109 protein-coding genes, 4 tRNA genes and 2 pseudogenes (2 of these 115 running past the window's edge) are annotated in these 112,479 nt (G+C 62.9%); 46 read left to right on the forward strand and 69 right to left on the reverse strand.

Translation table 11 applies throughout. The features are described 5' to 3' along the window. From OU800_RS16730 to OU800_RS16740, 3 genes are all read right to left on the reverse strand, one after another. On the reverse strand, positions 1-1,868 hold the 5' portion of the coding sequence (locus OU800_RS16730) for a MexW/MexI family multidrug efflux RND transporter permease subunit (protein ID WP_268178456.1). The gene continues 1,204 nt to the left of window position 1, outside the view; only the first 1,868 of its 3,072 coding nucleotides appear in the window; its start codon is at positions 1,866-1,868; its stop codon lies beyond the left edge, outside the window. Beyond that, positions 1,865-2,959, reverse strand: coding sequence for an efflux RND transporter periplasmic adaptor subunit (locus OU800_RS16735; protein WP_268178457.1), 1,095 nt, complete (start codon positions 2,957-2,959; stop codon positions 1,865-1,867). Before OU800_RS16735 ends, OU800_RS16730 begins: the two co-directional genes overlap by 4 nt. Positions 2,960-3,038: 79 nt before the next feature. Continuing rightward, the gene (locus tag OU800_RS16740) at positions 3,039-3,512 is read right to left on the reverse strand and encodes a DMT family transporter (protein WP_268178458.1); all 474 of its coding nucleotides are present in this window, start codon (positions 3,510-3,512) and stop codon (positions 3,039-3,041) included. A gap of 96 nt (positions 3,513-3,608) precedes the next feature. Between OU800_RS16740 and OU800_RS16745 the strand changes: the two genes are divergently transcribed. From OU800_RS16745 to ribD, 6 genes are all read left to right on the forward strand, one after another. Beyond that, on the forward strand, positions 3,609-4,517 hold the full coding sequence (locus tag OU800_RS16745) for a LysR family transcriptional regulator (RefSeq protein WP_268178459.1): 909 nt from the start codon (positions 3,609-3,611) through the stop codon (positions 4,515-4,517). Positions 4,518-4,947: 430 nt separating this feature from the next. Continuing rightward, positions 4,948-5,685, forward strand: a complete 738-nt coding sequence (locus tag OU800_RS16750; protein ID WP_268178460.1) for a class I SAM-dependent methyltransferase — start codon at positions 4,948-4,950, stop codon at positions 5,683-5,685. A gap of 100 nt (positions 5,686-5,785) precedes the next feature. After that, positions 5,786-6,736, forward strand: coding sequence for a formylglycine-generating enzyme family protein (locus OU800_RS16755; RefSeq protein WP_268178461.1), 951 nt, complete (start codon positions 5,786-5,788; stop codon positions 6,734-6,736). A 46-nt stretch (positions 6,737-6,782) separates the two neighbouring features. After that, the gene (ribA, locus tag OU800_RS16760; protein ID WP_074675557.1) at positions 6,783-7,388 is read left to right on the forward strand and encodes a GTP cyclohydrolase II; all 606 of its coding nucleotides are present in this window, start codon (positions 6,783-6,785) and stop codon (positions 7,386-7,388) included. A gap of 18 nt (positions 7,389-7,406) precedes the next feature. Then, positions 7,407-9,095, forward strand: a complete 1,689-nt coding sequence (locus OU800_RS16765) for a WD40 repeat domain-containing protein (RefSeq protein ID WP_268178462.1) — start codon at positions 7,407-7,409, stop codon at positions 9,093-9,095. Between the two features lie 115 nt (positions 9,096-9,210). Beyond that, entirely contained in the window at positions 9,211-10,347 is a 1,137-nt protein-coding gene (gene ribD, locus OU800_RS16770; RefSeq protein WP_268178463.1) for a bifunctional diaminohydroxyphosphoribosylaminopyrimidine deaminase/5-amino-6-(5-phosphoribosylamino)uracil reductase RibD, read from the forward strand. 94 nt (positions 10,348-10,441) lie between these two features. Here the strand turns inward: ribD and OU800_RS16775 are convergent. The 15 genes from OU800_RS16775 to aspS all read right to left on the reverse strand — a co-directional run bounded on the left by OU800_RS16775 (position 10,442) and on the right by aspS (position 23,533). Further along, positions 10,442-10,517, reverse strand: a tRNA-Lys gene (locus OU800_RS16775). 58 nt (positions 10,518-10,575) lie between these two features. After that, a complete protein-coding gene (gene queC, locus OU800_RS16780) occupies positions 10,576-11,250 on the reverse strand; it encodes a 7-cyano-7-deazaguanine synthase QueC (protein ID WP_268178464.1) in 675 nt (224 codons plus the stop codon). A gap of 2 nt (positions 11,251-11,252) precedes the next feature. Further along, the gene (gene queE, locus OU800_RS16785; RefSeq protein ID WP_268178465.1) at positions 11,253-11,900 is read right to left on the reverse strand and encodes a 7-carboxy-7-deazaguanine synthase QueE; all 648 of its coding nucleotides are present in this window, start codon (positions 11,898-11,900) and stop codon (positions 11,253-11,255) included. A 1,204-nt stretch (positions 11,901-13,104) separates the two neighbouring features. Further along, complete coding sequence (ybgF, locus tag OU800_RS16790) at positions 13,105-13,917, reverse strand: tol-pal system protein YbgF (protein ID WP_268178466.1); 813 nt, start codon at positions 13,915-13,917, stop codon at positions 13,105-13,107. Positions 13,918-13,923: 6 nt separating this feature from the next. After that, positions 13,924-14,424 (reverse strand): peptidoglycan-associated lipoprotein Pal, encoded by a 501-nt coding sequence (gene pal / locus OU800_RS16795; RefSeq protein WP_268178467.1) that lies wholly within the window; start codon positions 14,422-14,424, stop codon positions 13,924-13,926. Between the two features lie 55 nt (positions 14,425-14,479). After that, positions 14,480-15,778, reverse strand: a complete 1,299-nt coding sequence (gene tolB / locus OU800_RS16800) for a Tol-Pal system beta propeller repeat protein TolB (protein WP_268178468.1) — start codon at positions 15,776-15,778, stop codon at positions 14,480-14,482. Positions 15,779-15,783: 5 nt separating this feature from the next. Further along, positions 15,784-16,776: a cell envelope integrity protein TolA gene (tolA, locus tag OU800_RS16805; protein WP_268184355.1), complete on the reverse strand. Its 993-nt coding sequence runs from the start codon at positions 16,774-16,776 to the stop codon at positions 15,784-15,786. Beyond that, positions 16,773-17,225 (reverse strand): protein TolR, encoded by a 453-nt coding sequence (gene tolR / locus OU800_RS16810; RefSeq protein ID WP_268178469.1) that lies wholly within the window; start codon positions 17,223-17,225, stop codon positions 16,773-16,775. Before tolR ends, tolA begins: the two co-directional genes overlap by 4 nt. Before the next feature lie 27 nt (positions 17,226-17,252). Then, a complete protein-coding gene (tolQ, locus tag OU800_RS16815) occupies positions 17,253-17,948 on the reverse strand; it encodes a protein TolQ (RefSeq protein WP_268178470.1) in 696 nt (231 codons plus the stop codon). 2 nt (positions 17,949-17,950) lie between these two features. Continuing rightward, positions 17,951-18,403, reverse strand: a complete 453-nt coding sequence (gene ybgC / locus OU800_RS16820) for a tol-pal system-associated acyl-CoA thioesterase (RefSeq protein ID WP_268178471.1) — start codon at positions 18,401-18,403, stop codon at positions 17,951-17,953. Between the two features lie 53 nt (positions 18,404-18,456). Beyond that, positions 18,457-19,509, reverse strand: a complete 1,053-nt coding sequence (ruvB, locus tag OU800_RS16825; protein WP_268178472.1) for a Holliday junction branch migration DNA helicase RuvB — start codon at positions 19,507-19,509, stop codon at positions 18,457-18,459. Positions 19,510-19,610: 101 nt separating this feature from the next. Then, on the reverse strand, positions 19,611-20,216 hold the full coding sequence (gene ruvA, locus OU800_RS16830; RefSeq protein WP_268178473.1) for a Holliday junction branch migration protein RuvA: 606 nt from the start codon (positions 20,214-20,216) through the stop codon (positions 19,611-19,613). Positions 20,217-20,237: 21 nt separating this feature from the next. Continuing rightward, positions 20,238-20,762, reverse strand: a complete 525-nt coding sequence (gene ruvC, locus OU800_RS16835) for a crossover junction endodeoxyribonuclease RuvC (RefSeq protein ID WP_268178474.1) — start codon at positions 20,760-20,762, stop codon at positions 20,238-20,240. 152 nt (positions 20,763-20,914) lie between these two features. Continuing rightward, positions 20,915-21,664 (reverse strand): YebC/PmpR family DNA-binding transcriptional regulator, encoded by a 750-nt coding sequence (locus tag OU800_RS16840; RefSeq protein WP_268178475.1) that lies wholly within the window; start codon positions 21,662-21,664, stop codon positions 20,915-20,917. Between the two features lie 93 nt (positions 21,665-21,757). Next, on the reverse strand, positions 21,758-23,533 hold the full coding sequence (gene aspS, locus OU800_RS16845; protein WP_268178476.1) for an aspartate--tRNA ligase: 1,776 nt from the start codon (positions 23,531-23,533) through the stop codon (positions 21,758-21,760). Positions 23,534-23,902: 369 nt separating this feature from the next. Between aspS and OU800_RS16850 the strand changes: the two genes are divergently transcribed. The 4 genes and pseudogenes from OU800_RS16850 (at position 23,903) to OU800_RS16860 (ending at position 26,315) form a co-directional block, all read left to right on the forward strand. Beyond that, positions 23,903-24,373 (forward strand): Dps family protein, encoded by a 471-nt coding sequence (locus OU800_RS16850; RefSeq protein WP_268178477.1) that lies wholly within the window; start codon positions 23,903-23,905, stop codon positions 24,371-24,373. 97 nt (positions 24,374-24,470) lie between these two features. Beyond that, positions 24,471-25,538 carry a GGDEF domain-containing protein gene (locus OU800_RS16855; protein ID WP_268178478.1) on the forward strand — a complete coding sequence of 356 codons (1,068 nt, stop codon included), beginning with the start codon at positions 24,471-24,473 and terminating at the stop codon, positions 25,536-25,538. A 144-nt stretch (positions 25,539-25,682) separates the two neighbouring features. Beyond that, a pseudogene (locus OU800_RS24135) lies at positions 25,683-25,952 on the forward strand (cold shock domain-containing protein membrane protein); the annotation flags it as partial. Between the two features lie 120 nt (positions 25,953-26,072). Beyond that, the gene (locus tag OU800_RS16860) at positions 26,073-26,315 is read left to right on the forward strand and encodes a cold-shock protein (protein ID WP_268184357.1); all 243 of its coding nucleotides are present in this window, start codon (positions 26,073-26,075) and stop codon (positions 26,313-26,315) included. A 59-nt stretch (positions 26,316-26,374) separates the two neighbouring features. On the opposite strand, the gene OU800_RS16865 is transcribed toward OU800_RS16860, so the two are convergent. Both OU800_RS16865 and OU800_RS16870 read right to left on the reverse strand, forming a co-directional pair. Continuing rightward, positions 26,375-26,581 carry a SlyX family protein gene (locus OU800_RS16865; protein WP_268178479.1) on the reverse strand — a complete coding sequence of 69 codons (207 nt, stop codon included), beginning with the start codon at positions 26,579-26,581 and terminating at the stop codon, positions 26,375-26,377. After that, positions 26,578-27,009: an HIT family protein gene (locus OU800_RS16870; RefSeq protein ID WP_268178481.1), complete on the reverse strand. Its 432-nt coding sequence runs from the start codon at positions 27,007-27,009 to the stop codon at positions 26,578-26,580. The genes OU800_RS16865 and OU800_RS16870 overlap by 4 nt, the downstream gene beginning before the upstream one ends. Before the next feature lie 671 nt (positions 27,010-27,680). On the opposite strand from OU800_RS16870, the gene OU800_RS16875 reads away from it, so the two are divergent. Continuing rightward, positions 27,681-28,979, forward strand: coding sequence for an OprD family porin (locus tag OU800_RS16875; protein ID WP_268178483.1), 1,299 nt, complete (start codon positions 27,681-27,683; stop codon positions 28,977-28,979). Between the two features lie 84 nt (positions 28,980-29,063). On the opposite strand, the gene OU800_RS16880 is transcribed toward OU800_RS16875, so the two are convergent. Beyond that, a complete protein-coding gene (locus tag OU800_RS16880; RefSeq protein WP_268184359.1) occupies positions 29,064-29,471 on the reverse strand; it encodes a PaaI family thioesterase in 408 nt (135 codons plus the stop codon). Positions 29,472-29,597: 126 nt separating this feature from the next. Here OU800_RS16880 and OU800_RS16885 point away from each other — a divergent pair, with 126 nt between their 5' ends. Further along, positions 29,598-31,313 (forward strand): proline--tRNA ligase, encoded by a 1,716-nt coding sequence (locus OU800_RS16885; RefSeq protein WP_268178485.1) that lies wholly within the window; start codon positions 29,598-29,600, stop codon positions 31,311-31,313. 23 nt (positions 31,314-31,336) lie between these two features. After that, positions 31,337-32,287 carry a hypothetical protein gene (locus tag OU800_RS16890; protein ID WP_268178487.1) on the forward strand — a complete coding sequence of 317 codons (951 nt, stop codon included), beginning with the start codon at positions 31,337-31,339 and terminating at the stop codon, positions 32,285-32,287. 60 nt (positions 32,288-32,347) lie between these two features. Here the strand turns inward: OU800_RS16890 and OU800_RS16895 are convergent, their stop codons facing one another. The 3 genes from OU800_RS16895 to OU800_RS16905 are packed head-to-tail and all read right to left on the reverse strand — an operon-like array spanning position 32,348 to position 34,273. Further along, complete coding sequence (locus OU800_RS16895; RefSeq protein ID WP_268178488.1) at positions 32,348-33,169, reverse strand: aldo/keto reductase; 822 nt, start codon at positions 33,167-33,169, stop codon at positions 32,348-32,350. Next, positions 33,156-33,590, reverse strand: a complete 435-nt coding sequence (locus OU800_RS16900) for a VOC family protein (RefSeq protein ID WP_268178489.1) — start codon at positions 33,588-33,590, stop codon at positions 33,156-33,158. Before OU800_RS16900 ends, OU800_RS16895 begins: the two co-directional genes overlap by 14 nt. Before the next feature lie 2 nt (positions 33,591-33,592). After that, entirely contained in the window at positions 33,593-34,273 is a 681-nt protein-coding gene (locus OU800_RS16905) for a class I SAM-dependent methyltransferase (protein WP_268178491.1), read from the reverse strand. Positions 34,274-34,469: 196 nt separating this feature from the next. Here OU800_RS16905 and OU800_RS16910 point away from each other — a divergent pair, with 196 nt between their 5' ends. Further along, positions 34,470-37,553, forward strand: a complete 3,084-nt coding sequence (locus tag OU800_RS16910) for a transglycosylase domain-containing protein (RefSeq protein WP_442964710.1) — start codon at positions 34,470-34,472, stop codon at positions 37,551-37,553. 34 nt (positions 37,554-37,587) lie between these two features. On the opposite strand, the gene OU800_RS16915 is transcribed toward OU800_RS16910, so the two are convergent. The 4 genes from OU800_RS16915 to OU800_RS16930 all read right to left on the reverse strand — a co-directional run bounded on the left by OU800_RS16915 (position 37,588) and on the right by OU800_RS16930 (position 41,609). Continuing rightward, entirely contained in the window at positions 37,588-37,806 is a 219-nt protein-coding gene (locus OU800_RS16915; protein WP_268178494.1) for a VF530 family protein, read from the reverse strand. Positions 37,807-37,890: 84 nt separating this feature from the next. Then, positions 37,891-39,375 carry a sodium/proline symporter PutP gene (gene putP, locus OU800_RS16920; RefSeq protein ID WP_268178495.1) on the reverse strand — a complete coding sequence of 495 codons (1,485 nt, stop codon included), beginning with the start codon at positions 39,373-39,375 and terminating at the stop codon, positions 37,891-37,893. Between the two features lie 350 nt (positions 39,376-39,725). Next, positions 39,726-40,850: a GNAT family N-acetyltransferase gene (locus tag OU800_RS16925; RefSeq protein ID WP_268178496.1), complete on the reverse strand. Its 1,125-nt coding sequence runs from the start codon at positions 40,848-40,850 to the stop codon at positions 39,726-39,728. A gap of 66 nt (positions 40,851-40,916) precedes the next feature. Further along, entirely contained in the window at positions 40,917-41,609 is a 693-nt protein-coding gene (locus tag OU800_RS16930) for an NUDIX domain-containing protein (protein ID WP_268178497.1), read from the reverse strand. 101 nt (positions 41,610-41,710) lie between these two features. On the opposite strand from OU800_RS16930, the gene OU800_RS16935 reads away from it, so the two are divergent. Genes OU800_RS16935 through nadE form a run of 3 tightly spaced genes read left to right on the forward strand, consistent with a single transcriptional unit; the run spans position 41,711 to position 44,437 of the window. Beyond that, positions 41,711-42,397: a nicotinamidase gene (locus OU800_RS16935; protein ID WP_442964711.1), complete on the forward strand. Its 687-nt coding sequence runs from the start codon at positions 41,711-41,713 to the stop codon at positions 42,395-42,397. Then, positions 42,394-43,599 carry a nicotinate phosphoribosyltransferase gene (gene pncB, locus OU800_RS16940; protein WP_268178499.1) on the forward strand — a complete coding sequence of 402 codons (1,206 nt, stop codon included), beginning with the start codon at positions 42,394-42,396 and terminating at the stop codon, positions 43,597-43,599. Before OU800_RS16935 ends, pncB begins: the two co-directional genes overlap by 4 nt. A gap of 10 nt (positions 43,600-43,609) precedes the next feature. Further along, positions 43,610-44,437, forward strand: coding sequence for an ammonia-dependent NAD(+) synthetase (gene nadE / locus OU800_RS16945; RefSeq protein ID WP_268178500.1), 828 nt, complete (start codon positions 43,610-43,612; stop codon positions 44,435-44,437). 74 nt (positions 44,438-44,511) lie between these two features. Here the strand turns inward: nadE and OU800_RS16950 are convergent, their stop codons facing one another. Next, positions 44,512-44,724 (reverse strand): hypothetical protein, encoded by a 213-nt coding sequence (locus OU800_RS16950; RefSeq protein WP_268184452.1) that lies wholly within the window; start codon positions 44,722-44,724, stop codon positions 44,512-44,514. A gap of 130 nt (positions 44,725-44,854) precedes the next feature. Next, entirely contained in the window at positions 44,855-45,421 is a 567-nt protein-coding gene (gene dcd / locus OU800_RS16955; RefSeq protein WP_268178502.1) for a dCTP deaminase, read from the reverse strand. Positions 45,422-45,723: 302 nt separating this feature from the next. On the opposite strand from dcd, the gene OU800_RS16960 reads away from it, so the two are divergent. Then, positions 45,724-45,936 (forward strand): cold-shock protein, encoded by a 213-nt coding sequence (locus tag OU800_RS16960; protein ID WP_268178504.1) that lies wholly within the window; start codon positions 45,724-45,726, stop codon positions 45,934-45,936. Between the two features lie 152 nt (positions 45,937-46,088). On the opposite strand, the gene OU800_RS16965 is transcribed toward OU800_RS16960, so the two are convergent. The 4 genes from OU800_RS16965 to OU800_RS16980 form a co-directional block, all read right to left on the reverse strand. Beyond that, positions 46,089-46,165, reverse strand: a tRNA-Asp gene (locus OU800_RS16965). 107 nt (positions 46,166-46,272) lie between these two features. Further along, positions 46,273-46,349: transfer RNA gene (locus OU800_RS16970), tRNA-Asp, on the reverse strand. 32 nt (positions 46,350-46,381) lie between these two features. Further along, positions 46,382-46,457, reverse strand: a tRNA-Val gene (locus OU800_RS16975). Positions 46,458-46,545: 88 nt separating this feature from the next. After that, entirely contained in the window at positions 46,546-47,019 is a 474-nt protein-coding gene (locus OU800_RS16980) for a MarR family winged helix-turn-helix transcriptional regulator (RefSeq protein WP_268178506.1), read from the reverse strand. A gap of 109 nt (positions 47,020-47,128) precedes the next feature. On the opposite strand from OU800_RS16980, the gene OU800_RS16985 reads away from it, so the two are divergent. The 5 genes from OU800_RS16985 to OU800_RS17005 all read left to right on the forward strand — a co-directional run bounded on the left by OU800_RS16985 (position 47,129) and on the right by OU800_RS17005 (position 55,229). Beyond that, positions 47,129-48,898: an N-acetylglutaminylglutamine amidotransferase gene (locus OU800_RS16985; RefSeq protein ID WP_268178507.1), complete on the forward strand. Its 1,770-nt coding sequence runs from the start codon at positions 47,129-47,131 to the stop codon at positions 48,896-48,898. A gap of 139 nt (positions 48,899-49,037) precedes the next feature. Beyond that, positions 49,038-50,777, forward strand: coding sequence for an N-acetylglutaminylglutamine synthetase (ngg, locus tag OU800_RS16990; RefSeq protein ID WP_268178508.1), 1,740 nt, complete (start codon positions 49,038-49,040; stop codon positions 50,775-50,777). Positions 50,778-50,886: 109 nt separating this feature from the next. Continuing rightward, positions 50,887-52,086 carry an osmoprotectant NAGGN system M42 family peptidase gene (locus tag OU800_RS16995; RefSeq protein WP_268178509.1) on the forward strand — a complete coding sequence of 400 codons (1,200 nt, stop codon included), beginning with the start codon at positions 50,887-50,889 and terminating at the stop codon, positions 52,084-52,086. Positions 52,087-52,212: 126 nt separating this feature from the next. Next, positions 52,213-54,960: a hybrid sensor histidine kinase/response regulator gene (locus tag OU800_RS17000; RefSeq protein WP_268178510.1), complete on the forward strand. Its 2,748-nt coding sequence runs from the start codon at positions 52,213-52,215 to the stop codon at positions 54,958-54,960. A 23-nt stretch (positions 54,961-54,983) separates the two neighbouring features. Further along, positions 54,984-55,229 (forward strand): YheU family protein, encoded by a 246-nt coding sequence (locus OU800_RS17005; RefSeq protein WP_268178511.1) that lies wholly within the window; start codon positions 54,984-54,986, stop codon positions 55,227-55,229. 587 nt (positions 55,230-55,816) lie between these two features. Here the strand turns inward: OU800_RS17005 and OU800_RS17010 are convergent. The 5 genes and pseudogenes from OU800_RS17010 to OU800_RS17030 all read right to left on the reverse strand — a co-directional run. Beyond that, the gene (locus tag OU800_RS17010; RefSeq protein WP_268178512.1) at positions 55,817-56,410 is read right to left on the reverse strand and encodes an HvfX family Cu-binding RiPP maturation protein; all 594 of its coding nucleotides are present in this window, start codon (positions 56,408-56,410) and stop codon (positions 55,817-55,819) included. Between the two features lie 3 nt (positions 56,411-56,413). Next, positions 56,414-57,124, reverse strand: a complete 711-nt coding sequence (locus OU800_RS17015) for an HvfC family RiPP maturation protein (RefSeq protein ID WP_268178513.1) — start codon at positions 57,122-57,124, stop codon at positions 56,414-56,416. Beyond that, positions 57,121-57,963, reverse strand: a complete 843-nt coding sequence (locus tag OU800_RS17020) for an HvfB family MNIO-type RiPP peptide maturase (protein WP_268178514.1) — start codon at positions 57,961-57,963, stop codon at positions 57,121-57,123. The genes OU800_RS17015 and OU800_RS17020 overlap by 4 nt, the downstream gene beginning before the upstream one ends. 19 nt (positions 57,964-57,982) lie before the next feature. Further along, on the reverse strand, positions 57,983-58,246 hold the full coding sequence (locus tag OU800_RS17025) for an HvfA family oxazolone/thioamide-modified RiPP metallophore (RefSeq protein WP_268178515.1): 264 nt from the start codon (positions 58,244-58,246) through the stop codon (positions 57,983-57,985). Between the two features lie 245 nt (positions 58,247-58,491). Next, positions 58,492-59,010 (reverse strand): annotated as a pseudogene (locus OU800_RS17030) (IS110 family transposase); the annotation flags it as partial. 161 nt (positions 59,011-59,171) lie between these two features. Here OU800_RS17030 and OU800_RS17035 point away from each other — a divergent pair. Next, positions 59,172-59,984, forward strand: coding sequence for a hypothetical protein (locus tag OU800_RS17035; protein ID WP_268178516.1), 813 nt, complete (start codon positions 59,172-59,174; stop codon positions 59,982-59,984). Between the two features lie 257 nt (positions 59,985-60,241). Here OU800_RS17035 and OU800_RS17040 read toward each other — a convergent pair whose 3' ends face one another. The 3 genes from OU800_RS17040 to OU800_RS17050 all read right to left on the reverse strand — a co-directional run bounded on the left by OU800_RS17040 (position 60,242) and on the right by OU800_RS17050 (position 62,264). Then, positions 60,242-60,475 carry an anti-sigma factor family protein gene (locus OU800_RS17040; RefSeq protein WP_268178518.1) on the reverse strand — a complete coding sequence of 78 codons (234 nt, stop codon included), beginning with the start codon at positions 60,473-60,475 and terminating at the stop codon, positions 60,242-60,244. Continuing rightward, positions 60,469-61,071: an RNA polymerase sigma factor gene (locus OU800_RS17045; protein WP_268178519.1), complete on the reverse strand. Its 603-nt coding sequence runs from the start codon at positions 61,069-61,071 to the stop codon at positions 60,469-60,471. Before OU800_RS17045 ends, OU800_RS17040 begins: the two co-directional genes overlap by 7 nt. Before the next feature lie 71 nt (positions 61,072-61,142). Then, on the reverse strand, positions 61,143-62,264 hold the full coding sequence (locus tag OU800_RS17050) for a beta-ketoacyl-ACP synthase III (RefSeq protein ID WP_268184361.1): 1,122 nt from the start codon (positions 62,262-62,264) through the stop codon (positions 61,143-61,145). 235 nt (positions 62,265-62,499) lie between these two features. On the opposite strand from OU800_RS17050, the gene OU800_RS17055 reads away from it, so the two are divergent. Both OU800_RS17055 and OU800_RS17060 read left to right on the forward strand, forming a co-directional pair. Beyond that, positions 62,500-64,110, forward strand: a complete 1,611-nt coding sequence (locus OU800_RS17055) for an FMN-binding glutamate synthase family protein (protein WP_268178520.1) — start codon at positions 62,500-62,502, stop codon at positions 64,108-64,110. A 35-nt stretch (positions 64,111-64,145) separates the two neighbouring features. Further along, positions 64,146-64,877: a substrate-binding periplasmic protein gene (locus OU800_RS17060; protein WP_268178521.1), complete on the forward strand. Its 732-nt coding sequence runs from the start codon at positions 64,146-64,148 to the stop codon at positions 64,875-64,877. Positions 64,878-64,913: 36 nt separating this feature from the next. On the opposite strand, the gene OU800_RS17065 is transcribed toward OU800_RS17060, so the two are convergent. Further along, positions 64,914-66,182: an FAD-dependent oxidoreductase gene (locus tag OU800_RS17065; protein WP_268178522.1), complete on the reverse strand. Its 1,269-nt coding sequence runs from the start codon at positions 66,180-66,182 to the stop codon at positions 64,914-64,916. An 81-nt stretch (positions 66,183-66,263) separates the two neighbouring features. Continuing rightward, entirely contained in the window at positions 66,264-67,022 is a 759-nt protein-coding gene (locus OU800_RS17070) for an SDR family NAD(P)-dependent oxidoreductase (protein ID WP_268178523.1), read from the reverse strand. A 120-nt stretch (positions 67,023-67,142) separates the two neighbouring features. Between OU800_RS17070 and OU800_RS17075 the strand changes: the two genes are divergently transcribed. Next, positions 67,143-68,045 (forward strand): LysR family transcriptional regulator, encoded by a 903-nt coding sequence (locus tag OU800_RS17075; protein ID WP_268178524.1) that lies wholly within the window; start codon positions 67,143-67,145, stop codon positions 68,043-68,045. 30 nt (positions 68,046-68,075) lie between these two features. Here the strand turns inward: OU800_RS17075 and OU800_RS17080 are convergent, their stop codons facing one another. Continuing rightward, positions 68,076-68,510: a 3-isopropylmalate dehydratase gene (locus OU800_RS17080; protein WP_268178525.1), complete on the reverse strand. Its 435-nt coding sequence runs from the start codon at positions 68,508-68,510 to the stop codon at positions 68,076-68,078. Positions 68,511-68,697: 187 nt separating this feature from the next. Between OU800_RS17080 and OU800_RS17085 the strand changes: the two genes are divergently transcribed. Beyond that, positions 68,698-68,964 (forward strand): DUF2790 domain-containing protein, encoded by a 267-nt coding sequence (locus OU800_RS17085; protein WP_268178526.1) that lies wholly within the window; start codon positions 68,698-68,700, stop codon positions 68,962-68,964. Positions 68,965-68,997: 33 nt separating this feature from the next. Here the strand turns inward: OU800_RS17085 and OU800_RS17090 are convergent, their stop codons facing one another. After that, the gene (locus OU800_RS17090) at positions 68,998-69,435 is read right to left on the reverse strand and encodes an HIT family protein (protein ID WP_268178527.1); all 438 of its coding nucleotides are present in this window, start codon (positions 69,433-69,435) and stop codon (positions 68,998-69,000) included. Positions 69,436-69,549: 114 nt separating this feature from the next. Here OU800_RS17090 and OU800_RS17095 point away from each other — a divergent pair, with 114 nt between their 5' ends. Beyond that, complete coding sequence (locus OU800_RS17095) at positions 69,550-70,251, forward strand: glutathione S-transferase N-terminal domain-containing protein (RefSeq protein ID WP_268178528.1); 702 nt, start codon at positions 69,550-69,552, stop codon at positions 70,249-70,251. A 12-nt stretch (positions 70,252-70,263) separates the two neighbouring features. On the opposite strand, the gene OU800_RS17100 is transcribed toward OU800_RS17095, so the two are convergent. Continuing rightward, positions 70,264-71,574, reverse strand: a complete 1,311-nt coding sequence (locus OU800_RS17100) for an NTP/NDP exchange transporter (RefSeq protein ID WP_268178529.1) — start codon at positions 71,572-71,574, stop codon at positions 70,264-70,266. 47 nt (positions 71,575-71,621) lie between these two features. Further along, positions 71,622-72,662, reverse strand: coding sequence for an SDR family oxidoreductase (locus OU800_RS17105; RefSeq protein ID WP_268178530.1), 1,041 nt, complete (start codon positions 72,660-72,662; stop codon positions 71,622-71,624). A 306-nt stretch (positions 72,663-72,968) separates the two neighbouring features. On the opposite strand from OU800_RS17105, the gene OU800_RS17110 reads away from it, so the two are divergent. The 3 genes from OU800_RS17110 to OU800_RS17120 all read left to right on the forward strand — a co-directional run bounded on the left by OU800_RS17110 (position 72,969) and on the right by OU800_RS17120 (position 75,791). Then, positions 72,969-73,892, forward strand: coding sequence for a LysR family transcriptional regulator (locus tag OU800_RS17110; protein WP_268178531.1), 924 nt, complete (start codon positions 72,969-72,971; stop codon positions 73,890-73,892). Between the two features lie 76 nt (positions 73,893-73,968). Next, complete coding sequence (locus OU800_RS17115) at positions 73,969-75,162, forward strand: MFS transporter (RefSeq protein WP_268178532.1); 1,194 nt, start codon at positions 73,969-73,971, stop codon at positions 75,160-75,162. A 71-nt stretch (positions 75,163-75,233) separates the two neighbouring features. After that, positions 75,234-75,791, forward strand: coding sequence for a hypothetical protein (locus tag OU800_RS17120; RefSeq protein ID WP_268178533.1), 558 nt, complete (start codon positions 75,234-75,236; stop codon positions 75,789-75,791). Between the two features lie 61 nt (positions 75,792-75,852). Here OU800_RS17120 and OU800_RS17125 read toward each other — a convergent pair whose 3' ends face one another. Both OU800_RS17125 and OU800_RS17130 read right to left on the reverse strand, forming a co-directional pair. After that, the gene (locus tag OU800_RS17125; protein WP_268178534.1) at positions 75,853-77,154 is read right to left on the reverse strand and encodes an SLC13 family permease; all 1,302 of its coding nucleotides are present in this window, start codon (positions 77,152-77,154) and stop codon (positions 75,853-75,855) included. Between the two features lie 46 nt (positions 77,155-77,200). Then, the gene (locus tag OU800_RS17130) at positions 77,201-78,025 is read right to left on the reverse strand and encodes an amidohydrolase family protein (RefSeq protein ID WP_442964712.1); all 825 of its coding nucleotides are present in this window, start codon (positions 78,023-78,025) and stop codon (positions 77,201-77,203) included. Positions 78,026-78,194: 169 nt separating this feature from the next. On the opposite strand from OU800_RS17130, the gene OU800_RS17135 reads away from it, so the two are divergent. Then, complete coding sequence (locus tag OU800_RS17135) at positions 78,195-78,932, forward strand: GntR family transcriptional regulator (protein WP_268178536.1); 738 nt, start codon at positions 78,195-78,197, stop codon at positions 78,930-78,932. A 123-nt stretch (positions 78,933-79,055) separates the two neighbouring features. Here the strand turns inward: OU800_RS17135 and OU800_RS17140 are convergent, their stop codons facing one another. The 4 genes from OU800_RS17140 to OU800_RS17155 all read right to left on the reverse strand — a co-directional run bounded on the left by OU800_RS17140 (position 79,056) and on the right by OU800_RS17155 (position 83,197). Then, on the reverse strand, positions 79,056-80,366 hold the full coding sequence (locus OU800_RS17140; protein ID WP_268178537.1) for a CitMHS family transporter: 1,311 nt from the start codon (positions 80,364-80,366) through the stop codon (positions 79,056-79,058). Between the two features lie 153 nt (positions 80,367-80,519). Then, entirely contained in the window at positions 80,520-81,008 is a 489-nt protein-coding gene (locus tag OU800_RS17145) for a hypothetical protein (RefSeq protein ID WP_268178538.1), read from the reverse strand. Positions 81,009-81,112: 104 nt separating this feature from the next. Continuing rightward, entirely contained in the window at positions 81,113-82,816 is a 1,704-nt protein-coding gene (locus tag OU800_RS17150) for an amidase (protein WP_268178539.1), read from the reverse strand. A 150-nt stretch (positions 82,817-82,966) separates the two neighbouring features. Continuing rightward, positions 82,967-83,197, reverse strand: coding sequence for a hypothetical protein (locus OU800_RS17155; RefSeq protein WP_268178540.1), 231 nt, complete (start codon positions 83,195-83,197; stop codon positions 82,967-82,969). A 144-nt stretch (positions 83,198-83,341) separates the two neighbouring features. Between OU800_RS17155 and OU800_RS17160 the strand changes: the two genes are divergently transcribed. Next, a complete protein-coding gene (locus tag OU800_RS17160; RefSeq protein ID WP_268178541.1) occupies positions 83,342-83,731 on the forward strand; it encodes a GFA family protein in 390 nt (129 codons plus the stop codon). A 13-nt stretch (positions 83,732-83,744) separates the two neighbouring features. Here the strand turns inward: OU800_RS17160 and OU800_RS17165 are convergent, their stop codons facing one another. Beyond that, on the reverse strand, positions 83,745-84,449 hold the full coding sequence (locus OU800_RS17165; protein ID WP_268178542.1) for a class I SAM-dependent methyltransferase: 705 nt from the start codon (positions 84,447-84,449) through the stop codon (positions 83,745-83,747). A gap of 161 nt (positions 84,450-84,610) precedes the next feature. Beyond that, a complete protein-coding gene (locus OU800_RS17170) occupies positions 84,611-85,375 on the reverse strand; it encodes an SDR family NAD(P)-dependent oxidoreductase (RefSeq protein WP_268178543.1) in 765 nt (254 codons plus the stop codon). 219 nt (positions 85,376-85,594) lie between these two features. Here OU800_RS17170 and OU800_RS17175 point away from each other — a divergent pair, with 219 nt between their 5' ends. The 8 genes from OU800_RS17175 (at position 85,595) to OU800_RS17210 (ending at position 93,000) form a co-directional block, all read left to right on the forward strand. Then, positions 85,595-86,545: a helix-turn-helix domain-containing protein gene (locus OU800_RS17175; RefSeq protein WP_268178544.1), complete on the forward strand. Its 951-nt coding sequence runs from the start codon at positions 85,595-85,597 to the stop codon at positions 86,543-86,545. Positions 86,546-86,778: 233 nt separating this feature from the next. Next, the gene (locus OU800_RS17180; RefSeq protein ID WP_268178545.1) at positions 86,779-87,996 is read left to right on the forward strand and encodes an MFS transporter; all 1,218 of its coding nucleotides are present in this window, start codon (positions 86,779-86,781) and stop codon (positions 87,994-87,996) included. A gap of 78 nt (positions 87,997-88,074) precedes the next feature. Then, on the forward strand, positions 88,075-89,130 hold the full coding sequence (locus OU800_RS17185; protein ID WP_268178546.1) for an AI-2E family transporter: 1,056 nt from the start codon (positions 88,075-88,077) through the stop codon (positions 89,128-89,130). A gap of 172 nt (positions 89,131-89,302) precedes the next feature. Then, complete coding sequence (locus OU800_RS17190; RefSeq protein WP_268178547.1) at positions 89,303-90,157, forward strand: hypothetical protein; 855 nt, start codon at positions 89,303-89,305, stop codon at positions 90,155-90,157. A 228-nt stretch (positions 90,158-90,385) separates the two neighbouring features. Further along, positions 90,386-90,946: a type 1 glutamine amidotransferase domain-containing protein gene (locus OU800_RS17195; protein ID WP_268178548.1), complete on the forward strand. Its 561-nt coding sequence runs from the start codon at positions 90,386-90,388 to the stop codon at positions 90,944-90,946. Positions 90,947-91,109: 163 nt separating this feature from the next. After that, the gene (locus OU800_RS17200; protein WP_268178549.1) at positions 91,110-91,622 is read left to right on the forward strand and encodes a PAAR domain-containing protein; all 513 of its coding nucleotides are present in this window, start codon (positions 91,110-91,112) and stop codon (positions 91,620-91,622) included. Between the two features lie 9 nt (positions 91,623-91,631). Continuing rightward, the gene (locus OU800_RS17205; RefSeq protein ID WP_268178550.1) at positions 91,632-92,588 is read left to right on the forward strand and encodes a DUF6402 family protein; all 957 of its coding nucleotides are present in this window, start codon (positions 91,632-91,634) and stop codon (positions 92,586-92,588) included. Position 92,589: 1 nt separating this feature from the next. Further along, positions 92,590-93,000 carry a hypothetical protein gene (locus OU800_RS17210; RefSeq protein WP_268178551.1) on the forward strand — a complete coding sequence of 137 codons (411 nt, stop codon included), beginning with the start codon at positions 92,590-92,592 and terminating at the stop codon, positions 92,998-93,000. Positions 93,001-93,016: 16 nt separating this feature from the next. Here OU800_RS17210 and OU800_RS17215 read toward each other — a convergent pair whose 3' ends face one another. After that, positions 93,017-93,703, reverse strand: a complete 687-nt coding sequence (locus tag OU800_RS17215) for a phytanoyl-CoA dioxygenase family protein (protein WP_268178552.1) — start codon at positions 93,701-93,703, stop codon at positions 93,017-93,019. 254 nt (positions 93,704-93,957) lie between these two features. Here OU800_RS17215 and OU800_RS17220 point away from each other — a divergent pair, with 254 nt between their 5' ends. Beyond that, positions 93,958-95,730: a diguanylate cyclase domain-containing protein gene (locus OU800_RS17220; RefSeq protein WP_268178553.1), complete on the forward strand. Its 1,773-nt coding sequence runs from the start codon at positions 93,958-93,960 to the stop codon at positions 95,728-95,730. Positions 95,731-95,946: 216 nt separating this feature from the next. Beyond that, on the forward strand, positions 95,947-97,998 hold the full coding sequence (locus OU800_RS17225; protein WP_268178554.1) for a TonB-dependent receptor: 2,052 nt from the start codon (positions 95,947-95,949) through the stop codon (positions 97,996-97,998). Between the two features lie 535 nt (positions 97,999-98,533). Here OU800_RS17225 and OU800_RS17230 read toward each other — a convergent pair. Next, the gene (locus OU800_RS17230; RefSeq protein ID WP_268178555.1) at positions 98,534-99,673 is read right to left on the reverse strand and encodes a DUF1624 domain-containing protein; all 1,140 of its coding nucleotides are present in this window, start codon (positions 99,671-99,673) and stop codon (positions 98,534-98,536) included. Between the two features lie 166 nt (positions 99,674-99,839). Between OU800_RS17230 and OU800_RS17235 the strand changes: the two genes are divergently transcribed. Beyond that, complete coding sequence (locus tag OU800_RS17235) at positions 99,840-101,612, forward strand: S8/S53 family peptidase (protein WP_268178556.1); 1,773 nt, start codon at positions 99,840-99,842, stop codon at positions 101,610-101,612. A gap of 11 nt (positions 101,613-101,623) precedes the next feature. Here OU800_RS17235 and OU800_RS17240 read toward each other — a convergent pair whose 3' ends face one another. The 6 genes from OU800_RS17240 to OU800_RS17265 all read right to left on the reverse strand — a co-directional run bounded on the left by OU800_RS17240 (position 101,624) and on the right by OU800_RS17265 (position 106,192). Further along, positions 101,624-102,139 (reverse strand): GNAT family N-acetyltransferase, encoded by a 516-nt coding sequence (locus tag OU800_RS17240; protein ID WP_268178557.1) that lies wholly within the window; start codon positions 102,137-102,139, stop codon positions 101,624-101,626. 54 nt (positions 102,140-102,193) lie between these two features. Continuing rightward, on the reverse strand, positions 102,194-102,763 hold the full coding sequence (locus OU800_RS17245; protein ID WP_268178558.1) for a DUF1285 domain-containing protein: 570 nt from the start codon (positions 102,761-102,763) through the stop codon (positions 102,194-102,196). Between the two features lie 80 nt (positions 102,764-102,843). After that, positions 102,844-103,446, reverse strand: a complete 603-nt coding sequence (locus tag OU800_RS17250; RefSeq protein WP_268178559.1) for a DUF4823 domain-containing protein — start codon at positions 103,444-103,446, stop codon at positions 102,844-102,846. Between the two features lie 73 nt (positions 103,447-103,519). After that, a complete protein-coding gene (locus tag OU800_RS17255) occupies positions 103,520-104,413 on the reverse strand; it encodes a radical SAM protein (protein ID WP_268178560.1) in 894 nt (297 codons plus the stop codon). 77 nt (positions 104,414-104,490) lie between these two features. After that, positions 104,491-105,459: a GTP 3',8-cyclase MoaA gene (locus OU800_RS17260; protein WP_268178561.1), complete on the reverse strand. Its 969-nt coding sequence runs from the start codon at positions 105,457-105,459 to the stop codon at positions 104,491-104,493. Between the two features lie 112 nt (positions 105,460-105,571). Further along, positions 105,572-106,192, reverse strand: a complete 621-nt coding sequence (locus OU800_RS17265) for a TetR/AcrR family transcriptional regulator (protein WP_268178562.1) — start codon at positions 106,190-106,192, stop codon at positions 105,572-105,574. Between the two features lie 75 nt (positions 106,193-106,267). Here OU800_RS17265 and OU800_RS17270 point away from each other — a divergent pair, with 75 nt between their 5' ends. Further along, entirely contained in the window at positions 106,268-107,401 is a 1,134-nt protein-coding gene (locus OU800_RS17270; protein WP_268178563.1) for an aminotransferase class V-fold PLP-dependent enzyme, read from the forward strand. 1,206 nt (positions 107,402-108,607) lie between these two features. On the opposite strand, the gene OU800_RS17275 is transcribed toward OU800_RS17270, so the two are convergent. The 5 genes from OU800_RS17275 to mltG form a co-directional block, all read right to left on the reverse strand. Continuing rightward, on the reverse strand, positions 108,608-109,390 hold the full coding sequence (locus tag OU800_RS17275) for a TatD family hydrolase (protein ID WP_268178564.1): 783 nt from the start codon (positions 109,388-109,390) through the stop codon (positions 108,608-108,610). A gap of 91 nt (positions 109,391-109,481) precedes the next feature. Next, on the reverse strand, positions 109,482-109,838 hold the full coding sequence (locus OU800_RS17280) for a PilZ domain-containing protein (protein ID WP_268178565.1): 357 nt from the start codon (positions 109,836-109,838) through the stop codon (positions 109,482-109,484). 127 nt (positions 109,839-109,965) lie between these two features. Then, the gene (locus OU800_RS17285; RefSeq protein ID WP_268178566.1) at positions 109,966-110,958 is read right to left on the reverse strand and encodes a DNA polymerase III subunit delta'; all 993 of its coding nucleotides are present in this window, start codon (positions 110,956-110,958) and stop codon (positions 109,966-109,968) included. Beyond that, on the reverse strand, positions 110,951-111,583 hold the full coding sequence (gene tmk / locus OU800_RS17290) for a dTMP kinase (RefSeq protein WP_268178567.1): 633 nt from the start codon (positions 111,581-111,583) through the stop codon (positions 110,951-110,953). Before tmk ends, OU800_RS17285 begins: the two co-directional genes overlap by 8 nt. A gap of 9 nt (positions 111,584-111,592) precedes the next feature. Then, positions 111,593-112,479 carry the 3' portion of an endolytic transglycosylase MltG gene (mltG, locus tag OU800_RS17295; protein ID WP_268178568.1) on the reverse strand. 166 nt of this gene lie beyond the right edge of the window, so the window shows 887 of its 1,053 coding nt (coding positions 167-1,053); its start codon lies beyond the right edge, outside the window; its stop codon occupies positions 111,593-111,595.

Raw genomic sequence — 112,479 nt, forward strand, 5'->3', positions numbered from 1 at the left:
ATCGCCGAGGCGTCGCGCTCGCGCTCATCCCAGGCAGACAGGTTGATACCGCCGAAACTGGTGGCCGGCCCGTCGGTGCCATTGATGATCCAGCGGCTGGTGGTTTCCGGCAGTTCCTGGAAAACCTCGTCGAGCTTGAGGGAAAACAGTTCGCTATAGGCCAGGTTGGCGTACTGCGGCGCCTTGATGGCGGCGAGGATGCTCGCCTGATCCTCCACGGGCGCCAGTTCGCGCTGCGACTGCTGGTAGAGCAAGGGCAGGCTGACCAGCACGATCACGGCGACCACCAGGGAAATACCTCGATGCGCCAGCGAGCGCTCCAACAGGTTGCCATAGCGCTGCGCGAGCGACTCGAAGAAGCGGTTCGCGGCCTGCGCCACGCGGCTCTCATGATCGTTGCGCAGCAGCATGGAGGCCATCACCGGCGAAAGCGTCAGAGCCACGATACCGGAGATCAGCACGGCGCCGGCCAGGCTCAGGGCGAATTCGCGAAACAGCGCACCGGTGAGCCCACCCATGAAGGCAATCGGGGCGTATACCGCAGCCAGGGTCAGGGTCATGGCGATCACCGGCCCGGCCACTTCCCGCGCGCCGAGCAGGGCCGCGACCACAGCCGATTTGCCTTCGGCCATGTGCCGATGGGTGTTTTCCACCACGACAATGGCATCGTCCACCACCAGACCAATGGCCAGCACCATCGCCAGCAGGGTCAGCAGGTTGATGCTGAAGCCGAAGGCCAGCATCAGCCCGGCGGCACCAAGCATCGACAGGGGGATGGCCATGATCGGAATGAGCACCGTGCGAAACGAGCCGAGGCAGAAGTAGATGACCACCACGACGATCAACAGCGCCTCGATCAGGGTGTGCATGACCTCATTGATGGAGGCCTGGATGAAGCGCGCGGTCTCGAATGCCAGCTCGACCTCGACGCCGGGCGGCAGCGTCTTGCGGATTTCCGGCAAATGCTGCTTGATCCCCTCGACTATCACCAGCGGGTTGCCGCGCGGTGCCGCGAACACCCCCAGGTGAACCGCCGGCTGGGCGTCCATCAAGGCGCTGGTTTCGCTGGCAGCCGCGCCCAACTCGACGGTCCCCACGTCCTTGATCCGCACCAGGCCACGTGCATCGCTGTGTATCACCATCTCCCGGAACTGCTCGACGCTGGTCAGATCGGTATCCACTTCGATACCGGAAACCTGGTACTGACCTTTGACCTTCCCGGGCGCGGCCTGGTAGTTCTCCGCACGAATCGCCGCTGCCACTTCCTCGGCGGTGAGACCGCGCGCGGCCAGGCGCGCCGGGTCGAGCCAGAGGCGCATCGCCATGCGCTGGCCGCCGAAGATTTCCACCTTGGCCACGCCATCGATGGAGGAGAACATCGGCTCCACCACCCGCGACAGGTAATCGGTCAGCGCCGGGGCGGATAGATCCTTGCTCGAGAAGCCAACGTAGGCGACCGCGGTGGAGTCGCCACTGGAGCGTTCGATCACCGGGTCGTAGGCTTCTTCCGGCAGGCGGTAGCGTACCTGGTTGACCCGGGCCATGACCTCGGCCAGTGCCTGAGTCGAGTTCTGCCCCAGGCGCAGGCGCACGTCGATTGCGCTCTTGCCCTGAACCGAGGAGGAACTCAGGTAATCCACCCCTTCCACCGAGGCCAGCGCCTGGGCGATCGGTTGGGTGACGAAGCCTTGCATGAGCTCGGCCGGTGCCCCTGGGTATTCGGTGGTCACCCGGATGGTGGCATTTTCCAGCAAGGGGTATTGGCGGATCGGCAGATGCTCCAGCGCCAACACCCCCAGCAACAGAATAAGCGCGTTGACCACCAGCGACAGAACCGGCCGCGTGATGAACAGGTCGGTGAACTTCATGACCGCGTCCCCTGCCCGGCGGCAGCGGCCAGGCTGTCCTGGGGCAGCGCTTCCAGGGGCGTATCGTCGCTCAGCTTGTTCTGCCCGGAGACCACCACCTGATCGTCCGCCTGCAGCCCTTCGACGATCTCCACCCGGCCGTTCCACACGCCACCAGTGCGTACCGCCACGCGCTTGGCACGCAGCACGCCGTCCTGCTCGCGGGCGACGAACGCCATATCGCCATAGGCGGTCGCCACAACGGCGGTCTGCGGAACGCTCAGTGTCTTGCCACGGCTCGGGCGGCGTACCCGGGCATCGGCGAACATCCCGGAAGCAAGATGGTTGTCGCCCCCGTCCAGGCTGGCCTGGACGCGAATCATCCGCGCCTCGTCGAGGATCGGGTCGATGGCATTGATGCGCGCCTCGAAGATCTGATCCGGGCGTGCATGGAAGCGCAGCTCGACGCTTTGCCCCAGTTCGAGCTCGGTACGGGCCTGCTCGTCGAGCGAGAAGTTGACCCGCAGTTGGCGATTGTCGCTGAGGTTGGCGATGGGATCGCCAGGGTTGAGGTATTGCCCCAGGTGAACCTGGCGGATGCCCAGTTCGCCGCTGAATGGCGCACGGATGTTCTTCTGCGCGATCAGCGCGTTGACCTGATCCAGTTCCCCTCTGGCCGCATCACGGTCGGCGCGGGCCTGGTCGAGTTGCTCGCGGGTGGCCGCACCACCGGGCGCCAGTCTGGAAATGCGTTGCAGACGCTGCTCGGCATTGCGCAGCACGGCCTCCAGGCGTCGTCTTTGCGCCTTCTCCGGCTCGTCATTGAGGCTGATCAACAGTTGCCCGGCCTCGACGCGCTGCCCCGAGTCGAAATGCAGGGCGGCAACCCTGCCCGGCACTTCTGCGCTCACCTGCACCTGAGTGACGGCTTCCAGGGTACCGACACTGTTGTAGTAGCGCGGCATGTCCTGGCGCTCGACCCTGCTCAAGGCGACCTTCACCTTGGGCATGCTGTGCACCTCAGCCTCCTCGGCCTGCACCGGCCAAAGGCTCCAGGTCGCCAGCGAAGCCGCACTCAGTACGGCCACTGCAAGAGCGAGCGAGGTCTTCATCCTGTAAATCTCCCGCGTTTGACGATGCGTTGATGATGGTGTGCGCGACGAACGCCCAGTCGTTGGCTCCTGCCAGCCGCTAATGATTGGTGAACCACTGCACCATAAGCATGCCGGCGAAGATCAGCAGAACACCGCCGACACGGCCCAGATTGGCTTCCTTCACAGGCAGCCCCATCAGACCGAAGTGATCGATGAGCAAGGAGGTGAGCATCTGCCCCGCGATCACGCAGACGATGAAACCGGTCGCGCCAAGGCGCGGAGTCAGTATCAGCGCCGAGGTGATGTAGATGACCCCGGCGACGCCACCGAACCAGGCCCACAGAGGGAGCGCACCAGCCTGATTGAGCAATGGTGCGGGCGCCCTCATGGCCAGAATGACCGGCAGCACGACGAGCAGGCTGACCAGCAGCGAGGCCACGGTTGCCCACAAGGGATGGCCGAGTGCCCGTCCCAGCGCAGCGTTGCTGCCGGCCTGAAAGGGCACCAGGGCTCCGGCGATCAGGGCGGCCAGGGCCAGCGCTGCGCCAGCGAGAGAAAGCGGAGAAGACATGCGATCACTCCAAGTTCATGGGTTGTCCTGGGAAGAACTTTTACGTATTAATATCCTGAATGGAAATTCATATTTCTTTTAATGGATATTCTTCAAATGAATAAACTTAGGCGCATCGATCTCAACCTTCTGGTCACCCTGCACGCCTTGTTGCTGGAGAAACACATCTCACGGGCGGCCTTGCGCCTGCACAAGAGCCAGCCGGCGGTCAGTCACTCACTGGCCCATCTGCGCAAATTGTTCGATGACCCCCTGTTGGTTCGACGCTCAGGCAAGCTCGAGCTGACCACGCGGGCGAGCGAGTTGATGCAGCCGCTGACCGACTCCCTGGATCAACTGGGCGCCCTGCTCGATCCGCCACAGTTCGATCCCACCCGCGCGCAACGGGCATTTCGCCTGGCCATGTCGGATTACGGCGCACGCGTGCTGCTACCAGGCCTGACCCGCGCGCTACGCGCCATCGCCCCAGGCATCGACCTCGTCGTCAACCAGGCCAGCCGGGAGTCGATGCTGGCCGATGTGATCGATGGCGAAACGGATATGGCGCTCGGTGTATTTCCGGGGCAGAACTCGGGCAAGCTGCGCATGCGTACGCTGTTCGTCGAGCGCTTCGCCTGCCTGGCCGACTCGTCGACCCTGCCAGAAAGCGGCGTACTCGATCGCGAAGCCTGGCTGGCACGTCCGCACGTCCTGGTCGCCATGCGCTCGGGCGGTGACAACGAAATCGACCGCGCCCTGGCACGGGAAGGTTTGCACAGGCGCATCGCGATGATCCTGCCGCACTGGGGCGTGGCCAACGAGCTGATCGCCGGCACCGACCTGATTCTCACCGTGGCCCGGCGCAGCCTAGAGTCGGTTGAAGTGGATCCGCGACTGCGGGTGTTCGAGCCACCGCTGGCGATCGAGCCTTTCGACTTCGACCTGATCTGGCATCAACGTCGCGAAGGCGATCCCGCCCATTCGTGGTTGCGACAAATGATCATGCGCGTGGCGAATGATGGCTGAGTTGGGTATGGATATCGATTAAATAAAACCTTCATTTCCCATAAGCGCCGATCCTCGCTTTTTTGCCCAGGGCGGCCATCCATTACTGTTCTTTTATCGCAGTTCAGTGCTGCGCCCCACCCCGCGCTGCATATCGCGCGCTTTTATAAAGCAGCGCAACAGTCGATTAACTTGCGCATTACAAACGACGCTTGATTCGCCGCAAGAATATTCATGATGCAGCAAAAGAATTGGAACCCCCCAAAGAACTCCCCTATATCTATTCGCGTCGCGAATGATTTCGCTTCAATTAACTGCCTGCCAGAGATGTGAACTGACAATTACTTTGCCATTACACCCTGGCGCACCCTTACCTTGAATGTTTGCGCCCTGCTCTGTCAGTGCAAAACAAAGGCCCACTATTTCAATGCCATGACAAGAGATACTTGAGATGAAAAAGAAATCGACCTACGACTCGATCGGCGGACTCTTCGAGAACTTTACCGACACCGCTGCGCAACGTGCGGTTGAAGTACGCACGCTGATGCACATGGCAGGCGACGTGAAAGGCCAGAGTGTTCTGGATCTGGCCTGCGGCTATGGTTTCTTCGGCCGTGAACTGCTCAGGAAAGGCGCGAGCCGCGTGGTCGGCGTGGACATTTCGGAAAAGATGATCGACCTGGCTCGAGAAGAGTCGCGCAAGAACGGCGACACCATCGAGTTTCATGTACGTAACGTCTGCAACATGGAGTCGTTTGGCAAGTTCGACATGGTGATGGCGGCCTGGTTGTTCAATTACGCCGAATCTCTGGATGACATGAAAAAGATGTTCAAGGCCGTGGCCAACAACCTGAAACCTTCAGGGCGTCTGGTCGCCTATACGGTCGAACCGGACTTCCAACTGGCCAAGGGAAACTTCACCAATTACGGAGTCAATGTACTGACCGAAGAGCCGTGGGCGGAAGGTTTCCGTCATCAGGCCGAGTTCGTCACCACCCCACCCAGCCCCTTCACCTTCTTCCGCTGGAGCCGCGAAGACTATGAAGCGGCCATGGCCGACGCCGGACTTCGCGAAGTGCATTGGCAAAAGCCCATGCTCCTGGACAGCGATATCAAACGTTATACCCCGGGCTTCTGGGACATCTTCCAGGAAAACTGCCTACAGACCGGCTTGACCTGCCGGCTTTAAGCCATAGTCGTTGCCTGATATTCATTTAATAGAGAGCGATAAGATGGCAATGGAAAAGCATTTCCACTCACCTCCTTTCCTGGCGAAGGCGTCACCGGAATTGAGCGACCGGGCCTTGCTGGGACTTCCCGAGTCCTACACCGCCACGCGTGAACTGCATCTGCCAGAAGATCAATTGCGGGCCCTGGCCCAGCTCGACAGGCTGCGCCTGGTGGCACTGCTGGAAAGCCGAGACGAGCCACTGGCTCAGCGCTATCACGCCGGACGTCTACTCGCCCTATACGGCGACCCGCGCCTGGATCCCCTCACCCCACAGATGCTCGATGTGCCGGGCGGTGAGGTATGCATAGGCCTGGACACGGCCGAGCTGGATACGGTCATGGATAGATTGGCAGACCTCAATCTCGACCGCCAATGGATCGTCAAGGAGACGCCACGCCACCGCGTGCGGCTCGAACCCTACCGGATCGCCCGTTATCCGGTGACCAACCTGGAGTACCGAACCTTTCTGCAGGAAAGCGGCGAACAGCGCCTGCCGGACAACTGGTTCCTAGGGCGCTATCCAGCCGAGCAGGCCAATCACCCGGTCAGCGGCCTACGCGCGGAAGACGCCGATTGCTATGCCGCCTGGCTGGCAGAGACGACCGGCCGGCGTTTTCGTCTGCCCAGCGAAGCCGAGTGGGAGTATGCCGCCGCCGGCCCGCAGAACCTCGAATACCCCTGGGGACAGCAGTTCCTGGCAGACCATGCCAATACCGCCGAGGCCGGCCTGTTGCAGACCACGCCCGTGGGCCTGTTCGCCTGCGGCGCCTCCCCCTTCGGCTGCCTGGACATGGCCGGCAATGTCGAGGAGTACGTCGCCGACGATTACCGCCCATATCCGGGAGGGGAGCAGGTGAACGACGACCTGATCGCCGCCGTAGGGAACCATCGGGTCGCCCGCGGCGGGAGCTTTTCCCGTTTCCGTGATCTGGCGCGCGCCACACGGCGCCACGGAAAGTTTCCCAGACCCATCTACGTGATGGGCTTTCGCCTGGCCGAGAGCCTCTGAGCCTGGCAGCCAGCACATCCGCTACCTGTTTCCAGAGAGATTCGCTATGTGTGCATACCGTATAAGAAATTGCGTCGAAATCCCGATCCTGCCCAATGGCCATGTAGGAAAGTTCTTTTCCTTCGATGGGCTTGAATCCCCCGAAGAACATGTCGCCATCGTCATGGGTTCCCTGGAGCAGGAGTCACCTCTGGTCAGAGTGCACTCCGAATGCCTGACGGGCGATATTTTTGGCTCCCATCGCTGCGACTGCGGCGCCCAGTTGAACGAAGCCCTGGAGCGCATGAGCGAAGAAGGCGGCGTGCTGCTCTATCTACGCCAGGAAGGCCGGGGCATCGGGCTGTACGCCAAGCTGGCCGCCTACCGCCTACAGGACGGCGGGCTGGATACCTTCGAGGCCAATCGCCAACTGAGCTTCCCCGATGACGGCCGCGACTTCACCGTCGCGGCGCAGATGCTCGCGGCGCTGGGTGTCAAACGCTGCCGCCTGATGACCAACAACCCGGAAAAGGTCAAGGCGCTGCACGCCTTCGGCCTGCAGGTCGACGAGGTGATTCCCACGGGCATCTTCGTGACCGCGCACAACCGTAACTACCTGCTGGCCAAAGCCCAGAAGAAGAATCACGCCATCAAGCTCGATCTGCCGGTTTGACATACAAGGAGTTCTGCGATGAAACATTTTGCCCCCATCAGCGGCATCGCCAGTTTTCAGGAGCGCTACATCGCCACTGCTGGTTATGACAACCAGGTCATCCTGTGGGATGCCCAGACCAAGCAAGCCATCCACCGGGTCTTCCACGACCACCTCGCCAACCAGTGCGCCTTCAGCCCGGACGGCAAACTGCTGGTCAGCGCCAGCAGCGACTACAGTGCCCGCATCTGGGAAGTCCCGAGCATGCGCTTGAAAGCGGCGCTCATCGGCCATGAGGACGATGTCGAAATGGCTGTCTTCAACCCAGCCGGCGATACCGTCTCCACCTGCTCACGGGATCACACGATCCGTCTGTTCGATGTCGCCAGCGGCCAATGCCGTCATGTGCTGCGCGGCCACCAGGCCGATGTCATTTCGGTGAGCTGGGCAGCCGACGGCGCCAGCCTGGTTTCCAGCAGCGACGACGGCACCATTCGCCGCTGGGACGTCCAGCGCGGTGTCCAGATCGAGAGCATCGATCTGGGCGGAGTGGAAACCGATACCATCGCCCTGGCCAGCGACGGCACCATCTTCGCGGGTGACGATGAAGGACGCCTGACCATCATCGACAAGAGTGGCCAGCGTCGCCACCAGGCCCATGCCGCCGGGGTCAAGCGAGTCGTCTGGGACGACCGCAAGCGCTGGTTGATCAGCCTCAGCTACGATCGCTCGGTGGTGCTCTGGCATGCCCTCGGCAACGGTGAGCTAAGAAAGCTTGCCGAGAGCTCCCTGCCCAACATCATCTGGCCGCGTAGCTGCGCCTTCCTGGGCGAGCAGCGCATCGCCTTCGTCACCTTCGGTTCGTCCTACGGGGTATGGAACCATGTCAGCAACGAGTGGGAACTCGACGGTATCGAGCAGGCCATCAGCCTGAACGCCGTCGCCGTGCATCAAGGCAATACTTACGCCATCGGCGATGCCGGCCTGCTGCTGGTGAACGGCAAGCCAAGCACCCTGATCGGCAGCCTGTGCAATTTCCTCCTGCCCTTTGGCGACACCATTCTGACCGGTGGCCAGATGGGCCAGGTGTTCGATGCGGTGAGCGGCAAGATGATCTACCAGCACCGCTCGCCACTCAATTGCGGCACCGCCTTCATGCGCGCCGGTAAACCGCACGCGGCAATCGGTACCTATACCGGCGAGGCCCTGGTGTTTGCCTTCGATGACAAGGGCGAAGTGGCCTATCAGGGCGAGATCCTGATGCACGACAACGCGATCAAAGGCATATCCGCCGACGAGGAATACCTTTTCAGCGTTTGCGCCAATACGGCCGCCGCCTTCCATCGGATTTCCGACTTCACCGAGCATGCCTACAACGAGCTTGCCCATGAACGCATCTCCAATGCCTGCACCACCATCGAGGGTGGCTTCGCCAGCGTTGGACGGGATCTCAAGCTGCGTCTCTGGCGTGCCGGCAAGAGCGAGGTGTTCAAGACCCCGCACCTGCACTCGGTCAAATGCATCGCCGCTTCACCGGACCGCAAGCTGATCGCCACCGGCAGCTATGGTGGCACGGTGGCATTGTTCGACCTGGAAACGCAGCGCTGGATCACCCAGCGCAAACCCACCACCAGTGGCATCTCCTGCATCACCTACTCGCCGGAGACGGAAACCTTCATCGCCAGCTCCTACGACGGGCATCTGTACCCCATCGAGGCTCGGCCCTGAAATGCCACCAGCCTGCGGGGCGGCTTCGCCTCGCAGGCAGCAAAGGTCCTGCGCTGGCCTGCCAGCGCAGGCATGGATCATTGCAATGAATTTCACTGAAACGGATAGACGCTGCATGTCCCGCGCGCTGGAGCTGGCCAGCCGGGGACGTTACAGCACGCACCCCAACCCTCGAGTGGGCTGCGTCCTGGTGCACGAGGGGCGAATCGTCGGCGAAGGCTGGCACCAACGGGCAGGTGGCCCCCATGCGGAAGTCTTCGCCCTGCAACAGGCCGGCGCCGCTGCACAAGGCGCTACCGCTTACGTAACGCTCGAGCCATGCGCCCATCATGGGCGTACCCCACCCTGCTGCCTGGCCCTGATCGAGGCCGGTATCCGACGCGTCGTGGTGGCTTGCCAGGACCCCTTCCATAAGGTCGATGGCAATGGCCTGCGACTGCTGCGCGAGGCGGGTATCGAGGTGGACGTGGGTTTGCTGCGCGAAGAGGCGGAAGAGCTCAACCTGGGCTTTCTCTCCAACGCTCGGCGCGGTCGGCCCTGGGTGCGCCTGAAATATGGCATGAGCCTGGATGGACGTACCGCCCTGGCCGATGGTGAATCCAAATGGATCACCAGCGAGGCCTCCCGACATGACGTGCAGCTATGGCGACAAGCCAGCTCGGCCATTCTGACCAGCAGCGCAACCGTACTGGCGGACGACCCGCAACTGACCGTGCGCATCCCTTTCGATCATCCGGTACCGCCGGTGAAACGAATCGTGCTGGATCGCTGGTCGCGCGTCCCGGTGCAGGCCAGGGTCTTCGACACCCAGGCCCCGACCCTCGTCGCCCATCGTTACGACAACCCTCCCGCCACGGATCTGGCTGATCACGTCGAGCGCTTGCCGCTGCTGGCCAGGGATGACGAGAAGATGCTCTGGGAGTTGATGGAGGCGCTTGGCAACCGCTCCATCCACGACCTGTTCATCGAAGCGGGAGCTCGCCTGGGCGGAGCGCTGATCAGGGCCGGCCTGGTCGACGAGCTGCTGCTCTATGTAGCGCCACGCTTGCTGGGAGCCAATGCCAGGCCCTTGGTCGAAGGCCTGTCGCCAGATTCCCTCGCACTGGCCCCGGGCTTCGAGCTGTACGAATGCACGCAGCTCGGCGAGGACGTGAGGTTGCGTTTGCGTGCCAAGGCGCAGGGCATCGAACAGCACAGAGTACAGGCCTGGGTAGCCGCCGATGAAATCGGCTCGCTCAGGCAGGCAAGATGATTGGGAGGCGCAGAAACAAAAAAGTCCGCCTGCAAGGGCGGACTTCTCTGTGCTGGGACTAGCCAGTGAAAAGACTGGAAATCCCTGAAAAGGATGGTGGGTCGTGTAGGATTCGAACCTACGACCAATTGGTTAAAAGCCAACTGCTCTACCAACTGAGCTAACGACCCAAGGCGAGGCGCATGATACTGATTTAATTAAGGAAATCAACACTTCGCGAAAACTTTTTCAGCAGTAGCGGGTAGCATCGGGCACACCAGCAGCGGCGAACCCGGCGGCGCGTAGGCGACAACTGTCGCACTTGCCACAAGCGCGGCCATCCTCGTCGGCCTGGTAGCAGGAGACGGTCAACGCATAATCCACACCCAGACGCATGCCAGCCTGGATGATCTCGCCCTTGCTCATCTGCTGCAGGGGCGCGCGAATATTGAAGCCCTGCCCCTCCACGCCCGCCTTGGTGGCGAGGTTGGCCATGCTCTGGAAAGCCTCGACGAACTCCGGGCGGCAATCAGGGTAGCCCGAGTAATCCACCGCGTTGACGCCAATGAAGATATCGCGCGCCCCGAGCACCTCCGCCCACCCCAAGGCCAGAGCAAGGAACACCGTGTTACGGGCCGGCACGTAGGTAACCGGGATGCCCTCGCCTGGGGCTTCGGGCACCGCGATACTGGCATCGGTCAGCGCCGAGCCGCCGATACCGTTGAGGTTCAGGCCGATGACCTTGTGCTCGATCACGCCCAACTGCCTGGCCACACGCTCGGCCGCCTGCAGCTCGGCGCGATGACGCTGGCCATAGTCGAAACTCATGCTGTAGCAGGTGTAGCCTTCAGCCTTGGCCATGGCCACCACGGTGGCCGAATCCAGGCCACCGGAGAGGAGGATGACCGCTTTCTTCTCGTTCATGTTCAGTGTCCCGGCTCGTCGTTCCAGAGAATCTTGTGCAGTTGCAGTTGCAGGCGTACCGGCAGGTTGTCCGCCACTATCCAATCGGCCAGCGCGCGGGCATCGACCTGCTTGTGGCTGGGCGAGAACAGCACCTCACCGGCGCGCGCGGCCAGGTCGTGCTCGATCAGCTTGGAAACCGCCCAGTCGTAATCCTCGCGCGAGCAGATGACGAACTTGACCTGGTCGTTGCGCGTCAGCCACTGGATGTTCTCATAGCGGTTGCGCTGCATTTCGGCCGAGCCAGGTGTCTTCAGGTCGAGCACCTTGCTGACCCGTGGATCGACCGCCGACACGTCGAGCGCGCCGCTGGTTTCCAGCGACACCTCATAACCGGCCTCGCACAGGCGAGCGAGCAAGGGGATGCAATTGGGCTGGGCCAATGGCTCGCCGCCCGTGACGCAGACATAACGCGGCCGGTAGGCGGCCACTTGTTCGAGGATGCTATCGAGCGTGACGATCTCGCCGCCACTGAAGGCATAGGCGGTGTCACAGTACTGACAGCGCAGGGGACAGCCGGTCAGGCGCACGAATACCGTCGGCAAGCCGGCGGTACGCGTCTCCCCCTGCAACGAGTAGAAAATCTCGGTGATGCGCAGGGTTTCTTGCATGGTAGCCACGGGCGTGATGACGAAACAGGCCATCCGCCTCCGTTGCGTGGAAAGACAGGAACGTCGACAGATGCCAACGCTCGATGAGGCCAGGCGGCAAGGACATCAGCCGAGCTGAAACCCTGCCACGCAAGCAGCGGCACATTCTAATGGAAGTCGCCAAAACACGGACAAAAAATCATCGGGAGTGTTTTTAACGGGTTCTTCGCGGAGTCTCGGGAAAATCAGTATTGACACCGGACTGGTAATACGGTGTTTCGGAGGCTTGTTCCGGATTGCCGCGTTTTTGCTGATGTTTCTGGTTTCGCCCTCCCGGGCGAGTCACTTTGCGGGCAAAGTAACCAAAACCTCCGCCCGGTCATCCGGCCCTGGCTTCGCCAGGGTTCGCTCACTCCATCGCCGCTCCAGAGGCCCGCCGCGGTGGGCCATCCCTGCCCATCGCGGCTCTCGCGACATCCATGTCGCTCAACCTCTTCCACGGCGATTCCGTTCGCCCTCCTGGGCGGGCTCTGCACGCGCCTGAACCCGAGGTAACCCAGAAGTAGTGCGGAGTGCTTGAAAATGGGTCAGCCTTAGGGCTGGCCTGAATGCCGGCTGCAAGCCGGCAAGCTATCCAGGCGAATGAAACTGCGCGAATGAAACTATTGGTTTAATTCGACAGCCAAATCGCGGCTCCACAGCTACCAGAACACGCCGGGTATGCCCGGAGCCAATGTACGTTCAGGCGCGCTAACTCCCCCTTCAGGAGGCCGAACGTAGGCATTGCGCAGGGGGCGAGTGGCATGGATGCCACGAGATACCGATGGCGGCCCCGCGTAATGGGCCAGGGATGGCCCATGTACGCCGACCCCGGAGCAATGCCGGAGTGAGGGAAGTCGAGCGAAGCATGACGGGGACGCCTAGTTCCGGATGGCGGGGTGCGTTTCTTTTGCTTACTTTTCTTTGCGCTGGGCGGCAATCCGAGTTCAAAGAAAAGTGAGTCGCCCGAGGGGGCGAAACCCGGAATCTCTGAATACACCCAAAGCGGCGTCCAGAACACCAATGCAAGCCGACAAGATCACACACAAACTTGCCAGTCCGGTGTCAGCCAGGCATCCCCCCTGAAAATGCGATGAACCTTTTAACGTCGCTGTGCGATGGCCGCCAGATGCCAGGCCACAAGAAAAACCCGCGACAGGCGCGGGTTCTTGGCAAGCGTTCAGGCTTACAGGCGTTGCAGGTCGCGTTGCGCCAACTGCGCAGCCGAACTGCCCGGATACTGGGCGATGACCTGCTGGAGAATGCCACGCGCCTTGTCGTTGTGGCCCAGACGCCGCTCGACATCGGCCAGCTTGAACAGCGAATCCGGCACCTTGGCATGGTTCGGGTAAGCCTGGCTGACCTTGGCGAAGGCCTGACCTGCGGCCTGCAGATCCCCCTTGGCCAGGTTCACTTCGCCCAGCCAGTATTGCGCGTTACCGGCGTACTGGCTGTTGGGGTAGCGATTGAGGAAGGCGGTGAACGCTTGCGACGCCTTGTCGAAGTCCTTGGCCTTGATCAGGTCGAAGGCGGCCTCGTAGTAGAGTTTTTCCTTGGCCGGGTCACCCGGCTCGGCGCTGGCCTGCTGCTGAGCAGCCGGCGGCGGCGTCGGCGTGCCACTGGCGTTGTTCGTGCCAGTGGTAGGAGAATTCTGTGCGGGAGCACCGGCAGCAGCACCGGCGGAAATACGTTGATCCAGATCCTGGTAACGCTCCAGACCTTCCTGCTTGAGGCGCTGGATTTCATTCTGCTGCTCTTCGACCATACCCCGCAGTTGCGCCAGTTCCTGCTGCAACTGTTGAAGCTGATTGAACAGCATGCCCTGCGCCGAGACGGGCGCTTGCGCGCCCGCCCCGACGGAGGCGCCAGCCGTACCATAACCCGCCGGTGGATAGCTGCTCCCTTGCATGGAGCTGCTATCCAGTACGGGAACCTCAGCCATTGCCGCAAGCGGCAAGGCCAGTGCCAGAAGGGTCAGAGTACGGCGGCAGTTCAGCATGGCAAATTACTTGCGCAGCTCTACGCGACGGTTCTGAGCCCAGGACTGCTCGTCGTGGCCGGTAGCGACCGGACGCTCTTCACCGTAGGACACCAGTTCCAGCTGAGCCGGGGAAACGCCCTGCAGAACCAGGTAGCGCTGAACGGCCTTGGCACGACGCTCGCCCAGAGCCATGTTGTACTCGCGGGTGCCGCGCTCGTCGGTGTGACCTTCCAGAACGACACGGTTGCCGTTGGCTTTCAGATCCTTGGCGTGTACGTCCAGAGCGCGCATGGCTTCGGGCTTCAGGTCGGAGCTGTCGAACTCGAAGTAGAAAGTGGTGATAGCGCGCAGAGCGGCTTCTTCGCTCAGGCTGCCGTCCATGCCAGCGTTGGCGTTGGCATCGTAGCCAGCGTTCGGGTCGACCGCGCCTTCGCCAGTAGCGTCACCGCCTTTGGAGGAGCAACCTACGGCAACGGCGAGAGCCAGGGACAGTGCAGCGAACTTACCGAATTTCAGCATTTCCATCATGTAACTCCTAAAGAACCCCAGTGTGTTAAGCAATTAAGGTAAAGCACCGCAATCAGTTCAGGTAAGGGGACCAAGAAGGCTCTCGAACTTCGCCTTGAGCGGTAGGAAGAGGGAGCCTCACGCGTCCATTGGTGGACGCCAACATCAAGACTCCCCGGCCCTGCTGGCGGGTGGCGTAGATTAGCATGGTGCCATTGGGCGCAACAGTGGGCGACTCATCCAAACTTGTGTCGGAAAGAATCCGCAGGCGGTTGGTTTCCAGATCCTGAGCGGCCACCTTGAACACGGTGAAACCCTCCTGACGATGGATCATCACCAGCAACTTTTCATCCGCCGAAAGTTTCGGGTTGGCGTTGTAGTTGCCGACGAAGGTCACACGTTCCACCGCACCTGAATTGACATTGGTTTTGTAGATCTGCGGCTTGCCAGCCCGATCCGAGGTGAAGTACAGGGTCTGACCGTCCTTGCCCCAGAAAGGTTCGGTATCGATGGCATAGTGGTTGGTCACCCGGCGCATCTGCCGGCTGCCCAGATCCATCACGTAGATTTCCGGGTTGCCGTCCTTGGACAGCACGAAGGCCAGGCGCGAACCATCCGGCGACCAGGCCGGCGCGCCATTGAGCCCCTCGAAGTTGGTGATCTGCTCACGGCGACCGGTGTCAATGTGTTGCACGAAGATACGCGGACGACGCTGCTCGAAAGAGACGTAGGCGATACGACGACCATCCGGCGCGAACGACGGCGACAGGATCGGTTCACGCGACTGCAGCAGGGTCACCGCACGCGCGCCATCGTAGTCGGAGCGTTGCAGGGTGTAGCGAGTGTTGTTGGCACCGAAGCGCTCGGCAGTCACGTAGAGCAGCTTGGTGGCGAACGCGCCCTTGACCCCGGTGAGCTTCTCGAACGCCTGGTTGGCGATATGGTGCGCCATGTCGCGCAACTGGTCAGTGCCGCCACCGACGTTGCCGGTCATCACCTGCTGCTCGGTGGCGACGTTGAACAGGGCGTACTGCACCTGCAGGCGGCCGCCGTTGGGCACGATGTTACCGACCAGCACGTACTGCGCGCCGAGGGCCTTCCAATCACGGTAGATGACTTCGCTGGCCTGGGTCGGCAGGCTGATCATGTTCTGCCGCGGGATTGGCTCGAAATAACCGGAGTTGCGCAGGTCGTTGCCGACGATCTCGGCCATGTCATCGGGCAGCACGCTGCCGCTTTGCCAGCCGAAGGGCACCACAGCGATGGGCGTGGCGCGGTCGGCGCCTTGGGAGATCACCAGCGGATCGGCCGCCTGGACGCTGCCGACCAGCATGACCAGCCCCAACAGGGCGATACGAATCAGGTTGTTCACAGAGCTCAATCCTCCGGTTTGAAAATGACGCGACGCTGCCGGTAAAGGCTGTCGAAGGTGGCGCGATCCAGTTGCTGCATCTCGGGAATACGACCCACGTTGCGCACCGCAGCCACGGCCGAGTTGTCGAAAGGCGCATCGCCGCTGGAGCGCGACACGCTGGCATTGGTGATGGTGCCATCGGGCAACATCTGGATCAGCAGCTCGACGCTCATACCACGGCGCGCCGACATCGGGCGCTGCCAGTTCTGGGTGATCAGGTTGATGATCAGATCATCGAGACTACCGGCTACCTGGTCGCCATGGGTATCAGCCAGCGCCTGCTGGTTCTGTACGTTGTCCGAGAGCAAATCGGCCAGGGCTGCTGCCTTCTGATCCTCGGCCGCCTTGCGCTTGGCTGCTTCGGCTTTCTTCTTGGCCTCCTCGGCCGCCTTTTTCTTCGCTGCTTCGGCAGCGGCCTTCTTCTTGGCCTCTTCCGCCGCTTTCTTCTTCGCTTCTTCGGCTGCCTTTTTCTTGGCTTCCTCGGCGGCTTTCTTCTTCGCCTCTTCCTCGGCGCGCTTCTTGGCGATATCGGCCTGGCGTTTCTGCTCGGCGGCCTTCTCGGCCTCGGCCTTCTTCGCCGCTTCGGCCTTGGCCGCCTCAGCTTTGGCCTGTTCGGCCTTTCGAGCCTCCTCGGCCTGCTTTTGTTCCTCGGCCTTCTTGGCCGCCGCCACCTTCTGTTCCTCGGCCTTCTTCTGTTCCAGACGCTCGGTCTCGAACTGCGGTGCGGAGGTCTTCTGCGCCTCGCCAGCGATCTTCTGCGTGGTCTGGGTGGTGGCCTGGCTTTGCGACTTGAGCTGATAGAGCGTGGCCTGCACCACCGGACGCGCCGGCGGCAGCTCAGGCGAGAAGGCGAAGCTGACGAACAGCATGGCGAACATCAGGACGTGCAAGCCCACGGCCCAGACGATGGGCCAGAAGTAGCTTTCCGATTGCGGACGCTCGGGCTGCTGCATCAGGGGGCCTCGGTGATCAAGCCGACGTTGCCCACGTCGGCCTGCTGCAGACCGCCCATGGCCGCCATCACGGTGCCGTAATCCACGGATTTGTCGCCGCGCACGAACACCTGCACCTTCTTACCCTGCCGACGGTTCTCGGCAATGATCGCCGAGACGGCCTGGGTCATCTGTGCCAGCGTGGAGGCACGCTCCTGCTCGGTGTCGATGTCCACTTCGCTGCCCATGTTCCAGTAATAGGTCTTGTCGGCCTTGATGGAGATGGTCAGCACCTGGGCGTCATTATCCTGCGGCAGCACCTCGCTGCTGACCTTGGGCAGCTCGACCTTGACGCCCTGGTTGAGCATCGGCGCGGTGACCATGAAGATGACCAGCAGCACCAGCATCACATCGATGTAGGGCACCACGTTCATCTCGGCGACCGGTTTGCGTCTGTTGCGAATTCTCGCCATGGTTAAAACCTGTCCTCTTCGCTCGCCTTAGTCTTCCGAGGTGTGCACCTTGCGGTGCAGGATGGCCTGGAACTCGTCGGCGAAGGTGTAATAACGGCCGATCAGCATTTCACCGCGTGCGGAGAAGCGGTTGTAGGCGATCACCGCCGGAATGGCCGCGAACAGACCGATGGCGGTGGCGATCAGCGCCTCGGCGATGCCCGGCGCGACAGTGGCCAGGGTGGCCTGCTGCACCTGCGCCAGGCCACGGAAAGAGTTCATGATGCCCCATACGGTGCCGAACAGACCAATGTAAGGACTGGTGGAGCCGACGGTGGCCAGGAACGGCAGCGCGGTTTCCAGCTTCTCCTCCTCACGGGAGATGGCCACGCGCATGGCACGGGCGACGCCGTCCATCACCGCATCGGGGTCGACGCCCGGCTGCTGACGTAGGCGGGAGAACTCCTTGAAGCCAGCACGGAAGATCTGCTCCAGACCCGAGTCCGGATCGGGATTGCTACCAGCCTGGCGATACAGCTTGGACAGGTCGATACCGGACCAGAAACGGTCCTCGAAGTTGTCCAGCGCGCGTTTGGCCGCGCGTATGGCGTTGCTGCGCTGAAAGATCATCACCCAGGAAATGATCGATGCACTCACCAGGGTGAGCATCACCAGCTGCACCACAAAGCTGGCGTTGCTGATCAGACTCCACATCGACATATGGTCAACGGCGTTGGCTTCCACGCTTACTCTCCTGCTGCAATTTGACCGGACACCTGGGAACCGGCGAACGCTTGGCGCATCGGTTCGGGTATGGCCCGGGGCTTCAAGTTGTCGGTGCGCACACAGGCCACCAGGAACTGCCCTTCGCAGAGCAGCACATCATCCGCAGCTCGCCTGACCTGTTGACGAAAACGCAGGCTGGCACGGTTCAATTCGATCACATCGGCGCTGATCAACAGCTCGTCGTCCAGGCGTGCCGGCGCGTGGTAGCGCGCTTCGGCCGAATGCACGACGAACAACAGGCCCTCACCAGCCAGCGTCGACTGGGCATAACCCAGCTCACGCAGGCGCTCGGTGCGAGCCCGTTCCATGAATTTGAGGTAATTGACGTAGTAGACGATGCCACCGGCGTCGGTGTCCTCGTAGTAGACACGACAACGATGACGAAACGGCTGGACTCCGTTTTGCGAGGGCATACTCTAGTCCCGCCTCCGAGACTTGCCAATCCGGGTCGGTAACAATTTTTTCGTCATGGCTCACCTGCTGAGAAAAGATCAGGCGCCGGCGACTCGCCAAGGCGCTTGGGAATGTTCAGGCCGAAGTGCAGATAGGCATGGCGGGTGACCACCCGCCCGCGCGGGGTACGCATCATGTAGCCCTGCTGGATCAGGTAGGGCTCCAGCACGTCTTCGATGGTGTGACGCTCTTCGCCAATGGCGGCGGCCAGGCTGTCGAGGCCCACCGGGCCACCGTCGAACTTCTCGATCATGGCCAGCAGCAGGCGGCGGTCGGAGTGATCGAAGCCGTGCTCGTCGACATCCAGCAGGTTCAGCGCCTGGTCGGCAATGGCCTGGGATATCTGCCCGTTACCACGCACCTCGGCGAAATCGCGCACGCGACGCAGCAGACGGTTGGCGATACGCGGCGTGCCACGCGCGCGACGGGCGATTTCGTAGGCGCCCTTGGCCTCGACGGGCAGGCCGAGAATCCCGGCGGAACGCGAGACGATGGTGGCCAGGTCGTCGATGCCGTAGAACTCAAGGCGCTGAACGATGCCGAAGCGATCACGCAGCGGATTGGTCAGCATGCCGGCACGAGTGGTGGCACCGACCAGGGTGAAGGGCGGCAGATCCAGCTTGATCGACCGCGCGGCGGGCCCTTCGCCGATCATGATGTCGAGCTGGAAGTCTTCCATGGCCGGATACAGCACTTCCTCGACCACCGGGGAAAGACGGTGAATCTCGTCGATGAACAGCACATCGCCGCTTTCCAGATTGGTCAGCAGCGCGGCCAGATCCCCCGGGCGTTCCAGCACCGGGCCGGAGGTACTCTTGATCGAGCTGCCCATTTCCTCGGCGATGATGTTGGCCAGGGTGGTCTTGCCCAGACCGGGCGGGCCGAAGATCAGCGTATGGTCGAGCGCCTCTGCCCTACCCCGGGCAGCCTGGATGAACAGCGACATCTGCTCGCGCACCACCGGCTGGCCGATATAGTCGGCCAGGCGCAAGGGGCGAATGGCCCTGTCCTGCTGTTCTTCACGCTCTCGCGGGCTGGCGGTGATCAGGCGATCGGCTTCGATCATCGAAGGGTTCCACTAAGAGTCCATTGAATTGCAATGCAGGGTGGAAAACCGCGCAGCGTTTTCCACCAGAAAGCCGATGGATGAAAAAGGCGTCATCCACCCTATGCCATGCCGCGCAAGGCGCGACGAATCAGATCTTCACTGCTCAAGCCATCCTCCTTGACCGCTGCGACTGCCCGGCTGGCCTCCTGCGGCTTGTAGCCCAGGGATATCAAGGCACTGACGGCGTCATTCTCCGCGCTTGAGACTGCCTGAGCCAGTTGAGGTTCAACGACCAGGGGCGCGATGGACGGGATCGACTCCCAGGCCTTGAAGCGATCCTTGAGCTCCACCAGCAAGCGCTCGGCGGTCTTCTTGCCGACCCCCGGCACCTTGACCAGCACGGCGGTATCCTGCGCCTGCACGCAACGCACCAATTCGTCCACCTCCAACCCGGACATCAAGGCCAAGGCCAGCTTGGGGCCGACGCCGTTGAGGCGAATCAGCTCACGAAACAGCTCACGCTCGCGCTTCTCGAAAAAGCCGTAGAGCAGGTGCGCATCCTCGCGTACCACCTGATGGGTATGCAGGGTGACCGGCTGGCCCACAGCAGGCAGACGATAAAGGGTGGTCATCGGCACTTCCAGCTCATAACCGACGCCATTCACATCCAGAAGCAAATATGGTGGCTGTTTTTCCGCCAGGGTACCGCGCAAACGTCCGATCACCAGCGCTTTCCTTCAATCCGATTACAAACGAAGACGACCGCCACGCCGCTTGGCGCCAGCCAGTCCATGGGGAATGAGACTCTGCCGGTGGTGGGCGTGACACAGGGCGATACCCAGGGCATCAGAGGCGTCGATCTGCGGCTTCTGCACCAGCCCCAGCAGGTGCATGACCATCATCTGCACCTGTTGCTTGTCCGCCGCGCCAGTGCCGACCACCGCCTGCTTGACCTGGGTGGCGGTGTATTCGCTGACCTCCAGCCCCGCCTCCACCGCCGCGACTATGGCCGCGCCACGGGCCTGGCCGAGCTTGAGCGCCGAATCGGCATTGCGCGCCATGAACACCTGCTCGATACCCATGGTCACCGGCCCATGGCTACGGATCACCTCACTGACGCCGCGAAAGACGATCTGCAGGCGCTCGGCCAGCGGCCCGTTGCCAGTGCGAATGCAACCGGAAGCCACGTACTCGCAGCCGCGCCCGGTGTCGCGTACCACGCCATAGCCGGTGATGCGCGAGCCGGGGTCGATGCCTAGGATCAGGGTCATGTCAGCAACTGTCTATTTATCCAGTTGGCGAGTATACGGGGCACTCCGCATGCCGTCATCCGTGACGCGCCATCAATCATGAAAAAGCCGGAAGCACTGCACAGCGCTTCCGGCTTCCTCGTTCGTGGCCCGGATCGCATCCGGGCTACACCTCAGCCGAGCTGTTCCATGATCTCGTCGGCCACTTCAGCGTTGTGGTAGACGTTCTGCACATCGTCCAGGTCTTCGAGCATGTCGATCAGCTTGAACACCTTCTGCGCGGTTTCCAGATCGGCGATCGGCGCACTGATCGAGGGAATCATGGCGATTTCCGCCTCCTCGCCCTTGAAGCCGGCAGCGCTCAGCGCCTCGTTCACCGCATGGAACTCGGTGAAGCTGGTAGACACCATGGCCGAGCCGTCCTCGCCCATTTCCACGTCATCGGCCCCCGCCTCCAGCGCCGCTTCCATCAGCGCGTCCTCATCGACGCCCGGCGCGAAGCTGATCTGCCCCTTGCGCTCGAACATGTAGGCCACCGAACCATCGGTGCCGAGGTTGCCACCGCACTTGCTGAAGGCATGGCGCACTTCGGCAGCGGTGCGGTTGCGGTTGTCGGTCATCACTTCGACGATGATGGCCACGCCGCTCGGCGCATAGCCTTCGTAGCTGAATTCGACGACGTTATCTGCTTCGTTGTTGCCCGCGCCACGGGCGATAGCACGGTCGATCACCTCGCGCGACATGTTGTTGGTCAGCGCCTTGTCCACGGCCAGGCGCAGACGCGGGTTGTCCGCCGGAATCGGGCCACCGTGCTTGGCGGCGACCGTCAGCTCACGAATCAGCTTGGTGAAGATCTTGCCCCGCTTGGCGTCCTGACGACCCTTGCGGTGCTTGATATTGGCCCATTTGGAATGACCAGCCATAACTCACTCCTATCAACTTCTTAGCTGCAAGCCGCAAGCTACAAGCCTCAAGCAAAGCTCTTGCAGCTTGAAGCTGGCAGCTTGCCGCTGCCTTTACTCGGCCTTGGCTTGCTCGCGCAGGCGGATGTGCAGCTCACGCAGCGACTTGGCATCCACCACACCCGGTGCCTGGGTCATGACACAGGCGGCGCTCTGGGTTTTCGGGAAGGCGATCACTTCGCGGATCGATTGCGCACCGGTCATCAGCATCACCAGGCGATCCAGGCCGAAGGCCAGGCCACCATGGGGCGGCGCGCCGAACTTCAGCGCATCGAGGAGGAAGCCGAACTTCTCTTCCTGCTCCGCTTCGCTGATGCCCAGCACCTCGAAGACCGCCTGCTGCATCTTCTTGTCGTGGATACGGATGGAACCACCACCCAACTCGGTGCCATTGAGCACCATGTCGTAGGCCCGCGACAGCGCCGCACCCGGGTTGGCCTTGAGTTCTTCCGGGCTGCACTTGGGCGAGGTGAAGGGGTGGTGCATGGCGGTCAGGCTGCCGTCGTCGTTTTCCTCGAACATCGGGAAGTCGACGACCCACAGCGGCGCCCATTCGCAGGTAAGCAGATTCAGGTCATGACCGAGCTTGATACGCAGCGCGCCCAGTGCTTCGGACACGATCTTGGCCTTGTCGGCGCCGAAGAACACGATGTCGCCGTCGACCGCACCGACGCGGTCGAGGATGACGTTGATGTTGTCCAGCGGGATGTTCTTGACGATCGGCGACTGCAAGCCTTCGACGCCAGCGGCGCGCTCGTTGACCTTGATGTAGGCCAGACCCTTGGCACCGTAGATGCCGACGAACTTGGTGTAGTCGTCGATCTGCTTGCGCGGCATGCTCGCCCCGCCCGGAACGCGCAGCGCGGTGACGCGGCATTTCGGATCGTTGGCCGGGCCCGCGAAGACCTTGAATTCCACGTCCTTGAGCTGGTCTTCAACGTCCACCAGCTCCAGCGGAATACGCAGATCCGGCTTGTCCGAACCGAAACGGCGCATGGCTTCGGCCAGGGTCATGTGCGGCAGTTCGCCGAACTCGACGTCCAGCACTTCCTTGAACAGGTTGCGCACCATGGTCTCGGTGATGTCCATGATGTCCTTTTCATCGAGGAAGCTGGTCTCGATGTCGATCTGGGTGAATTCCGGCTGGCGGTCGGCCCGCAGGTCTTCGTCACGGAAGCACTTGGCGATCTGGTAGTAGCGGTCGAAGCCGGCCACCATCAGCAGTTGCTTGAACAACTGCGGCGACTGCGGCAGGGCGAAGAAGCTGCCGGCATGGGTGCGGCTCGGCACCAGGTAATCACGCGCACCTTCCGGGGTGGCGCGGGTCAGGATCGGCGTTTCCACATCGAGGAAGCCGTTGTCGTCCAGGTAGCGGCGAATGCTCGAGGTGATGCGCGAACGCAGCTTGAGCTTCTCGGCCATTTCCGGGCGACGCAGGTCGATGAAGCGGTAGCGCAGGCGGGTTTCCTCGCCGACGTCGGTGTACTCGTTGAGCGGGAACGGCGGGGTTTCCGCCTCGTTGAGCACGTCCAGCTCGTAGCCCAGCACCTCGATGGCACCGGACGCCATGTTCGGGTTCACCGCACCGGCCGGGCGCAGGCGTACCTTGCCGGTGATCTTGACCACGTACTCACTGCGCACGCGGTCGGCCTTGGCGAAGGTCTCGGCACGATCCGGGTCGAACACCACCTGGGCCAGGCCTTCACGATCACGGATATCGAGGAAGATCACCCCACCATGGTCACGGCGACGGTGTACCCAGCCGCAAAGGGTGATTTCCTGGCCATCCAGGCTCTCGTTCAACTGGCCGCAATAGTGGCTGCGCATCATGATCGTGGTTCGCTTCTCTAATTAGGTCTTGGACAGGTCAGGTCTTGCCCTGCGCACTCAGGCCAGGAGCAACGCCGGCCACACGCCTTGGCGCACACCCGGCTTTGACAAAGGGCGGGATTATATCGCCTAAATTGACAGGACGCAGCCGCCAGTGCAGCACACCGCGACAGATCGACCGGAGCCAGGCGCAACATAGCCACCCTCGATGAGCAGCCAAAGGCATGCGGGCAATGAACTCCAGACCATCGATAGCCTCTAAGCATGCACTCGATTGATACAAGCCCAAACCGGCTCGCCCGCCCTCCGTGATAGGCTTGCCCCATTAACTGAGGCAAGACATCCCGAGCCATACCACAGGAGAAGAGAATGGACATCAACATCGGAATCGCCGAACAGGATCGTGCCGCCATCGCCGAGGGTCTCTCGCGCCTGCTGGCCGACACCTACACGCTGTACCTGAAGACCCACAATTTCCACTGGAACGTCACCGGCCCGATGTTCAACACCCTGCACCTGATGTTCGAGGGGCAGTACACCGAGTTGGCGCTGGCGGTGGACGCCATCGCCGAGCGTATCCGGGCACTGGGCTTCCCGGCGCCAGGCACTTATGCCGCCTACGCCCGCCTGTCCTCGATCAAGGAAGAGGAAGGCGTACCGAGCGCCGAGGGCATGATCAAGCAACTGGTCGAAGGCCAGGAGGCCGTGGTGCGTACCGCTCGCGGGATCTTCCCGCTGCTGGACAAGGTCAGCGACGAACCCACTGCCGACCTGCTGACCCAGCGCATGCAGGTGCACGAGAAGACCGCCTGGATGCTGCGCAGCCTGCTGGCGGTATGAGTTTCTACAAGGCCTGGCTCGCCGGGCCTTTTCATTAGCCGATTGCAATCCATCTGCTCTATGCTGTGTATCTATGTCGCCAAGCGCCTGTGCACGCATGTCCCAGATACCGAAGCCCCCCACTCTCCTCGAACTGTACCCCGAGGAAACACGCACTGCGGCTGCACTCCTCAAGCAAGCCGTACCTCTGATGATGCGCCATGACATTCCGCCAAGCCCCGTGCACTATGCGCTGTGGTACACCTACAGCCGTGGCGAGAACACTGAGCTGAACAAGCGCCTGAACAGAATCGTCGAGGATTTCGACGCCTTCCCGGGAGAGGTCGCGCGCAAGTTGTTCCGCGAACACATCATCCATGGCGAACTCGAAGAGGCGCGCGCTGGACAGCAGCAAGTCATCGAACTGGTGGACGACATAGAAGGTGACGTCTCGCGCAGCGTGACCAGCAGCCAACACTACCAGCTAAGCCTGGCCCAGAGTCTGAGCGCCCTGCACGAGCCCCTCATCGAAGACCTGCCTGGCGTGATCGGTGAGCTGCAGGAAAGCACGCAGCAGATGCAAGATCAGCAGCAACAACTGCTTTACAAGCTGCGCGCCGCCCAAAGCGAAATACAGCACCTGCGCAACCAACTGGAACGCGCCCAACTGGCCGCCACCCTCGATAGCCTGACCCACCTGCTCAACCGCCAGGCATTCACGCGCCTGCTCGAACAGGCACTGAACGAGTCCACGGACGGATTGACCCTGATCATGCTGGATATCGATCACTTCAAGCAGTTCAACGACCAGTACGGCCACCCACTGGGTGACCGCGTGCTGCAGCACGTCGGTCGTCTGCTGCGCGAGAACTTGCCCAATCGAGCCTTTGCCGCTCGCTACGGCGGCGAGGAATTCTGCGTGGTCTTGCGCGAGTGCCAGAGCCTCGAAGCAGCCCGGCACTTTGCCGAGCACCTGCGCAACAAGATGCACGGCCTGCGAGTCAAGGTGCGCAGCACCGACCAGGTACTCGACAGCATCACCGCCTCCTTCGGCTTCGCCCTGGCCATGGCAGGCGACGGCCTGGAAAGCCTGCTCACACGCGCCGACGACGCGCTCTACCAAGCCAAGCGCAATGGCCGCAACCAGGTTCACCCACGCATAGACGAAAGTACGCTAAGCGCTTGATTTGAGTAGCCCCATCCTTTGCGGTTAAATAGCTTCGCTAGCCGCACTCTCGATCCGCAGCGGCAAGCAATCTGGCAAAAACGGCTTGCGCCGCCCTCTGTTATTCACCAGCACCTCGTCATTCAATCAGTGAGTTACTCAAACATGTTGAAAATCGCCCATCTCCTGGTGGGGCTCGCCGCCCTGCTACTGTCGCTCTTTTCCGGTATTTCCGCCCCGCAAGGCCTCCTGGGCACGCCCGATGCGCTGTACCTGGCACTGATCGCCCTACTCAACCTGACCCTGGCCCCAGTACAGAGCAACGCCACCAGCACGCTACGCCAACAACTGCAAGGTCTCGCCTCTGCCCTGCTGATTCTCGCCGCCGTACTGCAGGCATTGGTGCTGCTGGCACCGCTGCCGAGCATTGGCGGCCATCCCGCCATCTGGCTGAGCCTGCTGATCACCTTCGCCGCCGTCACTCTGCACCTGGCCTGCCAGTTACCAGCCGCGGCGAGTGCCCCCGCCATTCGCATCAGCACACGCGATGAGGCCGTGGCACACAGTGCCCCGCAAGAAGACCGCGAAACCGGCACGGTCAAGTGGTTCAACACCTCCAAGGGTTTTGGCTTCATCTCCCGCGATTCCGGCGAAGACATCTTCGTGCACTTTCGCGCCATTCGCGGTGAAGGTCACCGTGTGCTGGTAGAGGGGCAACGCGTGGAATTCTCGGTCATGCAGCGCGACAAGGGCCTGCAAGCCGAAGACGTGATCGCTGCAGCACCCTCGCGCCACTGACCCTCAAGCACCAGAAAACAAGAAGCCCGCGAATCGTCGCGGGCTTCTTGTTTTAAAACTCAGTAATGTGGCGGTGGCGCCTCGCTCTCGATCACCCCCACCTGCCCCTGCAACTCCTCCTGACGCCGCGCCAGAGCCGCCAACTGCAACTGCAGGCGCTCAATACGCCGCTGCTGCTCGACCAGCTCATCGTTGAGCGCCTGAATCGTGTCGTCCTGAAAGGCCAAGCGGCTCTCCAGTTCGGTAATGCGTGCTTCCAGACTCATGCGTCCTCCTCGGCGAAACGAAAGTCCTCGGTCAGAACCAGGCGCAGCTTGCCCTTGAGCGCCTCGACCTGCGCGGAGGTATAGGGTACTGCCGTATGCCTACCCCAGACAGGGGCCGGCCAGGCAATATCATCGCGACGGCGCACGATCACGTGCATATGCAACTGGCTCACCATATTGCCCAGCGTCGCCACGTTCATCTTGTCGGCAGCGAAGGTATCCTTGAGCGTTTCGGCCAGCCAGGTGGTTTCCTGCCAGAGCTGGCGCTGATCCTCGGCATCGAGCTGGAACAGCTCGCTGACCTCCTCACGCCTTGGCACGAGAATGAACCAGGGATATTGCGCGTCATTCATCAGCAACAGACGCGACAACGGAAAGTCCCCCAGCAGCAGGCAGTCCTGCTGCAAACGCGAATCCAGGCTGAACATGGCAGCACTCCTCTGGCGATAACCTGCACAGTTTGACATCGAGGCATCGCCCCGAGCCACAAGGCGCGCAGCATACGCAGCCTGCCCCGACAGGTCACCTCAAGAAGAGTGCACCAGCAGAATGCACCCACGTCACGAGCGCGCACCATTTTGTTTCCTTGGGTAATACCTCCTGCTACCTCGTTACCAGCAAAAGCCTACCCCCGGTAGCCAAGGCCTGACCGAGTGAACCGAGCAACACCCATGCCCCACGCCAGCAGACCAACGCAGCTCATGAAAATAGAGCCAAACGTGACGAAATTCCCGCTTTACACCCGGATGCCTCCACGAGAATCAACGGATTAGCCTGAGAATGCCATTTTGAGCACGACTCTTGCTAATGCACTGCACAATGCCCGGTACACCGTGCAGTCAACCAATAACAGCGGTATCCGGCACGACAGAACCGCGAGAGCGTCGGCTTGCCATAGCACGTCAAGAGCAGCTACAGATTTGCGACATCCTTCCCAACTCCATGCGACATGGAGCCACAGAAGCCGCAAGGAATAGACTGAAACTATCGCCAACACTGGTTGCGTGCTATAAGTTACCGCCGACACAAAAAGAAAGAGCCGCCCATATAACAAAAGATTGGGCAGCGCAACTCTTCCAAACCCCAAGGAGCATTCACGATGCAAGTGATGAAGTGGAGCGTAATCGCCCTGGCAGTCGCCGCGGGCACCAGCCAAATGGCCTTCGCCAGCGCGCAGTCCGAATCCAATGGATTTATCGAAGACAGCAGCTTCAACATTTTCAATCGCGCCCTGTATCACAACCGTGACTACAAAAACGGCGCTGACACCACTACTGACGGCGCCTCCAGCAAGCGCAATGGCTACAGTGAAGAGTTCGGCCTCGGCATCCGCCTGCTGTACGAATCTGGTTTCACCCAAGGCACCGTAGGTGTAGGTGTAGACGCACACTCACTGAGCAGCATCAAACTGGATAGTGGCAAAGGCCGCGCAGGTATCGGTCAGTTCTCGAAAAACGGTGATGGCCAGCCCGAGGACACTCAGAGCGAAGTTGGCGGTGCTGTCAAATTCCGTGTATCCAACACCGTATTGAAGTACGGCAACCAGATGGTCGCCAGTCCGGTATTTTCTACTGATGATGCACGTATCCTGCCTGAAGTCGCTACTGGCGCTCTGATCACCAGCAATGAGATTGAAGGCCTGGAACTAACTGCCGGTCGTTTCACTGCCCTGAGCAGCCAAACTGCAACTGGTAGGGACAGCAAGACTCAAGGGAACAGAACCCTGAAGTCAGCTAACATCGTGGGTGCCAGCTACAGCTTTACCGACAATTTCAGTGGTGCCATTCACGCATCCGATGTCGAAGATTTCTGGAAGAAGAAGTACGTTAACCTGAACTACACTCTGCCCTTCGCAGAGGAGCAGTCGATGAACTTCGACTTCAACTTCTATAAAACGGACGACGATGGCCAAGCACTCGCTGGCAAAGTCGATAATAAGATCTGGAGCCTGGCAGCAGCCTACTCTCTGGGCGCCCATACCTTCACCATCGTTCATCAGCGCTCCACCGGCGACACCGGCCATAACTATGGCATCGATGGCGGCGGTACCGTCTGGCTGGGTAACTCGGTTCAGTATTCCGATTTTAACGGCAAAGACGAGCGTTCCTGGCAAGCTCGTTACGACATCGACATGGCTGCCTATGGCGTACCGGGTCTGAGCTTCATGGCTCGCTACATCACCGGTGATAACGTCAGCTACGGCGCTGGCACTGAAGACGGCGAAGAGAACGAATTCAACTTCGAGACCAAATACGTCGTTCAAGAAGGCGCCGCTAAAGACCTGTCTTTCCGCGTTCGTAGCGCCATCTATCGCGCTAACAGCTCGCAGAATGCTAACTATGGCTCTGACAACAACGACTTCCGCCTGATCGTGGAGTACCCGCTGAGCGTTCTGTAATCCCTGCGATTACTTAACGACTCACGTAAAAATCAGCCCGGCTTTTGCCGGGCTGTTTCATTTCAGGCAGAACCCTTTCGCCAATCAACCCGGCAACACATAGGTGCCCGTGACATGGGCTACCAACTCCTCCTCGTTGCCCGCCGAATAGATAGAGACCTCACACACCGCCTGCCGCCGACTGAGGCGCAGAACGGTGGCATGCGCCAACAGATCCACCGGCCTGGGCTTGACCAGGAAATTGATATTCAGATTGGACGTCACCGCCATTTCCACACGCCCCAGGCGCCCGAGCACGACGGCATACATGGCGGCATCCCCCAGGGCCATCATGGTCGGGCCGGAAAGCGTGCCGCCCGGGCGAACCAACCTGGCGTGAAACGGCACACGCGCCACTACACCCTCGGCATCGAGCCGGTCGATGCGCAGGTCGATATCCTCTGCCATGGGCAGCCCGGCCCGAATCAGCGCCTGCACCTCTGGCGCGGTCAATGTCGACATCTTCCACTCCCCCGTACGATCACGCCAATGGGCTTGCCCACGTCCTGTACGGCACTGTGCAGGCACCGTACAATGCCGGGCTACTACACGCCCTAGCAACCGACAGAACGGCCAAACATGCGTACCAGTCAGTTCCTGCTCTCGACCCTGAAAGAAACCCCTTCCGATGCCGTGGTGATCAGCCACCAGCTGATGCTGCGTGCCGGCATGATCCGCAAGCTGGCCTCCGGCCTGTACACCTGGCTGCCGATGGGCCTGCGCGTACTGCGCAAGGTGGAGAACGTGGTACGCGAGGAAATGAACGCCGCCGGCGCCCTGGAAGTGCTGATGCCGGCCATCCAGCCGGCCGAACTGTGGCAGGAGTCCGGTCGCTGGGTGCAATACGGCCCCGAGCTGCTGCGCGTCAAGGATCGCCATGACCGCGAATTCTGCGTCGGCCCGACCCATGAGGAAGTGATCACCGAGCTGGCCCGCAACGAGCTGAACAGCTACAAGCAGTTGCCGATCAACTTCTATCAGATCCAGACCAAGTTCCGTGACGAGATCCGTCCGCGCTTCGGCCTGATGCGTGGCCGCGAGTTCATCATGAAGGACGCCTACTCCTTCCATGCCGACCAGGCGTCCTTGCAGGAAACCTACGACCGCATGCACCAGGCGTACTGCAACGTCTTCACCCGCCTGGGCCTGAACTTCCGCCCGGTGCAGGCCGATACCGGCTCCATCGGTGGCACCGGCTCGCACGAATTCCATGTGCTGGCCGACTCCGGTGAGGACGATATCGCCTTCAGCGACAGCTCCGATTACGCCGCCAACATCGAAAAAGCCGAAGCGCTGCCGCGCGAGAAAAGCCGCCCGGCGCCGACCGAAGAACTGCGCCTGGTCGATACCCCGAATGCCAAGACCATCGCCGCCCTGGTCGAAGGCTTCGACCTGCCGATCGAGAAGACCATCAAGACCCTGATCGTGCACGCCGCCGAAGAAGGCAAGCTGATCGCCCTGGTGGTGCGTGGCGACCACGAACTCAACGAGATCAAGGCCGCCAACCTGGAGCAGGTCGCCAGCCCGCTGACCATGGCCAGCGATGCCGAACTGCGCGCGGCCATCGGTGCCGGTGCCGGTTCCCTCGGCCCGCTGAACCTGCCGTTGCCGGTGATCATCGACCGTTCCGTGGAGCTGATGAGCGACTTCGTCATCGGTGCCAACATCGACGACAAGCACTACTTCGGCGTCAACTGGGAGCGCGACCTGCCGGTGCCCACCGTGGCCGACCTGCGCAACGTCGTCGAAGGTGACCCCAGCCCGGATGGCCAGGGCACCCTGGTGATCAAGCGCGGCATCGAAGTCGGGCATATCTTCCAGCTCGGCACCAAGTACAGCGAGGCGATGAACTGCCAGGTGCTGGGTGAGAACGGCAAGCCGGTGACCCTGACCATGGGCTGCTACGGTATTGGCGTTTCCCGCGTGGTGGCAGCCGCCATCGAACAAAATTTCGACGAGCGCGGCATTCGCTGGAACGACGCCCTGGCGCCCTTCCACATCGCCCTGATACCGCTGCGCTACGAAACCGAGCAGGTCCGCGAGGCCACCGACAAGCTCTATGCCGAGCTGACCGCCGCTGGTTTCGAGGTGCTGCTGGATGACCGCGACAAGAAGACCAGCCCCGGCATCAAGTTCGCCGACATGGAGCTGATCGGCATTCCGCACCGCGTCGTGGTCAGCGATCGTGGCCTGGCCGAGGGTAACCTCGAGTACAAGAGCCGCGCCGAGACCGAGCCGCAAGCCGTCGCCCTGGCCGATATCCTGCCCTTCCTGCAAGCCCGTATCAGCCGCTGATCACAGCGCACCGCCGAGCCATCATGCACACGAGCTACAACCTTCGCCTCATCGGCGCCGCCCTGTGCGGCGCCCTCTTCCTCGGCGGCTGCGCCAATCAATTGCCGCAGCGCAGCGAACACGAGGAGCGTATCGAACGCAAACTGCTGGATCACAGCCTGCAGATCGATGTCGGTGAACCCAAGGTGCTGGAGCTGCCGCAACGGCGCGTGCGCGTGCATGAGCAGAAGAGCTTCGAGGTCACTGCCTTCGAGGTTACCCGTCGCTACGACCGCTACACCCCCTACCAGCCCTGGCGCGAGCTCTACGAGGTGCCCATGGGTGCGGTGGCGGTGGTCGCCGGTGTCGGTGCCAACGTGCTCAACGTGGTGCTGCTCGGCAGCCTGCCGGAAACCGCGACCCGTGACTGGATCAGCTACGGCATGGCCGGCCTCAACCCCTTCATGAACGTCGAGTCCAACGGCCGCGCGGAGCAGAACCTGGCCAGCATCAACGAAACCCAGCGTGATCGGCGCATGGAGTACAGCAACCTGCCATGGGCCGAGCGCCCTGTGCAGGTCAAGGCCAACCAGCAACAATTCGAGCTGCTCACCGATCGCAATGGCGTGCTACGCCTGAACCTGCTCGACAGCCCCTTCAGTGAACAGGACATCGGCCGCATCGGCACCCTGCTGCTGAGCGTCGAGGATGAACAGGGTCAGGCCCGGGCGCAGGCCAGCCTGCTGGTCAGCCATACCCTGCGCAGCAAGTTGCGCGAAGCCCATGACCTGATCTTCGACGACCTGGAAGGCGACGACGTGGCCCAGTGGGTGCATCGGGTCAAACGCCTGTCCGACCTCGGCCTGGAAGAAGAAGCCAGCGAGCTGGAACAGAGCCTGATCGAGCTGACCCGCAATGATCCGGAATTGCAGGAGGCCTTCCTCAAGGCGCTGCTCAAGGACGCCGGACGCCTGGCGGCCGATCCAGCCAACTGATTGCCGGCGGCAGATCCTGTCGCCTTTCCGTTCCGGGGCAATGCCACGCTGCCAGCCCCTTCAGACCATTTCCAGCGGTCGCTTGCCCTGCGGCGGTGCGAAGGCCTCATCCAACAAAACCAGGTCATCCGCCTGCAGGCTAATGGCAGCCGCCGCGGCGTTATCGCGCAGATGCGAACTGTCGACCGCCTTGGGAATGGCAATCACGCCGTCCTGCCTGAGTGTCCAGGCCAACGCTACCTGAGCCGGCGTCCCCCCATGCCGCTCGGCGACCTGGCGCAGCCTGGGCTCATGCAGCAAGGCACCCGCCTGACTCAGCGGACAGTAGGCCATCAGCGGCATGCCAACGCGCTGCTGCCAAGGCAACAGATCATGTTCGATGCCACGTGCTTCCAGGTTGTACAGCACCTGATTGGTTCGGCACGCCGGCTGATCCAGTTCGAGCAGGTCGTCCAGATCGAAGTTGGAAACGCCCCAGGCCGCGATCTTGCCATGCTCACGCAGCCGCTCGAAGCCTTCGACGGTCTCCGCCAGCGGATGGCGACCGCGCCAGTGCAGCAGGTAGAGATCGATACGCTCGCAACCCAGGCGCTTCAGGCTGCGCTCACAGGCCGCCTGGACACCGTCCAGACTGGCGTTGTGCGGATAGACCTTGCTGACCAGAAACACCTCGTCACGGCGCCCGGCAATGGCCTCGCCCACCACTTGCTCCGCGCCACCCTCGCCGTACATCTCGGCGGTGTCGATCAGGCTCAGCCCCAGATCCAGCCCTTCACGCAGTGCGGCGACCTCACGCGCGCGCTGGCGCTCATCCTCACCCATGCGCCAGGTGCCCTGGCCGATCACCGGCACCTGCACGCCTGCCAATTCAATTCTGCGCATCGCTTTCTCCCACAGGGCTTCTGACCAGGTCATACCCCTCACCACGCCATTGCAGCAGACACAGTCCGTGGCCAAAGGGATCGCTCAATGTGACCAGACGTCCCCAGTCATGTTCACTGATCTCACCTTCCTGTTGCGCGCCAGCGGCGAGCACCCGCGCCAGCGCAGTGTCCAGATCATCGACGAGCAGATCCAGATGCAACGGCATCCAGTGCCGCTGATAGTCGCGCCGCACGTCGGCCTGCGAACACGCTGGAGTGGCTGCGGCCTTGTGCAACAGGTAGAGCGGTACGCCTGCGCCGAGTAGCTCGACGACCGTGCCATCAAACAACACTCGTCCGACGCTCAGCCCGAGGGCCTGCTGATAGAAAGCCACCGCAGCCGGCAGATCGGGAACGTCGAGATTCAGCAGCAATTGCATGATCAGAGCGGCTTGAGCAGCAGCAGCAGCGATACCGGCTGCACGCTTTCCGGGTGCAGTGGCTCCTGCAGCCACTCCAGGCGCCAGCCAGTGGCCGCGATCAGGCTCAACCAGGACTGCAACGTGCGGAAGAACCAGGGCATGGGCGCCTTGAAACCTTCACCGAAACCGGCGAAATCCTCGACCCGCCAGCCGTCCTGATAGGGCTCCCCGTGGCTGGCGCGCCAGGGGTGCAGGGTCTGGATCAACAGGCTGCCACCCGGCGCCAACAGCCCGTGCAGGCTCTGCATGAAGGCTTCGAGCGGCTCTTCGAGCAGGGCGAAATTGCACACCAGCACCTCGAAGCGCCCCAACTGCTCGGCATGGTTCTGCAATTCGGCATAGCCGCACACACGGTACTGGCTGCCGCCCTTGCAGGCGGCGCGCGCCTGTTCGATCAGGGGCGCCGAAGCATCCACACCCACCGACTCGATGCCATGCTCGAACAGGCCACGGCATAGCCAGCCTTCGCCACAGCCGATGTCCAGCACGCGCCTGGGCTGCAAGGCCAGCACGGCCTGGAGGATCGCCGCATCGGTCACCAGGCGACGGCTCTCGATGCGCTGCTCACGTACCGCCGCCGCCCAGGCATCGGCATTGGCCTGCCAGCTCAACTGCAATTGTTCACGGTGATCGCGTTGCATGGGGGAGTCCTTGCGCGAGACGTGCTAGGGTCTGTTGCCGTTTCGCGCACGGCCGCGACGGAACGGCAACAGACCCTAGGCATTCTAGGGCCTATTGCAGAGGCACGCACGGCTCCCAGCAACTATCGGGTAGACGGGCTAGACTGCAGTTACACGACAAGCATCTGATAGCTGAGCGTGGCACGAGTGGTGGGTCATGGGCGTATCAAGGCACTCCGCTTTTCAGCGGTACGACCATTCGCAGCAAGGAATGCAGGCGCGCAAAAGGAGACGGCACAGACGCCGGCTCTGCTATGCGTTGTTGGCGCTGCTGATACTGGGCGCGGCCCTGCTACTGGCCTTCGAGCTACGCAGCGCGCATTTCCAGTCCCGTGAGCTGAGCCGCTATGCCGCCACCCTGACCTACCAGTTGGCGCCGGGGCCGAGCCCGGCCATCGTTTACCCCAGCGACGGCCCGTTCGACAAACGCCAGGGCTACGCCTATCTGCCCCTGCTGCTCGAGCGCCTGCAGCAACGCGATTTCAGCATCACCGAGCAGGTGCGTTTCTCTCCGGCACTGCTGCGCTACAGCCAGAGCGGGTTCTTCCCGCCCTATGTGGAGAAGAGCAGCAGCGGCCTGACGCTGACCGACTGCCGTGGCCTGCCCTTCTATGACTTCCACTATCCCCGACAAGGCTACGCCAGCTTCGCGGACATCCCACCCCTGGTTGTCAGCAGCCTGCTGTTCATCGAGAACCGTCATCTGCTGGATCCCACGCAACCCCTGGCCAACCCAGCCGTCGACTGGCCACGTTTCGCCATGGCGGCGCTGTCGCAGCTCGGCAAGCTGCTCGACATGCAGGATCAGTCCGCCGGTGGCAGCACCCTGGCCACGCAACTGGAGAAGTACCGCCATTCCCCGGACGGGCTGACGTTGTCTGGCGGGGAAAAACTGCGCCAGATGATTTCCGCCAGCGTGCGTGCTTACCAGCAAGGCCCGCAGACCCTGGCCGCACGCCAGCGCATCGTGCGCGACTACCTCAACAGCGTGCCCTTGTCGGCGGCGCCCGGGCATGGCGAGGTGCATGGTCTGGCCGATGGTCTGCACATCTGGTACGGCGCCGACTTCGCCCAGGTCAACGCCCTGCTCGACCCTGCACGCACGCCCCAGGCCAGTGCCGCCGAGCGGGGCCTGGCGTTGCGTCAGGTGCTGTCGCTGATGATCGCCCAGCGTCGCCCGACCTATTACCTGGCCCAGGGTCGCAAGGATCTGCAAGCCCTGACCGACAGCCATATCCGCCTACTGGCCAGTGCCGGGGTGATTGACTCCAAGCTGCGCGACGCCGCACTGGATCAGCCCATGGAGTACCGCGACTGGGCACTGCAGCCCAACCTGCGCACGGTGGAGAACGACAAGGGCATCAGCGTGGTACGCTCGCGCCTGTCCAGCCTGCTGGGCATGCCGCTGTATGACCTCGACCGCCTCGATCTCAGCGCCCACAGCACGCTGCAACATGATCTCCAGCAGGCCGTCAGCCGCTACCTGCAACGCCTGGCCGAACCGGGCTTCGCGGAAGACATCGGGCTGTTCGGCGAACGCCTGCTGTCACCGCAGAAAACCGCCGCCGTGCGCTACAGCTTCACCCTGTTCGAGCGCACCGCCAATGGCAGCCTGGTGCGGGTGCAGACCGACAGCACCGATCAGCCGTTCGACATCAACGAAGGCAGCAAGCTGGAGCTGGGCTCCACCGCCAAGCTGCGGGTATTGACCACCTATCTGGAGATCATCGCCGAGCTGCATCGCCGCCATGCCGGAAAATCCGCCGCCGAGCTGGCTGCGCTGGATATCGCCGAACAGGATCCGCTAAGTCGCTGGAGCATCGATTACCTGCGCCGGCATCCTGATGCCGACCTGGCCAGCATGCTCGATGCCGCGCTACAACGGCGCTATTCGGCCAACCCACACGAGCGTTTCTTCACCGGCGGCGGCGTGCATACCTTCGGCAACTTCCGACGCCAGGACAACGACCGCAATCCCACAGTGCGCGAGGCGCTGCGCGAGTCGATCAACCTGCCCTTCGTACGCCTGATGCGCGACCTGGTGCGCTACAGCACCTACCAGAACAGCGCCGAACTGCTCAAGGACGACGAGGATCCACGCCGCCTGCAATATCTGCAGCGTTTCGCCGACCGCGAAGGGCGCACCTTCCTCCTGCGCTTCTGGCGCAAGTACCAGGGCCAACCCGAGCAACTGCGTTTGGAAACCTTCCTCAGCGGTCTGCAGCAAACCCCAGTACGCCTGGCCGCCGTGCATCGCTACCTGCACCCCGACGCCGAGCGCGACAGCTTCGCCGCCTTCCTGCGCGCACAGCTACCGCAACAGGCGCTGAGCGACGCACGCATCGAGCAGCTCTACACGCGTTATGCCCCCGGTGCCTACAGCCTGCCGGATCAGGGCTACATCGCCCGGGTGCATCCACTGGAACTGTGGCTGTTGGGCTTTCTCGCCAGCCACCCGCAGGCCAGCTTCGAGGATGCCGTCGCCGCCAGCTTCGGCGAGCGTCAGGAGGTCTACGGCTGGCTCCTGCGCAGCCGGCATAAGAGCGCCCGCGACAGCCGCATTCGCATCATGCTGGAGGTGGAGGCCTTCTCCGACATCCACCGGCGCTGGCGCAACCTGGGCTACCCCTTCGGCCATCTGGTGCCCTCGCTGGCCACCGCCCTGGGCAGCTCGGGTGATCGCCCAGCGGCCCTGGCCGAGCTCATGGGCATCATCCAGAACGACGGCATCCGCCAGCCGGTGCTACGCATCGAAAGCCTGCACTTCGCCGTTGGCACGCCCTACGAAACCCGCCTGCACAACGAAGGACGCAAGGCGCGCCGGGTCATGCCTTCGGAGGTCGCTGCGGCGCTGCGCGAAGCCCTTTCGCAGGTGGTCGAAGGCGGCACTGCCAGGCGCCTGCAGGGCAGTTTCCAATTGGCGAACGGACAACTGCTGACCCTGGGTGGCAAGACCGGCACCGGCGACAACCGCATCGAAAGCGTGGGTTCTGGGGGCCGCGTGCTCAGTTCACGGGCGCTCAACCGCACGGCCACCTTCGTCTTCTACCTCGGTCCGCGGCATTACGGCACCCTCACCGCCTTCGTGCCTGGGCGCGACGCCGAGGGGTTCTCCTTCACCTCGGCACTGCCGGTGCAAGTGCTCAAGGGTATGGCGCCGATCCTGGCCCCCTACCTCGAAGCCGCCAGCGCCACGCTGTGCACAACGCCTACCAGCACCACCCGGATCAGTTGGCAGTAAACCGACGCCAACGCATCACGCTGCTGGCAGGCACTCAATCGCCTACACGGAAGGTCTGCAGGTACAACGCCTCGACCTTGGCCCGTGCCCAGGGCGTCTTGCGCAGGAAGGTCAGGCTCGACTTGATGCTCGGCTCATGCTTGAAACAGCGCACGTCCACCTCGCGCGCCAGCCCCTCCCAGCCGAGACGCTCGACCAGTGCGGTGAGAATTGTCTGCAGGCTGAGGCCGTGCAAGGGATCGTTGCTGTGCATGAGGCAGTTCCGTGTTCAGATCGCATGAAATGAAAAAAGGCGATGACTGCCGTGCAATCATCGCCTTCTGTACAGCCTGCCGGATTATACCGACTTGTATTCCTGCTCGGCCTTGTCGAAGCGGCTGATCATCGAGGCGCTCGGCGCCTGACCGATACGGCTGAAGACGACGATGGCCAGGGTGGCGAGGATGAAGCCCGGAATGATCTCGTACAGACCCAGGCCGATCCAGTTCTTCCACACGATCACGGTAGCCGCACCGACCAGCATACCGGCCAGTGCGCCGTTGCGGGTCATGCCCTTCCACACCAGAGAGAGGATCACCACCGGGCCGAAGGCAGCACCGAAACCAGCCCAGGCGTAGGACACCAGGCCCAGTACGCGGTTATCCGGATTGGCGGCCAGAGCGATGGCCACCAGAGCCACCAGCAGCACCATGGCGCGGCCGACCCAGACCAGCTCGGTCTGCGAAGCGCCCTTGCGCAGGAAGGCCTTGTAGAAATCTTCGGTCAGGGCACTGGAGCACACCAGCAGTTGGCAACTCAGGGTGCTCATCACCGCGGCGAGGATGGCAGACAGCAGGATGCCGGCGATCCAGGGGTTGAACAGCAGCTTGGCCAGCTCGATGAACACGCGTTCCGGGTTCTCGCCGACCGGGCCGGCTACGTCCGGGTGTGCCGAGAAGTAGGCGATACCGAAGAAGCCAACGGCAACGGCACCAGCCAGGGTCAGGATCATCCAGGTCATGGAGATGCGGCGAGCAGCCGGGATCGAGCGCACCGAATCGACCGCCATGAATCGCGCCAGGATATGCGGCTGGCCGAAGTAGCCCAGGCCCCAGGCCATCAGCGAGATCACGCCGACGAAGGTGGCGCCCTTGAGCATGTCGAAGTGGCTGGCGTCGACCGCCTCGATGGCCACCATGGCCGGGTCGAAACCACCAGTGGCGATCATCACCACCACGGGAGTGAGGATCAGCGCGAAGATCATCAGGGTGGCCTGCACGGTGTCGGTCCAGCTCACCGCCAGGAAACCACCGATGAAGGTGTAGGCGATGGTGGCGGCAGCGCCGGCCCACAGTGCGGTTTCGTAGGACATGCCGAAGGTGCTCTCGAACAGACGGGCGCCGGCCACCACGCCGGAGGCGCAGTAGATGGTGAAGAACACCAGGATCACCAGCGCCGAGAAGATACGCAGGATGCGGCTGTTGTCCTCGAAACGATTGGTGAAGTAGTCCGGCAGGGTCAGCGCGTTACCATTGTGCTCGGTCTGCACACGCAGACGGCCGGCCACGAACAGCCAGTTCAGGTAGGCGCCGATGACCAGGCCAATGGCAATCCAGCTTTCCGAGATACCGGCAACGAAGATGGCGCCCGGCAGGCCCATCAGCAACCAGCCGCTCATATCCGAAGCACCGGCGGACAGCGCGGTGACGAAACTGCCGAGGCTGCGGCCACCGAGGATGTAGTCGGAAAGGTTCTTGGTACGCAGATAGGCGATCAGACCGATCAGCACCATGGCGGCGATGTACACCACGAAGGTGACCAGCATTGGAGTACTAGCTGTCATTTGGGGGGCTCCCCTCTCGTTTGTTGTTATAGGGCGTGGACTCGGCCACTCCCAGCATTGGCAAAACGCATTCGCTCGGGGCGAACACCACGCAAGCACCACGCCGTGTTGATACGGATCATGGGAGGTGGTACCCGGTTCATCCTAGGCTATCTACGAAAAGCATTAGCCTTCGGCGTTCTTTCGTACAGAGCCTAGCAAGACACCGGCAAAAACGGCCTGATAACAGCCGACGGCGGAATGTAGAGGTTGCACCGCGTCTGCTTCTTGCAAAAAACTCTGGATTTTTTGCAGGAAACTCCAGCACCGGGCACTTACCGACGTGCGTGCCATCACCGCGAGGCGCGCGATCATAACTGCCGGAAGGGCAGATAACCACGGGCCTCTTCGGCATAGGCGCGCACGCCTGGGCGCTCTTGCTCGAGAAAATCCGCCACGGCGGCACGCAAGCCAGGATGGCAGAGACGGTGCCAGGAATGCGTGATGACCGGCTCGAAACCACGAATCAGCTTGTGTTCGCCCTGCGCGCCAGCATCGAAGCGGGCATAGCCGGCATCGATGGCCAACGCCATGCCCTGATAGAAACAGGTCTCGAAATGCAGGCGGTCGAACTCGGCCAGGCAGCCCCAGTAGCGCCCATAGAGGGTATCGCCGCCCACCAAGCAGAAGGCCATGGCCACTGCACGGCCATGCTGGCGCGCCAGCACCAGGCGAATCGCCTCGGGCATGCGCTCGGCCAGCAGGCTGAAGAAAGCGCGCGTCAGGTAGGGTGCCTGGCCGCGCACATGGTAGGTATTGGCATAGCAGTGGTAAACGAAATCCCAGTCCGCCTCGCTCAGCTCATGGCCCTGACGCCAGTCGAACTCGATGCCCTGCCCGGCCACCTGCTCGCGCTCCTTGCGCATTTGCTTGCGTTTGCGCGAGCTGAGCGCATCGAGAAAGTCCTGGAAGTCGCGATAGCCACGGTTGTGCCAGTGGAACTGGCAACCCAGGCGCTGCAACCAACCGTCACGCCCGGCCAGCACCTGATCGCAAGCCGGCGAAGTGAAGTTGACATGCAGGCTCGACAGCCCCTCGTCCTCCAGGGCGATGCTCAGGGCATCGAGCAACTGCTCCGCCGCCTGCGCCGCGCCGAGCAGGCGCGCACCAGCGACTGGCGAGAACGGCACGCCACCGAGCAGCTTGGGGTAATAGGCGATACCGGCGCGCCGACAGGCATCGGCCCAGGCATGGTCGAACACGTATTCGCCATAGGAATGCTGCTTGAGATAGGCCGGCAGCGCCGCCTGCACCTGCCCACTCTCATCGCACCAGAGGCGATGCGATGGCTGCCAGCCACTGTGCCCGCCGACGCTGCCGCTGTCCTCCAGTGCGGAGAGAAAGGCATGGCGCACGAAGGGCTGCGGCTCGGGCAACAGCGCATCCCAGGTAGCGGCCGGCAGCGCATTGAGTGAGTCGAGGCTCTGTAAGGGCATGGCGAAGATCTCGTGGCGCGAACGACATCGGCACAGGATGACAGTCCGTACGTGGCCTGTCAGCGTTCAGGCGAGCAGGCTGCGGTCGAAGATGAAGGCGCCCGTCGCCACCGGGCGGTGCTCCAGCAAGTTCTGGGGTCGCCCCATCTTCGGGTAGTTCTTCTCGCCGGTGTCATGGATCCAGCCTTGCGCCTTCATTCTGTCCAGGCGCCCGCGCAAGGTGGTGTGCTGCAGCGGCTGGCCCAGACAGGCCTGGAACGCACCGAGCGCCTCGGTCACGGTGAAGCGCGACGCCAGCAGGTATAGCGGCAGCGAGCTGTACACCGACTTGCCCTGCAGGCGTTCCACCGCCAGGCGTACCAGTTGCGCATGGTCGAAAGGCAACGCCTGCGCGCCGCGGGTGACCGCCTGCGCCTCGACGAAGCGCAGGTTTTCGTCCTGCGCCTCGGCGTCCGGTGCCAGCAACGCCAGGTAGCAGGTGCTCAGCGACCAGCCACGCGGGTCGCGCACGCCATTGCCCACCGTCGCCACCTGTTCCAGATACTGTGGCTGCAGCCTGGCCTTGTCCGCCAGGGCACGGGCGGCGGCGGCATCCAGGCTGGCATCGGCACAACGACCGTTGACCAGCACACCCGGCAGTGCCCATTGCCCGGCATAGGGCTCACGCTGACGGCGCAGCAGCAGCACCTGCAGACCACCTTCGTCGCCCAGACGCAGGGCCACGATATCCACCCCGGCCAGAACCTCCACTGCACTCATCGCGTCCCTCAATTTTCCTTACCACTTACTTCATCTTGACCAATAATCCGCCATCTTTCACGCCCCGATGAGAAAAACCTCTTGACTACATATTTCACCAGATGAAATATGTAGTCACCCCATGCGCAAGAAGGAGGCGCACCATGAAGATCGCCAGCCTCGACGTAGACGCTCAGAAAGGCTTTACCCCGCTGTGCCCCGACGAACTGCCCGTACCCGAAGGCGATACCATAGTGCCGGCGCTGAACCAGATGGCCATGCGCGGGCAGTTGCGCCTCGGCAGCAAGGACGCCCACAGCCCGCAGGCCGCCTGGGTGGTGCCGGAACCTGCGCAGATGCTGCAACCCCTGCCGCTGGCCAATGCCGACCTCACCTGGGTCAGCCATTGCGTACCCGGCACCCCCGGTTTCGAGCTGCTGGACGGATTGCCCGCGCCTCTGGATTACGACTACTTCGTGTGGAAAGGCGTGGAGCCGGATCTGCACCCCTACGGCGCCTGCTATCACGACCTGGCCGAGAAACGCAGCACAGGCGTGATCGAATTTCTTCGGCAAAATGGCGTCGACCTTGTATTGGTCGGCGGCCTGGCGCTGGATTACTGCGTCAAGACCACGGCCCTGCAACTGCGCCGCGCAGGCTTCGAGGTGATCGTCCACCTGCCGGCCTGCCGCGCAATCGCCAGCGAAACTGCCGAAGCCGCCTGCGTCGCCATGCGCGAGCGCGGCATCACCCTCAGCGCCAGCCTGGAACAGCTGGACAGCCTCTTAGCCAAGGAGAATCCGCGATGAGCGAGAGCATCTTCGCCGAGCGTATCGTGCAGAACCTGCTGGACACCGACTTCTACAAGCTGACCATGATGCAGGCAGTGCTGCACAACTACCCCAACGCCGAGGTGGAATGGGAATTCCGCTGCCGCAGCAGCGAGGATCTGACCCCTTATCTGGCCGAGATCCGTTACCAGATCGAACGTCTGAGCGAACTGAGCCTGAGTGTCGACCAGCTCGCCTTCCTCGAGCGCATCTCCTTCATCAAACCGGACTTCATCCGTTTCCTCAGCCTGTTCCGCTTCAACCTGCGCTACGTGCACACCAGCATCGAAGATGGCCAGTTGAGCATTCGCCTGCGCGGCCCCTGGCTGCACGTGATCCTCTTCGAGGTTCCGCTGCTGGCCGTCGTCAGCGAAGTACGCAACCGCTATCGCTACCGCGAAGTCCTGCTGGAGCAGGCCGCCGAACGCCTCTACGAGAAATTCGACTGGCTCAAGGCCGAAGCCTCGCCAAGCGAACTGGCCGGCTTCCAGCTCGCCGATTTCGGCACCCGCAGGCGCTTCTCCTACCGCGTGCAGGAGCAGGCGGTGCATATCCTCAAGCGCGACTTCCCTGGCCGTTTCGTCGGCACCAGCAACGTGCACCTGGCACGCGAATTCGACCTCAAGCCCATCGGCACCATGGCCCACGAATGGCTGATGGCGCACCAGCAACTGGGCCCACGCCTGATCGACAGCCAGATCGCCGCGCTCGACTGCTGGGTACGTGAGTACCGTGGCCTGCTCGGTATCGCCCTGACCGACTGCATCACCATGGACGCCTTCCTGGCGGATTTCGACCTGTACTTCGCCAAGCTCTTCGACGGCTTGCGTCACGACTCCGGCGACCCGCTGGTGTGGGCGGAAAAAGCCATCGCCCACTACGAGAAGCTCGGCATCGACCCGATGAGCAAGACCCTGGTGTTCTCCGACGGCCTCGACCTGCCCAAGTCGCTACGGCTCTACCGTGCACTTAGCGGGCGAATACACGTAAGCTTCGGCGTTGGCACCAACCTGACCTGCGACATCCCCGGCGTCGAGCCGATGAACATCGTGATCAAGATGATCGCCTGCAACGGTCAGCCGGTGGCCAAGATCTCCGATACACCCGGCAAGACCCAATGCCGCGACGAGAATTTCGTCCACTACCTCAAACACGTCTTTCGCGTCCCTGACGCCCAGTGAGGACACCGACATGAGCAACCGCCAAGCCGAAATCGCCGCCGCCCTCGATGTGGTGCCGCCCTTCGCCGACGAGGCCGCGCTGATCGCCCAGATCGAGAAGCGCAAGACCTTCATCAAGAACAGCCTGAAGAATGCCGGCCTCAAGGTGCTGGTGCTGGGCATCAGTGGTGGCGTCGACTCGCTGACCGCCGGGCGTCTGGCCCAGCTCTCGGTCGAGGAACTGCGGGCGGAAACCGGCGATAGCACCTACCGCTTCATCGCCGTGCGCCTGCCGCACAACGCTCAGCACGACGAGCACGATGCCCAGGATTCGCTGAAATTCATCCGCGCCGATGAAGAGGACACGGTCAATATCGCCAGCAGCGTGACCGGCCTCGGCGAGCAGGTCACCCATCTGCAGAAACTCAGCGATGCACGCCGCGACTTCGTCGTCGGCAATATCAAGGCGCGTATCCGCATGGTCGCCCAGTTCGCCATCGCCAACGCCAACAATGGCCTGGTGATCGGCACCGACCATGCTGCCGAAGCGGTAATGGGCTTCTTCACCAAGTTCGGTGACGGCGCCTGCGACCTCGCCCCGCTGTCCGGCCTGGTGAAGAAGCAGGTGCGCGCCATTGCCGCACATCTGGGCGCACCGCAGCACCTGGTGATGAAAACCCCGACCGCCGACCTGGAAGAGCTGCGCCCAGGCAAACCGGACGAGGAAGCGCACGGCGTGACCTATGCCGAGATCGACGCCTTTCTGCATGGCGAAAAGGTCAGCGACGAAGCCTATGCCACCATCGTGCGCACCTACGACAACACTCGCCACAAGCGCGAGCTGCCGCTGGTGCCCTGATAATTCGCAGGCATAACGAAGAAGCCGGGCATTACCCGGCTTCTTCGTATTCGGCATGGGGATGGAGCGCCCTCTCAGAACCGTCCGTTGACCACTCGCTCGGCCGGACGTGCGCTGCGCTCGCAGATTTCTCGAGGGCGGCAACCGGCAACCGGCGCAGGAGGCGGCTGATCGGGCAAGGTCGGCTCGCCCGGCTCCTGCGGCGGCACGGGTTTACCGGGCTGATCCGGCACGTCGGGATTGGGCTGGCCGGGAATGGCGGCAGCATTGAGGTCGACAAGGGACATGGCGGGCTCTCCTGAGCGTGGGCTGTAGCAGGTTGAGTGCTGCCCGCTCGGGAAGATTCAGCCTTTTCGACCAATGACTTCGCCCATGAAAAAGCCGGGCATGGCCCGGCTTCGTAGCGCTGCCAGGCATTCAGGCCTTGGGCAGGGTCACGCCGGTCTGGCCCTGGTACTTGCCACCCCGGTCACGGTAGGACACTTCACAGGCCTCGTCGGACTGCAGGAACAGCATCTGCGCCACGCCCTCGTTGGCGTAGATCTTCGCCGGCAGATTGGTGGTGTTGGAGAACTCCAGGGTCACGTGGCCTTCCCACTCCGGCTCCAGCGGCGTGACATTGACGATGATGCCGCAACGCGCATAGGTGCTCTTGCCCAGGCAGATGGTCAGCACGTCTCGCGGGATGCGGAAGTATTCCACGGTGCGGGCCAGGGCGAAGGAGTTCGGCGGAATGATGCAGACGTCACTCTTGATATCGACGAAGCTCTTCTCGTCGAAGTTCTTCGGATCGACGATGGCCGAGTGAATGTTGGTGAACACCTTGAATTCATCGGCACAGCGCACGTCGTAGCCGTAGCTGGACACCCCGTAGGAGATCACGCGGCTGGCATCGGCGCCACGCACCTGGCGCTCGACAAAGGGTTCGATCATCCCCTGTTCCTGGGCCATGCGGCGAATCCACTTGTCCGATTTGATGCTCATGGCGAAGGTCCTGAATTGGGTCGTTGCAAGAAAAGTGAGCGCATCTTACCGAGGCTGGTGCCACGCTTCAAAGACCGGCAACAGGCTCATTGCGCAATATTTGCGAAAAAAGCTGCATCCAGCATTCGCACTTGGCGATAAAAACACGTATGGTGTGATCACTGTGCTGCATGTGTCACCGCGAATCGCTACTTGATGCCTAGATCTCGATCCAAACATCGTCCGACTCCTAGTACTCGTTGCACTCAGTCCCGGCCTGGGCTTTTCCGAGGCTGTTATCAATTCTGTTTAGGAGACATCACATGTCCAATCGTCAGAACGGCACCGTCAAGTGGTTCAATGATGAGAAAGGCTACGGCTTCATCACCCCGCAATCCGGTGACGACCTGTTCGTACACTTCAAAGCCATCCAGGCTGACGGCTTCAAGACCCTGAAGGAAGGCCAGCAGGTCTCCTTCGTGGCTACCCGTGGCCAGAAAGGCATGCAAGCTGAAGAAGTTCAGATCGTTGGTTGATCTGCGCTGATCGCTTGAAAAAGAGCCCCGCCTAGTGCGGGGCTTTTTTATTACAGTGCAAAAGCGAATCCATGCTCGCCCGGAGCCTGGCTAGCGCCGATCCCGCAAGAAATAAAAAACCCGTCGATCTTGCGATCGACGGGTTTCGTATATGGCGCAGCGGACGGGACTCGAACCCGCGACCCCCGGCGTGACAGGCCGGTATTCTAACCGACTGAACTACCGCTGCGTGTCGGTTGGACTTGCGTCCAAGGAACTCATGAAACTCTGTAGCATCCGATGGCACCCTGCTGGGTTTACCATCTCGAACCGACCCAAGGTCGATCCGGGAAATAATGGCGCAGCGGACGGGACTCGAACCCGCGCCCCCCGGCGTGACAGGCCGGTATTCTAACCGACTGAACTACCGCTGCGCGTCGGCTGGACTTGCGTCCAAATTCGCTAATGGTGGGTGGTGACGGGATCGAACCGCCGACCCTCTGCTTGTAAGGCAGATGCTCTCCCGGCTGAGCTAACCACCCATGTGCCTTAGCGAGGCGCGCACTTTATGCAGGCGGCGGTGCTAAGTCAACACCCTGCTTGAATTTTTCTGAAATAAAGCGCCTTGCCTCAGTCCATTTCACCGCACAGCTCGGCCGCCCTCAGCAAGGCCGCTGCCAGACTGTGGCGCTCCCAATCGGCCAAAGCGGCGAAACGCTGGTTGAACTCCGGTGGCATCAGCGACGAAGCCTGTTTGATCAGTTCGCGGCCGGCATCGGTGATCAACAGCCACTGGCGGCGGCGATCCTGGTCGTCGCGCTGGCGCTGCAGCAAACCGCGCTCCTCGAGGCGATCGAGCAAGCCGGACAGCGTTGCGGCCGTCAGGCTGACACGACTGCTGAGCACGCTGGCGGTCAGCCGCGTCTCGCTGGCCAGCACCTGCAGCACCATCAGTTGCATGGGCGTCAGCCCACCGAAACGAGACAGGCGCTTGGCGTGCACCTCCCCCGCCTGCTGAAGGCGCCGCAGGGCCTGAAACAGGGGCATCTCGAACGCCATGACGGATGACAATTCTATTTCATCAGGAACTTTTTTATCACTCATAAGCACCAATTCATAACAACCAAAACTTTGACATGAAAGCATTATTTTGTTTTGGTGTAAAAGGCCCGATGACGGGCCACTCCCCAACGGCAACACCGGTAAGGAACTTATGTGCGCAATAGCTGGAGAACTACGTTTTGATCGACGCCCCGCGGATCTGGCGGCAGTCGAACGCATCACCCACCACCAAGCCCCTCGCGGCCCAGACGCCCATGGCTTCCATAGCCAAGGATCCATCGCCCTCGGCCATCGCCGCCTGAAGATCATGGATCTGGCCGAAGCCTCGGGCCAGCCGATGATCGACAGCGATCTCGGCCTGTCCATGGTGTTCAACGGCGCCATCTACAACTACCCCGAATTGCGTGCCGAGCTGGAAACGCTCGGTTATCGTTTCTTCTCCGGCGGCGACACCGAAGTGCTGCTCAAGGGCTACCACGCCTGGGGCGAAAAGCTGCTGCCCAAGCTCAACGGCATGTTCGCCTTCGCCGTCTGGGAGCGTGATAGCCAACGCCTGTTCATCGCCCGTGACCGCCTCGGCATCAAGCCGCTGTACCTGTCGCGCACTGGCGAGCGCCTGCGCTTCGCCTCGTCGCTGCCAGCCCTGCTGCAAGGCGGCGACATCGCCAAGACGCTGGATGCCGTCGCCCTCAACCACTACCTGAACTTCCACGCCGTGGTGCCGGCACCGCGCACCATCCTGGCTGGCGTGGAGAAGCTGCCGCCCGCCACCTGGATGCGCGTCGACGCCGACGGCCAGGTCGAGCAACAGACCTGGTGGACGCTGCAGTTCGGCCCGCAGGGCGAGGAAGTGAACTACGGCCTGGAAGAATGGCGCGACCGTACGCTGGAGACCATGCGCGAAGCGGTGGAGATTCGTCAGCGCGCCGCCGTGGACGTTGGCGTGCTGCTCTCTGGCGGCGTCGACTCGAGCATGCTGGTGGGTCTGCTGCGTGAAGCCGGCGTGGAAAACCTGCTGACCTTCTCCATCGGCTTCCAGGATGCCGGCGGCGAGCGCGGCGACGAATTCCAGTATTCGGATCTGATCGCCCAGCGCTTCGCCACCCGTCACCACCAGTTGCGCATCGGCGAGCACGAAATCCTCGAGCAACTGCCGCAGGCCTTCCGCGCCATGAGCGAGCCGATGGTCAGCCATGACTGCATCGCCTTCTACCTGCTCTCGCGCGAAGTGGCCAAGCACTGCAAGGTGGTGCAGAGCGGCCAGGGCGCGGACGAACTGTTCGCCGGCTACCACTGGTATCCGCAGGTCGATGGCGCCGACGATGCTTTCGCCGCCTACCGCGCCGCCTTCTTCGACCGCGAGCACGACGAGTATGCCGCCTGCGTGCAGCCGGCCTGGCTGACCGGCGACATGGCCGGCGAGTTCGTCCGCGAGCACTTCGCCCAGCCTGGCGCTGAGGCCGCCGTGGACAAGGCGCTGCGTCTGGACAGCACGGTGATGCTGGTGGACGACCCGGTCAAGCGCGTGGACAACATGACCATGGCCTGGGGCCTGGAGGCACGCACGCCGTTCCTCGACTACCGCGTGGCCGAGCTGTCGGCGCGTATCCCCGCGCAGTTCAAGCTGCCTGAAGGCGGCAAGTACGTGCTCAAGGAAGCAGCGCGCAAGGTCATCCCCAGTGAGGTGATCGACCGGCCCAAGGGTTACTTCCCGGTACCTGGCCTCAAGCATCTGGAAGGCGCCACCCTCGGCTGGGTACGCGACCTGCTCCTCGATCCCAGCCAGGATCGCGGCCTGTTCAATCCGAAGATGCTCGACCAGTTGCTGACCAACCCGCAGAGCCAGCTCACGCCGCTACGCGGCTCCAAGCTGTGGCAGCTCGCGGCGCTCAACCTGTGGCTGAGCGAGCAAGGGCTGTAATGACAAGGGAGCGGCTCGCGGCCGAAACGGAATGCCGCCCAGCCGCTCCTACGAGCTAAAGAACGGTCGCAGCCCGGATGCAATCCGGGATCGGCACGACTCAACACTCGATCCGGCTCAGACCGGCGAAGGACAACTCATGCGCTCCCCTGCCTTCAAGCAACGCCTGATCCGCGGCCAGACGCCTTCCTACGAACGCCTGCAAGCGCGCCTGGCCGAAGATCACACCAGCGAGCCGAGCCAGCCGCAGGCCATCCATTGCGGCTGGGGCCGGCTGCTGATCGGCCACACCTACCCGGATGCCACGGCATTGGCCGAAGCGCTACTAGGCGAACAGACCGGCGAGCGTGACATCGCCCTGTACGTCGCCGCGCCGCATCAGGTGCTGGCCCACGCCCCGCAGCAACTCTTCCTCGACCCTTCCGACACCCTGCGCCTGTGGTTCACCGATTACCGCCCGGCACGTCGCAGCTTTCGCGGTTTTCGCATTCGCCGGGCGCAGAACGACGCCGACTGGCAGGCCATCAACTGCCTGTACCAGACCCGCAACATGCTACCCATCGACCCGGCCAAGCTCACCCCCTACAACGAAGGCGGCCCCACCTACTGGCTGGCCGAGGACGAGGACAGCGGCGCGGTGATCGGCAGCGTCATGGGCCTCAACCACCAACGTGCCTTCCGCGACCCGGAAAACGGCAGCAGCCTCTGGTGCCTGGCGGTCGACCCGCAATGCAGCCGCCCTGGCGTCGGCGAGGTGCTGGTGCGCCATCTGATCGAGCACGGCATGAGCCGTGGTCTGAACTACCTCGACCTGTCGGTGCTGCACGACAACAAGCAGGCCAAGAAACTCTACGCCAAGCTGGGCTTTCGCGAGTTGCAGACCTTCAGCCTGAAACGCAAGAACGGCATCAACCAGCCGCTGTTCCTCGGCCCCGGCCCGCAGGCTGAACTCAACCCCTATGCGCGCATCATCGTCGACGAGGCGCTGCGTCGCGGCATCGAAGTGCAGGTGGATGACGCCGAAGCCGGGCTGTTCACCCTCAGCCATGGCGGGCGCCGCATCCGCTGCCGCGAATCGCTGTGCGACCTGACCAGCGCCGTGAGCATGACCCTGTGCCAGGACAAGCGCCTGACCCACCGTGCCCTGTCGCGCGCAGGCCTCAGCGTGCCAGCGCAATGCCTGGCCGGCAGCGCCGAAGACAACGCTGCCTTCCTTGCCGAACACGGTGCGGTGGTGGTCAAGCCGGTGGACGGCGAACAGGGCCAGGGGGTGGCGGTGGATCTGCGCACGCCGGGCGAGGTGCAGGAAGCCATCGAGCGCGCCAGCGTGTTCGATCAGCGCGTACTGCTGGAGAGCTACCACGAAGGCCATGACCTGCGCATCCTGGTGATCGGCTACGAGGTGGTGGCAGCCGCCATTCGCCGCCCGGCCGAGATCATCGGCGACGGTCACCACAGCATCGGTGAACTGATCGATGCACAGAGCCGCCGTCGCCAGGCCGCTACCGGCGGCGAGAGCCGCATCCCCAAGGACGCCGAGACCCTGCGCACCCTGCACGGTGCCGGCCTCGACTACGACAGCGTGCTGCCGGCCGGCCAGCGCCTGGCGGTACGCAAGACCGCCAACCTGCATACCGGCGGCACTCTGGAGGACGTCACCGAGATCCTTCACCCGACCCTGCGCGACGCTGCCATCAAGGCCGCGCGCGCTCTGGAAATTCCGGTGGTCGGCCTCGACCTGCTGGTGCCGGCCGCCGATCAACCAGAACACGTGTTCATCGAGGCCAACGAGCGCGCCGGCCTGGCCAACCACGAGCCGCAGCCGACCGCCGAGCGCTTCGTCGACCTGCTGTTCCCGCTAAGCCAGGCGACCGGCTGATGCCGTGGGTGCAGGAACGGATTCATCTGCGGCGTCACGAAACGATCGCCGCTGAATTCGTTCCTACCTAGAGACAGCCTCCGCAAGCAATACAGACCAAGGAGACTCCATGCAGACACTCCCCGAACCCGACCTCGAATACCTGCAGAAGGTACTGCTGGAGATGCTCGCCATCCCCAGCCCGACAGGTTTTACCGACACCATCGTGCGCTACGTCGCCGAGCGTCTGGAAGAACTGGAAATCCCCTTCGAGCTGACCCGCCGTGGCACCATCCGCGCCACCCTGCGCGGGCGCCAGAGCGAGTACGAGCGCTTCGACCGCGCCGTATCCGTGCACCTGGACACCATTGGCGCCATCGTCCGCGAGATCAAGGACAACGGCCGTCTCGGTCTGGCGCCTGTGGGCTGCTGGTCGAGCCGCTTCGCCGAAGGCAGCCGCGTAAGCCTGTTCACCGACAACGGCGTGATCCGTGGCAGCGTATTGCCGCTGCTGGCCTCGGGGCACGCCTTCAACACCGCCGTCGACACCCTGCCGGTGAGCTGGGATCACGTCGAGCTGCGCCTGGACGCCTATTGCGCCACCCGCGCCGACTGCGACGCCCTGGGCATCGCCGTGGGCGACTTCGTCGCCTTCGATCCGCTGCCGGAATTCTCCGAAAGCGGCCATATCAGCGCCCGCCATCTCGACGACAAGGCCGGTGCGGCGGCGCTGCTGACCGCGCTCAAGTCCATGCGCGATCATGGCCTGCAGCCGATGATCGACTGCCACCCGCTGTTCACCATCACCGAGGAGGTCGGCTCCGGTGCCGCCGCCGCCCTGCCCTGGGACGTCAGCGAATTCGTCGGCATCGATATCGCCCCGGTCGCCCCGGGCCAGCAGTCCAGTGAGCACGCCGTCAGCGTGGCCATGCAGGACTCCGGCGGCCCCTATGACTATCACCTGTCACGCCAGCTCCTGCGCCTGGCCGCCGAGAACGAGATCGCGGTGCGCCGTGACCTGTTCCGCTATTACCACAGCGATGCCCAGTCGGCGGTCGCTGCCGGCCACGACATCCGTACCGCCCTGCTGGCCTTTGGCTGTGACGCCACCCATGGCTACGAACGCACCCATATCGACAGCCTCAAGGCGCTGACCCAGATCCTCACCGCCTACGTACTCAGCCCACCCGTCTTCGCCAGCGACGCGCAACCCGCGCAAGGCTCGCTGGAGCGTTTCAGCCATCAACTGGAGCACGAAGCGCAAATGGAAAGCGATACCCGTGTTCCCCCCGTGGACAGCCTGCTCGGCCAGCGCGAACAGGACGCTTGAAGGCGGCACTGCATAAAGGCAAAGTGACACGAGACTGGAGGGGGGACGCGAGTTCCCCCTTTTTCAGCCCTGCCAACCCGAGCTGCCTGCTCGCGATAAGAATGACTCTGGCCCAGAGGTTCGTGGATGCCTCGTTTCTGCCTGGCTTTTTTGCTCTTCTGGCTGGCCTGCCCGAGCTGGGCAGGACAATCCATGCCGCTGGACAGGGAAGACATGCGCCTGTCCCTGAGCCCCTACCTGGGCTATCACGAAGACAAGAGCGGCAAAATGAGCGTCGATCAGGTGCTGGCCCTGGATGCGAACGCCTTCGCCCCCATCCAGGCCACCCAACCGAATCTGGGCAAGAACGCTTCGGCCTGGTGGTTCAAGGTCAGCCTGGATAACCGCCTCGGCCATGCCTTGGGCGGTTATCTGGAAGTCAACTACCCGCTGCTCGATCATATCCAGGTCTATCAGCTCGGCCCCGATGGGCAGCGCCTGGAACAGGAAAGCGGCGACCATTTCGCCTTTGCCCAGCGTCCGGTGCAAGTGCGCAACTTCTGGTTTCCCCTGCAGCTCGAACCCGGCACCAGCACCCTGCTGATCAGGGTGGAAACCACCAGCACGGTATTCGTGCCGATGTACTTCGCCACCTATGGCGCCAGCGCCGCCGCCCAGGAAAACCTCATGGGTCTCAACGGCGCGTTCTACGGCGTGCTGTTCGCCATGTTCTGCTACAACCTGTTCCTCTACCTGTCGCTGCGTGAATCGGCCTATCTCTGGTATCTGGCCTACAGCCTCAACGTCGGCCTGCTGGCCACCTGCTTCGACGGCATGCTGTTCAAGCTGCTGCCCGAACACGTGGCGCTGCAGTCGGTGGCCATCTATATCCTGATGTACCTGCATTGCCTCACCGCCATCCAGTTCAGCCGGCATTTCCTCCATATCCGCCAATACTTCCCACGCCTGGATATCGGCCTGCGCCTGCTGATGCTGGCGTGCGTCGGTTGCCTGCTGTCGGTGCCGCTGATCGGCTTCGCCGCCTGGAACATTCTCGCCAGCCTGACCGTCTCGCTGGTGTCGTTGATCCTTCTGCTGACCGGCCTCTACGCCTGGCGCCGTGGTGTGCGCTACGGCTCCTACTACACCCTGGCCTGGGCCATATTGCTGTTCGCCTTCATCCATGCCACCACCGGCTCGCTGGGCCTGGAGCTATTCGGCGTGTTCGGTGGTGCGGCGGTGAAGATCGGCGTGACCATCGAGCTGATCACCCTCTCCATCGGCCTGGCCGACCGCATCAACCTGCTCAAGGAAGAAGGCTTCCAGTCGCGCCGTGCAGCCGAGCAGGCGGAGTTCGAGAACCAGGCCAAGAGCCGTTTCCTGGCCAAGATGAGCCATGAGATCCGCACCCCGCTCAATGGCGTGCTGGGCATGTTGCAATTGCTGCGCGAAACCCAGCTCGACCGCAGCCAGCGCTTCTACGTGGACACCATCGCCAGCTCCGGTAGCTCGCTGATGGCGGTGATCAACGACATCCTCGACTACGCCCGTATCGAGTCCGGCAAGCTGAGCCTGGAGCAGATCGACTTCGATCTCGAAGAGATGATTTCCGAAACCCTCAGCCTGTTCACCGGCCAGGCTCTGGACAAGCATCTGCGCCTCTACGTGAGCCTGGAAAATGGCGTACCGCGACGTATCCAGGGCGACCCGACACGGCTCAAGCAGGTACTGATGAACCTGCTCAGCAATGCCCTCAAGTTCACCGCCGAAGGCCACGTCGCCCTCAGCATCAGCCGGCGCAACGACAGCCAGGGCGCCGCCAGTCTGGTCTTCGCCGTCAGCGACAGCGGCATCGGCATCAGCGAGCAGGTGCTGGCCAAGCTGTTCGACTCCTTCGCCCAGGGCGACTCCAGCACCACGCGCCGCTATGGTGGCAGCGGCCTGGGTCTGGCCATCAGCAAGGAGCTGGTGGAGATGATGGGCGGGCGCTTCGAGGTGCAGAGCACTCTCGGCCAGGGCACGCGCTTCGCCTTCGAGATAGCCCTGCCGCAGACCATCGAGCCACCGGACGAACTCGCTCGCCTGCTCGCTGGGCGCATGGCCCTGCTCGCCTCACTGGATGGCCTGGGGCTGGATGCCATGAGCCGCCTGCTCGGGCGCTGGGGCATGCGCACCGAGCGCTGCCAGACACCGGAGCGCTTGCACGAATATCTGGAAGACTTCAAGGTCGCACCACTGCTGGTATTGATCGCCCCCTGGCCCGGCAGCGTCACGCACTGGTTGGAGTCACTGAGCACGCAGTTGCAACCTGGCCAGCGCGTGCTACTGGTGTGCCCGCCGGAGCACTGCCATACCCTACCCTCCGGCCAGGGTCTGCGCCTGCAGCACCTGGCCCAACCCGTTGCCGTCAACAGCCTGCGCCAGGCCCTCGACGAGCTCTATCAGGAACCCCGCGCACAGGTGCATACCTTGGTTCGAGAAATACGCAGTGAAAACGGCGATGCGCCGTGCATTCTGGTGGCCGAAGACAACCCGGTGAACCAGTTGGTGGTTCAGGGCTTTCTCAAGAAGCGCGGCTATGACGTGCGCCTGGTCAGCAACGGCAAGGCTGCGGTGGAAACCTACAGCCAGGCACCGGAGGCCTTCCATCTGGTGCTGATGGACTGCGAGATGCCGGAAATGGACGGCTTCGAGGCCACCCGCGACATACGCCGCCTGGAGCGCAACCGGCAATTGCCGGCGGTGCCGATCATCGCCCTGACTGCGCATATCCTGCACGAGCACCGGCAGCACGGCCTGGATGTCGGCATGAACGACTTTCTCAGCAAACCCCTGGACAGCACACTGCTGTACGACACCCTGGAGCGCTACCTGAGCCCACGCTCGGAGCCCTGACAGCGCAACACCGGAGCCCCACCGTGCTGATACCGCCTCATCTGCTGCAAGCCGATACCCTCACCGCCCTGATCGAAGACTTCGTCACCCGTGACGGCACCGACAATGGTGACGAGACGCCGTTGGAAACCCGCGTGCAACGCGTGCGCCGTGCCCTGGACAAGGGCGAGGCGGTGATCGTCTTCGATCCCGATAGCCAGCAGTGCCAACTGGCGCTCAAGCGCGACGTGCCCAAGGAGTGGATCGATGCCCTTCGCGAAGAATCCTGAACCCTCGGAGCCTGTTCATGATCTCGCGTAGGGCGTACCGGGACGCCGGCCGCTCGGAAGCAGTACGCCGTTGGGAGTATTGGACGTAGATTGTGGCGCCGAACTCGACATGGCCCGGCGGACTGTTCGCTGGCGCTACGAGCGGTCGGCGCCCCGATCCGCCCTACGCCTGCCACCATCAAGCCTGCAGCGTCTCGGAGAGTTACCGCAGGTTCAGGCGCGTGCAGAGCCCGCCCAGGAGGGCGAACGGAATCGTCGTGGAAGAGGTTGAGCGACATGGATGTCGCGAAAGTCACGATGGGCCATGGATGGCTCACCGTGGTGGGCCTCTGGAGCGGCGATGGAGTGAGCGAACCCTCGCGTAGCGAGGGCCGGATGAAAGGGCGGAGGTTTTGGTTACTTTTGCCCCAAAAGTGACTCGCCCGGGAGGGCGAAACAAAAAACATCAACAAAAACGCGGCAATTCGGAACAAGCACCCGAAACACCGTATTGCCAGTCCGGTGTCAACCAGGCATTCCCCTTGAAAATGCGATGAACCTGTTTTTAACGCAGTAGGGCCGACGCGCAGCGGATCATGAACAGGCTTTCAGCGGCGCCAGCTCCGCGCCAGCCAATAATCCAGGCTCACCCAGCGCCCTGCCCCGCTGAAGAACAACGCCACCAACATCACCAGATAGGTGGCGGCGAACTCGATACCATTGTTCAGCACCACGAACTTGCCGCTGCTCGTCAGCCAGTCGTAATTGCCGTGCTCACGCAGGATGGCGCGCGCCCGTTCGAGCTTTTCCGCCGCGGCCAGCACACGCTCGTTGGCAAAGGGCGCCGACGGGTCGGCAATCGCCTGCCAGCCATAGGGCCAGTGCACGGTGAAGATGGCCACCAGCATGGTGACGATCAGCGGAATGCTGATCCAGCGCACGGCAAAGCCGAACAGCAGCAGACTGGCACCACCGGCCTCGGTCAGCGCCGCCGCCCAGGCCAGCAGTTCGGGAAATGGCAGGCCCAGCCCCCAGTCCGGGTTGCCGAACCAGGCGGCGGTGGCGTCGATATCGGCCAGCTTGTGCGTGCCAGCCATCCAGAACACCGGCACCAGATACAGGCGCAGCAACAGCGGGCCGAGAAAATCCAGGCGCCGGGACGCCTCCAGCGCATCCTGGCAGCGATTGAGTAGAGCGATCATGGGTCAGTCCTCGGCGGGGGGAAACCAGATATCCCGTGCCTGCCAGTCGTTCAGCAGCGCCCGGGCGTTGTCGAAATAGGCACTGTCGGCAAGCAGGCCGTGGGCATTGGCCAGGCCTTGCAGTGCCTGCCTCACCGGCTCATTGGTTTGCAGACGCAGTGCGAGCTGATAGGCGAAGGGCGTCAGCTGCATGAAGCGCACCTTGTCCCGGCTATCGCGCCAGACCAGCAGACAGGTTGGCTGTGCTGGCGATTGCAGCGGGCGGTGCTCGCCCCCTATCAATTGCACCGGCCAGCGGTAGGCCAACGGCCAGGCCAATGGCGACCAGCCTTGCCCAGGCAGTTGCGCCGCGCTGACGTCCAGCGCCAGCTCGACCCACTCGTAATGCGCCAGCTCCAGCATGAACGGCGGATCCTCCGGCTCGGCGCGATACCCCTGCTGCAACCAGGCGATGAACTCCTGGCTGATCTGCGGAAAGTACGGGGTCGCCGCCCGATGCTCGGCGAAGAAGGCGCGCAGCAGCCTCTGCCAACGCTCGCTTCCTAAAACCGCGCGCAGCACCGGAAAGGCACTGCCAACCAGGCTGGCGACATTGTTGAAGAACAGCTCCTCATAGATCGCCATGCGCTCGCCAGTGATACCCGGCAACAGCGCCTGAGCCTCGGGCTGGCGGATGCGCGCGGCGAAGTCGCGCTGTAGTTGCACGCCGCTCATGTGCCATACCTGTTAAACGGTTGCGCGGCCTGTTGCAGGCTGCGGATATGTGCCAGCTCGGCATACAGCTCAGCCAGCGGCGGGAAGTTGAAGTCGCGCTCCAACAGCGTCGGGCGCAAACCATGTTGCGCATAGGTAGCACTGAGCAACGCCCACACCGGATCGATCACCGGCGCGCCATGGGTGTCGATCTTCAGGTCTTCGGCCTGGTCGTAATGGCCGGCGACATGCAGATAAGCGATGCGCTCGCTGGGCATCGCCGCGATATAGGTAGCGGCATCGAAGCCGAAATTCAGGCTGTTGACGTAGACGTTGTTGACGTCCAGCAGCAGTTGGCAGTCCGCGCGCTCCAGCACCGCCCGGACGAAATCCGCCTCGTCCAGCTCGCCCGGCAGGCGTGCATAGGCCGAGACGTTCTCGATGATCAGCGGTCGCTGCAGCACGTCCTGAACGATACGCACGCGCTCGGCGATGCGCAGCACCGACTCTTCGGAAAACGGCAGCGGCATCAGGTCATATAGCTGGCCATCATCGGCGCAGGCCGACAAATGCTCGCTGTAAGCCAGCACGCCGTGCTCGTCGAGAAAGCCCTTGATGGCGTGCAGCAACTCCAGATTCAGCGGCGCGAAGCCGCCGAGGTTGAGGGACAGACCATGACACAGCAGCGGCCGGCGCTCGCTCAGAGCACGCAGTTGCTTGCCCAGCCGACCGCCGACACCGATCCAGTTCTCCGGTGCCACTTCCAGGAAGTCGGCACCGCTGGCCTCGTCATCGAGCAACTCGGCAAGCAGCCCACGGCGCAAGCCCAGGCCGGCGCCATCCAGTTCTGCCAATTGCATGGCCCGTCCCCCTCGCTGCTTACTCGCTCTTTTCGCCGCCGCATTTACCCTCGGTACCGGCCTTCTTCTCGGCACCGCACGAGCCTTCTTTGTCCGCTTTCTTCTCGCTGCCGCACTTGCCTTCACCGCAGGAACCTTCCTGGCCCTTCTCGCCGGCAGCCAGGCTGTAGCCGCTGCTCAGCTCCTGCGCGGCAAAGGGATTGCTCGCGGCCTGTGCGGTAAAGGCCACGGAAGTCAGCAGCGCGGCGCCCAGGGTAGCGGTCAGGGTATTGAGTGGTTTCATGGCATCTCTCCATCGTTTCGGAATGCGGGGCCGGATTGGCGCCCTCGCAGTAATGGACGAGGCACAGGTGCGGGCGTTACAGCGGGTGAAAAAAGTTTTCGTAGCCCAGATGAAATCCGGGGGCGCTTTGCCCGCTACCAGTCGCGGCTACGACTGCATGGATGCTGTAGGTAGAGCGAAGCAGGATGCCAGAGCCGAAAGCCACTCCCACAGGCAGAGGAACATCCACCGCACCGTGGGAGGCGCCTCAGCGGCGCGAGTTCCGGTTGTTCAACCAGCTCACTGGCTGCACGGATAAAGGCGGCGGTCGAGGTTGGGGCTTCGATCCCCGCTTCACGCAGCATGCCGCGCAACAGGTTGATACGCTGGGTTCTGCTCTTCTTCCAGGTTTCCCGCAGTCCATGCAATTGCTGGAGCTGTTGTTGATCGTGGCTCTTCACCGGCACGGGATGAATATCGGTGCAGCGCGCGGCTTCCAGCATGGCATCGCAGTCGTTGCGGTCGGTCTTGTTGCGCCGACGATAGGGCCGCACGTAACGCGGATGCAGCAGCCGGACCTGATGTCCCAGCGATTGCGCCAACCGTCCCCAGTAATGCGCTGTGCCGCAGGCTTCCATCACCCACTCGACCGGCTCGGCCTGCTCCTGTATATATCGCCTGAACGCCTCCCGGTTCAGCCGCTTGCGCTGCACCACCTGGCCGTAACGGACACTCTCGGCAACTTGGTAAACGGACTTGGCCAGATCAACAGCGATGCGCTTCATAACGGCTCTCCCAATTTCAGCTATAACAGCCCTCAGGTATAGAACTGTGGCGTGGGGGAGTCCATTACAGCACTCAACGTCGCTCACTTCGTTCGCCGGACGTCCAAAAGCTGCGCTTTTGTCCGCCCATTAGCTTAATCGTTAGCTTCCAAGGACAGATAATGGTTACCGAAAAGAAATTTGAAAAATACTTAATCGAAACAGTCGCACATAAAACATCTTTGAACTCCTACGCAGAAGCCCCGGCGAACGCATTTTTACTATATACATGCGATGCTTATGATGCATTTCAGCACTGCCAAAATAAATTCACAAAAAAAGGAAATGGCGATTTCAACAAGGATAGCGAAGATAGTTTGAGACATATATCTTGCGCTATTCTTGGCTCACTAATGGGGCACTTTGAAACATATCAAAAGTCGTTATTAGCAGGCCTAATTGATTTTTCAGCAAATTTCCCATCTTTTGATTCAGAAAGCTTTTTAAAACATTTTTCAAAGCACTGTGGCGGTAGCATAAGCATTCCCGTCGACAGGCTTCTATCTTTCCGCACTACGAGTGCTCAAGTCGGCTACGTGGTATCTGACTCGCTTAACGGCTGGCACAACCCTAGTAAAGTAAATTCATTCTTCAAATCACTTGAAATAAAGAAAGATATTTTCACACCGAGTCAAATCGAGGATCTCGAAGTACTGTGGCAGCTACGCCATTCAATAGTTCACACTGGCGCATGGCTTTCTATGCCCGACTCTCAAAAAATAAAGCGCTTAAATGGCTATGGAAATAAACCAATAATATTTGAGCATACATTTATTAATGCGCTTTGCAGGAAGCTACACCAGATTGTTAAACACGCGAATACAACCTTGCTATCCGAATGCACTTCACTTCTTGGCGCAAAGCCAACTCAAGAAAGCATAGAAGGATTAACAAATTTTCTTGAGGTCACATCACCAAAAAAGGTGTGGTTGTAAACTAATTATGCGCTCAACTCTCGCTCACTTCGTTCGCTGGACAGCCAAAAGCTGCGCTTTTAGAGGAAAAAGCAAGTAGCCTGGGTAGAGCACAGCGAAACCCGGGGCAGATTAGATGGGTTTCGCGTTGCTCTACCCATCCTACGGTGCTGTTCCGACAGCAAATAGCCCGAACAACCATCGCAAACGGTGGATGAAAAAAGCGTCATCCACCCTACGCGTGAGGACGCAACCAAGCCGTCCAGCAAGAACGCGGTTCACCCCTGATTACGCCGGTTCTGCGCCAGGCGCTCGGCCAACGCGTCGAGTTCGGGCAGTTCGCCCTCGGGCATCTGCCGGATCACCGCCTGGGTCAGTTTCATCTGGCGGATAAAACGTCGGCAGTTGCCGCACATGGCCAGGTGCGCGCGCACGGCCAAGCGCTGGCGCAACGTCAGTTGGCCATCGAGAAAATCGCTGGAGTGAGCGACCAGTTCCTTGCAAGTCAGCATTGGCCCGTCTCCTCGAAATGTTCCAGGGTGGCGAAGACTTTCAGGCGTGCCCGATGCAGCAGCACACGTACATTGGAGAGCGAGATGTCGAGAAGATTACAGATCGCCTCCAGCTCCAGGCCCTGGCGTTCGCGCAGCAGCAGGACGCTGCTCTGCAGCTCGGACAGGCTGGTCAGGGTGTGTTCCAGGCACTGGCGCAGTTCGTCTTCGGTGAGCAGCGCGTCGGGGCTGTCCTGATGCCAGGTATGGGGGGCCATCAGCCAGTGGCCGTCATCGGCGAAACGCTCGTCGCCGACCGTGCCATGAGGGGCGGGCAGGTCGTCGAGCAGCACTTCGCGGCGGCTCTGCTTGAGCCGGGTCTTGGCAGTATTGGCGGTGATGGTCAGCAGCCAGGTCTTGAGGCTGGCGCGCCCCTGAAAGCCCGCCAGGTTGCGCACCACGGCGAGCCAGGCATCCTGCACCACCTCGTCGACATGGCGGCTGCCGACGATGGCATAAGCCACCGCACGCATCGCCCCCTGGTAGCGAGCCACCAGCTCGCGGTAGGCCTTTTGCTCCCCAGCGAGCAGGCGCTCCAGCAGATCGGATTCGGACATGGCACTCCCGTAGATCGAGCCTGCGCACGCAGCCGAACGCTCCGTGCAGCTCAGGCACTCCTACAGAGAGTTCAACGCTTGCGCAAAATTACACTGCCGATGGAATAACCGGCACCGAAGGAGCTTAGAACACCCAAGCTACCAGCAGGCAAATCATCCTGGTTCTTGTGCAGGGCGATCACCGAACCGGCCGAGCTGGTGTTGGCGTAGGTGTCGAGGATCACCGGTGCCTCGTGCGGCTCGGCATCGCGACCGAGCAGCTTGCGGGCGATCAGCAGGTTCATGTTGAGGTTGGCCTGGTGCAGCCAAAAGCGCTTGACGTCGCCAACGTTGAGCTGGTGCTCGGCCAGATGCGCGGCGATCAGCTCGGCCACCATCGGGCAGACGTCCCTGAAGACCTTGCGGCCTTCCTGTACGAACAGCTTGTCGCGGGCACCAATGCCCTCTTCCGCTGCGCGGTTGAGGAAGCCGAAGTTGTTGCGGATGTTGTTGGAGAACTGGGTCAGCAGCTTGGTGCCGACCACGTCGAACTGGTGCTTGGAGGTGGCCTGGTCGGCGCGCTCGATGATCACTGCGGTGGCGGCATCACCGAAGATGAAATGGCTGTCACGGTCGCGGAAGTTGAGGTGGCCGGTGCAGATTTCCGGGTTGACCATGAGGATGGCGCGGGCCTGGCCGGTCTGGATTGCAGTGGTCGCGGCCTGGATGCCGAAGGTGGCCGAGGAGCAGGCCACGTTCATGTCGTAGCCCCAGCCCTGAATCCCCAGCGCCGCCTGCACTTCGATGGCCACCGCCGGGTAGGCGCGCTGCAGGTTGGAGCAGGCGACTATCACCCCGTCGATATCGGCGACGGTCTTGCCGGCGCGCTCAAGCGCCTGCTTGGCAGCGCCCACGGCCATCTCGCAGAGGATGCCCCACTCTTCGTTGGAGCGCTCGGGGATGCGCGGCACCATGCGTTGCGGGTCGAGGATGCCAGCCTTGTCGATGACGAAGCGGCTCTTGATGCCCGAGGCCTTCTCGATGAAGGCCGTGCTGGACTCGCTCAAGGCCTCCATCTCGCCACGGGCGATGGCCTCGGCGTTATCGGCGTTGAACTGCTGCACATAAGCATTAAAGGACGCCACCAACTCTTCGTTGGAAATGCTGTTGGCCGGGGTGTAGAGGCCAGTACCGCTGATCACGACGTTATGCACGCTCATTCCTCTTCTCGGCCGCGGGCGGCCTCAGGCAGTAGGCCGGCGACAAGCGCGCCGGCCGAAAATCGGGGAGGTGGGCCAAGCTTTGGCGATGGTTGGCTCCGGGCCACTGAGTGTGCCACAGCGCAACGCCTTTCGTCCTCAGCCCTTGAGAGTGTCTGCAAGGACAGAACATGACCACATATAACCTTTTAGTCTAGAGTCTGCGCTTCAGCCAAGCTCAGGAGGCCACATGACCCTTTCCTTGCTCAGCCGCTACGCATTCTTTGCCCTCTGCGTGCTGTTCACCCTGGCCAGCCTGCCCTTTCTGAGTCACGACTGGTTGTGGCCCTTCACCCTGCTCACCGCCGCGCTCAGCCTGATCGGCACCTTCGATCTGTTGCAGACTCGCCATGCGGTGCGGCGCAACTACCCGATCCTCGGCAACATCCGCTACATGGTCGAAGGCATCCGCCCGGAGATTCGCCAGTACCTGCTCGAAGGCGATGCCGAACAACTGCCGTTTTCCCGCGCGCAGCGTTCGCTGGTCTATGCCCGTGCCAAGAACGAAGGCGGCGACAAGCCTTTCGGCACGCTGAACGACGTGTACCGGAACGGTTTCGAGTTCATCAGCCATTCCATGCGCCCAGCCCCCTTGAGCGATCCAGACGACTTTCGCGTGGAGATCGGTGGGCCGCAGTGCCGCCAACCCTATTCGGCATCGCTGTTCAATATCTCGGCGATGAGCTTCGGCTCGCTCAGCGCCAATGCCATTCGCGCGCTGAACAAGGGCGCCAAGCTGGGCAACTTCTATCACGACACCGGCGAGGGCAGCATCAGCCCCTACCACCGCGAACACGGCGGCGACCTGGTGTGGGAACTGGGCAGCGGCTACTTCGGCTGCCGCACCGCCGATGGCCACTTCGACCCCGAGCGCTTCACCGAACAGGCGTGCACGGCGCAGGTGAAGATGATCGAGATCAAGCTCAGCCAGGGCGCCAAGCCTGGCCACGGCGGCATCCTGCCCAAGCACAAAATCACCGCGGAAATCGCCAGCACCCGTGGCGTAGCCATGGGTGAGGATTGCGTCTCGCCCTCGAGCCACAGCGCCTTTTCCACGCCCACCGAGCTGCTGCAGTTCATCGCCCAACTGCGCGAGCTGTCGGGCGGCAAGCCAGTCGGTTTCAAGCTCTGCCTGGGCCACCCCTGGGAATTCATGGGCATCGTCAAGGCCATGCTGGCCACCGGCATCCTCCCCGACTTCATCGTCGTCGACGGCAAGGAAGGTGGCACCGGCGCCGCGCCGCTGGAATTCACCGACCATATCGGCGCGCCGCTACGCGAAGGCCTATTGTTCGTGCACAACACCCTGGTCGGCAGCAATCTGCGCGACAAGATCAGGCTCGGCGCCAGCGGCAAGATCGTCAGCGCCTTCGATATCGCCCGGGTAATGGCCATCGGTGCCGATTGGGCCAACTCGGCGCGCGGTTTCATGTTCGCCATCGGTTGCATCCAGTCGCAGAGCTGCCACACCAACAAGTGCCCCACCGGCGTGGCCACTCAGGATCCACTGCGCCAGCGCGCCCTGGTGGTAGAGGACAAGGCCCAGCGGGTTCACAATTTCCACCGCAACACGCTCAAGGCGCTGGCCGAGATGCTCGCCGCCGCCGGCCTCGCACATCCCTCGCAGATCGATGCCAAGCACCTGGTGCAGCGCCTGTCGGCCAGCGAGATCAAGCTGTTCGCCCAGCAACACGTGTTCCTTGCACCGGGTGAGCTGCTCAGTGGCGAGATCAGCGGCGAGTTCTATCAGCGCATGTGGCAGATGGCGCGCGCCGACAGTTTCGAGCCAGCACCGGCTTGAACAGGGTTCGTCCCCTCATCCTGCGCGGCAGCGGCATGCGCCTTCCGCTTCTCGCCTCCTCGCTCCTGCTCAGCCTTGCAGCCTTCGCACAGGAGCAGCGCCCACTGCGTTTCTCGGTGGCCGAAAGCTGGGCCATGCCATTGATGAAAGTCGTCGACGGCCAGGCCACGGACGGGATCGTCTACGACCTGCAGATGCGCCTCGCGCAGAAGGTCGGCCGCCGCGCGCAGATGCTGGTGCTGCCGCGCCTGCGTATCCAGCAGTTGCTGGTCACAGGAGGCATCGACGTGCGCTGCTACCTCAACCCGAGCTGGCTCGGCGCATCACATCACCAGTACATCTGGAGCCTGCCTTTCATGCTCCAGCGCGACCTGATCGTCGCGCGCGATGCCGACCCCGACTTCAGCCTGGAACGGCTGCGGGGCGAGCGCCTGGGGACGGTGCTGGGTTTCAGCTATCCCCCTCTGGAGCCGCTCCTGAGCAACGGCGACATACACCGTGAAGATGCCCGCACGCAGGAACTGGCCCTGGAAAAACTCGAGGCAGGCCGTTATCACTACGCGATCAGCAGCCAACTCAGCCTAGACTGGTTCAACCGCAACCAGCCCCAGGAGAAACGCCTGCATGCCCTCGCGCAGGTCAGTGCTGACCTGATCTCCTGCATCGTCCGCGACGAACCGGACGTGCCGACCCAGGCCCTGCTGCGGGCGCTGGTGCAGATGAAGCAGGACGGAGAGTTCGAGGCCATCCTCGAACGCTATCGTTAAGGCCTGATGCGTACGACAAGCCTCAGCCTGGAGCCGTCACTCCCACGCCTGCCGCTCCCCCGTCCATACATGCAGATCGCGCTTCTGCCCGCCAGACCACAGCCAGCCGTTGCGCGCACCGACCAGGGTGCTGACGGCATGCTGACGACCAAAGCGGTTGTACCGAGCGAGCGTCAGGGCGATATCACGCAGTACCGCAAGGGCACTGCTGTTGGATTGGAACAGCGGCGTCAGTAGGCGGCTGGCCTGGCGGTAGTAGCACAGGTGATCACGGCGGGCGTCGCTGTAGCGGCTGAAAATGGCCGACCAGTCCAGCGCCTGCTGCGCGCTCGTATCGCTCGCGCCCAGGGCGTCGGCCAGCGCGGCGGCATCCACCAGCGCCATGTTGGCGCCCTGCCCCAGTTGCGGGCTCATGGCATGGGCGCAGTCACCGATGGCCAGAACGCGGTTATCGTGCCAGCGCTGCATGCGCACGTCGGCATAGGCGGCCAGGGTCAGTTGCGCGGGGTCGTGCAGTTGCTGCAGATAAGGCTCGGCTGTGTCACCGGCGAGCGCCCGTACCCGCGTTTTCCAGGCGTCGAGTCCAGCCTCGCGACAGGCGTCGTGCTCGCTCAATGGCAGGCTCCAGAACAAGCTGGTCAGGGCGCTATCACGCGCCTGGTGGGTACAGCCGCTGGGCATCAGGCCGAACATCTCGCGGCAGCCGCGATACCACTGCCGCAGCTCACGGGATTCCAGCCCCGAGGGCATCGGCAGCATGCTCCACAACGCGCCCCAGGGATAAGGCCGCACCCACTGCCTGACCTGCATCTGTGCACGCAGGGTCGAACGTGTGCCGTCGGCCAGGATCAGCGCGGCGAAATCACCCAGAGGTCGTTCATCGTCACCCAGCAGGCGAACGTGCGTGGCACTCTGCTGGAATCGGGTAACGTTGATGCCGCTTTCCACCTGCACGCCGGCCCGTTGCGCCGCGCTGAGCAGCGCCGTCATCAGGACGCCACGGTGAATACCGAGGCCATAGCTGCCGGGCTGCCAGTAGTGATAGCGGGTATCGAGAATGGTGCGCCCCTGGCAACTGGTGCCATACAGGCGGCTGATCGGCGCCCCCAGCGCCGTGCACTCGGCAAGCAGGCCGAGGCGCTGTAGCACGGCCAGGCCGGAGGGCTGCAGCAGGATACCGGCGCCCACGGGCTGCAGATGCTCGACCCGCTCCAGCAGACGAACGCTGTAGCCCTGGCGAGCGAGGAAGATGGCACTGGCCAGGCCAGCCGTCCCCGCCCCCACTATCGCTATCGGTAATCCCATCGGCTCGGCCTCCCTGTGCAGACCCACCGATTGTAAGCGCAACGGCACCTGAAAGTGAGACTGCGACGCCGGCCAGGCGAATCAGAGGAACATGCCGCCTGACGCCTCGATGCGCTGCCCATTGATCCAGCGCCCGGCATCGCTGAGCAGCAATGCGAAGGCGGCGCCGATATCATCGGGCAAACCGACCCGCCCCAGCGCCGTGTTACTGGCGAGGAAGGCATTGACCTCGGCATTGTCGCGCACCACACCCTGGCCGAAGTCGGTCTCGATGGCACCGGGCGCCAGCACGTTGGCGCTGATGCCACGTGGCCCAAGCTCCTTGGCCAGATAGCGCGTCCACACCTCGACACCGCCCTTCATCGCCGCATAGGCGCCGTAGCCCGGCAGCGTGAAACGGGCCAGGCCGCTGGAGACATTGACGATGCGCCCGCCCTCGGCCAGCAACGGCAACAGGCGCTGGGTGAGGAAGAACGGCCCCTTGAGCTGGACGTTCAGCAACGCGTCGAACTGTTGCTCGCTGGTTTCACTGAACGCGGCATGAATGCCGATGCCGGCGTTGTTGATGAGAAAGTCGAAGCGCTCACTGGCGAAGGTGTCGCGCAGGCCCTGGGCGACCCGCTCGGCGAAAGCGGCGAAGCGGCTGCTATCACTGACGTCCAGTTGCAGCATCAGGGCGCGGCCGCCCTGCGCTTCGACCTCCTGGGCCAACTGCTGTGCTTCGTCGGCCTGGCTACGATAGGTACCGATGATGTCCACGCCCTGTGCGGCCAGGTGCAGCGCAGCACTGCGACCAAGGCCACGGCTGGCGCCGGTGATGAGTGCGATCTTGCGAGTCATGAGCAATCTCCTGGGGTGACTGATGAGGTTCACTCACAGGTTATTGCTGGCATGGATGGTGATAAATCCAGCAAATTCGGAAATACTGATCGCCATCAGCGAACAATGAGGGCTGCCTTGATGAACAAGCTGGAACTGCTGCGCACCTTTCAGCGCGTCGCCGAACTGAGCAGTTTCACCCAGGCTGCCGAAAGCCTGGGATTGCCGCGCTCGACCGTGTCGGAACAGGTTCGCGACCTGGAACGCCTGCTCGATGCCCGCCTGCTGCACCGCACCACGCGCCGGGTGCGCCCGACCCAGGACGGCCAGGCGCTCTACCAACGCGGCCGTGAACTGCTGGCGCAGATGGACGAGCTGGAGCATATGTTTCGTCATGAAACCCAGGGGCTGAGCGGACGCCTACGGGTGGACATGCCCACGGAAATCGCCCGGCGCCTGGTAGCGCCACGCCTGCAGGAGTTTCTCGCCCCACACCCGGCCCTGGAGATCGAACTGGGGTGCAGCGACCGACGCGTAGAGCCCTTGCGCGAAGGCTTCGACTGCGTATTGCGCATCGGTGCCGTCGATGACGACAGCCTGGTGGCACGCTGCCTGGGCCAACTCTCGATGGTCAACTGCGCCAGCCCGGCCTATCTGGCCGCGCATGGCACGCCCGAAAGCCTGGACGACCTCGCCCAGCACAGCCTGATCCACTACGTCACTGCCTTCGGCACCCGGCCTGAGGGTTTCGAGTACCTGCGCGGCGGCAAGCTGCATCGCCTGGCCATGGCCGGGCGGGTCACGGTGAACAACATCGACGCTTACGAGGGCGCTTGCCTGGGTGGCCTGGGCATCATCCAGGCACCCTTGATCGGCATGCGCAGCCACCTGCAGAGTGGGCGTCTGCTCCGTCTGTTGGACGACTGGGTGGCAGCGCCGATGCCGGTGCATCTGCTGCATCCACACGGTGCGCACCTGCCACGGCGAGTACGCGCCTTCATGGACTGGCTGGAAGCGCTTATGGCCGAAGAGTTCGAGCACTAGCTCTTCGACCTGAGCGAAGGATCTCCGCTATCAGCGCTGGCTGGGATCATCCAGCAGAATGTCGAAACCACCCTTGTTCTGGCTGACGATGCGCAGATGCTGGGTTTGCCCGGCCGCGAGCGGCACGGCGACCTCGCGCAGCAGGCGCCCCATGCCGCACAGGGTATCGTCCATGCGATCCGGGGTGATGCCGACGATATGCGTGCCCGGCGGCACCTGAAAGCTCGCCTCCTCCCCCACACCGATGCGCGCGGCAACCTTACGATCCACCTCGATGGCGACGTAACAGCCGCCCCCCATCAGGCCGAAGTCACGCGTGACCACGATGTGCGCGCTACTCGCCTCGGCCTTCTGGAAGGCCAGCAGGCGATCCTCCGGCACCGGACGAACGTGCTCGGGATCGGCGCGAAACGAGGAGCAACCAGCCATCAGCAACAACGGTACAGCGAAAAGGAACGAACGCATGTAGCCCTCCGTGGGCGTCTCGGGTGCGCCATGAGTATTGGCGTGATCAATGCCTTGAGCAAGTTTCATCGATCTGGATGATGCCCACTAGCAAGGGCTTCGATTTCAGCCAGGCGGCGCCGAGTGGTTTCATCGGAAACCTAGCCACTGCACCACTGGGTGCAGGTCAACCCATGGAGAAACACCGATGAAAATTGCCACTTTCGTTTCCGCCGTCATTTCCAGCCTGGCTCCCATGGCGTTCGCCGATGACACCGGCAAGGCCGGCTATGGGCTGGCCGTGGAGAACTACCACTACGGCATGCAACTGGATATCGCCAGCGTGCTCGAACGCACCGACAACTCCAACAAGAGTGGCGTGGTGCCGACCATCATGGTGTACCGCGACAGCCAGGGCGAACTGCACAAGGTGCGTTTCCTCGAATGGGGCGGCAAGACCAGCCAGCAAGGTTGAGCCGAGTGGCGCCGCTACCGGCGCCCTCGCCCATCATTCCTGCAGGCGCTGACTCAGGCGCGCCTGAAGCTTCTCCAGCTCGGCCGGATCCGCCTTGTTGGCCGCATGAATGCCAAGCCCCTCACCCTCGAAACGCGGAATCACGTGCATGTGGAGATGGAACACGGTCTGCCCGGCCGGCGCGCCATTGAACTGTGCCACCTGCACACCGGCCGGCTGCAGTTCGTCCACCAGGGCGCGGGCGACTTTCTGCACCGCGGCCATGACCTTGGCCAGGTTGTCCGTATCGATCTCCAGGATGTTGCGCGCCGTGGCGCGCTTGGGGATCACCAGGCTATGGCCGTAGGACTGCGGGAACAGATCGAGGAACGCCAGGACATCTTCGTCCTCATAGATCTTGTAGCAAGGTGCTTCGCCACGAATGATCTTGGCGAAGATGTTGTCGGAATCGTACTGGCCCATCAGGCTCATGAAGGCGCTCCCTATGCTGTATGCGAGGGTCGCAACATACCCCGACCAGGCCCCTGTTGGAAACCGACCCGCCACATGCCACGAACCTTCAACGCCGCCGCGAAAGGAAACCCCATGACCGATCTTTCCAGCTACCCCATCACGCACAAATGGCCGGCAAGCCATCCCGAGCGCCTGCAGCTCTATTCGCTGCCAACGCCCAACGGGGTCAAGGTGTCGATCATGCTCGAGGAGACCGGCCTGCCCTACGAGGCGCACCTGGTCAGCTTCGAGCACAACGAGCAGTTCAGCCCGGAATTCCTCTCGCTGACACCGAACAACAAGATTCCCGCCATCCTCGACCCCAATGGGCCGAACGGCCAGCCGCTGGCACTGTTCGAGTCTGGCGCCATCCTCGTCTACCTGGCGGAGAAGACCGGGAAGTTGCTCGCCGAGGAGCCAGCGGCGCGCTACGAAACCCTGCAATGGCTGATGTGGCAGATGGGCGGGGTCGGGCCGATGTTCGGTCAGCTCGGTTTCTTCCACAAGTTCGCCGGCGCCGAGTACGAGGACAAGCGCCCGCGTGATCGCTACGTGGCCGAATCCGCACGCCTGCTCGGCGTGCTCGACCAGCGCCTGCAGGGCCGCGACTGGATCATGGGCGACTACAGCATCGCCGACATCGCCGTACTGCCCTGGGTACGCTGCCTGGTGGATTTCTACGGAGCCGACGAACTGGTGCAGTTCGAGCGCTTCGGCAACGTCAGCCGTGTACTCGATGCCTTCCTCGCACGCCCGGCGGTAAAGCGCGGCTTGAACACGCCGGCACGCGACTGAGCAAACGGCCTGTTATGGGGTCGCCAGCAGTCGCTGCTCGGTCGCCTTGCGATCCGCCTGGGTGCCCAGGTACCAGCCAAGCAGCCCCCATAGCGCAGCGCTGGCTGCGCCCACCAGCGCCACCAGCCAGGCGCCCTGGCCAAGCATGTCCAGCAGGCTCTTGAACCAGCCACTGATGGCATCGCCCGCACGGTAGACCACGGTGTCGATGAAGTTCTTCGCCTTGTACTTGCTCTCGGCATCCAGCGGCGCGAACAGCATCTCCCGCCCCGGCCGCACGAAGGCATACTCGCCGATACGCCGCACGATCATCAGCGCCGCCAGCATGGCGAAGGTCGGCATCAGCAGCAGGCCGATGAAGCCGACGCACACCAACAGCGGTACGCAGGCCAGCAACACCCTCACCCCCAGGCGTCTGGCGATACGCCCGGTGATGAACACCTGGGCGACCAGCGCGCCGCCCTGCACGATGAAATCGATCAGGCCAAACACGCGCACCTGATCGGCACGCTGCGGGAACAGCTCGGCCACCAGGCGCGCCTGCTCGAAATACAGAAAGGTACTGGCCGTGGCCAGCAGGATGACGAAACCGGCGATGCCCAACAGGTAGGGCGAAGCCAGCACCCGCTGCAAGCCACTGAACGGATTGCCCGGCACCGGGCGCCGCGGGCTTTCCGCCTGCACCGCGCCTGCACGCCCAGCCCCACCTTGCTCGCGCCAGCGCATCAGCACCTGCTTGAGCGACAACGCCATGGCCAGCAGTACGGCGGCCAGCAGGATCAGGCCGCTCTGCCCGAGCAGACCGACCAGCGACGCACTCAGCGCCGGCCCGACCAGGCCGCCGACACTGGCACCGGCAGCGATGAAGGCGAACAGCCGCTTGGCCTGCTCGCTGTCGAACACATCCGCCATCAGGCTCCAGGCCACCGAAACGACGAACAGATTGTAGACCGAGATCCACACGTAGAAGCTGCGCGCCAGCCACAGGCTCTCAGCCGCCGTGAAGAACGCCAGGGCGAACAACGCCAGGTTGAGGGTGAAGAAGCCATACACCCAGTCGATGAAATGAATCCGCGGCACCCGCGAACTCAACCAGGCGAACAAGGGCACCGCCACCAGCATGACCACGAAGGTAGCGGTGAACAGCCACTGCAGATTCTCCACCCCGGAGACGATGCCCATGGCCTCGCGGATCGGCCGCAGCATGAAATAACCCGAGAACAGGCAGAAGAACAGGGCAAAGCCGGCCAGGGCTGGCCACAGCTCGCCGCGCTGCGCGTTGATGGCCAGGGCCACGCGCTGCGACAGGGTTGACGATGACATGGGAAATTCCTCGAAGGGGGGCGCCCACCTGGCGCACGGGTAATGACTCAGCCGTAGCGAACGCCCGTCAGGCGCTCGGCCACCGACCACAGGCGCGCCGCGTCCTCGGCATCCCCTGCCGCAGCCGGCACCCTGGCCAGGCCAAGCGGGCCGCGTTTTTCCTCTTCGCCGGTGGGCCCGTAATAACGGCCACCCTCGGCTTCGGCAGCCGTTGCCGCGAACAGCGACGACAGCGCCCCCTGCGCGGCCGAGTGGTAAGCCTCGCGATCCTCCGCCCACTGGCGGCCGAACTCGCTCTGCAACCCGGGCCCGCGCTCGACCAGCTCGGTGACGGCAACCCCCGGGTGCGCGGCGATGCTGCTAATGCCCCAGCCATTGGCCTGACTGCGCCGCTGCAGCTCGAACGCCATCATCAGGCAGGCCAGTTTCGACTGGGCATAGGCTGCATAGGGGTTGTAATTGTTCTCCGACTGCAGATCATCGAAATTGATACGGCCACGGTGCACGGCGATGCTGGCCAGGGTCACCACCCGCGCATCGGCGGATTTGAGCAGCGACGGCAGGAGCAAGCCGGTGAGGGCGAAGTGGCCGAGAAAGTTGGTGGCCAGTTGCAGCTCGAAACCATCACGGGACACGCCACGCTGCGGCGGCGCCATGATCGCGGCATTGTTGATCAGTACATCCAGCGCTTCGTTCTCGTCGTTCAGACGCTGGGCGAGGTTGCGTACCGAGGCCAGATCAGCCAGATCCACCTGCTCGAAACGCAGGCGCGCATCCGGTACCTGGGCACGGATGCGCTCGATGCTCTCGACGCCACGCTGTGCATTGCGGGCGGCGATGATCACCTGCGCGCCAGCCCGACTCAGTGCCAGGGCATCCTCGAAGCCCATGCCACTGCTGCCGCCGGTGACCAGCATGCGCTTGCCGCGTAGCGCTGGCATGTCCGCCGCCTGCCAGTGCGGCGCCACCTCGGCCCAGGCAACCGAGGTGCCGAGCGCCCCCAGGGCCAGTCCGCCGCCCACCATCGCGAACAGCTTCAGAGCATCACGGCGCGTATGGCCCTGGCCTAGTGCAACTTTCTTTTTCATCACCTATTCCTCGTGTCCGTTGACTCGATGCGCCAGACAGGCGCTGCTACAGGACATAGGGTGCGGGCAGACGGCCTGTACGATAAGCCGTCCAAAGCCGAACAGCGTATACGGCCAGGCGGACAGTTACCCGGTGTGTCAAAGGCGCGCCCCCTAGCCCGGATGCAATCCGGGAATGAGCGCCGTAACGGCGAAGCTCACGGCTGAAGCCGCTCCCACACGAACCACCCAGTCTCCCCTTCAGGATTGGCAAACCCGCCACGACGCCGCATCATCCAAGGCTTCGCCATAGTCCGGCCGCCCCCCATGCGCCAACCGAACCTCTCCGATATCGCCCTGTTCGCCGCCGTGGTCGAGGCCGGCGGCTTCCGTGTCGCGGCGCAACGCCGTGGCATGTCGGCCTCGTCACTGAGCGATTGCCTGCGGCGCCTGGAAAAGGAGTTGGGTGTACGCCTGCTCAATCGCACCACCCGCGGCCTGACGCCCACGGAAATCGGCGCGCGGCTGCTGGAACGCCTGCGTCCGGCGCTGGACGAGATCAACGCCGCGCTCAACGACCTGCAGGAAGACCCGCAGCATCCGGTCGGTTCGTTGCGCCTGCATGTGCCGGGGGTCATCGCGCGGCACATCCTGCCGCACCTGCTGGACGGTTTTCTCGCGCGTTACCCCGGCATTGCGCTGGAGGTGAACATGGACAACACCTTCATCGACGTGATCGGTGCCGGGTACGACGCCGGCATTCGCTACGAGGAAAGCCTGGCCAAGGACATGATCGCCATTCCCATCGGGCCGCGTCGGCAACGCTTCATGGCAGTCGCCGCGCCCAGCTATCTGCAGCGCCACGGCACGCCGCAGCACCCCAGCGAACTGAGCGAGCACCGCCTGCTCGGCTACCGCTTCGCCAGCGGCAAGCTGGGCGTGTGGGAGTTCGAGCAGGCAGGACGCACCTTGCGCATCGCCCCCGAGGGCCGCCTGGTCAGCTCCTCGCAGGATCTGCTGATCGCCGCGGCCTGTGCCGGTCATGGCATCCTCTATACCTTCGAGGAATACATTGCCGCGCATCTCAGCAATGGCCAGTTGCAACCCCTCCTACAGGACTGGTGGCAACACTTCGAGGGCCCGTATCTGTACTACCACAGCAGGCGCCACGTGCCAGCGCCGCTGCGCGCCTTCGTCGACTACGTGAAGGCGCAGAACAACCTCGACCATTCGTCACAAAGCCCGAAATAGAGCGGCCGCCAATACCCAAGCAAGGCACTGGGAGAATATAATCCTGCGCCCCGCTCCACCCAATCCAAGGTTTTCCATGAGCCACCCTGCTCCCAGCGCCGCGACCTCGCTGTCGCCGGGCGCGATCCTTCTCATTCAACTTGCCCTGGCCCTCGGCGGCTTCGCCATCGGCACCGGCGAGTTCGCCATCATGGGCCTGATGCCCAACGTCGCCGCCGATCTTGGCGTCAGTGAACCCCAGGTCGGCCATGTGATCAGCGCCTACGCCCTCGGCGTGGTGGTCGGCGCCCCCGCGCTGGCCCTGCTCGGCGCGCGCCTGCCGAGGCGCATCCTGCTCCTGTTGCTGATGGCCTGCTTCGCCCTCGGCAACTTCGCCAGCGCCCTGGCGCCGACCTATGAGCCGCTGCTGATCTTCCGCTTCATCGCCGGCCTGCCGCACGGTGCCTATTTCGGCGTCGCCATGCTGGTGGCCGCGTCCATGGCACCACCGCACAAGCGCGCCAAGGCGGTCAGCCGAGTGCTGGCCGGCCTCACCGTGGCCATTCTGATCGGCAATCCGCTGGCCACCTGGCTCGGCCAGTTCATGAGCTGGCGCTACGCCTTCGCCCTGGTCGGAGTGATCGCCCTGAGCACCATCGCCATGGTGGCGATCTTCCTGCCAGCCGATCCGCACGAGGAGCGCAGCAGCCCGACAGGCGAGCTGCGCGCCTTCAATCGTGCGCCGATCTGGCTGGCCCTGGGCATGGGTGCCATCGGCTTCGCCGGGATGTTCTGCGTGTTCAGCTACATGGCCCCCACACTGCTCCACGTCACCCAGGTCGGTCCAGGCTGGATTCCCCTGGCCATGGCCGTGTTCGGTGCCGGTTGCATCGTCGGCAACAGCGCCGGTGGCTGGCTGTTCGACCGCCTGCGCCTGCGCGCGGTGGCCTGGATCCTGGCCTGGAGCACCCTGGTGCTGCTGGTCTTCCCGTTCGCCGCGCACAGCCTGTGGAGCATCCTGCCGGCGATCTTCGCCCTGGGTACCATGATCGCGCTCGGCCCGGCGTTGCAGACCCACCTGATGGACGTCGCCAGCGGTGCCCAGACCCTGGCGGCAGCCTCCAACCATGCCGCCTTCAACGTCGCCAACGCTCTCGGCCCCTGGCTCGGCGGCCTGGCCATCAGCGCCGGCATGAACTGGACGGTCACCGGCTATATCGGCGCCGCCACTGCCATCGGCGGCCTGGTGCTGTTCGCCTGGGCCTGGCGCGTGCAACACGCAACGCACTGACAGCCCAGAGGTGCATGACGGTGCGCGCGCAGGTATCTTCTGCCTCCCCAGCCACCGTCATGACCCATTCGATGATTGCCCAGTTTCTGCGCCTCACCCTGATCGGCACCGCCCTCCTTACCTCACTGCACGCCCAGGCCAAGGTGACCGTTGAAGCCCACGATGGGCTGTTGGCAGCGAAGATTTCCGAAGAGATAGTGCCCGGCGATTACGAAGCCCTGCTCAAAGGACTGCGCGCCCACCCAGGCCACTTCACGCGCAAGATCGTCTTGCTCGACAGCATCGGCGGCAGCGCGCCGGAAGCCATGCGCATGGGGCGCCTGCTGCGCGAAACCGGCTTCGAGGTGCTGGTGCCGTCCGACGGGCTGTGCCAGGGCAGTTGCATCTACCTGCTGGCAGCGGGCAAGAAACGCATGGTCAAGGGTGCCGTGGCGCTGCGCCGCCCGCCCTTCGCCAATGGTGACTCGGCACTGGCCCAGACGGCCGGCCCACGCGCCTTCGTCAGCCCGGCCAGCTACTTCCGCGAAATGGGGGTGAACACCAGCCTGGCCGAAGCCATCGAGCAGGTCCCGGAGGGGCGCATTCGCCTGCTGAGCCAGAGTGACCTGGCGCATTATCGATTGCAGTAGGGAGGAGGTGCCACCGCGTTGGTGCGCCGCACGAGCGGCACACCAACGCGGCAGGCTTGCATCAGAACAGGAAGGTCAGCGCCAGGTTGAACAGCATGGCGGCGACGAAGCCGATGGGTGCGGCGCGCAGCAGCAGTTGCGAGAACAGCGTGGCGCGCGCCTTCTCTTCGGTGCAGGAGCCCAGCAGCAGGCTGCCACCGGAGGAGAACGGCGAGATCGAGGTGGCCTGAGCGCCGACCACGATGGCGATGAAGATGATCATCGGGTCGATCGACATCGAGGCCGCCAGCGGCAGCACCATCGGGAACAGTGCCGGGGTCACCACACCCAGGGTGCTGGCGAAGATCGACATCAGCGCCGCCACCACACCGAAGGCTACCGGAATCATCACGGGCGGAATGTTGCCGCTGATCCACGACGCCAGGGCAGCGATGGTGCCGGCCTTGATCGCGACGGTAATCAGCATGCCGACACCGCAGATCATGATCAGCGTCGACCAGGGCACCGAGGCGATGGCCTTGCGCTCGTCGCCCAGTTTCAGCAACAGCGCGATCACCGAGAACAGGCTGGCGATCAGGCCGATGTCCACCTTGCTGTTGATGAACTTGACCGTGGCATTGTCCGGGAAGGCCAGCAGCGCCAGCGGCGCAGCCAGTACCAGCAGCATCATCAGCACGGTCAGCAGCAGGGTCAGTTTCTGCTCGCGGTTGAAGGGCTCGGGCAGGTCGGCGTTGATCACCGCGTTCTTCAGGTTGCGGCCATGGCCACCGAGGAAGACGAAAGCGCTGATCACCAGCACCGGGATGATCGCCGTGCTGGCGAAGATCGCCAGGGCATTGACGAAGGCTTCGCTCTCCGGCATGCCGGCGCTGGTCATCAGGCCGCGGAAGATGATGCCGCTCTGGCTGGACACGAAGTTCGCCCCGGCCAGGGCGCCGTAGTTCACCGCCATGCCGCCGAGAATCAGGCTCATGCCGGTGCGCTGGCACAGCAGCAGGGTCAGCGGTGCCATGAAGGCCAGCACGGTGTAGTAACCGGCGCCCATGCCGGCGATCACGCTACCGGTCACGAAGATGGCGTAAGGCAGCAGGTGCGGCACGCCACGGCAGCGGTACAACAGGTGGCCGGCGAGCTTCTCCAGGGTGCCGTTGACGGTGGCGAAGCTGTAGAACAGGCAGACCGAGAAGATCACGAAGAAGATCTTCAGCGGCCACATGCTGATGATGTCGCCTGGGCTCAGGCCCATGCCGAAACAGCCCAGCAGGTAGGCGAAGGCAATGGCGAACAGGCCGATGTTGATCTTGGTGGTGTAACCCAAGGCGACGGCAAGAACGATCGCGCTGACGACGAGCAAGCTCATCATGATGGTTTGACTCCTTTTGTTGTTCTGATGTGAGCGCCGGCCTCGCTTACGCGAAGCCGAACAGGGTTGCAGGGTTATCCACCAGAACGCGACGGCGCTCCTCGGGGTTGGGCAGCAGAGCCTCGAGCAGCGCGAACTGCTGATCGTAGCGGGTCTGCGACTCGAACTGGGTGTTGGGCCAATCGCTGCCCCAAAGAAAGCGCCCCACCCCGCCACAGGCCGCGCGCAAATGCGCGGTGATGGCCTGGGCGCGGGCCAGGTCGGATTGGCTGCGGTAGGCGGCAGACAGCTTGATCCACAGCGGCGCCTGGCCGAACAGAGCGAAGAAGGCCTCGTGCCGTGGATCATCCAGACGCAGGCTGGGCTGCGGCAGACCGAAATGATCGATCACCAGGGTGACGCCGGATTCGAGAATCACCGGCACGATCGACGGCAGATCATCGAAACCGCGCTGGATCTCCACCTGCCAGCCACGCCGGGCCAGGCGGCGGAACAGCTCGTTCCAGGCCGCGCTGGTGTAATCCTCCAGGGCCTTGCCGATCAGGTTCAGGCGCACGCCTACCACGCCAGCGGCGGCCAGGGCGTCCAGCTCGGCATCGCTCACCTGCGCATCGACCACCGCCACGCCACGCAGGCGCTCGGGGAAACGTTGCAGCGCTTCGACCATGTAATGGTTGTCGGTGCCGAGAAAGCTCGGCTGGATCAGCACGCCATGGGACAGGCCACAGCCATCCAGATGAGCCAGGTACTGCTCCACCGTGGCGTCATACGCAGGGCTGTAGCGACGGCCGGGCACCATCGGCAGATCCTGGCGAAAGATGTGGGCATGGGTGTCGATGCCGGTGAAGCTGGCAGTAGGCATGGGCGTCACGAAACTACCTCTGTCGTTCATTGTTCGAGCCGCGCGTCGAGGCGACTGCTTTTTATACAGACATTCAGTCATATATATGAATATATGACTCTATCGAGAGAGTTCCACTGCTGTCAACGCGACACCCAGTGGTAAAGTGACGGCCGGTCGAGATTCGGATGCGTGATCTATGAGCGTTACACCCCTGGGACAGGATGAACGTCTGCCGCTGTACCAGCGGCTACGGGACGAGATGCTGGCGAAAATTGCCGCTGGCCAGTGGCTACCGGGCGAGGCCATCCCCACCGAAGCGGAACTGACCCGCCAGTACGGCGTGGCGGTGGGCACGGTGCGCAAGGCCGTGGAGACCCTGGTGGCCGAAGGGTTGCTGGTGCGTGCTCAGGGGCGCGGCACCTTCGTGCGGCGGCCGAATTTCGACGGTTCGCTGTTCCGTTTCTTTCGTCAGGTCAGCGCCAGTGGCCTCACCCAGGTGCCGCTGAGCCACATTCTCGACTGTCAGCGTGTCCCCGCTGAAGAGGCCGCGCGCCAGGCACTGCGGTTGGCCGAGGGCGAAGCCTGTATTCACCTGCAGCGTCTGCGCCTGGTGGAAGGTCGTCCGCTGTTCCATGAGCGTATCTGGCTGCCAGCCTCACGTTTCGGCGCCCTGCAGGAGATCGCACCGAACGACTTTCCCCAGTTGCTCTACCCCTTCTACGAGGAGCACTGCGGCCAACGCATCGCCTCGGCACAGGAAACCCTCACCGTCTCCTCTGCCGATGCCTCGCTGGCGGCCACGCTCGACGTCGACGAAGGCAGCCCCATCGTGGTCATCGAACGCATCGCCCTGGGCTACGATCGCACCCCGCTGGAGTACCGCCTGTCACGCGCCGCCGCAGAGAATTTCCGCTATCAGGTGGAGATCAGCTAGAAACCTGCCGCTGCAGCAGCAAAGGCCATGCTGCGCATGGCGCCCCTTTCTTGTACGACTGAGGGGCGCCAGCCCCTGGGGCCCAGGTTTCGGCGCGAACCGCGAGCGAAACCTCAACAGGCCCTAGAACATGCCCAGCCCCCAGGCCGCGCCGAACAGCACCAGCGAGAAGCCCCACATCCACCACAGCGAGTAGCGGATATGGCGGCCCAGATCCAGCCCGGCCAGGCCCAGGGCCAACCACAGCGCCGGCGAGAAGGGGCTGATGAAGGTGCCGATGATATTGCCGATGGTCAGCGCGTAGACCACGCTGGCCGGCTCCACGCCCTGGGCACTGACCACTTCCAGGGTCACTGGCAACAGGCCGAAGTAGTAGGCGTCGGTGCTGAGCATCAGCTCCATGGGCAGGCCGAACAGGCCGAGCACGATATGCATCTGCCCTACCAGCGGCGCCGGCAACACCTGCGCCAGATCCTGGGCGATGGACGTGAGCATGCCGCTGCCGGTGAAGATGCCGAGCATCGAACCCGCCGCCAGGATGATCATGCCCATGCTCAGTGCAGCCGGTGCATGCGCCGAGATACGCTGCATCTGCGCCTTGCCACCCGGATAGTTGATCAGCAGCGCCAGGCACAGGCCAATCATGAAGATGTAGCCGGCCGGCAGCACACCGGAGAACAGCGACACCAGTACCGCCAGGAACAACGCGGCGTTGGCCCAAAGCAGGCGCGGGCGTTCCAGCTCACGCTCCTCGGCGCTCGGCTCGTGCAGGTCGCTGCTGGTTTCCACCAGTACGCCTTCGTCACCCGTCTTACCGGCGACGATGCGACGTTGCTCGCGCCAGCCCAGCAGTGCGGCCAGGGCAATCAGCAGCACCACACCGATGGCCTGAATGGTGATCAGGGGGCGCCACAGTTCGGTGACCTCGATGCCGGTCACCGCCGATGCACGGCCCAACGGCCCGGCCCAGGGCAGCATGTTGAAGATGCCGGCGCCCAGAGCCAGGAGCAGGAGCATCAGATAGGGGCTCATGCGCAGTTGCTTGTACAGCGGCAGCAGAGCGGGAACGGTCAGCAGGAAGGTGGTGGCACCGGCGCCATCGAGGTGGGCCAGCATGCCGATCACCGCCGTGGCCACGGTCACCGCGATGACGTTGCCGCGGGTCAGGCGCACCATACCGCCGATCAACGGGCGGAACAGCCCGGTGTCCTGCAGCACGCCGAAAAAGGTGATGGCGAACACGAACATGGTGGCAATGGCGGTGACGCGACCGATGCCATCGGTGAAGAAACCGGAAATCGCCTCGGGGCCGAAGCCCGCAGCCAACGCACCCAGCAGCGGCACCACGATCAATGGCAGAACGGGCGACATGCGCCCAACGAGCAACAGCACAACCAGGCAGCAAATGGTCAACAGACCAATCAGGGTCAACAAACCGCTTTCTCCTCTTTTTCTTGTCGGCACGCGAAAAGCACGCCCGGAGGCTAAAAGGCCAACCTTTCAGCAACCTTTAAGCGGCAGACACCAGGAGGAGGAAATGTCAGGGGATATGTCGCGACGAAGAGGACATGGGGAGGCCACGCGCGCCTATGCGCCGCGCGTGCTGCGCTGCTGCAGAAGCAGCGAGGCCTCGTTGTAGGCACTCTGGAAGGCTTCGCTGCTGATCCAGGCGATGGCGGCGTCCTCGTCTTCATCATGGAAGAAGGCACGATAGGCAATCAGCAACGCCATGATGAAATCGGTGGCCGAGTCTTGCGACTCTTCGGCCACCACCAGCTCCAGCACCGGGTATTGCAAAAATACCAGGCACAGCGCCAGCAGGCTGGTGCGCTCGGCGTACTGCATGCGCACGAACAGCTCGTCGAACAGCGCCGGGTCGAAGCCGTTCTCCTCGATGTCCTGGAAATCGAAGGTGCTCAAGTCGAACTCGATATCATCGAACGGCTCGTCGATCAGCGGATCGGCCAGCACCGGATGAAGGAGACCGCCCTTGGCCCTGGTCTTGCCCATACGGTTCTGCCTGGCCTTGGTCTTGGCCCGCTGGGCGCGTTTCTTCTGCTTGTCGGGGGATGCCATGGCGGCAAACTCCTTGCTCGTGAGCGCCATGTGCATGGCGGGAGAATCGGGGCCGTGGCTGAGCCTGGCCGAGGAAGAAGGTAGCCCTCCCCGGCCGCTGCGGTTCAGGCCAATGGCGGTGTGCGCGGTGGAATCAGGCGTTTGCTGCCGGTCGACTCGTAGGCAGCCGCCAGTCGCAACAACGACGAGTCATCGTAGGCGCGACCGGCGAAGGTCAGGCCCACCGGCATGCCGATATCGGCCATCACGCCCATGGGCACGGTGACGGTGGGCACGCCCTGATGGCGAATGGTGAGGTTGCCGTTGGCGACCCAGATGCCGTTGCTCCAGGCGATGTCGGCCGATTGCGGATTGACGTCCGCATCGGCCGGGCCGACATCGGCCACGGCGGGGAAGATCACCGCATCGAGCTCGAGCGCGTCCATCCAGTCTTCCAGATCCAGCTTGCGGGTCATCTCCAGGGCACGCAGGCCGTCCGGCACGCTGGGGATCTCGTTCCAGGGAGTGATGCCGCGCTGAGCCATGCGCACGTATTCGTCCATGCCAACGGCCAGGTCATCCTCGCGGTTGGGCAGGGTGCCGGGGTCGTGGGGGAAGATCTGCGGGCCATCGACGTCGGCCAGGCGATTGAGCTTGGGGTCGCCATTGGCGCGCAGGAAGTCGTCGAAGGCCCAACCCGACAGCTCCCACAGCTCGTCGTGCAGAAACTGGCGCGGCACCAGGCCTCGGTTGTACAGCGTCGGCGCACCGGGGCGGTCGCCTTCGCAGTTGGAGACCAACGGGAAGTCCACCTCGATCACCGTGGCACCGGCCTGTTCCAGGGCAGCACGAGCCTGTTCCCAGAGATCGATGACCGAGGCGCGGGTGTGGATGCGTTGCCCGGTCGGCCCGCCGATGCCGGGATTTTCGCTGGTACCGGCCAGCTCGTCCTTGTTGATGTACATGCGCGGCACGCCCAGGCGTTTGCCTTTCAGCGCATCGGCGCTGGCGGCCAGATCGAGGTAGGAGGCCGGGCGCACTTCGGAGGCTTTCGGGATCGGCACCCAAGGCTGCAGGCGCCAGAGATCGCCACGGGTGTCCGGATCATCGGCCACCACCACATCCAGCACTTCGAGCAGATCGGTCATGCTGCGCGCGTAAGGCACCACCACATCCATGGTCGGCGTCAGCGGCCAGTTACCACGCACCGAGATGACCCCGCGCGACGGCGTGTAGGCGCATAAGCCATTGTTCGAGGCGGGGCCACGCCCGCTCGACCAGGTTTCCTCGGCCAGGCCGAAGGCGGAGAAGCTGGCGGCGGTCGCTGTGCCGGCGCCATTGGACGAGCCAGAGGCGAAGGGAGCGGTCAGGTAGTTGGCGTTGTACGGGCTCTCGGCACGGCCGTAGACGCCGCGCTGCATACCGCCATTGGCCATCGGCGGCATATTGGTCTTGCCCAGGCAGATGGCACCGGCCGCACGCAGGCGCTCGATGGTGAAGGCGTCGCGCTGCGCCACCAGATCCTTGAACGCCGGGCTGCCGGAAGCAGCCGTCAGCCCCTTGACCAGGTAACTGTCCTTGGCGGTGTAGGGAATGCCGTCGAGCGGGCCGAGGGTTTCACCACGAGCACGGCGTGCATCGGAGGCCTCGGCCTCCTTGAGCGCGTCGGGGTTGTGTACCACCACCGCATTGAGCCGGGTCGCCGTATTCGGCCCGTCGTAGGCCTCGATGCGTGCCAGATAGGCCTTGACCAACTCGACCGCCGTAGTGCGGCCGGACTCCAGCGCGGCACGCAGCTCGGCAATGGAAACTTCGGTTACCTCGATCATGCTGTCATCACTCGCAAAAGGTTGGGCCTGCCAGCGGCACGACCCCAGGTACGAATACGGCATGCCTGCAGTCAATGCTGAGAAAGCCGCGACACTCTACCGTCGATGATACAGGGCAAAGGATTGCCAGAGGGAGCAGAACGGCAGTACTCAGTCACCGCCGCAGCCACCACTGTCACCGCCGCCACAGTCGCTACCGAAGAAGCTGCCCCCGCTGTCCAGGGTCGGACTGCCAGCGTCGCTCGAGTGGTACGTGCCTGTATGCTTTTTGCGCGCGGCCCACATCACCACCAGCAGAAAGACGATGAGTCCGGCAATCCCCAAGTACAGTCCCATCACGAAATCTCCATGCTCATGACAAGTAGCGGCATGATAGCCCATGCCCTCACCTGGGCTACGAAGGCGATGGCTGCGTCAGCCAGGCACATTGCGACATCCTTCACAGCGTCACAGGCAAACCGACATACCGCCTTCTCAGGGCTTTGCTAGGGTCGCAGCCAACACGCCAGAAATGGAGTACATCCTATGCCACACATCACCGGCGGCTGCCTCTGCGGCCAGGTACGTTTCACAGCCAGCGGCCAGCCTTACCGGGTCGGCCTGTGCCACTGCCTGGACTGCCGCAAGTATCACGGCGCCCTCTTCCATGCCTCGGCGATATTTGCGCAGGATGCGGTGACGATAGAAGGCGAAACCGGCCAGTACGGCGGCCGTCATTTCTGCCCGCGTTGCGGCTCGTCGGTGTTCTCGCGCACGGCGGATGAAATCGAGCTGAACCTTGGCTCGCTGGACGAACCGAACCAGTTCACCCCCACCTACGAACTCTGGACCATCCGCCGCGAAGCCTGGTTGCCGCCCTTCCCCCTCGACCGACACTACCCGCGCGACCGCGAGCACGGCAGCCGAACGGAGTGAATGGCCGCGGCGTTCAGCCCTCGGCCAAACGCCGGCAGCCCCAGCCCCCCATCAGCCCGGCCTGGAAGAACTGCACTGGCGCGCTGAACCCCGCCGCCTCGATGATACCGGCCACCTGCTGCGCCGGCAGCACGGCCACATCCCGGGCATAGGCGGCTCGCGCCCGTTCGAGCATTTCAGGCTGTACGCCGGCGGCAGACATCAGGGTCATCCACTGGTGCAGCAACACCTCGTAGGCGGGCGTTCGGGTATCGCAAGTCAGATCCGCGTTGGCCAGTAATGCGCCGGGTTTGAGGCGCTGCGCGATCTGCCGAAAGAAGTCGGTGCGGGCCGAGGTATCGAGGAAAAACTGCGAGACCAGGAAACAGGTGGCGCCGTCATAAGCGGATTGCGCCGCCAGCGAATCGAGGTAACCCTCATGGAAGTCGCAACGCTGCAGAAAACCGCCGCGCTGCGCTCGTTGCCGACACTGCTCGAGCATCGCCCCCGAGGGGTCGAGCGCCGTGAAGCGCCAAGCGGGAAAGCGCTCGGCCAGGTAGCCGATCTCCGCCCCCGTGCCCACCCCGACGCAGAGAATCCGCGCATCGGCCGGCAGTTCGGTGAACAGCGCATCGAGCAGCAGATACAGCGTCTGGCGGATCGGCGCCATGCCCGCCCACTGCTGGTCGTAACCCGCCGCCTGCTGATCGAACAGCGTCTTGAGTTCCTCGTCACGCATGGCCAAACCTCCTCGATTGATGATCCTCGTGCCATCCAGTATCCCAGAGCTGTCAAGAGCCGCACCGACCTCGAAAACTGTTCGTCACGCTGGAGCTGCTTTGCTGGAGCGATGCACCGGCACCAGACTCACGTTGGCGCGAGTGCAGCCTGAATCGCATGTCAGCCAGCCGTCACTGTCATGCCACCATCGGCCATGACCACCGCCCCGACCATGAAGCTCGCCCGCTCGGATGCCAGAAAGGCGACCACCTCGGCGATCTCCTGCGGTTGAGCCGCACGGCCGATCGGTGCTGCCTCGCCATGCTGTGCCAGAAAGGCAGGGCCATCCTCCACAACATCGTTGAGTATGTTGGTCACCACATCGCCCGAACCGACGGCGTTCACCCGGATGCCATGCTCGATGGCCTCCAGCGCCAGGGTGCGCGTGAGCTGGGCCAGCGCCCCCTTGGAAGCTGCGTAGGCAGCAATGGTGGGAAAGGCGAAATAAGACGCATAGGAGGCGATATTGACGATGGAGCCCACCTTGTTCGGCATCATCGCCTTCATCGCCTCACGGCAATGCAGGAAGGCAGCAGTGGCGTTGACAGCCTGAATGCGCTCCCAGTCCTGCCGGCTCATGTCCACCACCGCTTTGTTGATGATGATGCCCGCGTTGTTCACCAGGATGTCGAGCCGGCCGAACTGCTCGACCGCAAGCGCTACCGCGCGCTCAGCGGCGCCGTCCTCGGTGATGTCCGCGACCAAGGGTACCAACCCCGGCTGGGCCAGCGTTTTCACGGCGGAGTCGATGTCCTCCGCGATGACCCTGGCACCGCGAGCATGCAACAACAGCGCGATGGCCTTGCCGATGCCGCTGGCGGCACCAGTGACCAGGGCAACCTGGCCTTCAAAATCCTGCGTGATGGTGTGCTTGATGTCAGACATGTCGGCTCCTTATCTAATCTATCAGGGCGAAGCGAGCGACAAATGCAGGTGCGCTCGAATACGGTTTCATCTTCCCTCGCTTGACCATGCCAGGCTTTCGCCGTCTTGCGCTGGCTGTCGCGATCTTGCGCTCGATCTGCTGAAGCATGGAGGGATGGCAGCCCAGCGCCCACGCGCTAACCTCTAACCCTGCCCCCTGCCCCCTGGCACCTGGCATCGATGGAGACGTTACTGATGAAGCAATCCAAACCTGCCGACTCGTCCAACGCCTTGCGGATTCCGGCCGAAGCCATGTGGCGATACATGCCCGGCGACAATCCTGTCTCGCCACAGTCGCCCGACACGCAGGACGTGGTGTTGCACCTCTTCATCCACCGCAGCATCGCCGAGCCGATCCTGGTGCCGGCTGTGGCCGAGCCGCTGCTGGTGATGGTGCTGGCAGGCTCGGCCATCGTCGAAGAGCGTGAACCAGGAGGTGCATGGAAGCAGGCCGAGGTGTGCGTCGGCGATTTTTTTCTGACCAGCACCACGCAGCCCTATGAAATGCGCTGGCAGGCCACCAATGGCGACAGCTTCGAGGTGATGCACCTTTATCTCGCCCCCGCCCTGATCGACAATGCAGCCCGCGACCTAGCATTACCGCACGCCGCGATGGTGAGCTTCGTCGATGTCTCTGGTGGCCGTGACGAATGGGTACGGCTGCTGCTCGAACGACTTCGTTCGGAACTCCTCGACAGCCGCCCCACCAGCCAACTCCTCGTGCACAGCCTGGCCCAGGCCTTGGCGATTCACCTCGTACGCAACTATCGAGCCCCGCCGAGTATGGGCAGGTTCCGCAACGCCCTGCCGACTTACAAACTGAGGCGCGTGATCGAACTGATGACCGAGCGCCTAGCACAAGACTTTTCCCTGGCCGCCCTCGCGCAGGCCGCGCAACTGAGCGAATACCACTTCAGCCGGCTGTTCAAGCGCGCCACCGGGCTGTCGCCATCGCATTACTTCATCCGCCTGCGCATGGCACATGCACGTAAATTGCTGCTGGAAACCGACCACAGCGTTATCGATATTGGCCTGGAGGTAGGCTACTCAAGCCCCAGTCACTTCTCGCAGGTCTTTCGTCGCGAGGTGGGCGTTACACCCAGTGCCTACCGCTCGCCAGAGCGGAGCTAGGAGCGACAAGACGGCAGCGCCCTTGCACGAACGGGCCAGCCCTGCAACGCAAGGCTGCCAGCAGTCCACCACCCGCCATTTTCAGCCGCAGTCGATCTCACCCAGGCGGATGTCAGCCAGCACTTGGCAACCTACAAATTTCGCATGCCCTCTTCCCATTTACCCCGCGCCAGGATAAACATAAGCATCGCTCATGTTTCTCTCCTGACTCACCCGCGAGGTTCATACAAGAAATGGGTTACCCCAGCCAAAACCCGACCGACAGCCTCGCGCCAACCACCGTCCGCCCCATGAGCCAGCGGCGCTGGGCAGTCGCTGCCCTGTTCGCCCTGGTGCTGTGCAGCAATCAGGCACAGGTCAGCTTTCTCATCCCCCAGCAGGCCCAGATCCAACAGCACTATGGCCTGGGCGAGCTGGCCAGCAGCCTGAGCATTCTGGTCATACCGCTGCTGTGCATCCTGTTCTCCATACCCTGTGGCCGGCTGATCGACAGGATCGGCTTCCGCCGAGGCGCAGCCTGGGGGTGTGGCCTGCTGGCGCTGTCACTGGGTTTCAGGTTCGACAGCAGCTTCTTCAGCCTGATGGCCGGGCAGGTGCTCATCGGCCTGTCGCAACCGATGCTGCTCAATGGCGTGGCGAAAATGTCCATCGAGTGGTTCGACGACGCCGAGCGCGGCACCGCCATCGGCATCAGCACGGCCGGGTTGTTCCTCGGTCTGGCCCTGGGCCTCGGCCTGCCGCCCTTGCTGGTCGAAGCCTATGGCATCCCACAGGCACTGGCGCTTACCGGCCTGGTGGGCCTGATACCAGCAGTGCTGCTGTGGCTCTGCACCCACAGGCCGGGCCATGACCTCACTCCGTCAGGCATCGAGGGCGGCTTGCTGCCACTGCTGCGGGCGCCGGCCATGGTGCCTGTGCTGATCACCACCGTCATCGGCTGCGGCCTGTTCAATGCCCTGGCCCTATGCCTGGAGCCCATGCTCAGAGAACACGGCTTCGCCCTCGAAACCCTGTCGGCAGCCGGCGCACTGATGATCACGGGCGGCGTGGTCGGCTCGCTGTTCGTCGCACCACTGGCCGAACGCCTGGGCGGCAAGTTCATCGTGCTGGCCGCCTGTGGCGTGGCGGTGATGCTGAGCATCTGCCTGCTCTACCAGGCCAGCACATCGTCTACCGTATTGCTCTATGCCACGCTGTTGGGCGCCTTTCAGTTACCCGGCTATGCCCTGCTCATCACCATGTCCGAAGAGATCGCCGGCAAGGATCACGCGGCCCAGGCCAACTCGCTCATCACCCTGGCCGGCAATATCGGTGCCGGTGCAGGCATCGGCTCGGTGGTACTGATTCATGCCGAACTGGGCCATTGGGCCTACGTGGCCACCTTCCTCATCGCCCTGGCGCTGATGCAGACGCTGATCGTCACGCTGTGCCGCTCCATTCGCCGGCTGTGAGCGGGCACCGGCAACTTTTCTGCACTTTGCCGCCCATCGGGGGGACTAAGGGGCATGAACCATCGCCCCGAACCGCCCATGCCCCTCGAACGCAAAGCCTTCGTCCTCCTGCTCGTCCTGGTGACGATCGCCTTCTTCTGGATCCTGCTGCCCTTCTACGGTGCCGTGTTCTGGGCCATGGTGCTGGCCGTGGTGTTCGCGCCGCTGCAACAGCGCCTGGTGCAACGCCTGGGCGGCAAGGACAACCTGGCCGCCCTGCTGACCCTGACCACCTGCCTGCTGGTGGCGATCCTGCCGGTGATCTTCATTACCTCGGCGGTGGTAGCCGAAGGCACGACCCTGTATGAAAAACTGGAGTCGGGTGAGCTGGATATCGGCACCTACGTCACCCAAACCGTGCAGACGTTGCCCCCCTCGATGCAGGAGCAGCTCGACCGTTTCGGTGTTTCCGACCTCAATGGCCTGCGCGAGAAGATCTCCCAGGGCGCCATGACCGCCAGCCAATACCTGGCCACCAAGGTGTTCGCTATCGGTCAGGGCACCTTTGAATTCCTCATCAGCTTCGGCGTGATGCTGTACTTGCTGTTCTTCCTGCTGCGCGATGGTCGCAGGCTGGTTCATGACATCCGCGCCGCCATTCCGCTGGGCGAGACCACCAAGCGCCGCCTGCAGATCAAGTTCACCCGCGTGGTGCGCGCCACGGTCAAGGGCAACGTGGTGGTGGCGGCGGTACAGGGCACCCTGGGCGGCCTGATCTTCTGGGTGCTGGGTATCTACAGCCCTCTGCTCTGGGGCGTGCTGATGGCTTTCCTGTCGCTGCTGCCAGCGGCCGGCGCCGGCATCGTCTGGGCCCCAGTGGCGATCTACCTGATGCTCAGCGGCAGCCTCTGGCCAGGCATCGTCCTCACCGCCTTCGGCGTGCTGGTGATCGGCCTGGTGGACAACATCCTGCGCCCCATTCTGGTCGGCAAGGACACCCGCCTGCCGGACTACCTGATCCTCATCTCCACCCTGGGCGGCCTGGCCCTGCTCGGCATCAACGGTTTCGTGATCGGGCCTTTGGTCGCAGCACTGTTCGTGACGAGCTGGAATCTGTTCGGGAGCAAAGGCAAGGTGGTGCAATTGCCGGAATGAAGCTTATCTACAGAGGGCACGATACCGACCTCTGGTAAACGGGCAAGCACCTACATGCCTTGCATGTGCCTGGCAGTTACGGCATGGACTCAAACCAATCCATGACATCATATTGACATGACCCGATAGCCTTCTACGCTGAAGACTCCATCTCCTTCACGGACGAACAAGCATGACGCTTCAGCGCCCCCTTTACCTGCTCCTGATTGCGGTCTTCGTCAGCGGCTGCGCCAATATGTCGGCCCCAAGGCATATTGCAGCCGCCTCTTGCAACGATGACCGGGCAAGCTCCATCTGCCTGCTTGACCGCCTGCAACTCGAATACGAGTCCTACAGCACGGGGGCTGCCAAGAGTCAGGCGGCCAGTGACGGCCTCATGCTGGCCAGTGCCGCGATAGGCGCGATAGGGGCGGCAGTGGGCAGCAGCTCCGAGCTGTACAAATCAGCCGGAGCCATCGGCCTTTCCGCGCTGGGGTTTTCCACCTATGGCAACTTCAAGACTCAGGATCGCGTGACTCGCGAGGCGAATGGCCGCCTTGCGTGTGCCAGACCTAACCTGGAGAAGCTCCTGGATCTTTCAGACAACGGCAATTCGTTCTTGCAGGGCATGGCAAGTTTCGACCTGACCGAGCATTCCGCGACCTTATCGATATCCGACGCCTTGCAGATGAAAGCCTCTATTGACCAGGACAAAGGCGCCAGGCTAGTCGCTGAAATTCAGAACCACCTCAATATGCGAAACAATGCAAAAACGGCAGACAGCATATTGGCCAATATCAACTCCGACGCCACGGAGTTGATCATGAAACTGCAAGACGGCGTCACGAAAACCATCAACGACGAATCATTCGATGTCGAGAAGTCGATCAAAGTCATCACCACCAAGCCAAAACTCTCAACAGACAGTGAGTCAACGCCGGGAGTGCCTTTCCTCACGATCGACAAGCTATCGGCTGAGGCGGTGATAGACACCTACAACGCCTTCATCCGATGCATGGCAGGCGAACAAAGTGCCGATGAGGGCTGATGTGCGCTGCCACCATGCCTTGGCTTACAGCAATGACTAATCGATTGGCAGAAGGGCAACCTTTGCCGATCAACGCCCTCCCCATTGCGAAGCGATACCCTCTGGACAAGCCACGTCGGTCGATCGATCCGAACTTCTGCGCTCCCCGCCTCTCAACCCTGATGCATACCACGTTCGCGAAGGCGATCACTCACCGCGCCCTGTGGCGCATCAGCGGAGGTTTTCCGGATGAGTACGAATCTGCAAGGCAAGAAGGTGCTGTTCATCACCGCCAATACGGGCATCGAGCGCGACGAGCTGCTCAAGCCCATGCAAGCGTTGAAGGATCAGGGTGCCACTGTCACCCATGCCAGCATCAAGGGCGGCCAGGCCGAGACCTGGCTGCAGGACAAGGAGAAGGACGTCAGCGTACAGTCGGATACGCACATCGCCGGCCTCGCTGCGCCAGACTATGACCTGCTGGTGATTCCCGGCGGCACGGTGAATGCCGATACCCTGCGCCAGGACGGCGATGCCCAGAGCCTGGTGCAGGCGTTCCGCGAAGCAGGCAAGCCGGTCGCGGCGATCTGCCATGGCCCCTGGCTGCTTATCGACGCCGGCGTGGTGCCCGGCAAGGTGCTGACCTCCTATTCCAGCGTGCGCACCGACCTGGTCAACGCCGGGGCGGAGTGGGTCGATACCCAGGTGCAGGTCTGCCAGGGTCAGAACTGGACGCTGATTACCTCGCGCAACCCTGGCGACATACAAGCCTTCAACGAGGCGTTGGGCAAGGCGCTGCTGGCGGCCTGAGACTGAGCCCACGGACACGCTGCTGCCATGGCGCGCCGGCCCTGTGGTGGCAGTTGCGCAAAGTGTTAAACGAGTCGAATTACGGGCGATGCGTGGTCGCGAGAACTCTTGAGCCCTGCTAGGGTCTTCATGACTCACCCCCACGACTACGAAGGGAACTCGTATGGCCAAGCCTGCCGCCCGCTTATCCGATACCCACGCCTGCCCTCTGCCCGGTCACGGTTCCAACCCCATAGCGGTGGGTTCTGCCGATGTGCTGTTCAACAACCTGCCCGCTGCCCGCGTCGGCGACAGCAGTAGCTGTGGCGGCGCGATCACTCAGGGTGAAGGCAGCATTCTGGTCAACGGCAAACCGGTCGCCTTCCTCGGCAGCCCCACCAGCCATGGCGGCAGCATCGTGACCGGCTCGGGCGACATTCTGGTCGGCTCATCAGTGAGCACGGCCCCCTTCACGGCTCCGGCGCCGATCCCCAGTCAGTTCGACGAGCATTTCGTGCTCAGCGACAGCGATACCGGCCAGCCCTTGGCTGGCCGCCCTTACAAGCTGAAGACGGCTTCCGGCAAAGTCATCGAAGGCGTTACCGATGAGCAGGGCAAGACCAAACGCGCAGCGGCCTATGCGGCCGAAGCCGTATCCGTCGAGTTCGAGCCACAAAGCGAAATCTTCATCGGTTGAGGTCAGGACATGTCGAGCGCCGAGCCAGTCGTTGCACAATCGAACCTGAGCCCAGCGAGCCAGACGCAAGGCACGCCGGTTCAGGCCAGGCTATTCAAGATCACCGACATTCCAGACGCCATGGAGGCCATCGACTGGCCGGTTTCCGCCGCGCTGATGCGCCACTGGTTTCAGGGGCAACCCTGGCCGACGGAAAATGGCGGCATGTCGACACGGGTCAAGGAACACGCCGAGTGGCCCCCGGCGCAGTACATCGAGGAAAGCATCGTCAAGATGAGCTGGGTGGCCAGCTTCGACAAGGTCAAGCCGGTGCTCGCCGAGCTACGCCGAAGCTGGAACAACGCCGCCGCCATGGGGCAGATCCGCAAGCATCTGCTCGCAGCCTATGGCGACAAGGCCCCTGGCTGCTACCCCCTGGTGTTCCCCAACCTGGCCAGCGCGGTGGAACGCTTCGGCTACTTCAACTCACGGCCCATCACCTTTGCCAAATGGGGCAGCGAAGGCCTCAACGACCTGCGCGGAGCGCTGGCTGACTTCAACCTGCGGGTGGCAGCCGAGGGCGAAGTGCGGGTGTATGCCGAGCGCATCGAGTTTCAGCCGCGAACCCTGCTGTTCTACGCCGAGGACAACTACGACTTCAACGACGATGGCACGGTGTTCAGCCAGCCGCTGGGCTTCTGGAACTTCGATGGCATAGCCCCCAGCCTGCTGCAAGCTTTCGCGCACAATGCCGGTGTGGATGCGGTTTCCCAAGGCATCATGCAGCAGTCGTTGTTCGGCATGAACACGGAAAACCAGAGGCGCTACATGGATGAACAGAGCAAACGCTACATGCTGGTGCTCAACAGCCATTTCGCCGAGTACCGAACCCGGTACAACAAAGGCGGCGATTTCCGCGTGTTTTCCGATCTGCTGCGCGAGCCGCTGCCGCCTGGCACCTCCGCCATCAACATAGCCAAGCCCTGACATGAAGAAGATCCTTGTCGCAGCCTGCGGCCTTTTCGCGACACTTGCATTGTTCCTGGGCTGGAGCCTGAACGAGGTGCTCGACGCGCCGGCCTCGGTTTCCCAGGTCAGCCCGCAAGGTGGCCATCTGATCGAAAGCGTGCCGGTACGCGGCCTGCTCGCCCCTGGCGGTGGCCTGTCGTACCTGCGCATCGTCGACCGCCAGGATCCGACCCAGGTATTTCGCAGCCCGCTCTACCTCAGGCAATCCGTGGACATGCGGGTCAGCGAGGATGAACAGACCCTGGGGGTGACCTGGATCGAGTTCGACAAGCGTGAACGGCGCTTCGTCCTCAGCATCCCCCAATGGCGCCCGGACTGGCGCAACCTGTTCATCAGCAACACGCCTTATGAGGTGGTACCCAACGGTTGAAGCGGGCCCCCGGCGTTCAGCGGTCGTCCCAGGGCCAGGTCATGTCCTCGGGAGTAAAACGCTCGCGGGTGTCCATCCGTACCCCTCGCAAGGCCATGCTCTGCAGGTGCGACTCATACAAGTTCGCCGAGAAATAGCTGATCAGGATGCTACGCCGCCGCGCGCCACTGGGGTTGAGGCTGCCGGCATGCAGCAGGTCGACATCGAACAGCAGGATGTCACCCGCGCGCCCCGCTAGCTGAATGACAGCGGACTCATCATCGAAATCGACCTCTGGCGCGCCGGGCAACGGGCGATGACTGCCGGGCACCAGGCGGGTCGCACCGTTGTCGGGGCCGTAATCGTCGAAATAGGCCAGGGCGTTGGCGATATCCCCTGGCCGCTGAGCCGACAGATCACGATGCAGGCGCTGGTGACCACGGCCTGCCAGGGGCTCGCGGCCTTCCACCTGAGCGAGGAAGAAGCGCTCACCGATCAACGCCCCGACCACGGCCAAGACCTGCGGCAAACGGCACACGGCCTGCACGCTCGGGTCATCATCCAGCAGCGAGTGGCGGTAATCCGTACCGCGCGGTACGGGCCATTGATCCGCCGGTTTCACCCCGGCATCGAAGGCGGCGCGCAGGCCATCGAGCCACTCGGGGGCGATGGCCTGACGCAGCAGGGTATAACCATCACGATGAAGTCGTTCACGTTCGAGCACGGCGTCTAGCCCTCTCCTTGTCCACTGCCCATGGCACAGAACAATGGCATGAGCAGTCAAGCCTTGCAGGCGCTTTACCCCGGCACAATTCGACCATTTCATCAGGTAATCGCCCGGCGCGTCCCACCAAGTTGGCTTATAACTAAAAGGACGTACCAGTGAGATATCGGCCCCAACCTCGAGCGGCTACAGGCTCGGAGGTCGGCAGATCTCGAGATGGAACTCAGCCCCTGGAGCAGAGTAACTGCCAAGCCATGCCGAATAGCCCCATACACCCCAACCGCTTCACCCGATATCTGTACGCCATGCTGGCTGTGGTGCTCATGCTGGGTCTGGCGTTCGTCGTACTGCTGCTCGAGCAGGCCAGGTATCAGGAGGCGGTCGAACAACGGCGACTCTCTCTGAATCTGGCCGAGGAGTTGCGCCAGTCCTCGGCGGATCTGGCGCGCATGATGCGCAGTTACGTGATCACTGGCGAGCGCCGCTACCTCGATCACTTCGACAGTGTGGTGGCGATCCGCGATGGCCTGCAGCCGCGTCCGGCCCATTACAACCTGGCCTACTGGGAGCTGAAGGCCATAGAGGGCAATGACGCCCAGAGCGCGCACGAAGAGCTAGGTGAGCGTATCGCCCTGATCGAACTGATGCGCCGTACCGGCTTCACCGAGAGAGAACTGAGCAAGCTCATCGAAGCCAAGCGCTACTCCGACGAGTTGGTCGAGATCGAAAGAGCCGCCATGCAACTCGCCGATAGCGAGCCTCGTCAGCCTCACAACCGTGACAGAGCGTTGACCACTCTCGCCGATCGGCACTTCATCACCCTCAAGGCCAAGGTGCTGCGGCCGATCATCGAAGCGCAGCAGATGATCATCACCCGCACGCAGAACTCGGTGGATATGGCGCAGCAGCGCCTGTCGATCGCCACGCTCTTCCTGTTCGTCATGTGCGGTACGCTGCTGGCCTTGATCCTGCTACTCGGCAGAGAGATTCGTCGGCTACTCGGCTGCTCGATGCAGGATCTGCAGAACACCCTGAATCGACTCGGCCACGGCGACTTCCTCACCCCCATCAAGGCGCAGGACAACAACAGCGTGCTGGGCTGGATCGCTCGCACGCAACGCCAATTGGCCTCGCTGAACCTGATGCACTTCAAGGCCCTGGTCGAATCTTCCGACGACGCCATCATCAGCAAGAGCACCGAGAGCATCGTCGCCAGCTGGAACGCAGGCGCGGAGCGCATGTTCGGTTACAGCGCCGAAGAGATGATCGGCACCTCGATTCGCCGCCTCATCCCCGAGGAGCGTGCCTTCGAGGAAGACGAGATCCTCGAGAAGATCACCCGGGGTGAGAAAGTCGAGCATTTTCAGACTCAACGCCTGCACCGTGACGGCCATCTGATCGACATTTCCGTGACCATTTCCCCCATCTACAACGAGGACGGTCGCATCATCGGTGCATCCAAGATCGCCCGGGACATATCCAGCGCCAAGGCGGCGCAAGCCGAGATTCATCAACTGGCCTTCTACGACACCCTGACCGGCCTGGCCAATCGCCGGCTGCTGATCGAGCGGCTGACGCAAGCCATCGATCGCTACAGCCGCGACCAGGCCAGCTTCGCGGTACTGTTTCTCGACCTCGACAACTTCAAGCGGCTCAATGACACGCTTGGTCATGAGGCTGGCGATGCCCTGCTCGAAGAGGTCGGCAAACGCCTGCTGGACACCCTGCGCAAGACCGACACCGCAGCGCGCCTGGGCGGTGATGAGTTCGTGCTGCTGGTCAACCTGCACCAGTCGTACATCTGCGACAACCAGTGGCTGCTCAGTGTGGTGGAGAAGGTGAAGACACGCATCGCCGCGCCCTACTCGATCCATGGCACCTCGCACAGTTGCACCACCAGCATCGGTGGCGTGATCTATGCCGGCCAGGATTGCACGGCCATGGAGCTGCTGAGCCAGGCCGATCATGCGATGTACCAGGCCAAGCGCCAGGGCAAGAACCAATTCCACCTCTATGACGGCGAGTAGCGCCATCGCCTGTCCGAGCCGAGCCAAATCTGCAGGTTCTGAGCGCGTCGGGATTTCCGCGAAAAACGTTATGGTATAACATATTTTATTGATTCGATTTATCCCGGTGCAGCACAGCCCGGGCCAGAGAGTCGCGCATGCCGACTCGACGACGAATCCGCTCCCAGCGCGAAACAACCTCTGCCCACTCAAGCAAGACAACCACTAGGAAGCCCCATGAAAGCCACCTCGGCCTCCCTTGCCGTTCTGACTGCCCTGGTCACGACCGACCTCCACGCTGCCTCTGCAGGCGACTCCACCATCTCGCTCGGCGAGCTCTACGTCACCCCCAAGGAAAGCGGCACGCTGCGTACCGACAACATCCTCACCTCGGTCGACATCATGGGCAGCGACAAGATCGAGGACAAGAACGTGATGAATAGCTGGGAGCTGCTGGGGCAGATGCCCGGCATCCAGCTAACCGAAACGCGCATGGGCGCCGAATCCGGCAAGGTGACCTTCCGTGCCTTCAATGGTGAGGGCTACATCAATGGCATCAAGACGCTGATCGACGGCATTCCGAGCAACGTCAACAGCGGCAACCAGCGCTTCATCGACATGATCTTCCCGCTGGAGCTGGACTACATCGAGGTGGTACGCGGCACCAATGACCCGCGTTACGGCCTGCACAATATCGGCGGCAACGTCAACATGGTCACCCGCCAGGGCGGCAATTACACCGACGGCCGCGTGACCTACGGCAGCTTCGACACCCGCGAAGTGCAACTGGCCATCGGCCATGAAGAGGGCAACTTCGCGCAGAACTATTTCCTCGCCAAGCAGGACTCGCAGGGCTTTCGCGAGCACAGCGAATCGAACAAGTACTCGCTCGGCGGCAAGTGGTTCGTCAGCGACGACGAGCAGACCATGAAGCTCGGCCTGATCGCCCGCCTCTACCACCACCAGGCCGAGGAACCCGGCTTTCTCACCGCCGAGCAACTGGCCGCCAGCCGCACCCAGTCGCCGGCCAAGAATGCCAATGACGGCGACGACCGCGACATGAAGCAGCTCAGCCTGCATGCCGACTTCCAGCTCAGTGACGAACTCGCCCTGAGCAACAAGCTGTACTACAACAGCTATGACGACGACCGCACCGTGACCTTCACCGATTACCCGCTGGGCAACGCCCCGCGCCAACGCCGTCAGTGGCAGGAACGCCAGACCGGCCTGCTCAGCAACCTGACCTGGCGTGCCCACGAGATGCTTACCCTCGACGGTGGCCTCAACTACGAACAGCAGAACAACGAGTACCGCCGCTACCGCTACAACTTCAGCATACCCACCGACTTCGACGCAGCGCCGGCGCGCACCCAGAACGACGACCACTACACCCTGTACAACACGGGTGCCTATGTCCAGGCGATCATCCAGCCCATCGAGCAGTTGAAGATCATCCCGGCGTATCGTGTGGACACCTTCTCCGGCAACACCGAACTGGCCAATGGCACGAAGGCCGAGCTGCAGGATTACGGCTGGATCAGGCAGCCCAAGCTCAGCGTGGTGTACAGCATCACACCGGACATCAACGTCTACGCCAACTGGGGCCGTACCTTCCAGATCCTCACCGGCTCTGATAAACCGGCCTATCTGATGCCCGGCCAGGCGGCATTCAAGCCTTCGATCAACACTGGCAAGGAAGTGGGCGTGAAGTTCAAGCCCTTCGCCGACTCCGAAGCCCGTATCGCCGTCTGGCAGCAGGACGCCACCGATGAAGTGGCCAACATGCCCAGTACCGGCACCACTGTCGGCCTGGGTGAAACCCGTCGCCGCGGCGTCGACATGCAGCTCACCGTGCAGGTCGACGAGCAGTGGACGCTGTGGGGCTCGCACGCCATCCAGGAAGCCAAAGTGGTCAGCGCCTTCACCGCAGGTGGCCAGTCGCTGGCCGGCAAGGAAGTGTTCTCCACCCCGCGCTATATCAGCAACCTCGGCGCCGACTACCAGTTCAACGATGCCTGGCGCTTCGGCCTGCAGGCCCGCGCTCAGGGCGACTACTACATCGACGAACTGAACCAGCAGGGCAAGTACGGCGGCTTCGCGGTGCTCGATGCCAACGTGCGCTACCAGCTCAGCGACACCACCAGCCTCGACCTGCAATTGAAGAATCTGACCGACCGTGACTACGAGTACGTGTGGTTCGACAACTTCTTCTGGGGTGGCGACGACCAGCCGATGTTCTCCCCGGCGCCGGGCCGCTCGGCCTACCTGTCGGTAAACATGAAGCTGTAAACGCAGAAACGCTGAAAACCGACCCGTAGGGTGCGCCGTGCGCACCAATTGGCCACCGCGAAACAGCCGGTGCGCGCAGCGCACCCTGCAACAGGCACTCCCTGCGATTACAGCAAGCGGGCTCCTGCAACGCACGGCATCCTGTCGATGTCGAGCAGCGAACCTAGCCGTAGGGTGCGCCGTGCGCACCAATTGGCCACCGCGAAACAGCCGGTGCGCGCAGCGCACCCTACAACAGGCACTCCCTGCGGATTACAGCAAGCGGGCTCCTGCAACGTACGGCATCCTGTCGATGCCGAGCAGCGAACCTAGCCGTAGGGTGCGCCGTGCGCACCAATTGGCCACCGCGAAACAGCCGGTGCGCGCAGCGCACCCTACAACAGGCACTCCCTGCGGATTACAGCAAGCGGGCTCCTGCAACGCACGGCATCCTGTCGATGTCGAGCAGCGAACCTAGCCGTAGGGTGCGCCGTGCGCACCAATTGGCCGTCTCGAAAACAGCCGGTGCGCGCAGCGCACCCTACGACAGGCGCCCTCAGAGGTACTTCAACCAGCGAATGTCCCGCCGCCGCGCCTTGAGCCGGGCGAACCACTGTGTGGGCGGGAACAACAGCACCGCCAGCACCAGCATCGTCACCCAGACCCAGGCCACCGAGTCGAAGCCGAAATAATGCCCCTGATTCGCCCCCCAGATGGCGAACGCCGCGATATAGAGCAGCTTGAGCACGTACAGGTGCAGCAGGTAGAAGAACATCGGCGCGCTGCCGAACACGGCCAGAGAGCGCACCACGCGGCCAGCGTTGTGCCGCTCGAAGTACGCCAGCAGCAACAGGCCGATCCCCAGGGTCAGCGCCAGGAACAGCAGCGACGGCGGATACTTGGTGACATTGAACAGCCCCATCAGGGTCTGCTGCCAGGTGGCCTCGACCGCCCAGGGCTTCTCGCCATAGACATTGGCCAGGCGCAGCATCACGAACACGCCCAGCGCGGCAAAGCCGAACCTGCGCAAGGCTTGCAGACGTTGTGCAGACTCACTCGACCAGCGAAACCAGGGACCGATCACGTAACCCAGGGCAATCACGCCGATCCAGGGCAGCAGCGGGTAGGAGGTGCGCAGGCGCAGCGAGTCGGAGAATTCGAGCCAGCCCCGATCATGCAGCACCGCCCAGGGGATGTGCATGGCCGACTCCGGCGCGAAGTGCAGCCCATCGAGCAGGTTGTGCCCGGCCACCAGCACCAGGCCCAGCGCCGCCAGCAGCGTGCGCGGCAACCACAGCAGCAACGACAGCGCCAGCATGCTCAGACCGATGGCCCAGATCACCTGCAGGTAGATCACCGTGGGCGGGAACTGGAAGGTCCAGGCGAAATTCACCAGGGTGAATTCCAGCACCACGAGGAACAAGCCACGCTTGAACAGAAAGGCGCTGGTCGCCGCACGGCTCATCTGCTTCTCGCCATAGAGAAATGCCGAAAGCCCGGTGAGCAGAATGAATACCGGCGCGCACAGATGGGCCAGGGTACGGCTGAAGAACAGCGCCGGGTCGGTGGCCGTCACGTCCATCGGATCGCCCACCTGCTGATGCATGTAGAAGGTTTCTCGGACGTGATCGAGCAACATGAAGAGGATGACCAAGCCGCGCAGGGCATCGATCGAGAGCAGGCGATTGGAGGACATGGAAGGCTTCGCGTAGACCGGGAAAGATAACGTAATACTGTAATTTTTTTCCGAGCATTCGGCTCGATCGAGATACAGCCTGCCGCGTCTTTTCAGCTATCCCCGACCTGAACGAAGCACGCCCCAGGCAGTCGGAACAGCAGGAATCGCCACGGAGTCTTTACCCATGCTGCCCAACCGTGCCCTGCTCTGCGCTTTTTCCATGGCCCTGCTCAGCCCGCTGGCCGAGGCCGAGGAGCCCTTGCGCATCCACAGCCTGCAACGCTGCGGCGACCTGCTCGCGCAGGAACGCCAGGACTGGTGCCTGCAGGTGCGAGGCCTCGGCGAGAAGCTGCCCCGGCTGCACCTGGGCGAGCAGACCCTGCCAGCCTCGGCGGTCACACGCAGCCACGACGAGCTGCGTATTAGCCTCAATCGCCGTGAGCAGCAGAGTGCGCCGCTCTGGCTAGAAGACGGCCCGCGCGCCAGCAACCCGGTATGGCTGTCGCTGCACCGCAGCCACGTACTGGCCGCCACCCCCGATGAGGTGGCGAAGAACATGGACGGCCTGACCACCTACGTCGATCTGGTCAGCCTGCTGATCGAGGAAAGCCATGACGGTCTGGAAGAGGCCACCCGCCTGGCAAAGAAATACGGCGCCAAGGTGGTCGGCGCCATCCCACCGCTGAATGTCTACCAGTTGCGCCTGCCGGTGCACAACCTCACCGAACGCGATGCCCTGGTGCTGCGCATCGGCAACGAAACCAGCGTCGATGCCGTAATCGTGGAAGAAAGCGCCCCTGAACGAGGCGAAGAAGCCGAAGCTGCGCGCGCGCCAACGCCACAACCGGAAAGGAACTCCGAGGAATGGGCGGCGAACCGTTTTGCCGATGCAGTGAACTACTACCAGCGGCGCATCCGTGCCGATGCAGCCCCCATAGAACCCAAGCCGATCCGCGTAGGCGTGATCGAGCGCAACGTCGATTTCGATGCCCCTGATTTCGCCGACTACCTGGGCGCCTGCGCACACGGCGAACCGCGCACCTGTCTCTACGCCCGCGATGCCGAGCAACCAGACAACCACGGCAGCACGGTGGCCGGCATTCTCGCCGCGCACTGGAACAAGGGCGGCAACACCGGATTCCTGCGCGGCCTGGACAAGGCCAGCAACGGCTTCGAGGTCATAGTCGAGCGCAACTCCGATGCCGGTATCACCGCCAACATCGCCGCCTCGGTCAACCTGGTCGAGGATGGCGTGCGTGTGCTCAACTGGAGCTGGGGTATCCACCGCGTCGGCACGCGCAACGTCGAGGGCGACGAGATCGACTCGCTGGTGCGCTCGGGCATCGCCATGAGCGGCTACGAGGAATTGCTGGAGGAGTTCTTCCTCTGGCTGCGCAAGGAGCATCCGGACGTGCTGGTGGTCAACTCCGCTGGCAACGGCTCGTCCTTCTCCGGGCGCGACGAGTACCGCCTGCCCTCCTCCTTCATCACCGAGCAGTTGCTGGTGGTCGGTGGGCACCAGCGCAGCGAACGCCCGGACGTCGCCGTGGACGACCCGGCCTATGTGGTCAAACGCAACTCGTCGAACGTCGACATGCGCGTCGACATTACCGCCGCGGCCTGCGCCCGTGCCTCTACCCGCAAGGCCGATAAGAGCGGCGACGTACACTGCGGCACCTCCTACGCCACACCGATGGTCACCGGCGTCGTCGCCGCCATGCTGTCGATCAACCCGGATCTGCAACCCGAACAGGTGCGCATGCTGCTGCGGCGCAGCGCCATGACCATCGGCGGCGACTACGACTTCGAGCCGATGGATGCCGAAGACCTCACCGCCCCCATCCTGCCCTCGGAACGCAACTACCAGTTGAGCGACAAGGACGTCGGCCGCTCGGCACGGCTGGACATGCAGAAGGCGCTGGATCTGGCGGTGCAGAGCCGGGATCGGGTGCGCTGAGCCAGCGCCGCCTACTCGCCGGATACCCGTTCGTACAGCTCCATCGGCTCCCCGCTCGCGCTATGGCCCAGGCCCAGGTGACGGAAGCCGGCCTTGAACAACACGCGCCCGGATTGCGGATTGCGCGCCAGGTGGCTGGCATGCAGGCGGCGCAGACGCAACTGGCGGAAAGCGAAATCCACCAGGGCATTGCAGGCCTCGCTGGCGTAGCCGCGACTCCAGTACGGCACGCCGATCCAGTAGCCCACCTCGGCCTCGCCTCGCGCGATGTTCTCGAGCGACATGCTGCCGATCAATTGTCCGCTGTCGGACTCGATGATGACGAAGTTGGCCGCCGCTCCGCTGGCCCAGCCCTGCACACAGCGTTCGATCCACTGCTGCGCCAGCTCGGGGGGATAGGGATGGGGGATGCTGCCGGTGACGTCGGCGATACGAAAATCACCTGCCAGGCGCTGCACCTCGGCGGCGTCCAGGGCCTGAGGCGCCCGTAATGTCAGGCGTGCGGTTTCGATGCGCTGCTCCTGCATGTGCCTCTCACCTCAAATCCGTAGGGTGCGCCGCGCGCACCGGTGCCTTCGCTCTCAGCTCGGCATCGGCCCTATGGGATAGAACTGCCCACTGCTCCATACACCCAGCCAGGGCTGCCCGTCGATCTCGCGCTGCACCGCCAGTTCCACCAGTTGATAGAACACGTTGCGGTGAATCAGCGCTTCGAGATTACGCCTTACCAGAATGTACGGCGAGGGCTCCTGTGTCGCAGGGTCGAGTTCGACCCGGATGGGGTGCTCGGCATCTGCGATGACCTCATCCTCGACATTGGTGGTGAAGCGTAGCACCTGTGCCTCGCCCTCTCCCTCGACCTGCAGGGTCACCGCGACGAAGGGCGCGTCCTCCACCTGAATGCCCACCTTCTCCACCGGGGTGATCAGAAAGTAGTCGTCGCCATCGCGGCGGATGATGGTGGAAAACAGGCGCACCATGGGCTTGCGACCGATGGGCGTACCCAGGTAATACCAGGTGCCATCGCGGGCGATGCGCATGTCGATATCGCCACAGAAATCCGGATTCCACAGGTGCACCGGGGGCAGGCCCTTGCCTTCGCCCTTGGGAATCTGTGCCAGCAGGTCGCCGGCCTTGCCTGGATCGCTCATGCGCTGTCCTCCTCCACATCGCTACGACCCCTGGAGCATACAACATCGCAAGCCTGGCCCCCGGCAAAGGCACGACTCGTTCAGTGCGCCACGCCCAGCAGGCTGCGGGCGTATTCCTCCAGCGCTGGGCCGATGAGATCCTGCGGCTGGGCGTCGTAGAACGTCAGGAAGCCGCCACGGCTGCGAATACGGGCGGTATCCACCAGAAAGCGTGTGTTGGTCTCGATCAACATTAGCTGGATCACGGCGCGGTCGGTACCCAGGCGATCCAGGGCCTCCTGATCCGCCCATTCATCCTCGTTACCGATGCGGTCGTCGCTGTAGGCGAAGCGGCTGTAGAGCAGGTAATGGGCGCCCGCATCGCGAGCCTCAGCCATCGCCTGTTCCAGGCCCAGCGGCTGCTTGGCGCGGCGCACCAGGGGGAAGTACTGGACGAAGCCCTTGAAGGCCTCCTCGGCCACCACGTTGGGCCGGGGATAGCCATGCCCCGGCGGCACGAAATGGCCCTGGGCGATATAGATGAAGGAATCCTGCTGCAGACGCCGCGAGGCCATGCGCTCGGTACGGCCATGGTCGAGGAACCCGGCGTCGCGCAGGTGGTACTCGGCACCACTGGCCAGGTCGCTGACCTTCATGCAGCCGGCCAGGCCCAGCAGCGCCAGCAGGAGAAACAGGTTACGCATTCATCGATCCTCCACGAGCCGGTGACGGAAAACCGGCGGACAAGGCAGGGATGCAGATTCTGCGCCAGCCTGGTCAGGGTCCGCGCTGCCACTCCTGGCGCAGATTCGCCTGCTGCGGCTGCTCGATAGCATTGCGCACCTGGGCCAGCAGGCGTTCCTTGTCGCGCCCCAGGGCGCCCTTGAGCACCAGATAGTTGGAGGCGTGATCACTGCGAAACACCGTCTGCCGCAACTGCAGCCCGTCGAGAAGACGCTCGATCTCGCGGAACAGTTGCACTTGGCTCTGCGGCCGATAATCGACGAAGCGCTGGCGAAAACGCGCCTCGCCCATGGGGAAACTGACCACCAGGGTGGACAGATATTCGGGCTGCGCCTCGTTCATCAGCCGTGCCGAGTTGTCCGCGTGCTGATCGCTGAGCGCCTCACCACCAAGCCCGTTGAGGATCATCACCGAGCGACTGATGCCGGCCTGGCCAAGCTTGTCCAGAGCGCTCAGGCTGGAAGCGTAGGTTTCTCCCTTGTTGACCCGCGCCAGCACCTCGTCGTCACCGGACTCGCAGCCGACGTAAGCCATCTTCAAGCCAGCATCGGCCAGTTCTCTGAGTTCCTCGACCGACTTCTTGCGCAGGTTGCGCGGCAGGCAGTAGCTGGAAACCCGCCTTACCTCGGGCATGTAATCGCCGATGGCGCGCAGGATCGCCAGCAGGCGCCGGGTCGGCAGCACCAGTGCATCACCGTCGGCGAGAAACACTCGATTGACGATCAACTGCTCGCCGGCGCGGCGAATCTCTTCCAGCACCTGCGTCTCGTCACGGGCACGGAATTTCTTCTGCTCGGCAGTGTACATCTCGCAGAAGGTGCACTGGTTCCAGGAGCAACCGTTGGTGACTGGCAGAATCAGCGACTGGGCTTCGCTCGGTGGGCGAAAAACCGGTTCGATGTAGTCGATGGGAAAACGGGCAGACATCCGCAGCACACTCGCAAGGGAAAAGCCGGCACAGTTTATCCGGGCATGGCGTGACTGCCGAGCCACACAGCGGCAACTCAGCCGCCGATGATCTTCATCACCGTGGCACCGCCGGAAAAAGCCAGATCCTGCTTGTCCCCCAACGCCTTGACCAGCAGCCGCTGCAGCGCCGGCAGGGCCTGGTGGCGTGGCTTGTCCAGCAGATCGCCGACAAAGTGGCGGTTGCTCGACGACAGGCAGCCATGCAGCCAGCCGGTGGAGGACAGGCGCAAGCGCGAGCAGGTGCGGCAGAAAGGCACGCTCTCATTGGCGATCACGCCGAAATGGCCGACGCCCGGAATGGCATAGCGCATCGCCGTGGCATCCACCGGGGCACTGGCCTGCACGTACTGGTGGCGGCTGCCGATCAGTTCGAGCAACTCGGGCAGGCCGACGAACTGCTGGTTGAAGGCATTGCCATCACGGGCCAGGTGGCCCATGCGCATCAGCTCGATGAAGCGCAGCTCGAAGCCGCGTTCCAGACAATAGTCCAGCAGGGGCAATACCTGATCGAGGTTCTGCCCACGCAGCGGCACCATGTTGACCTTGATCTTCATTCCCGCCTCGCGGGCCGCCTGCATGCCGGCCAGCACCGTGGCCAGGTCGCCGCCACGGGCGATGCTGCGAAAGGCGGCGGCATCGAGGGTATCCAGCGAAACGTTGAGGCGGCGAATGCCACACTCACTCAGCAAAGGCAGCTTGCGCTCGAGCAACTGACCATTGGTGGTGAGGCTGATATCGTCCAGCCCCATCTGGCTGACCTGGCGCAGAAAGGGCTCCAGCCGCGTGCTGACCAGCGGCTCGCCACCCGTGATGCGCAGCCGCTCGATGCCCGCCGCCTCGATCAGATAGGCCACGCCGCGCGCCAGGGCATCGGCGGACAGTTCGTCCTGGGCGGCGACCAGGCGCTTGCCGTCCGGTACGCAATAGGTACAGGCATAGTTGCAGGCGGCAGTGAGGCTGACACGCAGGTTGCGAAAACGTCTGCCCTGACGGTCGACGATCATGAAAGGCTCCGATGGCTCGATGCCCGGAGTATATCGCGAGGCCGGCCGCCTCATAGATGCAGGCCGGCTTCGGAAGCGGCGAGGTCGCAATCGCTGTGCCGCGAGGTCGCGCTCAGTCGCGTTTGCGCTTGTTGCCCATGCGCACGCCGATATCCATGAGGAACTGGAAGAAGCCTTCCTGATCCTCCAGCACATTGCTCCAGAACGGCGAGTGGTACAGCGCCACGGCGCCGTGCACCAGTGCCCAGGCAGCGCAGTAGTGGAAGTACGGCGGCACGTCTTCCAGCTTGCCTTCGGCGATACGGCCCTTGATCAACTGGGTCAGGCGCTCGAAGTTGGAGGCGCGGATCTTGTGCAGTTGCTCCACCATCTCCGGCACCTGATTGCCCTTGACCACCTTCTCTTCCAGGCGGTCGAACAAGCGATAGCGCTGCGGATCGCGCATGCGGAACTCGAAGTAGGCGCGCGACAGCGCTTCCTTGTCGCGATCCACGTCGGAGGAATGCAGCAGCTCGTTCAGGTCGCGCTCGTAGTCGAGCATCAGGCGCAGGTAGATCTCCGCCTTCGACTTGAAGTGCTTGTAGATGGTGCCTTTGCCGATGCCCACCGCGTCGGCGATCATTTCGACGGTGACGCTGTCTTCCCCTTCATCGAGGAAGAGTTTCAATGCGGTGTCGAGAATCTCTTGTTCGCGGCGGCGAAATTCGCGGACCTTACGGGGTTCTTTCTGCATAAAGGGACTGCGGAGTCAAAATTTGAAGGCGCACATTATGCCTAAATGTAGCCAAATTGCACGGATCATCCGACCATGTACGTGTTTCATGATGAGTTCCCCCAAGCGCCCGATCTGCGTTATCTGAACCATGCGGCGGTCGCCCCTTGGCCCAGACGCAGTGCCGAAGCAGTACGACGGTTCTCGGAAACGAACGTGACCCACGGCGCGCGCGACTATCCCGACTGGCTGAAACTTGAGCGTAGCCTACGCGAACGCCTCGTGCGCCTGATGAACGCACCAAGCACCGGCGATATAGCACTGGTCAAGAATACCTCCGAGGCACTTTCCTTCGTCGCCTTCGGTCTGGACTGGCGCCCCGGCGATCAGGTGATCATCAGCGACGAAGAGTTCCCCTCCAACCGCATCGTCTGGCTGGCCCTGGCGCCCAAAGGTGTGGAGGTGATCGAGGTGAACCTCAGCGGCGCCGATCCGGAGGGCGCCCTGCTGGCCGCCATCACCCCGCGCACACGGCTGCTGTCGATCAGCGCGGTGCAATATGCCAGCGGTTTGCGCCTGGATCTGCCACGTCTCGGTCAGGGTTGTCGTCAGCGAGGCGTGATGTTCTGCATCGATGCCATCCAGCAGCTCGGCGCCCTGCCCTTCGACGTACAGGCCTATGACTGCGATTTCGCCATGGCCGACGGCCACAAATGGATGCTCGGCCCGGAAGGGCTCGGCGTGTTCTATTGCCGCAACCCGGTGCGCGAGCAGCTCGCCCTGCAGGAATATGGCTGGCACATGCTCGAGCATGCCGGCGACTACACGCGCCAGGACTGGCAGCCGGCACGCAGCGCACGGCGTTTCGAGTGCGGCAGCCCGAACATGCTCGGCGCCTTTGCCCTGGAGGCGAGCCTGTCGCTGCTCGAAGAAGTCGGCATGGAGCGCGTTGGCGAGTTGCTGGAGCAGCGGGTGCAACGCCTGACCGCTGGCATTCACGCGCTACCTGGTGCGCAGATCCATAGCCCGCTCGACCCTGCACGGCGCGCCGGCATCGTCAATTTCAGCCTGGCCGGCTGGGACAATCAGGCGCTCTACCAGCGGCTGCGCGAAGAGCAGGTGATCTGCATCCAGCGCGGCTCGGGCGTGCGCCTGTCGCCACATTTCTACACCCGCGAGCAGGTGATCGAGGACACTTTGGGCTTGCTGGCCCAGTTGGCAAAAGACTGAGGACTCAACAGCGGCTGGGGTATTCCAAATCCGTTTAAGAAAGATTCCATTTGGCCTGGACGCTCGGCGAGGCTGGCCAATACTGAAAACTGCTGGTGTGCGGCATATCCCCCCAAGTGTCCCGCCAGTATGGGCACGACTGTGCCTTGCTTTACTCCTAATGGTCTTAACCCGGATTCATCCCCCAGAATCCGGGTTTTTTTTGGGTGCTTGGTGGGGTGTCGTGCATGCCGGCCTTGCTACTGGACTGGCAATACGGTGTGAGTTGTTCTTGTGTCTGTTCCGAGTTGCCGCGTTTCTGCTGATGTTTTTGGTTTCGCCCTCCCGGGCGAGTCACTTTTGCCCCGGATGGCCGGCCCGACAAAAGTAACCAAAACCCTCCGCCCGGTCATCCGGCCCTGGCTGCGCCAGGGTTCGCTCACTCCATCGCCGCTCCAGAGGCCCGCCGCGGTGGGCCATCCCTGGCCCATCGCGGCTCTCGGCTTTGGCATCCTGCGTCGCTCTACCTCCTGCATCCATGCAGTCGTCGCGACATCCATGTCGCTCAACCTCTTCCACGACGATTCCGTTCGCCCTCCTGGGCGGGCTCTGCGCGCGCCTGGAACTGCGGTAACCCAGAACTAGCGTGGAGTGCTTGAACATGAGGTCAGCCATAGGGCTGACCTGAATGCCGGCTGAAAGCCGGCAAGATGAAAGTACGCGAATGAAAGTTTTGGTTTAACCCGACTGCCATGCTGTGACTCCACTTTTACCAGAACACGCCGGGCAGCCCATGGCATGCCAGTTCGTTCAGACGAGCGAATGGCCCCTTCAGGAAGGTGAGTGGAATCGTTGCGTAGAGGGTTGAGCGGCATGGATGCCGCAAGAGCTGCGATTGGCCAGGGATGGCCCTTCGCAGCGTGCCCTCGGAGCGACGATGGAGCGAACGAACCCCGGCGTAGCCGGGGCCGGATGGCGGGGCAAGCCTTTTTGCCTTCTTTTGTGGCGTTTGACAAAAGAAGGTCGCCGGGGGGCGAAACAAGAGGCGTCAGCTAAACACCAATAAGCAGCTTGAACACCAAAAACAACCGAAACCAACACACAAACTTGCCAGTCCGGTGTCAGGCCGAGTTTTCACGGAACCCAAATCTCATGGCGTCTCGCGAAACGTAGCCCGGATGCAATCCGGGTATATCCAATTCCCCGGATGGCATCCGGGCTACCTCATCACGCCACGCCAGCCAACGGAAACAGGCGTTTGAAGTTGTTACCGGTCTGTTCGGCCAGAGTCTCGTAACTCACCCCACGCAGCACCGCCAGGTACTCGGCCACTTCCCGCACGTACTGCGGCAGGTTGGGCTTGCCCCGGTGCGGCACGGGCGCCAGATAAGGTGAATCGGTTTCCACCAACAGGCGGTCGGCCGGCACCTGGCGCGCCACCTCGCGCAGCGCTTCGGCATTGCGGAAGGTGACGATGCCCGACAGGGAGATGTAGAAACCGATATCCAGCGCAGCCTTGGCCATCTCCCAGTCCTCGGTGAAGCAATGCAGCACGCCGGCCTGTGGCAACCCCGCTTCGCGCAGCAACGCCAGGGTATCGGCGCGGGCTTCGCGGGTGTGCACGATCACCGGTTTGCCGGTGATGCGGGCCGCCTCCAGATGCAGGCGAAACGAGGCTTGCTGCAGCTCGGCGGATTCGGGCTCGTAGTGATAGTCCAGGCCGGTTTCGCCGATGGCCACCACCTTGGGATGAGCCAGTTCGCCCAGCAGCCAATCCAGCGCCGGTTCGGCACCCGGTTCGAGATCCAGCGGGTGCACACCCACCGAGCAATCGACATCGGCATAGCGCTCGGCCAGGCTCTTCACCGTGGCGGCGTTGTCGGCGCTGACGCCGATGCACAGGAAGTGCCCGACACCAGCAGCACGCGCGGCATCGAGCGCCGCGTCGAGAGAGCCGCCATGGGCCGCGAGGTCAAGACGGTCGAGGTGGCAATGGGAGTCGATAAGCATGGGAAAGCCTCTAGCGGCAAGCTTCAAGCCGCAAGCAAAAGCGGGCACCAGCGCTGCCGCTTTCTTGTCGCTCGTGGCTTGCCGCTTGCCGTTACATGGTATGAGTCGGACGATCGGACTTCAGCGCACCAGCCAGGTAGGTCTCGATCTTGTTGCGTGCGGTGGCGTCGCCCTCGTTGAACTGCACACCGACGCCGGCGGCACGGTTGCCCTGGGCTCCCTTGGGGGTGATCCATACCACCTTGCCGGCTACCGGAATCTTCTCCGGTTCGTCCATCAGGTTGAGCAGCATGAACACTTCGTCACCGAGCTTGTAGCTCTTGTTGGTGGGGATGAACAGACCGCCGTTCTTGATGAAGGGCATGTACGCCGCATAGAGCACGGACTTGTCCTTGATGGTCAGGGACAAGATTCCGTTACGAGGACCCAGATTGGGAGGCAGGCTCATTTGGCGTATTCCTGGCGGTTATTGCTTAGCTGCTCGATTCTAGGGCCTGCGCGGGTTCGGGTGCAAACCGCTGGCCAGCATAACGATGGCAAATGTGACGCCCTGCCCCATCCACAGGTGCAGCGGCTCAACCGCGCTCGCTGCTCGGCAATGCTGCCCACTGCACCAGTAGTGCTTCGAGCAGCAACACCGGGTTGAGGTTGGCCTTGCCGATCACCTTCTGCCGTTGCTCCAGCAGCCAGCTCTGCACCGCCAGCACCTTGGGCTGGGGCGTCTTGTCCGCCAGGTATTGCAGCACCTTGCGCATGTCGGCCAGGCCAAGCCCCTCTTCGTCCTGGGTCAACTGATAGCGCAGCATCAGTTGCGCCCAGTCGCAGAACCAGTCGAACAACAGTTTCATCGGCAAGGCCTTCCAGCTTTCCGCTAGCTGGCTCGGCGTCGCCTGCTGTTTGAGCAGTTTCTTCACCCCCTCGACCACCTCTGCTCGCTGCTCGCGCACGCCCTGTTCCTGCAGGCGCAGCGCCATCAACGGCGAGCCGGCGGCCAGGGTCAGCAGTTCGCGACGTTCCTCTTCGCTGGCCTGCGGCAGCGCGCCGGCCAGCCAGGCCAAGCTCTCGCCCGGCCCTGGCAAGGGACAGGCCTGCTGCACGCAGCGACTCTTGATGGTCGGCAACAGACGGCTGGGCTGATGGCTGATCAGCAGCAGCACGGTATTGCCCGAAGGCTCTTCCAGGCTTTTCAGCAGGGCGTTGGCGGCGTTGAGGTTCATCGCCTCGGCCGGTTCCAGCAGCACCACCTTGCGCCCGCCAAGCTGCGCGGTCTGCACCACGAACTCCACCAGCTCACGCACCTGGTCGACCTTGATCGGCTTGTCCGCTTCCTCGGGCTCGAGGACGAAATTGTCCGGGTGGGTGCCCGCCGCCAGCAGGTGGCAGGACTTGCACTGCCCACAGGCATCCAGGCCATTCGGGCTCAGACACAGCAGACGTGCCATCAGGCGCTCGGCCAGGGCACGTTTGCCGATACCGGCCGGGCCGTGCAGCAGGTAGGCGTGGGCATGCTGGGCGCGTCCGGCAAGCTGCTGCCAGAGGCTTGTCTGCCAGGGGTAGATCTCAGCCACGGCAGGCCTCCAGCAGGCTCGGCAGCAGGGCGTCGAGATCGGCCTGTACCTGAGCCAGGCTCTGCCCGGCATCCAGCACGCGGTAACGTTGCGGCGCCTGTGCCGCACGCTGCAGATAGGCCTGGCGAACCGCCTCGAAGAAGCCCCGCCCTTCCTGCTCGAAGCGATCCAGGCGACCACGGGCAGCGGCACGGGCCAGGCCCACTTCCACCGGCAGGTCGAAGATCAACGTCAGATCCGGGCGCAGCTCGCCCTGAACGAACGCCTCGAGCTGGGCAATGCGCTCGATGGGCAGGCCGCGCCCGCCGCCCTGGTAGGCATAGGTAGCATCGGTGAAACGGTCGCACAGCACCACGCTGCCCCTGGCCAGGGCCGGGCGGATGACCTGTTGCAGGTGCTGGGCACGGGCGGCGAACACCAGCAGCAGCTCGGTATCCACGGCCATGGGCTCGTCACTGGGTGCCAGCAGCAGTTCGCGAATGCGCTCGGCCAGGGGCGTGCCACCCGGCTCACGGGTCAGCAGCACCTCCACGCCGCGTTCGCGCAGGCGTTCGGCGAGGTAGTCGCGGTTGGTGCTCTTGCCGGCGCCTTCCGGGCCTTCGAGGGTGATGAACAGACCGGTCACGATAAAACCTTATTGGCTGTCAGCCGCGCGCGGCGCTGGGCTGGAGCGATAGTCGGCTCGACGCTTGAGCTGATATTCGCGCACCGCGCGGTTGTGCTCGTCGAGGGTGTTGGAAAATACGTGGCTGCCGTCACCCTTGGCGACGAAATACAGCGTTTTGCCTTCACGTGGATGCAGCGCCGCGTGGATGGCTTCACGACCGACCATGGCGATCGGCGTTGGCGGCATGCCGTCGATGGTGTAGGTATTGTAGGGCGTCGGCGTCAGCAGATCGGCGCGGGTGATGCGGCCGTTGTAATCCTCGCCCATGCCGTAGATCACCGTCGGGTCGGTCTGCAGGCGCATGCCCAGGCGCAGGCGCCGGATGAATACCCCAGCGATCTCGTCACGCTCCTCGGGGACGCCGGTTTCCTTCTCGATCATCGAGGCCATGATCAGCGCCTCGTAGGAATCGCGGTACGGCAGCCCCTCGGCGCGCTGCTGCCATTCCTCCGCGAGCACGCTTTCGAGCCGGGCATTGGCCTTCTTCAGCAGATCCTCGTCGCTCATGCCGCGCACGTAATGATAGGTATCGGGGAAGAAGCGCCCTTCCGGATGCTGCCCGGCCAGGCCAAGGCGCGTCATCAGCTCGGCATCGTCGAGGCCGACCAGCTTCTGGGTCAGTGCTTCCTGCCTGGCAAGTGCGGCCCGCAACTGGTGGAAGTTCCAGCCCTCCACCAGGGTCAAGCTGTACTGCACCACCTCGCCACGCTGCCACAGACCGAGCATGTCACGCGCCGTGTGTTGCGGCAGCAGGCGGTATTCACCGCTGTGCAGGGACGGCGCCTTGAGGTTGAAGCGCCAATACAGGCGCAGCCAGAAGGCGCCATGGATCACCCCTTCGCTTTCTAGCTGAT

Origin of the sequence: Pseudomonas sp. GOM7, from assembly GCF_026723825.1 — a bacterium.
Classification (GTDB): Bacteria; Pseudomonadota; Gammaproteobacteria; order Pseudomonadales; family Pseudomonadaceae; genus Aquipseudomonas.

What these genes read in the sequence shown, in the direction of transcription:
- OU800_RS16735 (WP_268178457.1), bottom strand. Translation starts at nt 2,959, where the DNA reads ATGAAGACCTCGCTCGCTCTTGCAGTGGCCGTACTGAGTGCGGCTTCG.
- OU800_RS16740 (WP_268178458.1), bottom strand. Translation starts at nt 3,512, where the DNA reads ATGTCTTCTCCGCTTTCTCTCGCTGGCGCAGCGCTGGCCCTGGCCGCC.
- OU800_RS16745 (WP_268178459.1), top strand. Translation starts at nt 3,609, where the DNA reads ATGAATAAACTTAGGCGCATCGATCTCAACCTTCTGGTCACCCTGCAC.
- OU800_RS16750 (WP_268178460.1), top strand. Translation starts at nt 4,948, where the DNA reads ATGAAAAAGAAATCGACCTACGACTCGATCGGCGGACTCTTCGAGAAC.
- ribA (WP_074675557.1), top strand. Translation starts at nt 6,783, where the DNA reads ATGTGTGCATACCGTATAAGAAATTGCGTCGAAATCCCGATCCTGCCC.
- OU800_RS16765 (WP_268178462.1), top strand. Translation starts at nt 7,407, where the DNA reads ATGAAACATTTTGCCCCCATCAGCGGCATCGCCAGTTTTCAGGAGCGC.
- ribD (WP_268178463.1), top strand. Translation starts at nt 9,211, where the DNA reads ATGTCCCGCGCGCTGGAGCTGGCCAGCCGGGGACGTTACAGCACGCAC.
- queC (WP_268178464.1), bottom strand. Translation starts at nt 11,250, where the DNA reads ATGAACGAGAAGAAAGCGGTCATCCTCCTCTCCGGTGGCCTGGATTCG.
- queE (WP_268178465.1), bottom strand. Translation starts at nt 11,900, where the DNA reads ATGCAAGAAACCCTGCGCATCACCGAGATTTTCTACTCGTTGCAGGGG.
- ybgF (WP_268178466.1), bottom strand. Translation starts at nt 13,917, where the DNA reads ATGCTGAACTGCCGCCGTACTCTGACCCTTCTGGCACTGGCCTTGCCG.
- pal (WP_268178467.1), bottom strand. Translation starts at nt 14,424, where the DNA reads ATGGAAATGCTGAAATTCGGTAAGTTCGCTGCACTGTCCCTGGCTCTC.
- tolR (WP_268178469.1), bottom strand. Translation starts at nt 17,225, where the DNA reads ATGGCGAGAATTCGCAACAGACGCAAACCGGTCGCCGAGATGAACGTG.
- ybgC (WP_268178471.1), bottom strand. Translation starts at nt 18,403, where the DNA reads ATGCCCTCGCAAAACGGAGTCCAGCCGTTTCGTCATCGTTGTCGTGTC.
- ruvB (WP_268178472.1), bottom strand. Translation starts at nt 19,509, where the DNA reads ATGATCGAAGCCGATCGCCTGATCACCGCCAGCCCGCGAGAGCGTGAA.
- ruvC (WP_268178474.1), bottom strand. Translation starts at nt 20,762, where the DNA reads ATGACCCTGATCCTAGGCATCGACCCCGGCTCGCGCATCACCGGCTAT.
- OU800_RS16840 (WP_268178475.1), bottom strand. Translation starts at nt 21,664, where the DNA reads ATGGCTGGTCATTCCAAATGGGCCAATATCAAGCACCGCAAGGGTCGT.
- aspS (WP_268178476.1), bottom strand. Translation starts at nt 23,533, where the DNA reads ATGATGCGCAGCCACTATTGCGGCCAGTTGAACGAGAGCCTGGATGGC.
- OU800_RS16850 (WP_268178477.1), top strand. Translation starts at nt 23,903, where the DNA reads ATGGACATCAACATCGGAATCGCCGAACAGGATCGTGCCGCCATCGCC.
- OU800_RS16855 (WP_268178478.1), top strand. Translation starts at nt 24,471, where the DNA reads ATGTCCCAGATACCGAAGCCCCCCACTCTCCTCGAACTGTACCCCGAG.
- OU800_RS16865 (WP_268178479.1), bottom strand. Translation starts at nt 26,581, where the DNA reads ATGAGTCTGGAAGCACGCATTACCGAACTGGAGAGCCGCTTGGCCTTT.
- OU800_RS16870 (WP_268178481.1), bottom strand. Translation starts at nt 27,009, where the DNA reads ATGTTCAGCCTGGATTCGCGTTTGCAGCAGGACTGCCTGCTGCTGGGG.
- OU800_RS16875 (WP_268178483.1), top strand. Translation starts at nt 27,681, where the DNA reads ATGCAAGTGATGAAGTGGAGCGTAATCGCCCTGGCAGTCGCCGCGGGC.
- OU800_RS16885 (WP_268178485.1), top strand. Translation starts at nt 29,598, where the DNA reads ATGCGTACCAGTCAGTTCCTGCTCTCGACCCTGAAAGAAACCCCTTCC.
- OU800_RS16890 (WP_268178487.1), top strand. Translation starts at nt 31,337, where the DNA reads ATGCACACGAGCTACAACCTTCGCCTCATCGGCGCCGCCCTGTGCGGC.
- OU800_RS16895 (WP_268178488.1), bottom strand. Translation starts at nt 33,169, where the DNA reads ATGCGCAGAATTGAATTGGCAGGCGTGCAGGTGCCGGTGATCGGCCAG.
- OU800_RS16900 (WP_268178489.1), bottom strand. Translation starts at nt 33,590, where the DNA reads ATGCAATTGCTGCTGAATCTCGACGTTCCCGATCTGCCGGCTGCGGTG.
- OU800_RS16905 (WP_268178491.1), bottom strand. Translation starts at nt 34,273, where the DNA reads ATGCAACGCGATCACCGTGAACAATTGCAGTTGAGCTGGCAGGCCAAT.
- OU800_RS16910 (WP_442964710.1), top strand. Translation starts at nt 34,470, where the DNA reads ATGGGCGTATCAAGGCACTCCGCTTTTCAGCGGTACGACCATTCGCAG.
- OU800_RS16915 (WP_268178494.1), bottom strand. Translation starts at nt 37,806, where the DNA reads ATGCACAGCAACGATCCCTTGCACGGCCTCAGCCTGCAGACAATTCTC.
- putP (WP_268178495.1), bottom strand. Translation starts at nt 39,375, where the DNA reads ATGACAGCTAGTACTCCAATGCTGGTCACCTTCGTGGTGTACATCGCC.
- OU800_RS16925 (WP_268178496.1), bottom strand. Translation starts at nt 40,850, where the DNA reads ATGCCCTTACAGAGCCTCGACTCACTCAATGCGCTGCCGGCCGCTACC.
- OU800_RS16930 (WP_268178497.1), bottom strand. Translation starts at nt 41,609, where the DNA reads ATGAGTGCAGTGGAGGTTCTGGCCGGGGTGGATATCGTGGCCCTGCGT.
- OU800_RS16935 (WP_442964711.1), top strand. Translation starts at nt 41,711, where the DNA reads ATGAAATATGTAGTCACCCCATGCGCAAGAAGGAGGCGCACCATGAAG.
- pncB (WP_268178499.1), top strand. Translation starts at nt 42,394, where the DNA reads ATGAGCGAGAGCATCTTCGCCGAGCGTATCGTGCAGAACCTGCTGGAC.
- nadE (WP_268178500.1), top strand. Translation starts at nt 43,610, where the DNA reads ATGAGCAACCGCCAAGCCGAAATCGCCGCCGCCCTCGATGTGGTGCCG.
- OU800_RS16950 (WP_268184452.1), bottom strand. Translation starts at nt 44,724, where the DNA reads ATGTCCCTTGTCGACCTCAATGCTGCCGCCATTCCCGGCCAGCCCAAT.
- dcd (WP_268178502.1), bottom strand. Translation starts at nt 45,421, where the DNA reads ATGAGCATCAAATCGGACAAGTGGATTCGCCGCATGGCCCAGGAACAG.
- OU800_RS16960 (WP_268178504.1), top strand. Translation starts at nt 45,724, where the DNA reads ATGTCCAATCGTCAGAACGGCACCGTCAAGTGGTTCAATGATGAGAAA.
- OU800_RS16980 (WP_268178506.1), bottom strand. Translation starts at nt 47,019, where the DNA reads ATGAGTGATAAAAAAGTTCCTGATGAAATAGAATTGTCATCCGTCATG.
- OU800_RS16985 (WP_268178507.1), top strand. Translation starts at nt 47,129, where the DNA reads ATGTGCGCAATAGCTGGAGAACTACGTTTTGATCGACGCCCCGCGGAT.
- ngg (WP_268178508.1), top strand. Translation starts at nt 49,038, where the DNA reads ATGCGCTCCCCTGCCTTCAAGCAACGCCTGATCCGCGGCCAGACGCCT.
- OU800_RS16995 (WP_268178509.1), top strand. Translation starts at nt 50,887, where the DNA reads ATGCAGACACTCCCCGAACCCGACCTCGAATACCTGCAGAAGGTACTG.
- OU800_RS17000 (WP_268178510.1), top strand. Translation starts at nt 52,213, where the DNA reads ATGCCTCGTTTCTGCCTGGCTTTTTTGCTCTTCTGGCTGGCCTGCCCG.
- OU800_RS17010 (WP_268178512.1), bottom strand. Translation starts at nt 56,410, where the DNA reads ATGATCGCTCTACTCAATCGCTGCCAGGATGCGCTGGAGGCGTCCCGG.
- OU800_RS17015 (WP_268178513.1), bottom strand. Translation starts at nt 57,124, where the DNA reads ATGAGCGGCGTGCAACTACAGCGCGACTTCGCCGCGCGCATCCGCCAG.
- OU800_RS17020 (WP_268178514.1), bottom strand. Translation starts at nt 57,963, where the DNA reads ATGCAATTGGCAGAACTGGATGGCGCCGGCCTGGGCTTGCGCCGTGGG.
- OU800_RS17025 (WP_268178515.1), bottom strand. Translation starts at nt 58,246, where the DNA reads ATGAAACCACTCAATACCCTGACCGCTACCCTGGGCGCCGCGCTGCTG.
- OU800_RS17035 (WP_268178516.1), top strand. Translation starts at nt 59,172, where the DNA reads ATGGTTACCGAAAAGAAATTTGAAAAATACTTAATCGAAACAGTCGCA.
- OU800_RS17040 (WP_268178518.1), bottom strand. Translation starts at nt 60,475, where the DNA reads ATGCTGACTTGCAAGGAACTGGTCGCTCACTCCAGCGATTTTCTCGAT.
- OU800_RS17045 (WP_268178519.1), bottom strand. Translation starts at nt 61,071, where the DNA reads ATGTCCGAATCCGATCTGCTGGAGCGCCTGCTCGCTGGGGAGCAAAAG.
- OU800_RS17055 (WP_268178520.1), top strand. Translation starts at nt 62,500, where the DNA reads ATGACCCTTTCCTTGCTCAGCCGCTACGCATTCTTTGCCCTCTGCGTG.
- OU800_RS17060 (WP_268178521.1), top strand. Translation starts at nt 64,146, where the DNA reads ATGCGCCTTCCGCTTCTCGCCTCCTCGCTCCTGCTCAGCCTTGCAGCC.
- OU800_RS17065 (WP_268178522.1), bottom strand. Translation starts at nt 66,182, where the DNA reads ATGGGATTACCGATAGCGATAGTGGGGGCGGGGACGGCTGGCCTGGCC.
- OU800_RS17070 (WP_268178523.1), bottom strand. Translation starts at nt 67,022, where the DNA reads ATGACTCGCAAGATCGCACTCATCACCGGCGCCAGCCGTGGCCTTGGT.
- OU800_RS17075 (WP_268178524.1), top strand. Translation starts at nt 67,143, where the DNA reads ATGAACAAGCTGGAACTGCTGCGCACCTTTCAGCGCGTCGCCGAACTG.
- OU800_RS17080 (WP_268178525.1), bottom strand. Translation starts at nt 68,510, where the DNA reads ATGCGTTCGTTCCTTTTCGCTGTACCGTTGTTGCTGATGGCTGGTTGC.
- OU800_RS17085 (WP_268178526.1), top strand. Translation starts at nt 68,698, where the DNA reads ATGAAAATTGCCACTTTCGTTTCCGCCGTCATTTCCAGCCTGGCTCCC.
- OU800_RS17090 (WP_268178527.1), bottom strand. Translation starts at nt 69,435, where the DNA reads ATGAGCCTGATGGGCCAGTACGATTCCGACAACATCTTCGCCAAGATC.
- OU800_RS17095 (WP_268178528.1), top strand. Translation starts at nt 69,550, where the DNA reads ATGACCGATCTTTCCAGCTACCCCATCACGCACAAATGGCCGGCAAGC.
- OU800_RS17100 (WP_268178529.1), bottom strand. Translation starts at nt 71,574, where the DNA reads ATGTCATCGTCAACCCTGTCGCAGCGCGTGGCCCTGGCCATCAACGCG.
- OU800_RS17105 (WP_268178530.1), bottom strand. Translation starts at nt 72,662, where the DNA reads ATGAAAAAGAAAGTTGCACTAGGCCAGGGCCATACGCGCCGTGATGCT.
- OU800_RS17110 (WP_268178531.1), top strand. Translation starts at nt 72,969, where the DNA reads ATGCGCCAACCGAACCTCTCCGATATCGCCCTGTTCGCCGCCGTGGTC.
- OU800_RS17115 (WP_268178532.1), top strand. Translation starts at nt 73,969, where the DNA reads ATGAGCCACCCTGCTCCCAGCGCCGCGACCTCGCTGTCGCCGGGCGCG.
- OU800_RS17120 (WP_268178533.1), top strand. Translation starts at nt 75,234, where the DNA reads ATGATTGCCCAGTTTCTGCGCCTCACCCTGATCGGCACCGCCCTCCTT.
- OU800_RS17125 (WP_268178534.1), bottom strand. Translation starts at nt 77,154, where the DNA reads ATGATGAGCTTGCTCGTCGTCAGCGCGATCGTTCTTGCCGTCGCCTTG.
- OU800_RS17135 (WP_268178536.1), top strand. Translation starts at nt 78,195, where the DNA reads ATGAGCGTTACACCCCTGGGACAGGATGAACGTCTGCCGCTGTACCAG.
- OU800_RS17145 (WP_268178538.1), bottom strand. Translation starts at nt 81,008, where the DNA reads ATGGCATCCCCCGACAAGCAGAAGAAACGCGCCCAGCGGGCCAAGACC.
- OU800_RS17150 (WP_268178539.1), bottom strand. Translation starts at nt 82,816, where the DNA reads ATGATCGAGGTAACCGAAGTTTCCATTGCCGAGCTGCGTGCCGCGCTG.
- OU800_RS17155 (WP_268178540.1), bottom strand. Translation starts at nt 83,197, where the DNA reads ATGGGCTATCATGCCGCTACTTGTCATGAGCATGGAGATTTCGTGATG.
- OU800_RS17160 (WP_268178541.1), top strand. Translation starts at nt 83,342, where the DNA reads ATGCCACACATCACCGGCGGCTGCCTCTGCGGCCAGGTACGTTTCACA.
- OU800_RS17165 (WP_268178542.1), bottom strand. Translation starts at nt 84,449, where the DNA reads ATGCGTGACGAGGAACTCAAGACGCTGTTCGATCAGCAGGCGGCGGGT.
- OU800_RS17170 (WP_268178543.1), bottom strand. Translation starts at nt 85,375, where the DNA reads ATGTCTGACATCAAGCACACCATCACGCAGGATTTTGAAGGCCAGGTT.
- OU800_RS17175 (WP_268178544.1), top strand. Translation starts at nt 85,595, where the DNA reads ATGGAGACGTTACTGATGAAGCAATCCAAACCTGCCGACTCGTCCAAC.
- OU800_RS17180 (WP_268178545.1), top strand. Translation starts at nt 86,779, where the DNA reads ATGGGTTACCCCAGCCAAAACCCGACCGACAGCCTCGCGCCAACCACC.
- OU800_RS17185 (WP_268178546.1), top strand. Translation starts at nt 88,075, where the DNA reads ATGCCCCTCGAACGCAAAGCCTTCGTCCTCCTGCTCGTCCTGGTGACG.
- OU800_RS17190 (WP_268178547.1), top strand. Translation starts at nt 89,303, where the DNA reads ATGACGCTTCAGCGCCCCCTTTACCTGCTCCTGATTGCGGTCTTCGTC.
- OU800_RS17195 (WP_268178548.1), top strand. Translation starts at nt 90,386, where the DNA reads ATGAGTACGAATCTGCAAGGCAAGAAGGTGCTGTTCATCACCGCCAAT.
- OU800_RS17200 (WP_268178549.1), top strand. Translation starts at nt 91,110, where the DNA reads ATGGCCAAGCCTGCCGCCCGCTTATCCGATACCCACGCCTGCCCTCTG.
- OU800_RS17205 (WP_268178550.1), top strand. Translation starts at nt 91,632, where the DNA reads ATGTCGAGCGCCGAGCCAGTCGTTGCACAATCGAACCTGAGCCCAGCG.
- OU800_RS17210 (WP_268178551.1), top strand. Translation starts at nt 92,590, where the DNA reads ATGAAGAAGATCCTTGTCGCAGCCTGCGGCCTTTTCGCGACACTTGCA.
- OU800_RS17220 (WP_268178553.1), top strand. Translation starts at nt 93,958, where the DNA reads ATGCCGAATAGCCCCATACACCCCAACCGCTTCACCCGATATCTGTAC.
- OU800_RS17225 (WP_268178554.1), top strand. Translation starts at nt 95,947, where the DNA reads ATGAAAGCCACCTCGGCCTCCCTTGCCGTTCTGACTGCCCTGGTCACG.
- OU800_RS17230 (WP_268178555.1), bottom strand. Translation starts at nt 99,673, where the DNA reads ATGTCCTCCAATCGCCTGCTCTCGATCGATGCCCTGCGCGGCTTGGTC.
- OU800_RS17235 (WP_268178556.1), top strand. Translation starts at nt 99,840, where the DNA reads ATGCTGCCCAACCGTGCCCTGCTCTGCGCTTTTTCCATGGCCCTGCTC.
- OU800_RS17240 (WP_268178557.1), bottom strand. Translation starts at nt 102,139, where the DNA reads ATGCAGGAGCAGCGCATCGAAACCGCACGCCTGACATTACGGGCGCCT.
- OU800_RS17245 (WP_268178558.1), bottom strand. Translation starts at nt 102,763, where the DNA reads ATGAGCGATCCAGGCAAGGCCGGCGACCTGCTGGCACAGATTCCCAAG.
- OU800_RS17250 (WP_268178559.1), bottom strand. Translation starts at nt 103,446, where the DNA reads ATGCGTAACCTGTTTCTCCTGCTGGCGCTGCTGGGCCTGGCCGGCTGC.
- OU800_RS17255 (WP_268178560.1), bottom strand. Translation starts at nt 104,413, where the DNA reads ATGTCTGCCCGTTTTCCCATCGACTACATCGAACCGGTTTTTCGCCCA.
- OU800_RS17260 (WP_268178561.1), bottom strand. Translation starts at nt 105,459, where the DNA reads ATGATCGTCGACCGTCAGGGCAGACGTTTTCGCAACCTGCGTGTCAGC.
- OU800_RS17265 (WP_268178562.1), bottom strand. Translation starts at nt 106,192, where the DNA reads ATGCAGAAAGAACCCCGTAAGGTCCGCGAATTTCGCCGCCGCGAACAA.
- OU800_RS17270 (WP_268178563.1), top strand. Translation starts at nt 106,268, where the DNA reads ATGTACGTGTTTCATGATGAGTTCCCCCAAGCGCCCGATCTGCGTTAT.
- OU800_RS17275 (WP_268178564.1), bottom strand. Translation starts at nt 109,390, where the DNA reads ATGCTTATCGACTCCCATTGCCACCTCGACCGTCTTGACCTCGCGGCC.
- OU800_RS17280 (WP_268178565.1), bottom strand. Translation starts at nt 109,838, where the DNA reads ATGAGCCTGCCTCCCAATCTGGGTCCTCGTAACGGAATCTTGTCCCTG.